We start from the raw sequence: 111,344 nt of genomic DNA, 5'->3' as shown, positions 1-111,344 counted from the left end.
AGGCTCTGGCCTGGGGAGTGCTGCACTTCGTGTCGGTCTCCGCGATGCCGTTCTGCGTCGGGCTCGCGATCGAGGCCGTCGTGGACCGGTCCGGTGCCCGGCTCGCCCTCGCGGGCGGCCTGCTGGCGCTGGCCGCCGCCGGTATCGCCATCGGCGACACCTTCCTGCACCGCACCGCCGTCACCAACTGGATCACGGCCGCCGCCCGGGTGCAGCAATTGCTGGCCCGCAAGACCTCACAGCTCGGCTCGGCGCTCACCCGGCGGGTCGCCGCGGGCGAGGTCGTCGCGGTGTCGACCGGTGACGTGGAGAAGATCGGCTGGTTCGTGGAGGCCGTCTCCCGGTTCACCGCCGCGCTGCTGACCGTCGTCATCGTCGCTGTCGGCCTGGTCGTCTACCAGCCCGCGCTGGGCGTCGTCGTCGCCGTCGGACTGCCGGTGCTGGCGCTCTCCGTGCTGCCGCTGCTGCCCCGCGCCACCCGCCGTGCCGACGTCCAGCGCGAGAAGGCGGGCCACGCCACCGAGCTGGCCTCGGACACGGTCGCCGGGCTGCGGGTGCTGCGCGGCATCGGCGGCGAGGAACTCTTCCTCGACCGCTACCGCAGCGCCTCCCAGGAGGTCCGCCACGCGGCCGTGCGCAGCGCCCGCATGTGGTCCCTGATCGCCGCGATCCAGATCCTGCTGCCCGGCCTGCTGCTGATCGGGGTGGTCTGGTACGGCATCGGACTGGCCCGCGAGGGCACCATCACGGTCGGCGAACTCGTCACCGTCTACAGCGCGGTGATGATCCTCAGCTACCCGTTGCGGCACTTCGAGGAGATCGCCATGGCGTACTCCTTCTCCCGTCCGTCCGCGCGGCGGGCCGCCCGGGTGCTGGCCCTGGAGCGGGCCACCGACACCCGGGGCACGCGCGAGGCCGGGATACCGAACGGCGATCTGCACGACCCGGAGACCGGGCTGCGCGCACCGGCCGGTGAGCTGACCGCGGTGGTGTGCGGCGGCCCGGACGCGGCCGGACGGCTGGCCGAGCGGCTCGGCGGGCACCCCTCGGAGCAGGGCACGTCCGTTCTGCTGGACGGCATACCGCTGGACGAGCTGCCGCTGTCCGCGGCACGCACCGCCGTGCTGGTCCAGGACAAGGACCCGGTGCTGCTCTCGGGCACCCTGCGCGAACTGCTCGACGTACCGTCGTCCGGGAAGGTCGCGCCGGAGGCGGCCCTGTCCGCGGCGCAGTGCGACGACGTGCTCGCGGCGCTGCTCCAGGGCTCGCTGGACGTGAAGGATCCGCTGGACGCGCATCTGACGGAACGCGGCCGGTCCCTCTCGGGGGGCCAGCGGCAGCGGCTGGCGCTCGCCCGCTCGCTGATCACCGACCCCGAGGTGCTGGTCCTGGACGAGCCGACCTCGGCCGTCGACTCGCACACCGAGGCCCGGATCGCCAGGGGCGTACGGGAGCTGCGCAAGGGGCGCACGACGGTGGTGTTCACCTCCTCACCGCTGCTGCTCGACCGGGCGGACCGGGTGGTGCTGGTGCACGAGGGCACCGTCGCCGCGGTCGGACCGCACCGCGAACTCCTCCGTCGCGAGCCCCGGTACCGGGCGGTCGTGACCCGCGAGACGGACGAGGAGGCGGCTGCGGCGACGGCCTCGGGAACGGTCCAGGGGACGGCACCGGCGTCGACCTCGGGGACGCCCTCGGCGACGGCATCCGGCACAGCCCTGCTGGGGACGACCGATGAGTTTCCGGGGACCCGAGTGGCCTCCGAGGCCCCAGTGACCCCCAGAGTCCGTGAGACCCCCGAGGTCCATGAGACGTCCGACACCCACAAGAACTCCGAGGCCAGAGCGATCTCCGAGGCCCGAGTGGCGGCGGAGACCCCAGAGATCGAAAAGACCCAAGACATCATCGAGGAGAGCGCATGATCGGCGTGGCGCCACCGGCGTACGACCCGGCGGCCCCGACGACCGCGAGCACCCTGCCCGTCGGAGCCCCGACCACCGTGCGCGCGTACGTGAGGGAGCTGTTCCGCCGCCACCGGCGGGCCTTCCTGGTCCTGATGGGCGTGAACACGGCCGCCGTGATCGCCTCGATGGTCGGCCCGTATCTGCTGGGCGGTCTGGTGGAGCGGGTCACCGACAACGCCCGTGACCTGCATCTTCAACTCACGGTCGGATTCTTCCTCACCGCGCTGGTCGTCCAGGCCGTCTTCGTGCGGGAGGTGCGGCTGCGCGGCGCGATGCTCGGCGAACGGATGCTGGCCGACCTGCGCGAGGACTTCCTGGTGCGGTCGGTCGGGCTGCCCCCGGGCGTGCTGGAACGGGCCGGTACCGGCGATCTGCTCTCCCGGATCACCACCGACATCGACCGGCTCGCCAACGCCATGCGCGAGGCCGTGCCGCAACTCGCCATCGGCGTGGTGTGGGCCGCGCTGCTGCTCGGCGGTCTGGTCATCACCGCGCCCCCGCTGGCCGCCGCCGTACTGCTGGCGCTGCCGCTGCTGATCGTGGGCTGCCGCTGGTACTTCCGGCGTGCGCCGTCGGCGTACCGCTCGGAGGCGGCCGGGTACGCGGCGGTCGCCGCGGCGCTGGCCGAGAGCGTCGACGCGGGCCGCACCGTCGAGGCCCACCGCCTGGGCGACCGGCGCACCGCGCTGTCGGACCGCCGGATCAAGGAGTGGACCGCCTGGGAGCGGTACACCCTGTGGCTGCGGTCGGTGCTGTTCCCGGTCATCAACATCACCCATGTGACCGTCCTCGGGTCGGTGCTGATGATCGGCGGGGTCTTCGTCCTCCAGGGCTGGATGGATGTCGGCCAGCTCACCACAGGTGCGCTCATCGCGCAGATGCTGGTGGACCCGGTGGGCCTCATCCTGCGCTGGTACGACGAGCTCCAGGTGGCGCAGGTGTCACTGGCCCGCCTGGTCGGTGTCCGGGACATCGAGCCCGGCGCCGGTGACGCCACGCTGGCCCCGGACGGCCGCCATGTGCAGGCCGACGAGGTGCACTTCGGCTACGTCGAGGGCGTGGACGTCCTGCGCAAGGTCTCCCTGGAGGTGGCCCCGGGCACCCGGCTGGCGCTGGTCGGGCCGTCCGGCGCGGGCAAGTCCACACTCGGACGGCTCCTGGCGGGCATCTACGGTCCCCGCACCGGCCGGGTCACCCTGGGCGGTGCCGAACTCTCCGGCATGACCGCCGAACGGGTCCGCTCCCATGTCGCCCTGGTGAACCAGGAACACCATGTCTTCGTGGGCTCCCTGCGCGACAATCTGCGGCTCGCCCGCGCCGAGGCCGTGGACGCGGAGCTGTGGGCCGCGCTCGGGGCGGTCGACGCGGACGACTGGGCCCGCGCCCTCGACAAGGGCCTGGACACCGAGGTCGGTTCCGGCAGCCTGGCCCTCACCCCGGCCCAGGCCCAGCAGATCGCCCTGGCCCGTCTGGTGCTGGCCGACCCGCACACCCTGGTGCTGGACGAGGCGACGTCCCTGCTGGACCCTCGCGCCGCCCGGCATCTGGAACGGTCCCTGGCCCGCGTCCTCGACGGCCGCACGGTCGTCGCCATCGCCCACCGCCTGCACACCGCCCACGACGCCGACGTCATCGCCGTCGTCGAGAACGGCCGCATCAGCGAACTCGGCAGCCACGAGGAACTGGTCGCGGCGGACGGGGCGTACGCGGCGCTGTGGAAGTCATGGCACGGGTGACCCGACGTCCCCCTCCGGCCCCCGCTCCCCCACCCTGTCCATCCTGTCCACCCGCACCACCAGCCCCGTCTCGCCGCTCCCTGCCCCCCCTTCCCCCGCACACGCTCCGTCACCCTCCGCCCCGTGGCGTTGCGCGGTCCCGAAGGGGGGTGGAAGGCTGGATAGCGGCAACGGCATCGGCTTGCCCACCAGGCCCGCCCGCCCCGGGATCCATCCGGTTCGGCGGGGCCGTCTCCAGCACCTGGAGGTACCTGTGAACAGCGCCGAGGGATGGGGAGACGACGTCTACCAGCCCGACGGATCCGAGGTCCAGGACGACGCGGGGCTGCTCGATCCCGAGGACACCCTTGTCGACGACGGCGTCGACGACCCCCTCGATCGGGGCTGGTCCCCGCCGGAGCGCCCCTGGGCGGTGGAGCGCGACGACGTCACCGCCGCCGAACGGCAGGAGGGCGAGACCCTGGACCAGCGCCTCGCCGAGGAACTGCCCGACCTCGCCGCACCCGACGGCGACGGACTGGGCGACATCCAGGGCACCGACGGCGAACTCTGGGACAACGAGGTCGGCGCCGACCGCTCCGGCCGGCTCGTCGCCCCCGACGAGGGCACCCACGAGGACGAGGAGAGCGCCCTGGTCGCCACGGACGTCGGTATCGACGGCGCGGCGGCCTCGGCGGAGGAGGCGGCGATGCACATCGTGGACGAGGACTTTTTGGGCTGACCCGGCCTCGGGGGGGGGCTTCCCCCCTCCCCCTCCCACCCCACCCCCCGCACCCACTACCCCCCACCCCTCCCGCCCCTCCCCCGCCCCGCTGTCAGCCGCCGCCGTCCCCACGCCCGCCCGGCCACCCCGCCGCCGCTGTGACAGGAGCCGTCATGCAGCAGGACAAGCACCCCGACTACCACCTCGTCGTCTTCCGCGACCGCGCCGCCGGATACGCGTTCCTCACCCGGTCGACCGCGACCAGCGAGACCACCATCGAGTGGGACGACGGCGAGACCTACCCCGTCGTGGACGTCGAGATCTCCTCCGAGAGCCACCCCTTCTATACCGGCAAGGCCCGGACCGTGGACTCCGAGGGCCGTGTCGCCCGCTTCGAGAAGCGCTACGGCACCGAACGCGGCTCCGCCTCCGGCTCGGCCTCCTGAGGTCCGGCGCGCCCGCCTGCCCCCGCCCCTGACCACGGCGCCCCGCGCCTCCCCACCACGACCGGAGCCACCGCGATGGTGCCCGGCACCGCAGATACGCGGCACTGTCCGGTACGCGGGATGGGCAGCGCTCGGCACTGTACGGGTACTCGGCACCAACAGCGCTCGGCACTGTCCTGGTCCTCAGGGCTCACAGCGCCAGGCACTGCCCATAACCCCGGACCGCCGGCACTCAGCACCCTCCGGCACGCAGGACCGACAGCACTCGGCACTGTCCGATAACACCGATACTCCAGCCCCGCAGGACCAGGCGCCGGCGGCCCTCGCCTCAGATGACGTTGAGTGCCGCCGCCCCGCCCACTCCGCCGAGGAGTATGAACGCCGGCATGAGCACCTTCAGCTCCACCCAGCTTCCCGCCCGGAAGCGCAGCGCCTTCGGCGGGCCGAGCGGGTACCAGCGCTTGCGGCCGATGGGGATCGGCCACAGGATCGGGCAGCCGGACACGGTCAGGGCGTCCCCGACGCAGTGCACCAGGGCGCCGAGGACGATCGGCAGCCCGAGCCACAGGTACTCCTGCCCGGGGTCGGAGAACAGCCAGTCCGCCCCGTTGCCCGGCTTGTCGAGGACTCCGGCGAGGATCCAGGCACTGGTGGCGGCGAGCAGCCACACCAGGACATCGCTGCTCGGGCGGGCCGCCCGCCACAGCAGGCCCTCGATGGCGAGCACCATGTGCACGAAGAGGATGGCCAGCACGGCCCAGCGTCCGCCCGTGATGGCGAGCGCCGAGGCTCCGCCGCCGATCAGTACCGCCCATACCCAGGTGTGGGTGAGCGTGCGGTGGCCGCCGGTGCGGCGCGGGTCGCCCTGCTTTCTGGTGGCCTTGTAGACGGCGAAGGACAGTTTGTCGACGATCTCGCAGAGGGCACGGGAGACGGGTCCGAAGGCACGCGAGATGGTGGCGGCCTTGTGGTCGAGGTCGGGGGCGAGGGCGGCCCCGGCGCAGATCAGGGTGCCGACGAGGAGGACCGGCCAGGGCATGGTGTGGCCGGCCGCGGCGGAGGCGGCTCCGACGCCGAGCCAGGCGGCGGCTCCCGACAGTGAGTGTGCTGGTCCCATCATCGCCGCTGCCCGCCCCATTCCTCGTGTGCCGCTGTCCAGTTGGCCGTGTGCGCTGATGCCACGTCGGCGACACAGCGTAGCGTTCGCGATCTTCCGGTCCGCAGCCGATTCCCCGGTCGGGGCCCGGGGCAGGCAAGATGGGGTCGTGACGCTCATCGATCAGTTGCCGCCGACCGCCGACCCCGACGCCCTGTACGACGCTTTCGAGTCGTGGGCCCAGGAGCGCGGTCTCACGCTCTATCCACATCAGGAGGAGGCGCTGATCGAGGCGGTGTCGGGTGCGAATGTGATCGTGTCCACGCCGACCGGTTCGGGGAAGAGCATGATCGCGGCGGGTGCGCATTTCGCCGCGCTGGCGCGGGACGAGGTCACCTTCTACACGGCTCCGATCAAGGCGCTGGTCTCGGAGAAGTTCTTCGAGCTGTGCAAACTGTTCGGTACCGAGAATGTCGGCATGCTCACCGGTGACGCCTCGGTGAACGCCGACGCGCCGGTGATCTGCTGCACCGCGGAGGTGCTGGCGTCGATCGCGCTGCGTGACGGCAGGAACGCGGATGTCGGTCAGGTGGTGATGGACGAGTTCCATTTCTATGCCGAGCCGGACCGGGGCTGGGCCTGGCAGATTCCGTTGCTGGAGCTGCCGCAGGCGCAGTTCGTGCTGATGTCGGCGACGCTGGGCGATGTCTCGATGTTCGAGAAGGACCTCGCCCGGCGGACCGGGCGTCCCACGTCGGTGGTGCGTTCGGCGACCCGTCCGGTGCCGTTGTCCTACACCTACCGGCGCACGCCGCTCACCGAGACGCTGACGGAGTTGCTGGAGACGAAGCAGGCTCCCGTCTACATCGTGCATTTCACGCAGGCGCAGGCGGTGGAGCGGGCGCAGGCGCTGATGAGCATCAATATGTGCTCGCGTGAGGAGAAGGAGCAGATCGCCGAGCTGATCGGCAATTTCCGTTTCACCACCAAGTTCGGCCGCAATCTGTCCCGTTATGTCCGTCATGGGATCGGGGTGCACCACGCGGGCATGCTGCCCAAGTACCGGCGTCTGGTGGAGAAGCTGGCGCAGGCCGGTCTGCTGAAGGTCATCTGCGGCACGGATACCCTCGGAGTGGGGGTCAATGTCCCCATTCGTACCGTGCTGTTCACGGCACTGACCAAGTACGACGGCAGCCGGGTCCGGACGCTGCGCGCCCGGGAGTTCCATCAGATCGCCGGGCGGGCGGGCCGCGCGGGCTTCGACACGGCCGGGTACGTGGTCGCGCAGGCGCCGGAGCATGTGATCGAGAACGACAAGGCGCTCTCCAAGGCCGGCGACGATCCGAAGAAGCGCCGCAAGGTGGTCCGCAAGAAGGCGCCCGAGGGGTTCGTCGCCTGGAGCGAGGACACCTTCGAGAAGCTGATCGGCTCCGAGCCGGAGCCTCTGACGTCACGGTTCCGGGTCACGCACACCATGCTGCTGTCCGTGATCGCCCGGCCCGGCAACGCCTTCGAGGCGATGCGCCATCTGCTGGAGGACAATCACGAGTCGCGCAAGCAGCAGGTGCGGCACATCCGGCGGGCCATCGCCATCTACCGCTCGCTGCTGGACGGCGGGATCGTCGAGAAGCTGGACCAGCCGGACGCGGAGGGCCGGATCGTCCGGCTCACCGTCGACCTCCAGCAGGACTTCGCGCTCAACCAGCCGCTGTCCACCTTCGCGCTGGCCGCCTTCGAACTCCTCGACCCCGAGTCGCCGTCGTACGCGCTCGACATGGTGTCCGTCGTGGAGTCCACGCTGGACGATCCGCGCCAGATCCTCGCCGCCCAGCAGAACAAGGCGCGCGGTGAGGCGGTCGCCGCGATGAAGGCGGACGGCGTCGAGTACGAGGAGCGCATGGAGCGGCTCCAGGACGTCACCTACCCCAAGCCGCTGGAGGAGCTGCTCTTCCACGCGTACGACACATACCGGCGCAGCCACCCCTGGGTCGGGGATCATCCGCTGTCGCCGAAGTCGGTGGTGCGGGACATGTACGAGCGGGCGCTGTCCTTCACGGAGCTGGTCTCCCTGTACGAGCTGGCCCGCACCGAGGGCATCGTGCTGCGCTATCTGGCCGGCGCCTACAAGGCTCTCGACCACAACATCCCCGACGATCTGAAGTCGGAGGATCTCCAGGACCTCATCGAGTGGCTCGGCGAGACCGTCCGCCAGGTCGACTCCAGTCTGCTGGACGAGTGGGAGCAGCTCGCCAACCCGGCGGAGATGACCGCCGAGGAGGCCCAGGAGAAGGCCGACGAGGTCAAGCCGGTCACCACCAACGCGCGCGCCTTCCGGGTGCTGGTCCGCAACGCCCTGTTCCGCCGGGTCGAACTCGCCGCCCTCGACCAGGTCGGCGAACTCGGCGAGTTGGACGCCGAGGACGGCTGGGACGCGGACGCCTGGGGCGAGGCGATGGACAAGTACTGGGACGAGTACGACGACCTGGGTACGGGTCCCGACGCGCGCGGGCCGAAGCTGCTGGTCATCCGGGAGGAGCCGGAGAACGCCCTGTGGCGGGTCCGGCAGATCTTCGACGACCCGCGCGGCGACCACGACTGGGGCATCAGCGCCGAGGTCGACCTCACCGCCTCCGACGCCGAGGGCCGGGCCGTCGTCAAAGTGACCGACGTCGGGCAGTTGTGAGCCCCGGCGCCCTACCTTCCCACCCCACCGCAGGACATCCTTGAGGACTCCCATGACGAACCCGGCCGAACGGCTTGTGGACCTGCTCGACCTGGAGCGGATCGAGGTCAACATCTTCCGTGGCCGCAGCCCGCAGGAGTCACTCCAGCGGGTCTTCGGCGGGCAGGTGGCCGGCCAGGCGCTGGTCGCGGCGGGCCGCACCACCGAGGGCGACCGCCCGGTGCATTCGCTGCACGCGTACTTCCTTCGTCCGGGACGGCCGGGCGTGCCGATCGTGTACCAGGTCGAACGGGTGCGGGACGGACGGTCGTTCACCACCCGCCGGGTCACCGCGGTGCAGCAGGGCCGCACGATCTTCAATCTCACCGCCTCCTTCCACAAGCCTGAACAGGGTCCTTTCGAGCACCAGTTGCCGCCGTCCCGCGAGGTCCCGGACCCGGAGTCGTTGCCGACCGTCGCCGACGAGATACGGGACCATCTGGGCGCGCTTCCGGAGCAGTGGGAGCGCATGGCCCGCCGCCAGCCCTTCGACATCCGCTATGTGGACCGGCTGCGCTGGACACCGGAGGAGGTCAAGGGCGCCGAGCCGCGCAGTGCCGTCTGGATGCGCGCGGTCGGCCCGCTCGGTGACGATCCGCTGGTGCACACCTGCGCTCTGACCTACGCCAGCGACATGACGCTGCTGGACGCGGTGCGCATCCCGGTCGAGCCGCTCTGGGGGCCGCGCGACCTGGACATGGCGTCGCTGGACCACGCGATGTGGTTCCACCGGCCGTTCCGCGCCGACGAGTGGTTCCTGTACGACCAGGAGTCGCCGATCGCGACCGGCGGACGGGGTCTGGCGCGCGGCCGGATCTATGACCTGGAGGGCCGTCTGCTGGTGTCCGTCGTGCAGGAAGGGCTGTTCCGGGCGCTGTAGCTCATGCGCCGCGCCGCCGGAACCAGTGCAGCAGACCTCGGGACCGGCGTTCCTCCCGGTCGGGTGCGTGGGCGTGGAGTGCGGGAGCGGGCGTGACGAGGCCGTGGGTCACCGGGAGGTGTACGGCCTTGGCGGTCGGCCCGGATGGCTCGGGAGCCGCCGGCCGGGGTGGGGCGGATCCTGTCGCCCGGCTCGGCTGGGTCGCCGCCCGGCGGGATGAGGCGGATCCCGTCGCCCAGCTCCGTTCGGGTGTCGCCCGGCGGGGTGAGGCGGATCCCGGTGGCCCGGTCGGCCTGGGTGCCGGGCGGGGTGCGGGGTGTTCGGTGCGGGCCTCGGCGAGGGCCTGGACCAGATCGGTGCGCAGCCAGTCGATCTCGTCGGCGTCGGTCGCGGTCATGGCCCTCGCGGCGGCGTCCGCGGTCCGTGAACCCGGTGCCCCGTACGCGGGTGTCACGGGTCGGAACCGGTTCAGATGCGCCCGCTCCCAGGGATCGCTGACGATGTGCGGGATCAGGGCCGGGTCGAGGAGCGAGGCGATGGCCGCGGCCTGGGCCCAGGGGTCCTCGGCCTGACGCAGGAGCATGCCGAGATGGCGTCCGCGCCAGTTGCGGGCGCGGAGGTCGAGCCCTTCCTTGAGCTGGTTCACCAGGGGCTTCGGGGAGCGCCCCCTGAGATGGCGGGCGTTGCGCTCGTCCGCCCCGAACCGGCGCACCTCGTCGGCGAGGTAGAGCCAGACGAAGGCGCGGTAGCGGTTGAAGCAGAAGGAGACCGGGACCACGAGACCCAGCTTGCCCAGGCGGTGGAACCGGTCCGAGCAGATGTCGAGGATCCTCCCGCCGCCGGGTGCGGCGACGGTCTCGATGGCGGCCCGGAGGTTCTGCGGGAACTCGTCCTGCGCGCGCAGCCGGTCGATCTCGGCGCGGGGGACGAGGCGGCTCGGGCCCAGCGGGTCGGGGACGGAGCGGACCCGGCCGAGGTTCACGGCGAGTTCGAGGTCCTTGCGGTTCAGGCCCAGTTCACGAGCCGCGCGGCCGGTGGTCCAGGACGCGCTGTCCGGTGGGGCGAAGGTGTTGCCTGACATGATCGGTCTCCCCCGTGGAGTACGGCGCTCACGCTGTGTGCGTTCGCGGTCACACCACCGTAGCCGCCGCGGCCGATCTCGTGTGGAGCCTGTGGATAACTTTGCGGGAGCAGGAGAATTAGCAGGTCAGGCGTCTGAGGTGGGGGTTCTCTCGGGTTGCCGGATGTCCACGCCGAGGTGTTCGCCGACCCGGTTGACGAGGAGGGTCATCTCGTAGGCGATGCGGCCGATGTCGGCGTCCGCGCCGCTGAGGACGCACAGGCAGCTACCGCTGCCGGCGGCGGTGACGAACAGGACCGCCTCCTCGAACTCGACCATGGTCTGGCGCACCCCACCGGCGCCGAAGTGCCGCCCGGACCCCTTGGCCAGGCTGTGCAGTCCGGAGGCGACGGCGGCGAGATGTTCGGCGTCCTCGCGGCGCAGTCCGGTGCTCGCCCCCGTGACCAGCCCGTCGTTGGACAGCACCAGCGCGTGCCGTACCTGCTCGACGCGCTCGGTCAGATCGTCGAGCAGCCAGCCGAGTCCCTTGCCGGTCCGTGCCATGGTCCCGCCCTCCCCTGGTGACTGCGCCCCCTGCTGACGGATCTCCGCGGCACGGGGGAAATCCCCTGCCAGCCTTCCCCATCGAACGGGCCGCGGGCAAGCAGGATGGAGGGCATGGCACAGAAGATGACCGACGAGGAATGGCGGGCGTTCGTCTCGCACGGCACCCGCACGGGCAAACTCGCGACCGTACGCGCCGACGGAAGTCCGCACGTGGCGCCCATCTGGTTCGTCCTGGACGGGAACGACCTGGTGTTCAACACCGGCAAAGGGAGTGTCAAGGGCCGGAATCTGCTGCGGGACGGCCGGATCTCGCTGTGCGTGGACGACGACCGGCCGCCGTTCGATTTCGTGATTCTGCACGGCCGGGCCCGGATCTCCGAGGACCTGGACGAGCTGCGCCACTGGGCGGGCCGCATCGGGGCCCGGTACATGGGCGAGGAGCGGGGCGCGGAACTGGGCGAACGCAACGGTGTGCCGGGTGAGCTGCTGGTGCGTGTCGCGATCGACAAGGTGCTCGCGGAGAAGGAGGTAGCGGCCTGATCCGTGCCGCGTCCGCGGCGTCCGGGTGCGGCCGGTGGGGCGGGAGGGGTGCTCCGCGACACCGGCCGCGGCTACGGCCGTCCGGTCAGCTCACGGAGTCCAGCAGCCGGGCGGTGTGCATCCGCCCGGCGTATTCGACCAGCCGGATCAGGACCTCCTTGCCGGCGTCGCGGTCGCGGGCGTCGCACAGGACGACGGGGGTGCCGCGGTCCAGGTCCAGGGCCCGGGAGACGTCCTGGGCGCCGTAGGAGCGGGCGCCCGCGAAGCAGTTGACGGCCACCACGAAGGGGATGTGGCGGTGCTCGAAGTAGTCCACCGCCGGGAAGCAGTCCTCCAGGCGCCGGGTGTCGGCGAGGACGACGGCGCCCAGGGCGCCCTGGGCGAGTTCGTCCCACAGGAACCAGAAGCGGTCCTGGCCGGGTGTGCCGAAGAGGTAGAGGGAGAGGCCGGAGCGGATGGTGATACGGCCGAAGTCCATGGCGACGGTGGTCGTGACCTTGTGGTCCACACCGTCGGTGTCGTCCACGAGCCGGCCGGCCTCGCTGAGCAGTTCCTCGGTGCGCAGCGGCCTGATCTCGCTGACCGCGCCCACCAGGGTGGTCTTGCCCACGCCGAACCCACCGGCGACCAGGATTTTCAGCGCCAGAGCGCCCGGGTCGTCATGAACGGCGTCGGATGTCTCGGTGACCATCGATCACTTCTCTCAGGGGTGCCTGCGCGGGGGCGGCGCCGGAGGTCGGCTCGGACGTCTGTCCCGCTCGGGGGTGCGCGGTGTGCGGTGGGCGGTGTGCGGTACCTGCTGGGCGGCTTGCGGCGTGCGGGTGGGCGGTTGAGGTGAGGGCGGACGGTTCGGTGGGTGTGCGGGGTGGGATGGGGCGAAGGCCGACGGTTCGGTTGGGTGTGCGAGGTGCGGAGGGGTGATTCGGGTGGATGTGCGAAGGCAGCATCATGGCAACGGAGGCACGTCCGCGCCGGACAGGACCGCTATTCGCCCGATGCGACCGGTTCGGGTCCGAATGGGGTCCGATTGTGTGCCCATGTCGACAAGTCGGTGTCCGGTTGCGTGGCGTCTGTTCGATCCACGGGACTGCCTCCTCCTGAGGCGTGCTCTGCCTGCCTCATCCCCTCCACCCGCTCCACCTGCTGAACCGGCTCCATGGCGGGCCGTCGTCTAGAGCGCTCGCAGTCCGGCGATCACCTCGTGCAGAATCCGTTCGTCGGGCAGTTGCGCGGGTGGTACCGGGCGGGTGACGGTCACGTGTGCGCGTTCCAGCAGATCGCCGAGCAGCACCCGGACGACACCGACCGGGACATCGGCGCCCGCGGCCAGTTCGGCGAGGGACTGGGTCTCCCCCCGGCACAGTTCGATCAGCACCCGGTGCTCCGGGCCGAGTTCCGGGTCCTCGTCGGGGTCGGTGGCGCCCGGATCGAGGGTGACCAGGGTGATCAGGTCGAAGTGGACGCCGGCCGGGCCGGACTGGGTGCGTCCGCCGGTCATGGCGTAGGGGCGGACCAGGGGCCCGGCCTCGCCGTCGTACCACTGGCTGCCCTGCTCACGCGGGGCGGCGTTCGTCGCGTCGCTCATAGGGGGGCGCCTTCCGGCCTCATCCGGCGGCGGGCGGCCAGGCACCGACCCGCGGGGCAGTGTGGAGGTGCTCGCCGACCCGCCGCACCAGGCGGGCCATCTCGTAGGCGACCAGACCGATGTCGGCGGTCACGGCGGTGAGCAGGGCGAGGCAGGAGCCGTCTCCGGCGGCGGCCACGAACAGGAAGCCCTCGTCCATCTCCACCATGGTCTGGCGCACCCCGCCCGCGCCGAAGTGGCGTCCGGCGCCCTTGGCGAGGCTGTGGAAGCCGGAGGCGACGGCGGCGAGATGGTCGGCGTCCTCGCGGCGCAGACCGTTCGACACGCCGACGGCGAGTCCGTCGTTGGAGAGCACCACGGCGTGTCGCACCTCGTGCACACGCGTCACCAGGTCGTCCAGCAGCCAGTCGAGTTCGCCGGACCGCTGGGCGGTTCCCGGGCCATGGTCCTGGGTCATGCGGGGTCTCCTTGGGGGCGAGGACGGGGGCGAGGGCCAGGGGTGACTGCGGGGCGGGGATCGAGACCGGGGGCGGGGCACGGATCCGGACCGGGACCGGGGCGCGGATCCAGACGGGGGCCGGGGCGGGTGGCAGGGCCTGGACGCTGTCCGCCACCACGTGCCCAGCCGTCGCGGTAGGCGGCCATTCGGTCCCTTACGAGTTCCGGGGTGCGGGTGTTGTCGGCGTCCTGGGCCGGTTCCGGGGCGGGCTGTTCGGCGTGTTGCGCAAGCAGTTGCGGGGCGAGGCTGGCCTGGCGGACCCGGCGGGGCAGGTCGTCGCCCTCGGCCGCGGGAGGCTCCTCCGGGGGGCGGGGCGGGCGCAGGGCGGTGACTCCTGGTGGCGGGGCGGTCCAAGGGTCGGCCGAGGGCACCAGGGTGGGGCGGCAGGAGTGGCCGCCGACGGCATCCCCGGGGCCGGGAGCGAAGGGCACGCGCGCGTAGGCGGGTTCCGGCGGCCGGGCCTCGGGGGCGGCACCCGCGACGGGACCCGCGTCGGCGGAACGTTCCGCCTCCGGGGGCGGACCGGTGTGCAGCAGAGCGGTCGGCAGCAGGACCACTGCGGTGGTGCCCCCGTAGGGCGAGGTCTTCAGGTGGACCCTGACGCTGTGCCGGGCCGCGAGTCTGCTGACCACGAAGAGGCCGAGCCGGTCGCTGTCGAACAGGTCGAGCGCCTCGGACCGGGCGATGCGCCGGTTGGCCTCGGTGAGGGTCTCCCTGCCCATGCCCAGACCGCGGTCCTCCACCTCGACGGCATAGCCGTTGCAGACGGGTTCGCCGGTGATCCGCACGCGGGTGTGCGGGGGCGAGAACTGGGCGGCGTTCTCGACGAGTTCGGCGAGCAGATGGGTGAGGTCGGCCACGGCGGCACCGGCGACGGCCGTCTCGGGAAGCTGACGCACCTCCACGCGCGCGTAGTCCTCGATCTCGGAGACGGCCGCGCGCACGACATTGGTCAGGGAGACCGGCATCCGCCAGGCCCGGCCGGGGGCGGCACCGGAGAGAATGATCAAGCTCTCGGCGTGGCGGCGCATACGGGTGGTGAGGTGATCGAGGCGGAACAGGTCGCTCAGCTCGTCCGGATCGTCGGAACGCCGCTCCATGGTGTCCAACAGGCTCAGTTGGCGGTGGACCAGGACCTGACTGCGGCGGGCGAGGTTGACGAAGACGCCGGAGATCCCGCTGGCCAGTTCGGCGCGTTCCACGGCGGCCCGCAGCGCCGCCCGGTGCACGGTGGTGAGGGCCTCGGCGACCTGCCCGGCCTCGTCCTCGGCGGGTGGTCCGGGCGGGGCTTCCGCGCGGATGTCGATCCCGTCGCCCGAGCGCAGTCGGCGCATCGCCTCGGGCAGCTTGCGGCGGGCGATCTCCAGGGCGCTGTTGCGCAGGGTGACCAGTTCCACCACCAGACCGCGCCCGATGCGTACGGAGATGACGAGCGAGGCGGCCACCGCGGCCAGGCCCAGCAGTACGGCGGCGCCCGCCGGGGTGAGCAGCCCGCGGGTGAAGGGGTCGGCCCGCTCGGCGACGCCACGCCCGGCGTCCCGCTCGATGGTCCCCATACCGCCCTGTACGCGCGCGTGGGCCTCGTTCCAGTCGTCCTCCGGGGCCGCCGCGAGCGCCGGGGCGCCGGAGCCGCTCGTGAGGATCCTGTCCTCCAGCGCGGCGAGGGCGGCGTAGTCGGCGCCGTCGGCGAGTCGCTGCCAGGCGGCGCGTTCGGGTCCGCGCAGATCGGCCACGGCGGACTCGGTGAAGGCACGGCGGGTCTCGACGGCCCCGGTGAACAGGCGCAGCCGCGCGCCGGACAGCCCGCCCGCGAGGCGGGCCCCGGACAGCAGTACGTCCTCCTGGGCCAATGCCTCTCCCGCGCGGGAGAATTCGAGCAGCACACGCGCGTCGGAGCCCAGTTCGGAGTCCTGGATGCCGGTGAGCGCGCCGCCGACCGCGAAGGCTGCGGTGACATGGGCGGTGTACGTCCGGTAGGTCCGCTCCCAGCCGGTGCGCCCGTCGAGGACCGAGGTCCGCAGGGCGGGCAGCCGCTCGACGCCGCTGACGAAGGTCTCCAGGCGCTGCGCCACCCCCGCGGGCAGTTCCCGGGCGTCGGCGACGGTGCCGTCGTCCCCGAGGCGCAGGGCGGCGACCGCGCGGTCGGTGGTCTCCGCGAGCCTCCTGAGGCCGTCCGCGCTGTCGCCGGTCGGAGCGGTGGCGTGGCGCACGGCGGCGACGCGTTCGGCCTGGAGCGCGGCGACGGCGGTGGCCACCGGGGTGCGCACCTCGGCGTCCACACGCTGCAACTGACGCAGCCGTGAGACGTCCTGGGCGGTCGTGACGGTGGCGTACGCCCAGAGGGCGAGGAGCGACACGACCGGGACCATCAGCAGGCAGATGATCTTGGCGCGAACCGTACGGGGGCGCATACGCCGGCGTCCGGGGCGCGGTGGCGCGGGCGGGGCACGGTGCGCTCCGGACGCGCCTGGGGTGCGGGGGGCGTCTGACGGGCCGGGGATGTGTGGGGGGCCAGGGGTACCTGTGGGGTCTTGGGTGCCTGGGATGGCCGGTGTCTCCGTGGTGGCCGGTGGCTTCGGGGTACTGAGTACCCCTGGGGTGCCGGGCGGACCTGAGGTGTGAGGTGCATTTGGGGTACCCGGGGTGCCTGAGACACCCGCGGTGCCCAGAGTCCCTGGGGTTCCTGGGAATCCTGGGACGCCCGGGGTCCCTGGGATACCCGGAGTGCCTCCCGCTCCCGCTGGATGTTCCCGTGCCTCCTCGGCCTTCGTGAACCCGTCCAGGGTCTCGTCGGCCGGCGGTCCGGCGTGGGCGCGGCGCCCGCGCACGGGGGGCGCGGGCGGTCTGCCGCCGTCCGCGGTGGTGGTTCTGCGCGGTGTACGCATGGCCTCCTCGCTCGTCTGGGGTTTTGGGGCGTGTCGTTGGGGTGGGCGGTGGTGGTCGGGGATGAGGGCCGGTCGGTCGGCACGGGGTCTCCACGACGGGTGTCGGGCGGTCCGCGCGGGGCCCGCTGCAACCGGGCACAGTGCGTTCCGTACGCGGCACACAAGGGCGGCCGTACGGCGTTCAGTACGTCGTCGCCGCCCCCACCACCGGTCGCTGCGCTGAGGCGGACGCCTCGCTCTCGCCCGTCGTGGGCGACAGCGCGACGAAGGCCGAGGTCAGGAAGAGATAGGACCCGAGGCCGACGGCGAGGGGGAAGATGAACTGCATCGCCGTGGCCCCGGGCAGTACCGCGTCCGACGGCGTCACCCGCACGTCGACCGCGAACATGCCCGTGTAGTGCATGCTGCTGACCGCCAGGCCCATCACGAGGGAGGCGACGGTGACCGCGATGGGCGAGGTGATGTTCAGCGCCGCCCACAGGGCAGCGGTCGCCGCGGCCACCGCGATCACCACGGAGAGCGCGACCAGGGCGGGGTCGTAGCGCACCTCGCCGTGCAGCCGGACCGCGGCCATGCCGAGGTAGTGCATGCTCGCGACGCCGAGGCCGGTGGTCAGCCCGCCGAGCAGCAGGGCACGGCCCCGGTCGCGGCTGTACCCGACGGCGAAGACGCCGGCGCAGACGACGGCCATGGCGACGATCAGGCTGAGGACGGTCAGGGGTACGTCGTAGCGGATGTCGGTGCCGCTGACGCCGAAGCCGAGCATGGCCACGAAGTGCATGGTCCAGATGCCGGTGCCGATGGCGGAGGCCGCGGTGATCAGCCAGTTGCGCCGGGCGCGGCCGGTGGCGGCGAGCGCGCGGACGGTGCAGCGCAGCCCGAGCGCGGCGCCTGTGCAGGCCATCGCGTACGACAGTGCGGGGGTGAGCCAACCGAAGGTGGCGTGGTCCAGGTGTCCCATGGCCAAGGGACGCTAGTCCGGACAGGGAGGCACAAAGGGACCACGTTTCGATAACTGGTGGAATATGACATAGCTATGTACCCGATCGATCGGGTCACGTTCGAACATGTGCGCACAAACGTTGTCCCTGTCGGTGCGAGATCATGCGGGGATGAGCGACGACCGTACGCATGTGCAGGAGTTCTTCACCGCCCGCGCCGCCGACTGGGATCGCAGGTTCCCCGACGACGGACCCGCCTACGCCGCCGCGGCCGTCGCGCTCAACCTGCGCGAGGGCGACCGGGTGCTGGACGCCGGCTGCGGCACCGGCCGGGCCCTGGCGCCGCTGCGCGCCACCGTGGGGCCCTCTGGGCTGGTCCTGGGGGCCGATCTGACGCCCGCGATGCTGGCCGCCGCCGTCCGGGCCGGACGGAATCGTGACGCCTGTCTGCTGCTCACCGACGTCGCGGCGCTGCCGTTGCGGTCGGGGTCCCTGGACGCGGTGTTCGCCGCCGGGCTGATCGCCCACCTGCCGAACCCGGCGGAGAACCTGCGGGAGTTGCGGCGCGTCGTACGACCGGGCGGGCGGCTCGCCCTGTTCCACCCCATCGGCCGCGCGGCCCTGGCCGCCCGCCAGGGCCGCCGGATCACCCCGGACGACCTGCGCGCGGAACCCAACCTCCGCCCCCTGCTGGCCTCGTCGGGCTGGCGCCTGACGTCGTACGTGGACGAGGACGCCCGCTTCCTGGCCCTGGCCGAGCGGGACGGCGGCTGAACTCCGGCCCGCCCACTCCCCGGACACCGCGCTTTCACCACACCGTCGTCCCTGTGCCGCCCCTCTGTCGCCACCCGCGCTACGACCGTACGTTGAGGAGCGGTGGATCGATCGAGGGCCCGTGAACGCAGCAACGAGGGGTTGGTGGTCGCATGTGGGGCAAGGTCGGCGCGTCCTGGGGCCGAGTGCGCGAGGTGTTCCGATCCGGGCCGGGCGGCGGCCAGGAGGCCCGTGGGCACAATCTGTTCGAGGCCGCCGCGGTGTATGTCTCAGCGTGCGCCGAGGACGATCAGGAGCGCATCGACGAGGCCGCGGGCTGGGTGTCGCCGGAGGCGTTGTCGTTCGGGGTGAGCGAGTTGGCCTGCCGTGCGGTGATCGCGCTGGCGCGTGAACGCGACGAGTCCCCGCAGACCGTCGCCCGGGATCTGCTGGGGCTTCCGGCGGCCTGAGGGTCCGGAGGCGCACCGGGTCGGCGCGGAAGCGCGTGGGGTGGTGGGTGGGTGGGGTGAGTGGGCTGTTGCGTGGGGTGGGTGAGGGCTGGCGCATCGCGGGGGCGGGGTCACCGGGCCGTGCGGTGAGGGCGGGTCGGCGAGTGGCGCAGGGGTCGGGCGGTGCGGACGAGTTCACCAAGTCGCGCCGGGTTCAGGGTGCTGCGCGCAGGTGCAGCGCTTCGAGTGAGGGGGGCGATCCGGGGGGCGGTCCGGGGGCAGTCCATGGGGGGCAGTCCGCCGAGTCACGTAGGTGGGCGAGCAGTGAGGGCACCATCGAGTCCAGGGGACAGTTCCGCGCAGTACGGGTGAGTCCGCCGAGGCACACCGGCGGCCGGAGGGTGGGAGCGGGGGCACGAGCGCAGGCACGGCACAAACGCCCGGTGCCAGCCGAATCGTCCCGGCTCCACGCGGCCCCGGAACGGTGACAACGTGCCGCCGGTCGCACTAGGGTGCGCGCGGTTGGACGAACCCTGGGGAGGCTGGGATGGCCGGGACGGACGAGAACGCCGTCGCCGCCGAGGACGACGCGCTGTATGTCCTTACCGCGGTGCTGCTGACGCCGGCGCAGTTCCCCAGCGTGCTGGGGGACGACTACCCGGAAGCCTGTGCGGCGCTGGGGCTCGCGCCGCTGGCCGCCGGGTACGGCCTGGTGCTGGGGCAGGACGGCGAGGGCGCGCGCTGGACCGTGGCCACCGACGATGTCTCACTGGTGGCCGTGGCCGTCGCCGCCTGGGACTGCGGTATGGAGTACGACCTGTCGCCGGACGAGCGCTCGGTCGTGGCGGCGCTGCCGGGCTGGCCGCTCGCCGTCGCCGTGGCCGCCCCGGGCGTGCCCGCGCCGCACGATCCCGGTCCCGAGATCGCCGGAGGCCCCGCCCTGACGCCGCCGGACACCTCGGTGTGGGGGCCGGCGCAGCGGCGGCTGGGCGCCGATGAGATCGCCTTGCAGTGGACCATGTGGCGCGAGCAGATCGATGACGCCGACTTCGCCGGGGGCGGTACCTCACCGTCCCGGGCTGACGCAGGCGGCCCGGGCGGGGCGGTGCCGGGCCCGTCGACAGGGTCGGCACCGGCACGGGGATCGGGCGCGGCAGGCGGGGGGCCCGCTTCCGCCGGGGTGCAGCCTTCGACCGGGGCGGCCCCCGGCACAGCCCCCGGCACACCTGGCGAGCGCACCACGATCGGCGCCCTGCCCGGCACCGCACCGACCGAGACCCTGCCGGGCACCGCGCCCACCGGCACCCCGTCCGGCACAGCGACAACCAACCCCACAACCAGCACCGCCACCGACCCCCCTCCCGGCGAAGCGCCCACCGACGGTCACACCGGTATCCGCCGCGTCCTCGCCGAGGCGCGCGCCTACGTGGACGCCCCGCCACCCCTGGGCCGGGTCCGCTCCTCCTTCGCCCCGGGCGACGCCCGTACCCTGCGCGCCGACGGTCCCGGCTGGTCCCTGGTGGCCCGCACCGACGACATCGCCTTCGTGCTGCTGGACGAGGAGCCGGGTGAGGTGCTGCCGGTCGGCCGGGGCCGGGAACTGCCCGGTCTGCTGGAGGCACTGAACCGGATGGCCGTACGGCCGAGCTGACGAGGACGGAGCCGCGTCGGCAGGGCTCCACGGGACGCCGCTCCGACGGACCGCAGCGCCCGGACGCGCAGCACAGCACACCACAGCGCGCCCCGGCGAGACCGAGACCGTCCAGGTCGTCGAGATCCTCCGCGGCCTCTACAGAGCCCCGTCTCAGCCGCCGGATTCCTCCCGTGGAACCCGGCGGCCCCCGCGGCCCGTCAGCGGCCCAGTTCCTTGCGCGTGACCCGGCGCAGCCTGCGGCGCTGTGCGGGGTCGAGGGTGAGGTACGCGGCGGCCGGCACCCCGAGCACGATCAGCAGCGCCGCCCACCAGGGCAGCCATATCAACAGGATGATGCCGACCGCCACACCACCTGCGGCGATCTTGGCGTTCTTCGACATGGTGTCGCCTCCTCCGCGGCCATTGCCGCTCTCTGTTCTGAAAACGGGCCCGCGCTCCCCGCGGTTCCGGACCACTACCCTGAGACGTCCCTGACTCCCACCCCTGACTCATCCCTGACTGCCTTGCGCGAGACCCACGCGAAACCCACGCGAAACCCACTGGAGTCCCGCCGGGCCCCTGCCGGAGTCCCATCGCGGTCGTACCGGAGTCCCGCCAGGGTCCCGCCGGAGTCCTCTCCTGGAGCTCCGCCGCAATCCCGCCGGGGTCCGTCTGGAGCTCCGCCGCAGTCCCGCCGAGGTCCTGCCGGAATCCCGCCCGACGCCCCTCCATCGACATCTCGTGACCCAGATCACCATCCGATCACCATCCCACCGCCCGCAGACCCCCTTCGATCATGTACCCTCGGCCGCTCCGACGCTACGTAGTCAAATTTGAGGAGTACGGCAGAGCTGTGCAGAGCACTCCGATGGCCATCCCGTCCGAGACCGACGAACTGATCCGCTGCTGCTCCTTGTTCCTCCCCGGTGATCCGGCCCGCACCGGGACCATCGCGTTCTGGCGGGCCGACGGCGGCGCTCCGCCGACCGTCCGGGGCGGGACGCCCGAGGACCTGACCGTCGTCGTCCCCACGCCCATCGGTGTGGCGGCGGCCGAGGTGCCCACGGTGCTGCTGCCGGTGCGCACCGCGCTGCCCGTACTCACGCGCGCGCGGGTCGCGCACGCCGCCCATCGGTCCACCGCGTTCTGGGGCGCGGCCACGGTGCTGGCGCTGCACTGGGCCGCGCGCGGTCTGCTGCTGCCGGGGCTGTCGGCGGCCGACGCGGACGCCTGGCGAGCGGGCCCCTTGCGCGCGGAGGACGCCGAGCGGCTCCGCGTGCTGGCGGCTGCCATGCCGCCCGAGGCGCACGCCGCCCCGCTGCCCGGTGACGCCGCCCCGCTGCGGCTGCCCGCCCCGGAACGGCTGCTGCGCGCCTTCCTGGACTCCGTCGCCGACACCCTGCCCCGCACACCCGCCGCCGCCCTCGTCACGGGAGGTCCCGCGTATGCGGTGCGGCAGCCGCAGCATCTGCCCGGCGGGCGGGCATGGGCCGACGATGTCGCCGCCGGTCATGACGCCGGGGTGCGGATCTCCCTGCGCATCGAGGTCGAGGGGCTGACGGCCGATCCGGAGGGCGGCGCCGCGGGTCCGCGTTTCCGCGCGATGCCGCAGGTGCACAGTGTCAGCGATCCCGCGCTGGTCGCGGACGCCGTGGAGGTGTGGGCGGGCGGTGAGGGCACGGCCGGGTTCGGGGCCCGCGCGCGGATGGACGTCCTGGTCGCACTGCGCCGCGCGGCGCGAGCCTGGACGGGGCTGACACCGCTGCTGTCGGCCGCCGCGCCGGAGGCGGTGGAACTCGCCGAGGACGAGGTGGGCGACCTGCTCGGCGGCGGTACGCGGGCGCTGGCCGCCGCCGGGGTCGAGGTGCACTGGCCCAGGGAGCTGGCCCGGGAACTGACCACCCGCGCGGTGGTCGGCCCGCCCGACCCGGACGGCGAGGGGCCGGGCCGGGCGGTGTCCGGGACGCCGTCGTTCCTGTCCGCCGACGCGCTGCTCGCCTTCAACTGGCGGTTCGCACTGGGCGACCAGCAGCTCACGCGCGAGGAGCTGGACGGGCTCGCGGAGGCGGGGCGGCCGGTGGTGCGGCTGCGCGACCAGTGGGTGCTGGTCGATCCGGAGGCGGTACGCCGGGCGCGCGAGCGGCAGGACGGCAAGGTCTCCCCTGTCGACGCGCTGAGCGCCGCTCTGACGGGCTCCGCGGAGGTGGACGGCCGGCGGGTCGAGGTGCTGCCCACGGGCTGGCTGGCGGGGCTGCGGGAGCGGCTCGCCGACCCCGAGGGCCAGGACCCGGTGGAGCAGCCCGCCGCGCTCACGGCCACGCTGCGGGACTACCAGCGGCGGGGGCTGAGCTGGCTGGCCCGGATGACCTCCCTGGGTCTGGGCTGCTGTCTGGCCGACGACATGGGCCTCGGCAAGACGATCACCCTGATCGCCCTGCATCTGCACCGGCAGTCCGACCCGGAGTCCGCGGGCCCCACCCTGGTGGTCTGCCCGACCTCGCTGATGAGCAACTGGCAGCGGGAGATCGAGAAGTTCGCCCCCGGCACGCCCGTGCGCCGCTTCCACGGCACCCGGCGCGATCTGGCGGACCTCGCCGACGGCGAGTTCGTGCTGACGACGTACGGCACGATGCGGCTGGACGCGGGACGGCTCGCCGCGGTGCCCTGGGGGCTGGTCGTCACCGACGAGGCGCAGCATGTGAAGAACCCGTACTCGGCGACCGCGCGGGAGCTGCGTTCCATCGGGGCACGCGCGCGGGTGGCGCTCACGGGCACGCCGGTGGAGAACAACCTGTCGGAGCTGTGGGCCATCCTGGACTGGACGACGCCGGGTCTGCTGGGCCGCCTCGGGGCCTTCCGCACCCGGTACGCGCAGGCCGTCGAGGGCGGCCGGGATCCGGCCGCGGCCGAGCGGCTGGCCCGTCTGGTGCGCCCGTTCCTGCTGCGCCGCCGCAAGGGTGATCCCGGGATCGCGCCCGAGCTGCCGCCGAAGACCGAGACCGACCGCGCGGTGTCCCTCACCACGGAGCAGACGGCCCTGTACGAGGCCGTGGTGCGCGAGACGCTGGCGCGGATCGCGGAGGCCGACGACATGGCGCGGCGCGGGCTGATCGTGAAGCTGCTGACCGGTCTGAAGCAGATCTGCAATCACCCGGCGCAGTACCTCAAGGAGGACCGGCCGGTGATCGCCGGACGGTCCGGGAAGCTGGAGCTGCTGGACGAGTTGCTCGGCACGATCCTGGCCGAGGAGGCGAGCGTGCTGGTCTTCACGCAGTACGTCGCCATGGCGCGGATCATCGAGCGGCATCTCGCGGCGCGCGGTGTGCCGTCGCAGTTCCTGCACGGCGGGACGTCGGTGCCCGAACGGGACGCCATGGTGCGGCGGTTCCAGGACGGTGAGGTGCCCGTGTTCCTGCTGTCGCTGAAGGCGGCCGGGACGGGACTCAACCTCACCCGCGCGGAGCACGTCGTGCACTACGACCGCTGGTGGAACCCGGCCGTGGAGGCGCAGGCCACCGATCGCGCGTACCGGATCGGGCAGACCCGGCCGGTGCAGGTGCACCGGCTGATCGCCGAGGGCACGGTCGAGGACCGCATCGCCGGTCTGCTGGAGCGGAAGAAGGAACTGGCCGAGGCGGTGCTGGGCGGTGGTGAGACGGCGTTCACCGAGCTGACGGACGCCCAGCTCGCCGATCTGGTGGAGCTGCGAGGAGGCACCCGATGACCGGATACGACACCTTCGACGACATGGACGGCGTCGACCGCACCGAGGGGGACGCGGAGCGCACCTTCTCGCCGCTGCCGCCCGCCCATGGGCGGGGTTTCGCGCAGACCTGGTGGGGCCACGCCTGGCTCAGCGCCCTGGAGCGCGGGGCGATGGACCAGGAGCAGGTCAAGACGGGCCGCCGGCTCGCCCGCGCGGGCGCGGTCGGCGCGGTGACGGTACGGCCCGGCCGGATCACCGCCGTCGTCCAGGACCGCGACGGCACGCGCCACCGCGCGGACGTGCTCCTGGAGCGGCTGTCCGCCGCACAGTGGGACCGGTTCCTGGACATGGCCGTGGAGCGGGCGGGGCATGTGGCGGCGCTCCTGGACCGTGACATGCCACCGGACCTCGTGGAGGACGCGGCGACGGCCGGTATCGATCTGCTGCCGGGGCTCGGCGAGCTGGAGCCGGAGTGCGACTGCGGCGCCTGGGACCACTGCGGGCACACGGCCGCGCTCTGCTACCAGATGGCGCGGCTGCTGGACCAGGATCCCTTCGTCCTGCTCCTGATGCGCGGACGCGCCGAACGTCCCCTGCTGGCGGCGCTCCAGGAGCGCACCGCGTCCCCCGCGATGGAGACGGCGGAGCCGGACGGCGTGGACGCGGCGGAGGCGTACGCGGCCGGTGATGCCCTGCCCCCGCTGCCCACCCCGCCGGAGCTGCCCGGCACACCGGGCACGCCCCCGTCGCTGGACACCGAGGCACCGCCGCCGGACGGCGTGGACCCGGGAGCACTGGAGTTCCTCGCCGCACGCACCGCCGCCTACGCTCACCGCCTGCTGGCCGAGGCGCTGCGGGCCGACGGCGGTGTCGACGGTGACCTCGACGGCGGACTGACGGCCGCCCAGGACGCCGTACGGCTCGCCGTGGGCGCCGACCGGGAGGTACGGGACCGGCTGGCCGCCGGGTCGGGGCGCAGCCCTGAGGAGTTGGAGCGGGCGGTCGGGGCGTGGCGGTACGGCGGGGCGTCCGCGCTGGCGGTGTGCGAGGAGGAGTGGGACGTGCGCGGGGAAGCGGCGGCACGCGCGCGGGCGGCCGTCGAGTCGGCCTGGGACGACGACGAGCGTCCCTCGCTGCGGGCCGTCGCGAACCACTGGACGGTGGTCGGTGAACCGGTCCAGGTCCGCCTGGGCCGGGACGGCCGCTGGTGGCCCTATCGCGGTGAGGACGGCCACTGGGTGCCGGCCGGACCGGCCGCCAAGGACCCCGCCACCGCCCTGGCGACGGCGCGTCCGGCCGGGGCGGAGGAGGGCGGCTGAGGCACCGGGGGCGGGCCGGTCATGGGCGGGTCGGGCCCCCTGCGCGCCCGGCCCGCCCATGACCGGCCCGGCCCAACCCGTCTCGGCCGGCCCCGTCGGCGTCCTACTCCCGCCCCAGGGGTGCCCTTCGAACCATCCCCGGCATCCCTTGTGGGTCTTCCAGGGCTGATCGCCGTCGTTCAGAACTGATCGCCCAGGTCGATCGACGGGACCCCGGACGGAATGATCGATTCGAGCCCGCTCGGCAGGTTCGTCGGGAAGTCGCTCGGGAAGCCGCTGGGCCAGTCGCTCGGGAGGTTGGTGGGCCAGTCGCTCGGCAGGTCGCTGGGGAAGCCCGAGGGCAGGGACGGGAGGCCGCTGGGCAGGTTGGTGGGAAGGCCGCTGGGGAGGTCCGGCAGCAGGTCGGAGGGCTCGTCCGACGATGACGGACCGCCGGAATCCCGGCTGGTGCCGCCCGCCGGGGGCGCCGGGTCGGACGGGTCGTCACCGTCGTTGGCCATGACCACGACCACCGCGACGGCGGCGACCGCCACCAGGACCGCGAGCGCGAGGAGCAGGGGATTGCGGCTCCCCCGGCCGCGTCCGGGGTCGTAAGAGCCGCCGGAGCCGCTGGAGTCGCCGAAGTCGTCGGACGACGGTCCGAAGCCGCCCGGAGGTGGCGGGTGGCCGGGAGGTGGCGGATGGCCCGGTGGGGGCGGGGTGTCGCGCGGCGGCTCGGGCGGCTGAGGCGGTACTGGTGGCGTGGCCATGCCGTCCAGGATCGCGGTCCGGGGGATCACCGTGCGACCCCCGCGGGCTGGTTGCTACAGACCCGTGAAGGTCGGCGGCGGTGCGGCCGGGGATGTCGAGAAGGGCCGAGCGGCTCCGTCCCCGGGGCAGCCGCGGCCGGCCGTGGCCGTACCGGGCCGAGGAGCCAGTATGACGATCCGGCGGATGGACAACGTTCTCATCGTGGTCGAGGACCTGGACGCGGTGATCGCGTTCTTCGTGGAACTGGGGATGGAACTGGAGGGCAGGGCCCCGCTGGAGGGGCGGTGGGCGGACCGGGTCATCGGGCTGGAGGGCGTCCGGCAGGACGTCGCCATGCTGCGCGTCCCGGGCGGCTCCGGCCGGATCGAGCTGGCGCGGTTCGACGAGCCGAGGGCCGTCCGCCCGGAGCCCGCGGACCCGCCGGCGAACACCCTGGGCCTGCGGCGCGTCATGTTCGCCGTGGACGACCTCCAGGAGGTGGTTTCCCGGATGCGGACGCATGGCGCCGAACTCGTCGGCACCGTGGAGGAGCACGAGGGCGTCTACCGGCTCTGCTACCTCCGCGGCCCCGAGAACATCGTGGTCGGCCTCGCCGAGCGGATCGGCTGACGGGCGGGAGGCCGCAGGAGCCCCTGGGGGTGGCGGCGGGGCGACACGCCGGGGACGCCCCTTGGGCGAGGGACCCGCGCGCGTGGCGCCGTGCCACTGCATGCCGGACCGGTGAGCCGACCCCGCGCGCGTGCCCCTCCGCGTCCGCTCCGGCCGGGGGGTCTCAGCCCCGTGCCCCCAGCAGATGGTCCATCGCCAACTGGTCGAGGCGCTCGAAGGCCATCCCGCGCGCGGCGGCGCCGTCCACGTCGAAGTCCTGGAACGCCGTCCGGTCGGCCAGCAGTGCCTGGAGGCCGTCGTCGGCCGTGGGGCGGGCCAGTTCGTCCAGACGGGAGTCCCTCAGGGCCTGCTGGACCTCGGGGTCGGCGCGGAAGGCGGCGGCCCGCTCCTTGAGGATCAGATAGTTGCGCATGCAGCCGGCGGCCGACGCCCAGACACCGTCCAGGTCCTCGGTGCGCGGCGGCTTGAAGTCGAAGTGGCGCGGGCCCTCGTAACCGGCCGTCTCCAGCAGGTCGACCAGCCAGAACGCGGCGCGCAGATCACCGGCGCCGAAGCGCAGGTCCTGGTCGTACTTGATGCCGTTCTGGCCGTTGAGGTCGAGGTGGAAGAGCTTGCCGGACCACAGGGCCTGGGCGATGCCGTGCGGGTAGTTGAGTCCGGCCATCTGCTCGTGCCCGACCTCGGGGTTCACGCCGTACAGCTCCGGGCGCTCCAGGCGCTCGATGAAGGCGAGGGCGTGGCCGACGGTCGGCAGCAGGATGTCGCCGCGTGGCTCGTTCGGCTTGGGTTCGATGGCGAACCGCAGATCGTAGCCCTGGGTGGTGACGTACTCGCCGAGGAGGTCGAACGCCTCCTTCATGCGGTCCAGGGCATCGCGTACGTCCTTGGCACCGCCGGATTCGGCGCCCTCCCGGCCGCCCCAGGCGACATAGATCCTCGCGCCGAGTTCGACGGCCAGGTCGATGTTGCGGATGGTCTTGCGCAGCGCGTAGCGGCGGACGTCGCGGTCGTTGGCGGTGAAGCCGCCGTCCTTGAAGACCGGGTGGGTGAAGAGGTTGGTGGTGGCCATGGGGACGGTCATGCCGGTGGCGTCCAGGGCCTGCCGGAAGCGTTTGACGTGCGATTCGCGCTCGGTGTCGGACGCGCCGAACGGGATCAGGTCGTCGTCGTGGAACGTCACCCCGTGCGCGCCCAGCTCGGCCAGGCGCCGGACGGTCTCGGCCGGGTCGAGCGCCGCGCGGGTGGCGTCGCCGAACGGGTCCCTTCCCTGCCAGCCGACGGTCCACAGGCCGAAGGTGAACCTGTCCTCGGGGGTGGGCTGGTAGTTCATGCCGCGGCTCCCTTGTGCTCGCTTCTGCTCGCTGGTGATGGTCCCGGCGGTGTCCCGGTGTGCGGTCCCGGCGCCGGGGCGGTGCGGGTACGGACGGGCGCCCCGGAGTGCGTACCGGGTACGGGATCACCCACCACTATTTCGTCATGGCGCTTTACAAATTAGTATGCCGTCGCGCTCCTGGGAAGAGACATAGTGGTCCCGGGGGCCGGGAAACAGGCCGGATCCGGGCCGCCAGCCAGGAGCCGGACACACGACACGCCATGCACGCCGTCGCCGTACACCACACAGGGCCCGTGCACGCGACACGCCGTACGCCACAGCGCGCCGTACCGCCGTACCGGGCCGTCGGCGCCGTACCAGAGGGAGAGCCCATGTCAGCAGCCGATGGTCCGCTCGTCGTCGGGGTGGACACATCCACCCAGTCGACGAAGGCGCTGGTGGTGGATGTGGCGACCGGGCAGGTCGTGGCGAGTGGGCAGGCCCCGCACGAGGTCACCGCGGGCGAGGGCCGGGAGAGCGATCCACGGCAGTGGTGGGAGGCGCTCGGCGAGGCGCTTCGTCAGTGCGGGGACGCCGCGCGGGAGGCGTCCGCGGTGTCCATCGGCGGGCAGCAGCACGGGCTGGTCACGCTGGACGCGCGCGGGGAGCCGGTCCGGCCCGCGCTGCTGTGGAACGACGTCCGGTCGGCGCCCCAGGCACGGCGGCTGACGGAGGAGCTGGGCGGCGCGAAATTCTGGGCCGAGCGGACCGGTTCGGTGCCCACCGCGTCCTTCACGGTCACCAAGTGGGCCTGGCTCACCGAGCACGAACCGGAGGCGGCGCGCGCGGTGCGGGCCGTACGTCTCCCCCACGACTACCTCACCGAGCGCCTCACGGGCCTGGGCACCACGGACCGCGGGGACGTCTCCGGCACGGGCTGGTGGGCGTCGGCGACGGAGTCGTACGACGAGGAGATCCTCGCCCAGGTGGGCCTGGACCGGGCGCTGCTGCCCCGGGTGGCCCGGCCCGGCGAGGTCGTCGGCACCGTCCGCGACGGCCATGACCTGCCGTTCGCCAGGGGCACCCTGGTCGCGCCGGGGACCGGGGACAACGCGGCGGCGGCGCTGGGCCTCGGGCTGGAACCCGGCACGGCGGTGCTCAGCCTCGGCACGTCGGGCACGGTCTACGGGGTGGCCGAGCGCCGGCCCGCCGATCCGACCGGCACGGTGGCGGGCTTCGCCGACGCGCGCGGCGACTGGCTGCCGCTGGCCTGCACCCTCAACTGCACCCTCGCCGTGGACCGGGTGGCGACGCTGCTGGGCCTGGACCGCGAGGCCGTGGAACCGGGCACCTCGGTGACCCTGCTGCCCTACCTGGACGGCGAGCGCACCCCCGACCTGCCGAACGCCTCCGGGCTGCTGCACGGCCTGCGCCACGACACCACCGCGGGGCAGCTCCTCCAGGCCGCCTACGACGGAGCCGTGCACGCGCTGCTGGGCGCCCTGGACCTGGTCCTGGGCACGGACACGGACCCGTCGGCGCCCCTGCTGCTGATCGGCGGCGGGGCCCGCGGCCGGGCCTGGCAGCAGACCGTGCGGCGGCTGTCGGGGCGTCCGGTGCAGGTGCCCGAGGCGCGGGAACTGGTCGCCCTCGGCGCGGCGGCCCAGGCGGCCGGTGTGCTCACCGGGGAGGATCCGGCCGCGGTCGCCCGGCGCTGGAACACTGCCCGCGGACCGGTCCTGGAGGCCGTCCCGCGCGACGAGGCGACGCTGACCAGGATCTCCGGGGTACTCTCCGACGCGGCACCGCTGCTGGAGCGGCGCCCGGAGAACGGCTGAAGGGCCGGGAGAGGCTCCCTGGGTGACCGCTCCCGGTGACCCGGACGAGGCTGTGAAGGGCGGGGGCTGTGTGGCGTCAAGGACGGGCGCAGACCTGTCGTCCGGCGGGCCGGGGAGCACCGCACCCGACGGGACCCGAAAGGTGGCCACCCGCCGCCCGAACGCCCCGGACGACACCGACCCCACGGCCCGCCCCGGCGACCCCTCCGGCCGAGTGCCGTCGCCGGGATTGTCGACCCGCCCGCGCGCGTGCGTGGGCGGCCGGAACCACCGAGGACTGACGAAGGCATGACCGCACCGTTGCACGAGGCACACTCAGCCGGTCCCGGACGCGCGCTGCCCGACACCCAGCAGGGCATGCGCCGCCGCAATCTCGCGCGCGTGATGCACACGGTGAGCGCGGAGGGACCCCTCTCGCGGGCCGCGGTCGCCTCCCGGATCGGGCTGACCCGCGCGGCGGTCTCCACGCTGGTGGACGAGTTGGTCCGCGCCGGTCTGCTCGACGAACTCGGCCCCGAGCGCCCCGGCCGGGTGGGGCGTCCCGGCTCGGCGCTGGCCGTCAGCGGGCGTGGTCCCGCGGGTATCGGCGCGGAGATCGGCGTCGACCATCTCGCGGTCTGCGCGGTGGACCTGCGCGGCCGGGTCCGGGCGCGGGCCGTGCACCGGGGCCCCAACCGGGGGCGGGCGCCGCAGCCGGTGGCCGAGGAACTGACCGCGCTGCTGCACCGGGTCGTCGCCGACGCGGAACGGGAGGGGCTGTGGGCGGCGGGACTCGCCGTGGCCGTCCCGGGCCTGGTCGCCGGGGACGCCCGTACGGTCGTGCGCGCGCCGAACCTGGACTGGCACGACACCGACCTCGCCGGCCTGTTCCCGCCCGAGCTGCCACCGGTCGTCGACAACGAGGCCAACTTCGGCGGGCTGGCCGAACTCTGGCTCGGCGAGGACACCCCGCGCGACTTCCTGCATGTCTCCGCGGAGATCGGCATCGGCGCGTCCGTGGTCGTCGATGGACGGCTGCTGCGCGGCACCCGGGGTTTCGCGGGCGAGCTGGGCCATGTACCGGTCCGCCCCGACGGACCCGCGTGCGCCTGCGGCGGACGGGGGTGCCTGGAGCAGTACGCGGGCGAGGAGGCGGTGCTGCGCGCCGCCGGGATCGAACCCGGCCACAGCCGCGTGGAACTGCTCGCCGAGCGGGCCGAGCGGGGCGACACCTACGTGCGGGCGGCGCTGCGCGACGCGGGACAGGCCCTCGGCATCGCGCTGACCGGCGCGGTCAATCTCCTCGACCCCGGAAGCGTGGTGCTGGGCGGCGCCCTGGCCGCGCTGGCCCCCTGGCTCCTGCCGTCCCTGCGCGAGGAACTGGAGGGCCGCACGGCCGGCCGCGCCTGCCCGGTGACGGTGTCACGCCTGGGCTCGGAGGGACCACTGCTCGGCGCGGCGCATTCGGTGGTGCGCCGGGTGCTGGACGACCCGGGGGCGGTGGCGGGACGGGGGTAGAGGCAACCGGCTGCCGCCGCCACCCACGCCACCACCTCGCTCCACGCGGCCCGTCCACCTCGCGCCACTCCCAACAGCCCGGTCACCGCCGGCAACCGTCAACCTCCTCCCCCGCGTCACCCCTTCAGGTGGCCGAGATATCCACAACCCGGCCCCCGTCCACGGATTCCCGCCGACTCCGTCACTCGCCCTCCCGGCGGCCTACCGTGAATCGCACGCGGCGCGCACCGACCCGGTGCGCGGATGAGCCGCCACCCGGACCTGCGGCCCGCCCCGACCGACCCGGGCCGCAGAGCGTAGAGAACAGAGCGCAGAGAACAGAGAACAGAGATCGGAGCAACGTCAGTGACGAGCGACCGGCGACATCCCCCCGCACCGCCCGAGCCCCACCCCCCGCCGACACCCGCGCCCAGCCGCCGACGCCTCCTGAGAGGTGCCGCGCTCGCCGCCGTCCCCTACACCCTCCTGCCCACCCCGCGAGCCGGCGCCGTCGCCCAGGCACCCGACTATCCACCCGGCGAATGGCAGCCCGCGCACCCCGCCCACTTCACCCCGGCCGACCGCCCCACCGACCACCCCGTGGATTTCGTGGTCATCCACGTGGCCCAGGCGAGCTACGGCGGCACGCTCTCCGTCTTCCAGCGCCCGGACAAGGAGGTGTCCGCCCACTACGTCGTCCGGTCGCACGACGGTCATGTCGCGCAGTGCGTCCGGGAGTCCGACATCGGCTGGCACGCGGGGAACTGGGACTACAACACCCGCAGCATCGGCATCGAGCACGAGGGCTGGGTGGACCGGCCGTCGTACTTCACCGACGCCATGTACGACAGTTCCGCGCGTCTGACGGAGTCGATATGCCGCCGGTACGCGATCCCCCGGGACCGCGCCCACATCATCGCCCACTACGAGATACCGGGCACGGACCACACCGACCCGGGGCCGCTGTGGGACTGGGAGCGGTACATGAGACTGGTTCAGTCCGTGTCCGGGTGAGGGGGGAGGGGCCCTGGGGTCAGGAGCGGCCCGACTCGCACGCTGCGCTCCCAAGCTCCCAAGCTCCCAACACCCGTCACCCGTCACCCGTCACCCAACGCCCAGCACCCAGCACCCCTGGCTCGGCTCGGTTGCCGACGTCAGGACTGCCGTAGCGCCAGGGCCGTGACCCGCCATTCCTGGACGACGGCCACACTTCGGAAGATGACCTGGAGGGACTTGGAGATACGGCGGCCCGGGACGCGCAGTTGCCGACTGGCCGCGCCCATCATGCCGATCACGGCGGTCACCTGTTCATAGCCGTCGGCCGCGGCCTCGACGTCGGAGGAAGCGGTGACGACCCAGTCCAGAAGGCGCGGCACACCGTCGGGCCATTCACTGCGCGGAGTGTTCGCGGTCCACTCGAGGAAAGTGCCGAAGGCACCGACAGCGACCCCCATGCGCTGGGCGAACCGTTCGGCCGCCGCTTCGAGGTCGATGGCCGGTCCGTCGATGGCCTTGGCAAGACGGTGGATCAGCGCCGGCTTCATACTCGACGAGGCGCCGGGATGGTTGACGCGGGCCATCTCCTCTCCGACAAGTTCCACCATGGCCACGAGATCGGCGACGGCGGCATCCACATCGGCCATGTCACCTGTGATGGCATCCAGTTGGGCTTCGGCCTCGAAGACCAGGTCGAAGAATCCGGGGGCGTCCTCGGCGGGGCCGTCCGTCGGCCCGGCTCCGGACGACGGCATCGGAACCTGTGCGGGCACGGGTTGCGGCACGACGGCCGTCCCGCTGCCCACGGGGGCCGCTCCCGTGTCGCGGACGGCGTCGCTCAGCACGGCAATGAGTTGCTCCCGGGCGGTGAGTGCGTCAGAGGTACCGGGCGGCCAGGCGACGGAAGGCGTTCCCACGGTGCCGGGGGCGCTGCTGGACCCCTCGGTGACCAGAACCGTGCACCGGCCGAGCGCATGGCGCATCCCGAGCGCGAAGACCAGTTCCTGGCCCGAGTCGCACAGGTCGGCCACGACGACATCGACCTCGGCGGCCAGGCGCAGCAAATGGTCGGCGGACAGTCCGGCGTTCGAGAGTTCGTCGGCGCGCAGGAGGGTGAGGCCCAGATGGTCGCAGGTGGGCCGTACGACGGTGTCGTAGAAGAGGGTGGATCGGTCGTCCGTGGTGGGGAGTGGGTGGCGCGTGGTGGCGGTCGCTCCGATGGCCAGGCAGTTGGGCACGAGGGTCTCCTTGAGGGAGGCGGCAGGGACGGTGGTGTGCCGGGGTTCAGTCGAAGAGGGTGAGGGCGATGCCTTCGGCGATCTCGTCGGCGAAGACGGGGCGTTCCTCGATACCGAGAGCGCGCAGCAGGTCCACGGTGAGCACGCGATGGCGTCGGCCGACCCGGACCGTGGGGCAGGGGAAGGCATGGTCGGCGATCAGCCGGTAGGCGGTGCCCCGGCACATGCCGAACGCTCGGGCGGCGGTGCGGAGGTCGACGCTGACGGGAAGGTTGAAGATCTCCCGGAAGGTGAGCTGCGTGTCGGGGCGGTCGGTCACGGGTTCCTCCCGGCACGTCGCAAGGAGAGGGTGGCGACTGCCCGGCCCCCGCCCCGGCCCGAGTAGCGGGTACAGGTGGCGTCTTCGGCGAGCCCCCAGGCCTGGGCGAGTGCGCCGATCCGGACTCCCTCGATCCGCTCGGCGGGCACGAGGAACCGTACGGTAGCCGAGAGCCCGGGCGGGTCGTAGTCGACCTGCCAGGGCCCGCACACGTCGGTCTCCCGTCGGCCATGAGTCTCGATGTCGTCCACGGCGATCTCGGGGCGGGCCGTCCGGAACAGCGTCCATGCCCGGGAACAGGCAGAGCGCAGCACGTGCCCGCCGAGGTCCAGGGCATGCGGGCCCAGGTCCGCGCCCAAGGCGGCCGGGTCCCTGGTGAGTGGGCTCCCGCCTCCGCCGGCTTCGCCCGGGTCCGAGCCGCCGGCACGGCCGCCCGGGTCCGCCTCGCGCTCTCTGACCTCCGCCAGCGCTTCGAGGTAGCAGGTGATGAGTTCCGCCTCGACGTCGTCCCGTTCGGCGCCGAAGTCCCGGGTGATCCGGTGGGCGGTGCGGAAGAGGCCGGGGAGGCCCAGCCAGACGGCCGCCGGCGGCCAGTCGGCATGGTCGGTGGTGTCGTGGGAGCGTACGGCGATCTGCCGCCAGAGGGCATTGCGCTCGGTGGGGTGCGTGGAGCGGTCGTACAGCAGTCGCCGGGCCTCGTGGAGTGTGAGGGGGGCTCCTCGTCCGGGCGGGCCTCCTTGCCCGGGCGGCGTTCCCCACTCGGAGGGTGGATCCGGTACGGGCGACGGCCCTTCTGCGGGCGACGGCCCCTGTGCCGGTGGCGGTCCCTCGATCGGTGCCGAGGTGCCGGAGTGGTGGAGTGCCGGCGTCAGGTGCCGGTCGTCGCTCCGGCACTCGGTCGTGGCGACGCGGCGGAGTGCCGGCATCGGGTCCCGGTCGGCGCATTCGCGCTCGATGGCGGCGAAGAGCCCCGGTGGGGCGGGAAAGGACATTGGTGTCTCCGGATTTCGTTTTCAGTCTGTCCGTGCCTGATTCAGTGCGTGTACCTGATTCAGTGCATATGCCTGTGCTTGTTCTTGTTCTTGTGCCTGTTCAGGGGCTGCTTCTGGGTGGGCGAGGGTGTGCCGCGCCACTCCGTCAACAGGCGGCATGCGAGGTCCTTGCCGGAGAGGGGATCGGGGCCGCGCTCGACGGCGAGGAGCCAGCGGAGGAATCCGGGCTGCCGGGCTGCCGTCAGGTTCCGCAGCAGTGCCTCCACTGCCGGGTCCGGCCCGGCCGTACCGTCGGAGGGGCGGCACCAGAGAATGAGGACATCGCGCATGGACGGGAACGCGGTGGGCTCGTTGAGAGCGTGAGCCGTGAGCGTGACGATCTCCGCCGTGGTCGTCTCCCCGTCCTTGGTGCGGCGCGTCCACCAGCGGAAGTCCGTGGCGGCGGCCATGGCGGGGAAGGCGAGGGCGGCGAGGAGGTCGGGAATGCCCTCGCTCTCCTGCCAGTCCCGCAACAGGCCCAGGAGACCGGCCCGTTCCCGGGTGCCGCCGGTGGCGAAGCGCTGGGTCAGCATGTCCACGACGGCGTTGGCGACACCCGGGTCTCCCGGACCGCCGCCGAACGTCCCCGAGAGCCGTTCCGCCAGCCGCAGCACATGCTCCGCGGACAGTCCCCCGTGGTCGGAGCGGCAGGCCAGCGCCACCGCGGTGCGCAGTGGCGCCTCGGCGGCGACGCTCCAGTCGTCCAGCAGACGCTCGGCCCCCGCCGCCGCCCGAGTGTGGGAGACGGCCGCCCCCAGGCTCCGCGCGGCCACTTCGACGGCGGACACTCCCGGCGCGAGGGCCACGGCCCGCAGGTGTTCCAGGCTCCGGCTCCCCGTTTCCGCCGCCATCGCGACGACCGCCCGCGCGGCCCACTCCGCATGGTCCGGTGCGGGACCGGTGCCGGCCAGCCAGATGTGCAGCAGCGGCATCAGTTCGACGTGGTCACGGCACAGGGCCTCCCATACGGCGCGGCCCATGGCGGGCCAGTGGAACGCCACGGTGTCCGGATCCCCGACCCCCGTCGGCGGGGTGCGCCGCGCGGCGAGCGCGCCCAGATTGTCGGTCAGGGACCGTTGCCGGGCCATACCGGCACCCTCCACGCTTCCGCCACCGACTCCCGGCCCGCTTCCGCCACCAACACCCAACCCACCTCTACCACCAACACCCAGCCCACCTCTGCCACCAACACCCAGCCCCCTTCCACCACCGGACCCCTGCCCACCGACCCCACCCGCCCCACCGCCCCCACCGCGAGGCGCCGTCGCAGCCGACGCCGCCCAGCCCTCGCCGTCGGCCAGCCTCAGCAGCTCCGCCGCCCGCTCCTCGACAACACGGAGGTCGAGCCCTCCGTAGACGGTGAGGGCGAGCAGATGCGCCAGAAAGACAGGGTCCTCCCGCGCGCGGGCCAGCAGCGCCGGGACCTCCGCACGGGCGAGCGCCCACAGGACGTTCCCCTCAAAATCCGCGTCCCGCCCGGCAGCCGCCGCCACGGCGGTCACGGCCTCGGCCGCGCGAGCCGCGTAGCGCGGCGGCAGGCCCGCCGGAAGCAGCTCGGCCAGCAGGTCCGGCGAGGCGTTCAGCAGTCCGGCCCGCGCGCTCTCGTCGGGGCACAGATCGCGCAGGTGCGCGGCGAAGACCTCCCGCGGGTCGGGAACCAGATGCCGCAGCACCGGTGCGCCGATCCGGTCGCCGAGGGTACCGGCCAGCCCGGGGGCGTCGGCCAGCACGATGAGGAGCCGTGCGTCCGCCTCGGTGAGCGAGATCTCCAGCCGGGTCAGGTCCCAGGACCGCCAGGCGGACGGATCCGGGGGTTCCATCACCAGGTAGCCGTGCACCCCGCTCGGCCGGGGAGTCCACCGGGCGAGGTTGACCGCCCCGTCCACCTGGACGAGTACGGGCTCCTCCATACCGTGGGCCAGCAGGTTGAGGGCGTGGGTCTCGCGTCCGGTCCCCGGGTCGCCGACGAGCACGGCCACACCGGAGGCGAGCGCGGCGAGGACGTTCCCGGATCCGGGCGGGGCGATGTAGCGCCGCCGGGCCACCGCGAGATCCTTCGCCCGTACGGGGCCCTGCCGCATGGGTGCCGTCCCGGTGTCGTCGGCGCCCGGGGCGGCGGCCACGACCTGCCGTTGGCCACCGGTCATCAGCCCCGTGTTGATGGTGCCGTTCGGGGCGTTGATCACCATCTCCCGGCCGGCGGCCAGCGCCAGGGCGAGGGCGTCGACCCGGCCGCCGGCGAGCGCCTCGGCAAGGGCATCGAGATCGAGCGGCCGGGCAGGTTCAGCTCTCATCGCCGGCTCCGGGGAGACGGTGGCCGGGCTGCTCGACGGTGATGCGGTGCTGTCCGCCGTGGACGGTGCCGGTGTTGATGATCCCGCGCTCGGCGTTGAGGACGAGAGGGCCGCGAACCGCCGGTTCGACAGCGGCGTCCGGCGACGCCTCCCGGGAAGTTTCCGGGTGCGGGGCCCCGCACGGCTCCGGCCCGGCGTTCGGGGCCGGGTGGCCCTGGAGAAGGGGAAGAAGGGGAATCACCCTTCCCACCTCATCGGAACTTTCCGCTCGCATATCATTCCTCTCCGGTCAAAAATCGAAGGCGTGAAGGCGCACGGAGAAGCGCACTCATGGGCGCCCGAAAACGCATCGGAACGGCCGCGCAAGAACAGCCGTACGAGCAACATCCGGACGCACGACCGCAAGTGATCGTGCGTCATTTGCGGACGCCACGAGAATCCCGCAGCCCGGAGGACATCACCGCTCGCACAGTGCGTTCACCGAGGGATGTACATCACACCCGGACCGGCCCAAAAAAGGGGGCACGCCGCTCGATCGCGGCGTGCCCAGACAGCCCAATATGACGTCCGAGGAGGAGGAAGTATCCGGGAAGGGAAAGGAAAGGAAAGGGAACGAAAGTCAAGCCACGCCAAGCCCAGGAAAGCCAAGGCAAGGCAACGAACCGGGAAAGCGCCCGAGGAACCTCAACCGAACCAAACCGAACCTGATCGCACCCCCCGCTCAAACACCCCCACCCTCAGGAACCCGATGCCCCAGCAACGCGATCCGGTCGCGCAGCAGCCAGGAGATCTCCTTGCGTTCCTGTTCGCTCAGGGTGCCGAGCAGCACGGCCAGTTCCTCCTGCCAGTCCGTGCGCGGCGGGCTGAGCAGGTCCTGATGGCGGACCGCCCAGTCCAGGACCTGACTCACCTGGTCCGGGTGCCTCAGGAGCCAGAGCGCGGCGAGGGACACCGGCCCGGCGTGGAGCGCCTGGAGACAGAACTCGTACTCACCGCTGCGGCTGGGTGTCCAGGAGTAGCGGACCGCCTGGTCCTCGTCCTGGCCGAGGCTCAGTTCCTCACCGGTCTCCCGGAGCCGGACGTCGAACACGCGGTAGCTGAGTCCGAACTCCTCGACCCGCTGGGGTGCGCTGAGGTGTCGCATGATCTCGGGTGCTCCGAGGCCGCTCCCGGCCAGGGTCTGGGCTTCGGCCAGATGTCTCAGGGTGCCGGTGAGGTGGGTGCGGACCATATGCCAGCCGTGCAGGGTCCGGGTGCGGACCACACGTACCGGGTCGTGCACCCACCAGGACACCCACAGTTCCACCGACTCGGTGCCGTAGACGGTGGGGAGGCCGACGGCGCGGGTGTCCACGTGTTCGGTGGTGTCGACCCGGAAGACGTCCGGGTAGTTCCCGCCCATGTGCGGGGTTCCGGCGTCTTCGAGCGGGGGCAGGTACGCGCCCGCCTCGTCGGGGTCGCCCCGGCGGCCCTGGACGAAGTAGTCACCGGTGGTGTCCTTCAGAACGAGGCACCAGTCCCGGGTACCGGACCAGCGGTGTCCGATGATCTCCCGCCAGGGCCTCCGGGCCGTGCGGACGTAGAGGGGCTCGGTCGTCTCGTCGTTCACACCGCCACCCGCCTGACACCACTGCGCCACTCGGCGAGCGCGGTCCGTGCCCGCTCCAGCCCGGCCGAGCCCTCGGCCGCTTCCCGGTCCATCTCGACGAAGAGCCGGAACTCACCTTTGCGCATTCCGCTGCCCAGGTCGTCGAAAAGGGTCTCCACCGCCCGGAACAGAGTGCCGTCCCAGCGTGCCGCGTCGGCCCATTTCATCAGGGTCCGGCACGTGGTCCCGAAGGTTTTCTCGGAATTCAACGCGCCCCGGATCATCCGGGTGATGAGCATTCCGTCCTCGGTACGGTCGGCGAGTTGCCCCTGAAACCAGCGGCGGCGGCCCAGGAGTTCACTGATGAGTACACGCGCGTACTCCGCCGGGCCCTCGTCGGAGTCCACCAGGTCGGCGAGCCAGTGGAACACCTGCCTCTCCTGGCCGGCCCGGAACAACTGATGCACCGCCGCCCGTACGGCGTCGAGGACCGGATCCCCCCGCCCCTCCGGCGTGTCCGGCCCGGCCTCGGAGACGGCCCGGCGGACGAGCCGGTGGAGCAGTGCGAGCGCGAGGTCGGGCCGGGACAGCCCGTACTCCGCGCCGCACGCGAACGCCACCGTGGTCCTCAGCCGCGAGCCGCCCACCCGGCTCCAGTCCTTCATGCGGTACCGCACCTCCGTGGCGAGTACCGGGTCCTCGGCCGCGATCCCCAGGGCGTGCGCGGCGATGAGGCGGCTGGTGGTGCGCTCGGAGTCGGCGAGGGCCTGGATGTGGTGCAGGGCCCGGCGTCCCCCGCCCCAGCTCGCCGCCAGGCCCATGACCCGGCCCACCGGCACGGTCAGCTCGTTGTCGCGGCGTACGTCGCGCAGCCATCGCACCAGCAGTTCCGACAGCCGTCCGTACTCGCGCCACACATGCCGCAGGACGGCCTCCGCCTGCCCGTACCGGAGGAACACGACCGGCTCCACGGCGTGGGTGTAGTCGCCTTGGGCACGGATCTCGCGGGGCTGGCGGACCGCGTGGACGGAGCGGAGCAGCTCGGTGAGGGAGCGCCGGAAGACGAAGTCGGGATTGGGGCGCCCGGACTTCTCGCCGCTCTGGGTGTCCGTCGCGGGCAGCAGCGCGTCGAGCCGTCCCTCGGAGAGCCGGAGCAGCCGTTCGGCCTCACCCCGGACGATCCGGTGGTCCAGCCCCTCGTAGACACAGACGGTCAGCAGAAACGCCAGGGCCTCCGGGTCCTCGCGCAGCGCGGCGACGAGTTCGGGCACTTCCCGCTCGGCCCGGTAGCTGAGCCGGGCGCGCAGATCGCCCAGCGTCTCCGGGTCCCCGTCGGCGGCCACGAGGGCGTCGATGAGTTCGGCCACTTCGGCGGGGACCAGTTCGGGGGCCAGGAGTTCGCCGAGCTGCCCGCCGGTGAGCGCGGCCAGCAGCCGTTCCCGCTCGTGCCGGTCCGGTACGACCGCCGCGAACCGGGCGCCGAACACCTGGGAGGGCGGTGGCGGTTCGCAGCCGACCGGGCGGACATGCAGGTCCTGTTCCAGACGGCGCAGCAGCGCGGTGTCGTCGGGCAGGACGATCACCATCCGCGAGCCGGCCTCCTGGAGCAGGGACCGCAGATGGCCGAGGACTCCGGGGCCGAGCGGGCTGCTGGGGAACAGTCCGTCCATCAGATAGCCGCGGGCCGTGGAGTCGGTGGGCCGCCAGCGGTCCAGCTCCGTCACTCCGTCCAGCGCCCGCAGCGGAGCGTCGTCCCCGCCGCACTCGCGGAGCAGATTGAGCGCCGCGGTGCGGCGGCCGGAGCCCGGACGCCCGGCCAGGAACAGGACACCCCGTTCCAGTTCGGCCAGGGCGTCGGCGAACCAGGCGGGCCGGGCGAATCCGAAGCCGGCCGCACTCACCTCCGTCTCCGGGATCGGGCCCTCGCGCACCCGGGTCCCGCGGGCTCCCCCGGCCGCCCGCCGCTCGTCGCCCGGTCCGTTGCGGACGCCCTGGCCGCCGTGGACGGAACCGTTGTTGATGTTCCCTCCGGGGGCGTACAGCAGGACCCGCGGCGGCGGCCCTCCCAGGCCGTCGAGCAGTTCGGAGAGCCCGGTGGACTCCAGCTCCGGGCCGGGTGACCGTGACTCCTCCCCGGCCGTCGCCGGGGGCGCCGCCTGCTGCGGAATCACTGCCGCCCCTGATACTTGTCACCGCGCACCTGGTCCCCCTGGAACCCCCGCACGCGCCCCGCCTTGTTCCCCTGGACCTGGTCCCCGGCGATGTGATGGTTGCCGACGCTCTGTCCCCCGTGGACCGTGCCCGTGTTGATGTTGCCGTGGGGGGCGCTGTTGCTCACCTGCGCGCCGGGCACGGCGGACTCCCGCTCCGGCTCCCGCCCGGTCGGAGCGCCCCCCTCGTCCCGCCGTTCATCCGTCGTCCCGGACCCGGCCCCGGCCTCGGACCCGGACCCGTCCCGGCCGGACGCGTGGTCGAACTCGAACTCGTACAGCGGTCCCGACGGCTGGGGCACGTAGATCCACGCCTGCTGGGCGAACGGCTTGCCCTCGACCGTGGCGGCCACCTCCACGAAGTGGTCGGGGTGGCGGCCGGTGTACCCGCCGGCGACGGTGTCCTCGTAGCAGCGCTGGGAGAGGATCGCGGCGACGTGCGTGATGTTCTCCTTGTGGGAGGCCAGTACGGCCTTGACGGGGCGTGAGTCCAGCAGCCGGTGGGTGTCGTTGCGGGCGGTGCCGTTGCCGCCGTACTCGTCGCCGGGGTCCGGCAGCGGACCGATGTGCAGGCTGGCCCGGAGCCGGATGGGGAGGGTGCCGTGCGACAGGACGTTGTAGTCGGTCAGCACCTCCTGGAGGGTGTGCAGCAGGGGATGGACCACGAAGGGCATGAGGGACGGGTCGAACCCGAAGACGTATCCGTCGCCGGTCGTGGCGGGGAACCTGCGGTCGCTCCACAGCTCCCGCAGCCCCGCCCTGGCGAAGGCGGTCTCCAGCAGTTCGGGGACGGTACGGCTGATGCCCTCGTGCTCGACGGCGGGGCGGCCGGTGAAGCCCTTGGCGTCCACGGCGAAGATGCCCCGGTACGGGGGCAGGGGGCGGCTGCGGGCCCAGCGGGTCATGCCGTCCTGGGGCGGTGCGCCGATGTGCTGCTCGCGCATGTGTCACTCCTCGGTGGGGACCCGCCCGGCCCCGCCGGGTGCGGGCGGGGGGCGACGGTCCGTCGGATGGTCGTGCGCTTCGAGCTTCTCGGCGGCGGGGTGATCGGTCCGCTTCACTCGTGCGGTCCGCGTGTGACCCGGGACACACGCTCAGATCTTCCTCAGCCCCTCCGGGCTGATCACCTCGATCCGGTTCTTGTCGAACCGCACCAGGTCGGAGCCCAGCCGCTCCAGGGCCTTGGTGACGTAGTTCCGGCTCACCCCGATGTGCTGGCCCAGCTCGTCCCGGGTGACCGAGAAGGACCGCTCGCCCGAGATCTCGAAGAGCCGGAGCAGCGCCAGCGCGAGCCGCTCGTGCACCGCGCCGTCGTGGACCTCGGTCTGCTCCCGCAGCCGCAGGGACACCAGCTCCGCGATCCGGGGCGCGAGCCGATGGCGGCGGACGAAATCCTGGAAGTCCGTCGCGAGATGGATGGCGACCGTGCACGCGCTCATGGCCCGTACGTACGCGAGCCGCCCTCCGCCGTGCTGGAGCGCCATCTCCCCGAGGATCTCGCCGGGCCCCCGGAACGCCAGCAGCCGCTGCCGGCCGTCCCGGTCCACATGCACCACCTTCACCAGCCCGCTGATCAGCGCGATCACCTGGGTCCCCGGATCACCCTGGCGTAACAGCACCTCGTCCGCCGCACGGGGTCTGGCCGGCGCACGGGTCAGCTCCGCCCATTCCTCGGCCGAGACCAGATCACGGAAAGTCCTCACCGACGAGGAAGCGTCTTTGCCCATGCGAGGAAAATTAGGGGACCGGGTGCCCGCACGGCACCGGACCGTCAGCATCCCCACCCCCTACGCCGTTCCGTCACGGATTCACCCCCCGTCAGCCCGGCGTCGCCCCCGCCGTCACCCGGGGCTGATTCACTCACCCCGTTTCCTGGCACGGTTGACGGGCCCTCAGGGGGTGCGGCGACGGATCCTCTGGGGGCGCGGTGGCATGGCGGTGGCGGTGGTCCGGGGTGGGGCGCGGGGCGCTCGGAGCGGTGGCGGTGGTGGGGGCGCTGGGCGGGGTCGTCCTCGTCGGGTCGGTGCCCGCCGCGGCCCTGTCCGGCGCGGGGACGGCGGTGGCGCCGGGTGTCGTCTACGAGTCCCGTGACCTGGAGGTCGCCAAGGGACCCACCCGGATCCATCTCCTCACCGTCGATCTCCGCACGCCCGGGGTCCGGTTGGGGCTGCTGTATCCGGGGAAGGTCGCCGCGCGGGCCGCGGTGTCGGTGATGGCGGACCGGCAGGGGGCCGTCGCCGGGGTCAACGGGGACTTCTTCCACATCAGCGAGACCCAGCACCCGGGCGTGCCGGTGACCGGGGCGAGCGTCGGTCCGGCGGTCGCGCGCGGCAGGGTGCTCAAGGGGGCCGTGCCGAACGGGCAGCGGTTCGGGCCCGCGCCACCGCCCGGTACCGGCACCGAGGACGTGCTCACCGTCGGGCGCGACCGGCGCGTCCGGCTGGACCGGCTGACACTTGACGGATCGGTCCGCGGCGACGCGGGCACGACGGCGCTCGGCGGGCTCAACCAGTACGCCCTGCCGGTCGGTTCCGTCGGCGCCTTCACCGAGGACTGGGGCAGCGCCTCCCGGCTGCGCGCCACCTGCGGCACCGACACCGACCGGGCCGCGCCGTGCAGCACCGACACCCACGAGATCACGGTCCGCGACGGACGGGTCGTCGGTACCGCCGGGCGGCCCGGCGCCGGGGCGATCCCCGCCGGCACCACCGTGCTGGTCGGCCGGGAGGAGGGCGCGCACCGGCTGCGGGAGTACGAGGTGGGTGAGCGGGTCCGGGTCAGCCACCGTCTGACGGGTTCGAGTGCGGGTGCGGGTTCGGGTGCGGGTTCCCGGCGGGCCCCTCTGCTCGCCGTCGGCGGCTGTCCGGTGCTGCGGGGCGGACAGCCCCTGCCGGGACTCGACGACCGTACCGCCGCCGTACGGACCGCGGCCGGGATCGCGGACGGCGGCCGGCGGCTGTTCCTGTTCGCCGTGGACGGGACGGCCGGCCGGGCCGGGCTCACCGTCGCCGAGGTCTCCCGGCTGCTGCGGGACCTGGGCGCCACCGACGGCTTCGGCCTGGACGGCGGTGGCTCCACCACCCTCGTCGCCCGCGACCCGGGCGGCACCTCCGTGACCGTACGGAACCACCCCAGCGCCGGGGCGGAGAGGGCCGTACCGAACGGGATCGGGGTGTTCTCGGGTGCGGGGGCGGGGGCGGGAACGGCGGCGGGCACGCCCTGACTTCGGGGACGGTCAGGGGTGCAGGCTGCTCACGATGTCCGCCGTCGCGGTCATGCCGCTGTAGATCGTCGGTGCGACGCTCGTTCCCGCGAGGGAGAAGCCGAGCAGCGCGCACACCACGGCGTGGGTGAGTTTGAGGCCGCCGTTGCGCAGGAAGACCGCGGCGAGGATCAGCAGCAGCAGCGTCGCAGAGATGGAAATGGCCATGATGAACCTCCTCCGCCACGTCCCATTCGCGGCGTTCGGCCGCAAGTGTGGCGTAGCGGAGGGTTCATCCGTGCGGCTGACCTGACCGCCGAACGTGTGGTGTTCGGGAGGGACGGGAGGGAGGGGAGGGGCGAGGGGTGAGGGGCTAGGAGGGAGGGGGAGGGAGAGGGGGGAGGGAGAGGGGGCCGCCCTCGGTCGCGTCCCGTCAGTCCCGCTCGTCAATCCCGCTTGTCGAGAAACGCCTCCAGCCCCAGCAGGTCGTCCGTGTTGAGGTGGTCCACGTCCGCCGCCAGCAATTCCGTCCACAGGGCGTCCCGGGCGGGGCCCGGGAGGTCCGGGGTGGCCCAGAAGCGGATCCTCTGGCCTCGGGCGTGTGCCGTGTCCGTGATCGTGCGGAGCTTCTGGCGCTCGGCGGCCGGGAAGGCGCCGACGCCCCGCCAGGTGAAGTGCAGCGTCCAGTTGTCGCTGATCAGCGGGGCGAAGGAGGCGGGGGCCGGGCCGCCGAGGTCGGCGAGGCGGCCGTCGTAGAAGGCGCGGCGGGTGGTCTGGGCCTCCATCGGCACCCGGGCCGCGCGGTCGCCGGAGATCACGGCGGTGACGGCGCCGGGCCGCACCCGGCCGCGGTGGTAGGTCGTGAAGAGATTCCGGTACCGCTGGAGCCGGCGGTCGAGTGCGCGATAGGTGGCGGCGCCCTCGGTCTTGATGTCGATGAGGAGTTGGAGGGAGCCGCGGTGGCCCCGGTACACGGACCCCTTGTGGGCCTTGACGCGCGCGGCGAGCGTGTCCAGGTAGAGGGACTCCAGGGTGCGGGCGGGGTCGAGGTCCTCGGGGTCGTGGGCCACGAGGAGCTGATCGCCGACCAGGTAGATGTCGGCCTCGACGCTGCCGAAGCGGTGGTCGAGGGCGTCGAGCAGGGGGCGGGGGTGCTCGTAGTCGTTGTGGGCGTGGGCCCGCCACAGGGGGCGCGGGGCGCGGTGCTCGTTCTCGCCGGCGAGCGCGGTGGCGCCGGGGACCACGACCGGGCCCGCGAGGGCGGCGCCGAGGGTGGTGAGGGCTCTGCGACGGGTGGTGAGGGCCATGCTCTGCCTCCCTGGTAGCGGACGGAACCGCAAGGAGTATGCGGTGCCGGAGGCGCCAAGGGGCAGATGGGGAGGGGGAGTTGGCCGGACCGCCGTCGGTCGTTCACTTCCCGCGCGCCGTACACACCGGACGGCCCGCCCCTGGTGGGACGGGCGTCACCGGTCCGTCGCCCACCCGCCCTTCGGCGGACCGGACCGTACATGGGTGGGGAGCCGGAGTCCCGCCGCTACGCCGGAGCCAGATCCACCAGTTCCCCCACCCACTCCCGGTGCGCCCCGGCCGTCCCGTAGGCGATCGAGTCCGCCTTGGCTCGTTTGAGGTAGAGGTGGAGGGGGTGTTCCCAGGTCATTCCGATACCGCCGTGCAGTTGGAGCGCCTCCTCCGTGGCGTGCACGGCGACCCCGGCCGCGTACGCCTGCGCCACCGCGACCGCGAGGTCCGGCTCGCGGCCGGTCGCCAGGGCGTCGGCGGCGGCGCGTGCGGCGGCCCGCAGTTGCGCGGTCTCCAGCCACAGGTGCGCCAGCCGGTGCTTGAGCGCCTGGAAACCGCCGACCGGACGGTTGAACTGCTTGCGTTCCGTCAGATACCGGACGGTCTCGGTCAGCGCCCAGTCCGCGAGACCCAGTTGCTCGGACGCCAGCAGCCCGGCCCCGGCCCGCAGCGCCCGCCGGACCGCGGGCCCGGCCTCCCCCAGCCGCCGCCCGGCCGCCCCCGCCAGCACCACGGTCGCCACCGGCCGCGTCCGGTCGAGCGACACCTGCGGTACGACGGTCACTGCGGTGGATTCATCGGTCCCCTCGGGCCCATCGGACCTGGCGGGCCGGGTGGACCCATCCGGCCCGGCAGGCCCATACGACCTGGCAGGCCCATCGGACCCGGAAGGCCCATCCGGCCCGGCGGACCCATCGGTCCCGGCAGGCCCATCCGACCCGGCGCACCCGGCAGCCCCCACCGCCACCGCGTACAACGCCCCGTCCTCCGCCGGTACCAACAGCACATCGGCGCCGCCCGCGTCCGCGATCCCCGGCAGCTCCCCGTACAGCAGCGCCCCGTCCCCCACCCGTACCGTCCGGAAGCCCGCGGTGGGCGCGGTGTGCAGGCCGACGCAGAGCGCGGCGACGGCCGTCCCGGAGGCCAGATCGCGCAGCAGGTCGTCCGCACCGCACTCCAGCAGCGCCTCCGTCGCCACGACCGCGCTGGTCAGATACGGTACGGGCGCCACCGCCCGCCCCAGTTCCTCCAGGACGACGGCGGCCTCCCGGTGCGAGGCGCCCTGGCCGTCCAGTTCCTCCGGGATCAGCAGACCGGCGAGCCCCATCCCGGCGGTGAGCGTCCGCCACAGCGCACGATCGTGGGACGCCCCCGGCGCCCCCAGCACCCCCGGCGCCTCCAACTCCCCCGACATCCCCGGCTCCCCTGGCTCCCCCGAATCCCCCGACCCCACCAACCCCAGCACCGACGCGGCGGTGGAGCGGTCGGTGAGCAGGTCCCGTACCGCCGCCCGCAGGGCCTCTTCCTCCTCGGAGTGGAGCAGATCGGTCATCGGGCGAGGGCCTTCCAGGGGACGTCCTTGTCGGTGCGGGGTTCGGCGGGCAGGCCGAGGACCCGCTCGGCGACGATGTTCAGCAGGATCTCGCTGGTGCCGCCCTCGATGCTGTTGCCCTTGGCGCGCAGATAGCGGTAACCGGCGTCGCGGCCGGTGAAGTCGACCCGTTCCGGGCGGCGCAGGGTCCAGTCGTCGTAGAGGAGCCCCTCCTCGCCCAGGAGTTCCACCTCCAGGCCGCTGATCTGCTGGTTGAGGTGGGCGAAGGCGAGTTTCAGCCCGGCGCCCTCGGGGCCGGGCTGCCCGGCGGCGAGCTGCTGCCGCAGCCGTTCGCCGGTGAGCCGGGCGACCTCGGCCTCCACCCACAGGGTCAGCAGCCGCTGGCGCAGTTCGTGGGTGCGCAGTTCGGGGCGGGCGCGCCAGGTCCTGGCGACGGGGGCGATCATGCCGCCCTCGCGCGGCAGCTTCATCCCGCCGATGGCGACGCGTTCGTTGTTGAGGGTGGTCTGCGCCACCCGCCAGCCGTCGCCGACCGCGCCGAGCCGCCGGGAGTCGGGGATCCGGACGCCGGTCAGGAACACCTCGTTGAACTCGGCCTCCCCGGTGATCTGCCGCAGCGGACGCACCTCCACCCCGGGGTCGGTCATGTCGCAGAGGAAGTAGGTGATGCCCCGGTGCTTGGGGACGTCCGGGTCGGTGCGGGCGACGAGGATCGCCCAGCGGGCGAGATGCGCGCTGGACGTCCACACCTTCTGGCCCGTCACCACCCAGTCGTCGCCGTCGCGGACGGCCCGGGTGGCGAGGGCGGCGAGGTCGGACCCGGCGCCCGGTTCGCTGAACAACTGGCACCACACCTCCTCGCCCACCCACAACGGCCGCAGAAAGCGCCGCTTCTGCTCCTCCGTCCCGTAGGTGAGGAGGGTCGGCGCGGCCATGCCGAGGCCGATGCCGATCCGGCGCGGGTCGTTGTCGGGGGCGCCCGCGGCGGCGAGCGCGGCATCGACGACGGCCTGGTGCGCGCGGGGCGCGCCGAGTCCGCCGAGTCCCTCCGGGAAGTGCACCCAGGCGAGCCCGGCGTCGAACCGGGCCCTCAGGAAGTCGAGCGGCGCGGTGGTGGCGGGCGGGTGCGCGGCGAGCAGGGCGGCGGTACGGCGGCGCAGATCGGCGGGACCGGCCACGCAGGCCACATCACCCGCGCCAGCCGCATCACCCCCACCGGCCGCGCCCACCGCATCACCCACGCCGACCGCATCACCCGTACCGGCCGCTCCGGCCGCATCACCCCTACCGGCCACGCCGACCGCATCACCCCCACCTGCCACGCCGACCGCATCACCCCTACCGGCCGGTTCGGCCGCATCGCCCACACCGGCCCCTTCGGTCGCATCGGTCATTCGGCGACTCCCTTGCCCTCACCCTGCTGTCCCGGTACCACCACGATCCGCCCGGTCGTCACCCCGTCCGCCACCCGCCGCACGGCGTCCGCCGCCGCGTCGAGCGGGACCCGCTCGCTGACCAGCGGTCTGATCGCGCCACGGGCGGCCAACTCCGTGAGCCGGTCGTGGCAGTGCCGGACCAGGGCCGGGTTCCGGGTGTTGTAGAGGCCCCAGTGCAGGCCGAGGATCGCGTAGTTCTTCACCAGCGCGTGGTTGAGCGCCGGGCGCGGTATGGCGCCGCCCGCGAAGCCGACGACCACGATCCGCCCCTCGAAGGCGACGACCTTGGTGGACTGCTCGTACGCCGTCCCGCCCACGGGGTCGTAGACCACATCGGCGCCCTGTCCCCCGGTGGCCTCCTTGACGGCCGCTATCACGTCCTCGGTACGGCGGTCGATCACCACGTCACAGCCCAGGTCCCGGGCGACGGCCGCCTTCTCCGGGCCCCCGACGACCCCGACGACCCGGGCCCCCGCCGCCCTGCCGAGCTGGACGGCGGCACTGCCGACCCCGCCGGCCGCGGCGTGCACCAGGAGGGTCTCGCCCTCGCGCAGGGCGGCCCGGCGGTGCAGTCCGAACCAGCCGGTCTGGTAGCCGATGTGCAGCGCGGCGGCCTCGGCGTCGTCCAGCGAATCGGGCGCGGGCAGCAGCCCGGCGGCGTCCGCGACCGCGTACTCGGCGAACCCGCCGTGGGGCAGTACGGGGTTGGCGAGCACCCGGCGGCCGTCCTCGGTCTCGCCGCAGATCTCCACGCCCGGGGTGAACGGGAGCGGCGGGCGCACCTGGTACTGGCCCCGGCAGAGCAGCGCGTCCGGGAAGTTGACGTTGGCGGCGCGCACCTTCAGCAGGACCTGGCCCTCGCCCGGGGCGGGCGGCGCCACCTCCGCCTGCCGCATCACCTCGCCGGGCTCACCGTTCTCGTGCACCTGCCATGCCTGCATGCGGGGCCTCCAGCGACAGCGCCCGGCCCGGACCACCCGGACCGGTTCACTCGACTGCGTCGCATACTAAGCGGTCGCTTGTCGCAAGGGAACCGCACTCCCCGCCCCTCACTCCTCCGCCCGCCTGGGCCGGGCCCGGACATGCATCCGCTCCCCCTGCGGCCCGAACAGGCTCAGGAACTCCGCCGGACCCTCCCCCGTCGACCCGAACCAGTGCGGCACCCGGGTGTCGAACTCCGCCGCCTCCCCCGCCGTGAGCACCACATCGTGCCCGCCCAGCACCAGCCGTACCCGCCCGGAGAGCACATACAGCCACTCGTACCCCTCGTGCGTCCGGGGATCCGGCTCGCCCGCGCGGGTCGGCAGCAGCACCTTGAACGCCTGGAGGCCGCCCGGCTGCCGGGTGAGCGGGATGTACGTCCGCCCGTGCCGGTGGATCGGCTCGGCCCGGACCCGGGGATCGCCGACGGCGGGGGCGCCGACGAGTTCGTCCAGCGGCACCTGATGGGCCTGCGCGATCGGCAGCAGCAGTTCCAGGCTGGGCTTGCGCAGCCCCGACTCCAGCCGGGACAGGGTGCTCACCGAGATCCCGGTGGCCTCCGACAGCCCGGCGAGGGTCACCTCACGCTCCTTGCGCATCTGCCGCAGTCGCGGTCCGACCCCGGCCAACACTTCTTCCGTACTCATCCGCCCATTGCAGATTCGGCAAACAGATTTGTCAATACGGCACCGGTTCGGTGACGGTCGACACCGGAGGTGGTCACCATGACCGAGACAACGACCGGGACGACAGCCGGTGCAACGACGGGGGCGACAGCCGGGACCACGACCGGGACGACAACGAGGACCACGACCGGGACAACAGCCGGGACTCGGCCCACGCCCCGGACCCGCTCCACACCCCCGGCAGAAACCGGACCCTACGAAGTCATCGTCATCGGCGGCGGCGCCGCGGGCCTCTCCGCCGCCCTCGTCCTCGGCCGCGCCCGGCGCCGCACCCTGGTCGTCGACGCGGGCGAACCCCGCAACGCCCCGTCCCCCCACATGCAGGGCTTCCTCACCCGGGACGGGACACCCCCGGCGGAGTTCCTGGCCCTGGGCCGCGAGGAGGTCGCCCGGTACGAGGACGTGACCCAGATCCGGGACCGGGCCGTGGACGTCACCCGGGACACCGGAACCGGGACCTTCGCCGTGACCCTGGAGAGCGGCCGGACGGTCCACGCGCGGCGGCTGATCGTCACCACCGGCCTCAAGGACGAACTGCCGCCGGTGCCGGGGCTCGCGGAGCGGTTCGGCGAGGATGTGCTGCACTGCCCGTACTGCCACGGCTGGGAGGTCCGCGACCGGGCGTTCGGCGTGCTGGCGACCGGCCCGATGAGCGTGCACCAGGCGCTGATGGTCACCCAGTGGTCCCCGGACGTGACCTTCTTCCTGCACACCGTCGACGAGTCCGAACTCTCCGACCAGGATCTGCGGCGGCTGGCCGCGGCCGGGGTCAAGGTGGTGCCCGGCGAGGTCGCCGAGATCCTGACGGCCGACGGCCGGCTCAGCGGCGTCCGGCTCGCGGACGGCACCACGTACGGGCGCGAGGTGCTGTTCACCGCCCCTCGGGCGGTCCCGCGGACCGGCCTCCTGGAGCGGCTCGGCGCACGGCTCGACCCGACGCCGTTCGGCGCGTACCCGGTGGTGGATCCGACCGGGCAGACCTCGGTCCCCGGGGTGTACGCGGCGGGCAACGCCATGGGCTTCGCCGAACAGGTCCCGCACGCGGTGAGCGGCGGCTACCGGGCCGCCGCCGCGGTGAACGGGGAGCTGCTGATGACGGACCTGGACGGGGGGCTGCGGGGGGACTGAGCGGGGTGCGGACTGAGTAGGGACCTGCCGCCCCCCATCACATGCCCCTGCCACCCTCCCCTCCCCCAACCCCTCCCCTCCCCCCAACCCCTCCCCCACCCCACCCGACCCGACATGCCCCCACCCCCACCCCATAGCACCATGGCCGCATGCTGCTGTCCCGGCTCGCCGAGGTGTCCCGGGAGGTCGCCGGTACCTCGGCGCGCTCCCGCAAGACCGCCCTGCTCGCGGACCTGTTCCGCGAGACCGCCCCGGACGACGTACCGATCGTCATCCCCTACCTGGCGGGACGCCTCCCGCAGGGCCGTCTCGGCATCGGCTGGAAGCTGCTGAGCCGCCGGACGGCACCCGCGCCCGCCCCCACCCTCACCGTCCGTGACGTGGACGCCCGGCTCACCGCGCTCGGCGCGGTCGGCGGCGCCGGTGCGCAGGCGGAGCGGGCCCGGCTGCTGGAGGCGCTGATGGGTGCGGCCACCGCGGACGAGCAGCGGTTCCTGGTTGGGCTGATCACGGGTGAGGTGCGGCAGGGCGCGCTGGACGCCGTGGCGGTGGAGGGGCTGGCGCGGGCCACCGGCGCCCCGGCCGCCAAGGTGCGCCGGGCGGTGATGCTCGCGGGGTCCCTCCAGCCGGTCGCCCGCGCGCTGCTCGGTGAGGGGCCGGAGGCCGTCTCCCGGTTCCGGCTCACCGTCGGCAGCCCCGTGCAGCCGATGCTGGCGCAGACCGCGGCGTCGGTCGCCGAGGCGGTGGACCGGCTGGGCGGCGGCTGCGCGGTGGAGGAGAAACTCGACGGCATCCGGGTGCAGGCCCACCGCGACGGCCCCGATGTCCGCCTCTACACCCGCACCCTGCACGACATCACCGACCGTCTCCCCGAGGTGACGTCGGCGGTGCTGGCGCTGCCCGGCGAGCGGTTCATCCTGGACGGTGAGGTCCTGGCCCTCGGGCCGGACGGGCGCCCGCGCGCCTTCCAGGAGACCGCGGGGCGGGTCGGCTCCCGGGTGGACGTGGCGGGCGCGGCCGGGGCGACCCGGATCTCGCCGGTGTTCTTCGACGCGCTCGGTGCCGACGGCCGGGATCTGCTGGACCTGCCCTTCGCCGAGCGGCACCGCGCACTGGCGGCGCTGGTGCCGGAGCCGCTGCGGGTCCGCCGGGTGCTGGTGACCGGGCCGGGGGACGTCCCGGCAGCCGAGGCGTTTCTCGCCGAGACCCTCGCCCGGGGGCACGAGGGCGTGGTCGTCAAGGCGCTGGACGCGCCCTACAGCGCCGGGCGGCGCGGGGCGTCCTGGCTGAAGGTGAAGCCCGTGCACACCCTGGACCTGGTGGTGCTGGCCGCCGAGTGGGGTCATGGCCGCCGTACCGGCCGGCTCTCCAATCTGCATCTGGGCGCCCGCGCGGCCGACGGCTCCTTCAGCATGCTCGGGAAGACGTTCAAGGGGCTCACCGACGCCACCCTGGCCTGGCAGACCGAGCGGCTCCGGGGACTGGCGGTGCGGGACGACGGCCGGGTGGTCACCGTCCGCCCGGAGCTGGTCGTGGAGATCGCCTACGACGGACTTCAGCGCTCCACCCGCTATCCGGCCGGGGTGACCCTGCGGTTCGCGCGGGTGGTGCGCTACCGGGAGGACAAGCGGCCGGAGGAGGCGGACACCGTGGAGACCCTGCTCGCGGCACACCCGGAGGTCACGGCGTGACGGGGCGGCGCAGTGCCGGACTGCTGTTGTTCCGGACCACCGCACAGAGCTGTGAGGTGTTGCTCGGCCATATGGGAGGCCCGTTCTTCGCGCGGAAGGACGCGGGCGCGTGGACCGTGCCGAAGGGGGAGTACGGGGACGACGAGGCGGCGTGGGACGCGGCCCGGCGGGAGTTCCGGGAGGAACTGGGGCTGGCGCCGCCGGACGGGGAGCCGGTACCGCTCGGGGAGGTGCGGCAGAGCGGCGGCAAGACGGTCACGGTGTGGGCGATCGAGGCGGAGCTGGACCCGGCGGACATGGTGCCGGGGACGTTCACGATGGAGTGGCCGCCCCGCTCGGGCCGGATCCAGGAGTTCCCCGAGCTGGATCGGGTGGCGTGGCTGCCGGTGGACCGGGCCCGCGAGCTGATCGTGACGGCCCAGCGGGCCTTCCTGGACCGCCTCACCGAGCACCCCCGCTGACCCGACGACCCGAGCACCCACGCCGACCCGACCGACCACCCACGCCGAGGCAACAACCACGCGTTGCGCTCCCCCGCCCCGCGCGGGAAGGTCGAAGCGTCGACGCACACTCACAGCACCCCCATCAACCCCATCAGCGTCATCAACCCCACCAGCCCCACCCCCCTCCCAGCCCCCTTCCCCCAGCCCCACCAGCCCCACCCGCGCTCCAGGAGGCCGCCATGCCCATCGCGACGGTGAACCCGGCGAACGGCGAGACGCTCAAGACCTACGAGGCCATGGGCGACGAGGAGATCGAGCGGCGGCTCCAGCTCGCCGAGGCCACCTTCCGCACCTACCGCGACGCACCGTTCACCGATCGTGCCCGCCTGCTGCTCCGGGCCGCCGACCTGCTGGACGGGGACCGCGAGGACATCGCGCGTGTGATGACCACCGAGATGGGCAAGCCGCTCGCGCAGGCGCGCGCGGAGGCGGCGAAGTGCGCGCGGGCGATGCGCTGGTACGCCGGGCACGCCGAGGCGCTGCTCGCCGACGAGGTGCCCGACGCCGCCGATGTGGCGGACTCCGGCGCCGCCCGGGTCCGGGTCCGCTACCGGCCGCTCGGCCCGGTGCTCGCGGTGATGCCGTGGAACTTCCCGCTGTGGCAGGTGATCCGGTTCGCGGCGCCCGCGCTGATGGCCGGGAACGTCGGGCTGCTCAAGCATGCCTCGAACGTCCCGCAGACCGCCCTCTACCTGGAGGATCTCTTCCACCGGGCAGGCTTCCCGGAGGGCTGCTTCCAGACCCTGCTGATCGGTTCCGGGGCGGTGGACGGCATCCTGCGCGACGAGCGGGTCCGGGCGGCCACCCTGACCGGCAGCGAACCGGCCGGGCGGGCGGTGGCGGCCACCTGCGGCGAGATGATCAAGAAGACGGTGCTGGAGCTGGGCGGCAGCGACCCGTATGTGGTGATGCCGTCGGCGGACCTGGACCGGGCCGCCGAGGTCGCGGTGACGGCCCGGGTGCAGAACAACGGGCAGTCGTGCATCGCCGCGAAGCGGTTCATCGTGCACAGCGAGGTCTTCGACGCGTTCGCCGAGCGGTTCGCGGCGGGCATGCGGGCGCTGACGGTGGGCGATCCGACGGACGAGGGCACCGATGTCGGGCCGCTGGCCACCGAGCGGGGCCGGGCCGATCTGGAGGAACTGGTGGACGACGCCCGGCGCGGCGGCGCGCGGGTGCTGTGCGGGGGCGAGCGGCCCGAGGGGGACGGCTGGTACTACCCGCCGACCGTGCTGACCGGGATCGACCGCGAGCTGCGGATCCACCGCGAGGAGGCGTTCGGGCCGGTGGCGACCCTGTACCGGGCGGCGGACGTGGACGAGGCGGTGCTCATCGCGAACGATTCGCCGTTCGGGCTGAGTTCCGCCGTGTGGACCCGGGACGAGGCGGAGACCGCCCGGTTCGCCCGGGATCTGGAGGCCGGGGGCGTGTTCTTCAACGGGATGACGGCCTCGCATCCGGCGTTCCCGTTCGGCGGGGTCAAGCGGTCCGGGTACGGGCGTGAGCTGTCCGGGCACGGAATCCGGGAGTTCTGCAACATCACCACGGTTTGGCACGGACGGTGAGCGGAGCGCGGTTACCATCCCGTTTGTGAACCGCGAAGTGACCCTGCCGCTGATCGTCGACGACCGCGGGACCCTCCAGGTGGCTGCCGCCGATGTGAGCCGGTTGCTGCGCACCCTGGGCGGGAGGTGGGTGCGGCTGGTGGAGAGCGGGGCCGGGGACCTGGACGAGGACACGGTCGCGGCGCTGACCATCGAGTTGGCGAAGCTCGCGGACCGGATCGATGTGGCGTGCATCGCTCACAGCAGTGGGCAGCGGGGGTAGGGGCGGAAGGTCTCGTCGGCCGGTGCGGGTGCATTCTGACTGGTCGCGCAGTTCCTCCCCCAGAGGGGGCACCCCGAGCGCCCCTTGACGGCATCGCCGCGTCCCGGGTTTGAAAAGTCGCCGTCCCCGAGACGGAGTAGTTCCGCGCGAAGTCGTCGGGCCGTGGGGTGATCGTGGGGTCATCACCCCTGGTGAAACATCCTCCGGGTGAACACCATCTGACCGGGGGCCGCGGCCTCCGGACGGCGAAAGCAGGCACGGTTCATGGCGACTTTGTGCAGACCCACGGTGTCCGTTCCAGAGCATGTGATCACGATGGAGGAGACGCTGGAGCTGGCGCGCTCCCGCCACGCCGACCACCCCCAACTGCCGCTGGCCCTCCGGCTGATCGAGAACACCGGGGTCCGCACCCGGCACATCGTCCAGCCGATCGAGGAGACCCTGAAGCACCCGGGGTTCGAGTACCGCAACAAGCTGTACGAGGCCGAGGCGAAGGCGCGGGTGCCGGCGGTGGTGCAGCAGGCGCTGGACGACGCGGAACTGCTCACCTCGGACATCGACGTGATCATCTACGTCTCGTGCACGGGTTTCATGATGCCCTCGCTCACCGCGTGGCTCATCAACGAGATGGACTTCGACTCCACCACCCGCCAGCTCCCCATAGCCCAGCTCGGCTGTGCGGCGGGCGGGGCCGCCATCAACCGGGCGCACGACTTCTGCCTGGCCTACCCGCAGGGCAACGCGCTGATCGTGGCCTGCGAGTTCTGCTCGCTGTGCTACCAGCCCACCGACCTCGGCATCGGCTCGCTGCTCTCCAACGGCCTGTTCGGCGACGGTGTCGCGGCGGCCGTGGTGCGCGGGCAGGGCGGCACCGGCGTACACCTGGAGCGCAACGCCTCGTACCTGATCCCGAAGACCGAGGACTGGATCTCGTACGACATCCGGGCGACCGGGTTCCACTTCCTGCTGGACAAGCGGGTGCCCGGGACGATGGAGCCGCTGGCCCCGGCGCTCCAGGATCTCGCGGGGCTGCACGGCTGGGACGCCGCCGACCTGGACTTCTACATAGTCCACGCGGGCGGTCCCCGCATCCTCGACGACCTCAGCAAGTATCTCCAGGTCGATCCGCACGCCTTCCGGTTCAGCCGGGCCACGCTCACCGAGTACGGCAACATCGCGAGCGCCGTCGTCCTGGACGCGCTGCGCCGGCTGTTCGACGAGGGCGGCGCGGAGCACCGGGCCCGCGGGCTGCTCGCCGGGTTCGGGCCCGGTATCACCGCGGAGATGAGCCTCGGCCGCTGGAGCGGCTCCGACGAGACGGCGTGAGATGACCGAAGAGACGATCACCGAGACCGCGCCCCCGGTCCGGCCCTGGCCCGCCCTCGATCTGACCGGGGTCGACTTCGACCCGGTGCTGCGCAAGCTGATGAACGAGGGCCCGGTGACCCGGATCCGGCTGCCCAACGGCGAGGGCTGGGCGTGGCTGGTGACCCGCTACGACGATGTGCGGATGGTGACCAACGACCCGCGGTTCAGCCGGGAGGCGGTGATGGACCGGCCGGTCACCCGGCTCGCCCCGCACTTCATCCCGGCCCGGGGCGCGGTCGGTTTCCTGGACCCGCCGGACCACACCCGGCTGCGCCGCTCGGTGGCGCCCGCGTTCACCGCGCGCGGGGTGGAGCGGGTGCGGGAGAGATCCCGGCGGATGCTGGACGAGATGGTGGACGGGCTGCTGCGGGCCGGTCCCCCGGCGGATCTCACGGAGACGGTGCTCAGCCCGTTCCCGATCGCGGTGATCTGCGAGCTGATGGGCGTCCCGGCGGCGGACCGGCACGGGATGCACACCTGGACCCAGCTCATCCTGTCCTCCTCGCACGGCGCCGATGTCAGCGAGAAGGCCAAGCAGGAGATGGGCGCCTACTTCGCCGAACTGATCGGGGCGCGCGAGAACAGCACCGGCGAGGACGTCACCTCGCTGCTCGGCGCGGCGGTGGGCCGGGGCGAGGTGACGCTCCAGGAGGCGGTGGGGCTCGCGGTGCTGCTCCAGATCGGCGGCGAGGCGGTCACCAACAACAGCGGGCAGATGTTCTACATCCTGCTGACCCGCCCGGAACTGACCGAGCAGTTGCGGGCGGACCCCGGTATCCGGCCGCAGGCCATCGACGAGCTGCTGCGCTACATCCCGCACCGCAACGCGGTGGGGCTGTCGAGGATCGCAGCCGAGGACGTCGAGATCGCCGGGCACACGGTCCGCGCGGGCGACGCCATCTACGTCTCCTATCTGGCCGCCAACCGCGATCCGGCGGTCTTCCCCGACCCGGAGACGATCCACTTCGGCCGCTCCCCCAACCCGCATGTCGCGTTCGGCTTCGGCCCGCACTTCTGCCCCGGCGCGATGCTGGGCCGGCTGGAGTCGGAGCTGCTGGTCGACGCGCTGCTGGACCGGTTGCCGGGGCTGCGGCTGGCGATCCCGGCGGAGAACGTCCCGTTCAAGAAGGGCGCGCTGATCCGCGGGCCCGAGGCCCTGCCCGTCGCCTGGTGAGCGGCCGATGACCGCCACCGAGGGGCTGCTGGTACCGCCCGGCCACGGCCGGGTGGTCCAGACGCCGGCCCAGCATGTGACGTTCAAGGTCACCGGCACGCACTCGCGGATGGCCTCCACCTTCGAGGTGCTGGTCCCGCCGGGCTTCGACGTGGGCGCGCATGTCCACACCCGCAGCGAGGAGCTGTTCTACGTCCTGGAGGGGGAGCTGGACGTCCTCGCCTTCGAGCCGCGGATCCGCACCCCGGACAACTGGCAGCGCTGGCAGTCCCCCAGTGGCAGCCGGGTGGTGCGGGCGACCCCGGGCACGGTGATCGTCGTACCGCCCGGCTGTCCGCACGCCTTCGCCAACCCCACGGACAGTCCGGCGAAGATGTTCTTCCAGGCGAGCCCGCCGCCGGACCACGAGCGGTACTTCGAGGAGCTGCTGGAGATCCTCCGGGACGGCGGCCCCCCGGACCACACGGCGATCGAGGCCCTGCGCCGACGCTACGACATCGAGCAGCTCACCCCCCTGAAGCACCGCTGATGTACTGCTGAAGCGCCGCTGACGCCGCCATGTCCCGGTCAGCGGATCGGCATCCCGGACAGCGTCCGGGCGATCACCAGCCGCTGGATCTCGCTCGTGCCCTCGAAGATGGTGTAGATGGCGGCGTCCCGGTGCATCCGCTCCACGGGGTACTCGCGGGTGTAGCCGTTGCCGCCGAGGATCTGGATGGCCTGCCCGGTCACCTTCTTCGCGGTCTCGCTGGCGAAGAGCTTGGACATCGACCCCTCGGCGGCGGTGAACGGCCGCCCGTTGACCGCCATCCAGGACGCCCGCCACACCAGCAGCCGGGCCGCGTCGATGGAGGTGCGCATATCGGCGAGCTGGAAGGCGATGCCCTGGTTGTCGATGATCGGCCGCCCGAACTGCTCCCGGGTCATGGCGTAGTCGAGGGCGGCCTCGTAGGCGGCGCGGGCGGTGCCGACGGCCATCGCGCCGACGGCCGGGCGGGACGCCTCGAAGGTGGCCATCGCCGCGTTCCTGCTCCGCTCGCCGCCGCCCGCCGCGGCCTTCTCCCGGGCGCGGGCGAGCCGTTCGTCCAGCTTCTCCTTGCCCCCGAGGAGACAGGACCCGGGCACCCGTACGCCGTCCAGCACGACCTCGGCGGTGTGCGAGGCGCGGATGCCGTGCTTCTTGAACTTCTGCCCCTGGGACAGCCCCGGTGTGCCCGGCGGGACGATGAAGGAGGCGTGCCCCCGGGAGCCCAGCCCCGGATCGACGACGGCCACCACCACATGGACGCCCGCGATCCCGCCGTTGGTCGCCCAGGTCTTGGTGCCGTCGAGCACCCACTCGTCCCGGGCCTCGTCGTACACGGCCCGGGTGCGCATCGAGGCGACGTCCGACCCGGCGTCGGGTTCGGAGGAGCAGAAGGCGGCGACCTTGACGTCGTCGGCGTCGCCGTACATCTGGGGGATCCAGGTGCCGATCTGCTCGTCGGTGCCGTTGGCGAGGACGCCGACGGCGGCGAGGCCGGTGCCGACGATCGACAGGGCGATCCCGGCGTCCCCCCAGAACAGTTCCTCCATCGCCATCGGGATGCCGAGGCCGGTGGGGTCGAAGTACTGCTGGGCGTAGAAGTCCAGGGAGTAGATACCGACCTTGGCGGCCTCCTGGATGACCGGCCAGGGAGTCTCCTCGCGCTCGTCCCACTCGGCGGCGGCGGGGCGGATGACATCGGCGGCGAAGCCGTGCAGCCAGTCCCGGACCTCCTTCTGGTCGTCGCTCAGCTCCATGGTGAACTCGGCCATGTCCCCTCCCGTATCACCCATGCTTGTTACTTGCGGTAACCGCAGTCTGTTACCAGTGGGTAGGAAAAGTCAACTCGTGAGCATGACCCGCCAGCCCGTTCGATACTTCGGACATCATCAGTGTTACTTTGCGCAGGCGTCACCGAATCAGCACGGGTGGGGAGAGCACATGGACACCACGCAGCGGACCGAGCAGCAGCGGTCCGCCGACCGCCGCCGGCGTGAGTTGCTGGAGGCCGCCGACCGGGTGGTGCTGCGCGAGGGTCCGCACGCCTCGATGAACGCGATTGCCGCGGAGGCGGGCATCACCAAGCCGATTCTCTACCGCCACTTCGGTGACAAGGGCGGGCTTTACGCAGCTTTGGCCAAAAGGCATACGGATGCGTTGCTGTCCTCGCTGCGGGCCGCGCTGGACGCGCCCGCGGAGCGCCGTGAACGGGTGGAGGCGACGCTCGACACCTACCTCGCGGCGATCGAGGCGCGACCGCAGGTGTACCGGTTCCTGATGCACCCGGCGGACGGCTCCGCCGAGGGGTCCGCCGGGGATCAGGGTTTCGACGTGGGGCGGCACTCGGCGCCGCTGCTGCGCCGGATGGGCGAGGAACTGGCCCAGGTCATCGAGGAGCGGGTGGATCTGGGACCGAACAGCCATGAGCTGGCGCGGGTGTGGGGGCACGGGATCGTCGGGATGATGCACGCGGCGGGGGACTGGTGGCTGGGGGAACGTCCCTGTTCGCGCCGGGAATTGGTGGGGTCGTTGGCGGATCTGCTGTGGGGGCGGCTGGCCGCGGTGGGGGATCGGGTGGGGGGGCCGGGGTTCTGAGGGGTGGGGGTTGTGTGCGGGGTGTTTTGGCGCCGTTCCCCGCGCCCCTGAGGCGGTCGTCTGCGGGTCCGTGGGCGGCGTTCGCGCAGTTCCCCGCGCCCCTGAAGCGGTCGTCTGCGGGCCGGTGGGGGGCGATCGCGCCGTTCCCCGCGCCCCTGGGGTGGTCGTCTCCTTGGAGGGGGCTCGGGGTGGTGCCGGGGTGTTGGGGGCGCGGGGAACTGCGCGATCAGCCACAGACCGGGCCGCACACGCCGAAGTCTACGAAAGCGACCACGGTGCCCGGGCGACCCTGCGGAGCACCCTCCTCCGGCGCCAGCCGGTCACGCGGTCCGTGTACACCCGTCCCTCCAGGTGGTCGCACTCGTGCTGAAGGCACCGCGCGAAGAACCCGCTCCCCCGCACCACCACCCGTTCCCCCGTCACCGTGAACCCCTCGACCACCGCCTCGTCGTACCGTTCCGTCCCCGCTTCGAGGCCCGGGAGGGAGAGACAGCCCTCCGGACCCCGCACCACCACCCCCTCCGCCGCCACCAGCACCGGATTCACCAGATGTCCGAGGTGACGAACGTCATCGTCGTCCGGGCAGTCGTAGACGAAGACCCGCACCCCCTCCCCCACCTGGTTGGCGGCCAGCCCCACCCCCTGCGCGGCGTACATCGTCGCGAACAAGTCCTCCACCAAGCGGGCGAGTTCGGGGCCGAAATCGGTGACTTCGGTGCAGGGTGTGTGAAGGATCGGGTCACCGAGCAGGGTGAGGGGCCGGACGCGCCCGTGGGCACCCGGAATCGAACCGTGTCGCATGATCGAAGGGTACGGTTCCTTCGGTTCACGCCCGCCGCGCAGGCACAGGCCGCGATTCGGGCAGGTGAGTGTTGCTCGATAGGCTGAGTCCACACCGTTGCCGTGAGGCGTTCGGCGCGGCGCGTACGCAAGGAGGATCGGGAACTGATGGCAGGGAACTCGGACCCGCTCACGCCGCGGGCCAAGCTCGCCGTGACCGCGGGCAAGGCGGTCGCGGCGGCATCGCGCGCCGCGGGACGCGGCAGTGGTTCGGTGATCGGCGGCAAGGTGGCCCTCAAACTCGACCCCGACCTCCTCGCCCGGCTCGCCCAGAGCCTGGACGTGACCCTGGTCTCGGCGACCAACGGCAAGACCACCACCACCCGGCTGATCGCCGAGGCGCTGCGCGCGGCCGGACCGGTCGTGTCCAACGCGCTCGGCGCCAACATGCCCGCCGGGATCACCTCGGCGCTGGCCGGGCGCTCCGACGCCAGGTTCGGCGTCATCGAGGTCGACGAGAAGTATCTCGCCGGGGTCGCCCGGGACACCGACCCCAAATGCATCGCCCTGCTGAACCTCTCCCGCGACCAGCTCGACCGGGCCGCCGAGACCCGGATGCTGGCCGAGAACTGGCGGGAGGGGCTCGCCGGGTCGAAGGCCGTGGTGGTCGCCAACGCCGACGATCCGCTGGTGGTGTGGGCGGCCTCGTCCTCGCCGAACGTCATCTGGGTCGCCGTCGGGCAGATGTGGAAGGACGACGCCTGGTCCTGCCCGTCCTGCGGCGGTGTGATGCAGCGCCCCGGCGACGACTGGTTCTGCGGCCAGTGCGGCTTCCGGCGCCCCGCGCCGACCTGGGCGCTCTCCGGCGACCACGTCCTCGACCCGCACGGCCAGGCGTGGCCGATCCACCTCCAGCTCCCGGGCCGCGCCAACAAGGCCAACGCGGCGACCTCCGCCGCCGTCGCCGCCGTGTTCGGGGTGCCGCCGCAGGTCGCGCTGGAGCGGATGTACCAGGTCCAGGCGGTGGCCGGCCGGTACGACGTGGTCCAGTTCATGAACCGGGATCTGCGGCTGCTGCTGGCGAAGAACCCGGCCGGCTGGCTGGAGACGTTCTCGCTGATCGACCCCCCGCCCACCCCGGTGATCCTCTCGGTGAACGCGCGGAGCGCCGACGGCACGGACACCTCCTGGCTCTGGGACGTCGACTACACCCGGCTGACCGGGCACCCGATCTTCGTCGTCGGTGACCGGCGGCTCGACCTGGCCGTCCGGCTGGAGGTCGCCAACCAGCACTTCCAGGTCTGCGACACCCTCGACCAGGCGGTCCAGCAGGCCCCGCCCGGCCGGATCGAGGTCATCGCCAACTACACCGCGTTCCAGGACCTGCGCCGCCGCGTCGGCAACTGAGCGACCCCGGCGACCCAGCGACCGACCCGAGCGACCGAGCGACCGAGCGACCGACGACACGAACCCAGGGGACGATCACCTTCATGAGCGACAACAGCCTCCGGATCGTCTGGATCTATCCGGACCTGCTCAGCACCTACGGCGACCAGGGCAATGTCCTGGTCGTGGAGCGCCGGGCGCGCCAGCGCGGCCTGGACGTGGCCCGCCTCGACGTCCGCAGCGACCAGCCCATCCCCACCTCCGGCGACATCTATCTGATCGGCGGCGGTGAGGACCGCCCGCAGCGGCTGGCGGCCGAACGGCTGCGCCGGGACGGCGGACTGCACCGGGCCGTGGGGAACGGCGCGATCGTGTTCTCGGTCTGCGCGGGCTACCAGATCCTCGGCCACGAGTTCATCAACGACCTCGGCCAGCGCGAGCCCGGCCTCGGGCTGCTCGACGTGGTCTCCACCCGCGGCGAGGGCGAGCGCTGCGTCGGCGATGTCCTCGGCGACATCGACCCCCGGCTCGGACTGCCCCCGCTGACCGGCTTCGAGAACCACCAGGGCGTCACCCACCTCGGCCCCACCGCCCGCCCCTTCGCCCGGGTCCGCTTCGGCAACGGCAACGGCACGGGCGACGGCACCGAGGGCGCCATCAACGACACCGTCTTCGGCACCTACATGCACGGCCCGGTGCTGGCCCGCAATCCGCTGATCGCCGATCTGCTGCTGAAGCTGGCCCTGGATGTGAACGCGCTGCCGCCCACCGACGACCGCTGGTACGAGGCGCTGCGCAACGAGCGGATCGCCTCGGCCCAGCAGCAGCCGGCGTAGCCGTCCCGACGGCGCCGGGACCGGCCCGTCTGACGGGGTGTCCGCACAGGTGAGCGGGGTCGTCCAAGGGCCGGACGCATGGTGGGGCCGGGCCCGGGTGTGCCGCTAGGGTGACGGGGATTCTGGCCGGACAGCGCGGTCCGGACCCGGCCCACGTCGAGAAGGTGTTTCGGGCTATGCGCATTGGTGTCCTCACGTCCGGCGGCGACTGCCCCGGCCTGAACGCCGTCATCCGGTCCGTCGTGCACCGCGCCGTAGTCGACCACGGCGACGAGGTCATCGGGTTCCGGGACGGCTGGAAGGGCCTCCTGGAGTGCGACTACCTCAAGCTCGACCTCGACGCCGTGGCCGGCATCCTGGCCCGCGGCGGCACCATCCTCGGTTCCTCCCGGGTCCGCCCCGAGCATCTGCGGGACGGTGTGGAGCGCGCCAAGGGGCATGTCGCGGAACTCGGCCTCGACGCGATCATCCCGATCGGCGGTGAGGGCACCCTCAAGGCGGCCCGGCTGCTGTCGGACGGCGGACTGCCCATCGTCGGCGTCCCCAAGACCATCGACAACGACATCGCGGTCACCGATGTGACCTTCGGTTTCGACACCGCGGTGACCGTCGCCACGGAGGCGCTGGACCGGCTGAAGACCACCGCCGAGTCGCACCAGCGGGTGCTGATCGTGGAGGTCATGGGGCGGCACACCGGGTGGATCGCGCTGCACTCCGGCATGGCGGCCGGGGCGCACGCCGTCGTCGTCCCGGAGCGGCCCTTCGACATCGAGGAGCTGGCGGCCAAGGTCGGCGCCCGGTTCGCGGCGGGCAAGCGGTTCGCGATCGTGGTCGCGGCGGAGGGCGCGAAGCCCCGGCCGGGGACGATGGCGTTCGACGAGGGCGGCAAGGACGTCTACGGGCACGAGCGGTTCGCCGGGATCGCCCGGCAGCTCGCCGTCGAACTGGAGACGCGCCTCGGGAAGGAGGCGCGGCCGGTGATCCTCGGGCATGTCCAGCGGGGCGGGACGCCCACGGCGTACGACCGGGTGCTGGCGACGCGGTTCGGGTGGCATGCGGTGGAGGCCGCTCACCGCGGGGAGTTCGGGACGATGACGGCGCTTCGGGGGACGGAGATCGTGATGGTGGCGCTGGGGGAGGCGGTGGAGGCGCTGAAGACGGTGCCGGAGGATCGGTACGCGGAAGCGGAGTGTGTGCTCTAGGTTTCGTTGCCGGGTGCGGGTGGGTTGTGGCTGGTCGCGCAGTTCCTCCCCCGGAGGGGGTACCCCCAGCGCCCCCAGGAACCCGCACTCACCCCCCGTGAAATGAGGCACCGGCGCGGTTCTAGTCTTGGGGCGGACGTTTTCGTACAACCCCCACGAATCAGGAGCCGGGCATGGAGCACAGCGGGCACGGCATGGACATGGAGCTGGCGCCGTTCACGCTGGGGCGGGGGCTGGAGTGGTCGGCCGATCCGTTCTTTCTCGTGGCCTGTCTGGTGGGGCTCGGGCTGTACGGGTGGGGGGTGCTGCGGCTGACCCGGCGCGGGGACAAGTGGCCGGTGGGGCGGACCGTGGCGTTCGGCGTCGGGGTGCTGAGCATCGTGCTGGTGACGTGCACCGGGCTGAACGACTACGGCATGGTCATGTTCAGCGTGCACATGGTGCAGCACATGGTGATCAGCATGCTGTCGCCGATCATGATCCTGCTCGGCGCGCCGATCACCCTGGCGCTGCGCGCGCTGCCGCCGGCCGGGCGGGGCCGCAAGGGGCCGCGTGAGCTGCTGCTCGCGGTGCTGCACAGCCGGTACGTACGGATCATCACCCACCCTGTGTTCACGATCCCGCTGTTCATCGCCTCCCTGTACGGGCTGTACTTCACGCCGCTGTTCGACTTCCTGATGGGGTCCACGCCGGGGCACATCGCGATGATGGTGCACTTCCTCGCGGTGGGGCTGATCTTCTTCTGGCCGATCATGGGGATCGACCCGGGTCCGCACCGGCCGGGCCATCTGATGCGGATGCTGGAGCTGTTCGCGGGCATGCCGTTCCACGCGTTCTTCGGGATCGCGCTGATGATGGCGTCCGAGCCGATGGTGAAGGCGTACGAGAATCCGCCCGCCTCGCTCGGGATCGATGTGCTGTCGGACCAGAACGCGGCCGGGGGGATCGCCTGGGCGTTCAGTGAGATCCCGTCGGTGCTGGTACTGATCGCGCTGATCTTCCAGTGGTACGCCTCCGACCAGCGGCAGGCCAAGCGCCAGGACCGGGCCGCCGACCGGGACGGGGACAAGGAGCTGGAGGAGTACAACGCCTATCTGGCCTCGTTGCACGCCCGCAGTCGCTGAACCGGCGGGAACCGGGGCACCATGGAGGGCACCGAACTCTGAGGAGGGTGGCGCGATGCCCGGTTCCACGGACGGTTCCACGAAGACCATGGGAGTGCTCACCGTCGGCGGTCTCGTCGCGGTGACGGCGTACACGGTGACACTCGGTTCCAACGGCTGGCTGTGGTTCGGCTGGGTGGTGCTGGGGCTGCTCACCCTGGGGATGGTCGCCACCAAGGGGTGAGCAAGGGGTAGCAAGGGATGCGCAAGGGGTGAGACGGGGTCCCGGTCAGGTGCGGGGCGGGCCCGGGGCGGAGTGGACGCCCGGCTGGTACTTCGGGAGCCGGGCGGTGATCTTCATGCCCGCGCCGACGGCGGTCTCGATGACGAGGCCGTGGTCGTCGCCGTAGACCTGGCGGAGCCGGTCGTCGACATTGGACAGGCCGATGCCCCCGGACGGGCTGACCTCCCCGGCGAGGATGCGGCGCAGCGCGTCCGGGTCCATGCCGGCGCCGTCGTCCTCGATGACGACCAGGGCCTCCTGTCCGGCGTCCTGGGCGGTGATGCTGATGCGGCAGGTGGCGGTGCGCCCTTCGAGGCCGTGTTTGACGGCGTTCTCCACCAGGGGCTGGAGGCAGAGGAAGGGCAGAGCGACCGGCAGCACCTCGGGGGCGATCTGGAGGGTGACGGCGAGCCGGTCGCCGAAGCGGGCGCGGACCAGGGACAGGTACTGGTCGATGGCGTGGAGTTCGTCGGCGAGGGTGGTGAAGTCGCCGTGCTTGCGGAACGAGTAGCGGGTGAAGTCGGCGAATTCGAGGAGCAGTTCGCGGGCGTGCTCGGGGTCGGTGCGGACGAACGAGGCGATCACGGCGAGCGAGTTGAAGAGGAAGTGGGGGGATATCTGGGCGCGCAGGGCCTTGATCTCGGCCTCGATGAGCCGGGTGCGGGAGCGGTCGAGGTCGGCGAGTTCGAGCTGGACGGAGACCCAGCGGGCGACCTCCCCGGCGGCCCGGACCAGGACGGCGGACTCGCGGGGCGCGCAGGCGACCAGCGCGCCGAGGACCCGTTCGTCGACGGTGAGGGGGGCGACGACCGCCCAGCGGACCGGGCAGTCGGGGGTGTCGCAGGTCAGCGGGAAGGCTTCGCCGCGGCCGGTGTCCAGGGGTCCGGCGAGGCGGGCGGTGATCTCGGCGCGGTGGTGGCCGCCGACGCCGTCCCAGGCGAGGACGCGGGTGGCGTCGGTGAGGCAGAGGGCGTCGGTGCCCAGCAGGGTGCGCAGCGGGCGGGCGGAGCGCCGGGCGGTCTCCTCGGTGAGCCCGGCTCTGAGCGGGGGCGCGGCGAGGGAGGCGGTGTGCAGGGTCGCGAAGGTGGCGTGCTCCACGGGGGTGCCGAGCCCGGCGAGGCTCGCGGGGCGGGCGGTGCGTCTGCCGAACCAGAACCCGGCGGCGAGCAGCGGCAGTACGGCGACGCAGAGCCCGGCGATGAATCCGCTCACATCCTCACCTCACGGCCCGGGGGGTGCTCCGGGTTCACCTGCGCCGGACTCGGACGCCCCGGGCTCGGATGCGCCGGGTTCACCTGCCCCGGGCTCGGATGCTCCGGATCCGGATACCCCGGACTCGGACGCCCCGGACTCGGATGCCCCGGGTTCCGCTTCCCTTGGTTCCGATGCCCTTGGTCCAGGTCCTCGGGGAGATGGAAGCGGGCCAGGATCGCGGCGGTCCCGGCGGGGACGCGGGCGGGGGTGGCGAGGGAGACCAGGACCATGGTGAGGAAGCCGAGCGGGACCGACCAGACGGCGGGCCAGGCCAGCAGGGTGTGCAGCCGGCCGGTGCCGGGGAGCCCGGCCATGGTGGCGGTGACGGCGAGGAAGGCGGAGCCGCCGCCGATCAGCATCCCGGCCGCCGCGCCGGGCGGGGTGAGGCGGCGCCACCAGATGCCGAGGACCAGCAGCGGGCAGAACGAGGACGCCGAGACGGCGAAGGCGAGGCCGACCGCGTCGGCCACGGGCAGCCCCCCGACCAGGACGCTCGCGGCGAGCGGGGCGGCCATGGCGAGGACGGTGCCGAGCCGGAAGTGGCGGACGCCCCGGGCCGGGAGGACATCCTGGGTGAGGACCCCGGCGACGGCCATGGTGAGGCCGGACGCGGTGGACAGGAACGCGGCGAAGGCGCCCCCGGCGACCAGCGCGCCGAGGAGGTCGCCGCCGGGTCCGCCGATGACCCGCTCGGGCAGCAGCAGGACGGCGGCGTCGGCGTCGCCGGTGAGGGTGAGTTCGGGGGCGTAGATCCGGCCGAGGGCGCCGTAGAGCGGGGGCAGCAGGTAGAAGCCGCCGATCAGGGCGAGGACGGCGACGGTGGTGCGGCGGGCGGCGACGCCGTGCGGGCTGGTGTAGAAGCGGACGACGACGTGGGGCAGGCCCATGGTGCCGAGGAAGGTGGCGAGGATCAGTCCGTAGGTGGCGTACAGGGGGCGTTCCTGGCGGCCGTCGGTGAACGAGGTGGACAGGCCGCCGCCGGTGTCGCGCCGGGCGGCGGCGGGGACGGGGTCCCCGGCGGTGAAGGTGAGGCGGGTGCCGCGTTCGACGCGGTGGCTGCCGATGGGGAGGGTCACCTCGGTGCCGGTGTGGCGGCGGCCGTCGACCGTGCCGTCGACGGTGACCGTCAGGGGGCGGTCCAGGCGCAGTTCGAGGGTGGCGTCGACGGTGACCGCGCGCTGCTCGCGGAAGGCGGCGGGTTCGTCGAAGGCGTGCCGGGGGGCGCCGTCGCCCTGCCAGGCCAGCACCAGGAACAGGGCGGGGACCAGGAGGGCGGTGAGCTTGAGCCAGTACTGGAACGCCTGGACGAAGGTGATGCTGCGCATGCCGCCCGCGGCGACGGTCGCGGTGACGACGACGGCGACGATGATCCCGCCGAGCCAGGCGGGGGCACCGGTGAGCACGGTGAGGGTGAGTCCGGCGCTCTGGAGCTGGGGCAGCAGATACAGCCAGCCGACCCCGACGACGAACGCCCCGGCGAGCCGCCGGACGGCCTGGGAGGCGAGCCGGGCCTCCGCGAAGTCGGGCAGGGTGTAGGCGCCGGAGCGGCGCAGCGGGGCGGCGACGAAGAGCAGCAGGACCAGATATCCGGCGGTGTAGCCGACCGGGTACCAGAGCATGTCGGGGCCCTGGACGAGGACCAGTCCGGCGATGCCGAGGAAGGAGGCGGCGGAGAGGTACTCGCCGCTGATGGCGGCGGCGTTCAGCCGGGGGCCGACGGTGCGGGAGGCGACGTAGAAGTCGGAGGTGGTGCGGGAGATGCGCAGGCCGAAGGCGCCGACGAGGACGGTCGCGACGACGACCAGGGCGACGGCGGTGACGGTGTAGCCGGAGTTCACGGGCGGGCCTAGCGGTCTTCGACCAGCCGGACGAAGTCGCGTTCGTTGCGTTCGGCGCGGCGGACGTACCAGCGGGCGAGGAGCACCAGGGGGAGGTAGACGCCGAAGCCGAGGACGGCCCATTCCAGGCGGGCGTCGGGGGCGGTGGCGAACACCAGCGGCAGTGGGGCGACGAGCAGGGCGAGCACGGCGAGGACGGCGAGCGCGGCGCGGAGCTGGCTGCGGATGAGGGAGCGGACGTAGGTGTGGCCGAGGGTGGTCTGTTCGTCGATCTCGGTGCGGGGGCGGTAGGGGCCGGTGGGGTGGCGGCGGCCGGGGCGGCGGGGCGGGCCGGTGACGGTGACCCGGCGGGCGGGGGGCTCGGGGGGCACGGTCAGTCCTTCCGGGCCGGGGCGTTCGGGTGGGGCACCTTCAGGGCCTCCTCATCAGCAGGTCCCGCAGCTCGCGGGCGTGGCGGCGGCTGACCTGGAGTTCCTCGGCGCCGACGACGACGCTGACGGTGCCGGCGTCGAGGCGGAGTTCGCCGATGTGGCGCAGGGCGACGAGATGGCGGCGGTGGATGCGGACGAAGCCGCGGGCGCGCCAGCGTTCCTCCAGGGTGGAGACCGGGATGCGGACCAGATGGCTGCCCCTGGCGGTGTGCAGCCGGGCGTAGTCGCCCTGGGCCTCGACATGGGTGATGTCATCGACGGCGACGAAGCGGGTCACGCCGCCCAGCTCGACGGGGAGGTGGTCGGGGTCGGGCTCGCTGACCGGGATCCTCGGGGCGGCGCCGCGCAGTTCGGCGGCCCGGCGGACGGCCTCGGCGAGGCGTTCCCCGCGCACGGGTTTGAGGACGTAGTCGACGGCCTTGAGGTCGAACGCCTGGACGGCGAAGTCCTCGTGCGCGGTGACGAAGACGACCAGGGGCGGCCGGGCGAAGCCGGTGAGCAGCCGGGCGAGGTCGAGGCCGTCGAGGCCGGGCATGTTGATGTCGAGGAAGACGACATCGATGGCCTCGGGGCCGTGCGGGCCGGATTCCAGGGCGCGGGTGATGCGGCGCAGCGCCTCGGTGGCGTCGCCGGCGCCCTCGGCGGTGCCGACGCGCGGGTCCGCGTTCAGCAGGTACACCAGCTCCTCCAGGGAGGGCCGTTCGTCGTCGACAGCGAGGGCGCGCAGCATGAACGTGGAGTCTAGGAGGAATCCGTACGGCTGCACATGTGCCGGGCAAGGGCGTTCTCGCTGGCTAGAGTGCGAGCCATGAACCAGGGCCCGGGATCGTTCGACGCGCTCGACCGGAAGATCATCACCGCGCTGATGGCCCATGCCAGGACCAGTTTCGCCGAGATCGGCACGGCGATCGGGCTGTCGTCGACGGCGGTGAAGCGGCGGGTGGACCGGCTGCGCGAGACCGGGGTGATCACCGGGTTCACGGCGACGGTGACCCCGTCGGCGCTGGGCTGGCGCACGGAGGCGTATGTCGAGGTGTACTGCGAGGGGGCGGCGCCGCCCCGGCGGCTGGCGGAGGTGGTGCGCAACCATCCGGAGATCACCGCCGCGATGACGGTGACCGGGGCGGCGGACGCGCTGCTGCATGTCCGGGCGCGGGACGTGGGGCATTTCGAGGAGGTGCTGGAGCGGATCCGCACCGAGCCGTTCATCCGCAAGACGATCAGTGTGATGGTGCTGTCGCATCTGATCCCGGAATCACCGGAGGCGGGCGCGACGCAGGCGGCGCCGGAGAGCGGGACCTGACCCGGGAGCGCAGGACCTGACCCGGGAGCGGGAGCGGACCCGGGAGCGGGAGCGGGCCGATGGGCGGCGCCGCGCGCAACATCGCTGCGCGGAGGCTGATCAACACGCAGCGTTCCTGCGTGGACACGCAGCTTTCGTCGCTTGTCGTCCGCGCACGGCGCTTTCTACCGTGGTCTCACCCCTTCATCACCCCTTCACCACCCCTCTCCTCACCTCTCCTCACCCGTAAGGAAAACCGCAAGGAAGCGGAGGCACCCCTCTGTGACCGACACCCGTGTGCCGCGCCCACGGCGCTACCTGGTCTGCGAACCCAGACACTTCGCCGTGCAGTACGCGATCAACCCCTGGATGAACCCCGATGTCGCCGTCGATGTCGATCTGGCGCGGGAGCAGTGGCAGGCGCTGCTCGGCGCCTACCGGGCCCATGGCCACACCGTCGACTCCGTCCCGCCCGTGCCCGGTCTGCCGGACATGGTCTTCGCCGCGAACTCGGCGGTCGTCGTGGACGGCCGGGTCTTCGGCTCCCTCTTCCACGCGCCCGAGCGCCGCCCCGAGTCGGGCCACTACGACACCTGGTTCAAGGCGGCCGGGTACGCCGTCCACCGCCCCGCGACGGTCTGCGAGGGCGAGGGCGATCTCGTCTGGACCGGCCGGTACGTGCTGGCCGGGACCGGTTTCCGCACCAGCCGGGAGGCGCACCGCGAGGTGCAGGAGTTCTTCGGCCACCCGGTGATCAGCCTGACCCTGGTGGACCCGCACTTCTACCACCTCGACACCGCCCTGTTCGTCCTGGACGACAACAACATCGCCTACTACCCGGAGGCTTTCTCGGCGGGCAGCCGGGAGGTGCTGACGCGGCTGTACCCGGACGCGGTGACCGCGACCCGTGACGACGCGCTGGCGTTCGGGTTGAACTCGGTGTCCGACGGCCGCCATGTCTTCATCGCCCCGCGGGCCGAGGCGCTCGCCGCCCAACTGGACGCCCACGGCTATGTCCCCGTCCCCGTCGACCTCTCCGAGTTCCACAAGGCCGGCGGCGGCATCAAGTGCTGCACCCAGGAGATCCGCTGATGACCGCGACGACCACCGGCACCGACCGCACCTCCCCCGTGTCCTCCCGGACCTCCCGGACCTCCGCCGAGCTGATCCGCGCCGAGGAGCCGGTCCTCGCGCACAACTACCACCCGCTGCCGGTGGTGGTCGCCGCCGCCGAGGGCGCCTGGGTCGAGGATGTCGAGGGCCACCGTATGCTGGACATGCTGTCCGGCTACTCGGCGCTGAACTTCGGCCACCGCCACCCGGCGCTGATCGAGGCCGCGCACCGCCAGCTCGACCGGCTCACCCTCACCTCCCGCGCCTTCCACAACGACCGCCTCGCCGAGTTCGCCGAGCGCCTCACCACCCTGGTCGGCCAGGACATGATGCTGCCGATGAACACCGGCGCGGAGGCGGTGGAGAGCGCCATCAAGGTGGCCCGCAAATGGGCGTACGAGGTGAAGGGCGTGCCCGCCGACCGGGCGACGGTCGTGGTGGCGTCCGACAACTTCCACGGCCGGACGACGACCATCGTCGGCTTCTCCACGGACGAGACCGCCCGCACCGGCTTCGGCCCGTTCACGCCGGGCTTCCGGATCGTCCCCTACAACGACCTGGAGGCCCTCGCGGCGGCGCTCGACGAGACGACGGCCGCAGTCCTGATCGAGCCGATCCAGGGCGAGGCGGGGGTGGTGATCCCCGACGACGGCTATCTGACCGGGGTGCGCGAGCTGACCCGCCGGGCGGGCTGTCTGTTCATCGCGGACGAGATCCAGTCGGGCCTGGGCCGCACCGGCCGCACCCTGGCCGTCGACCACGAGGGGGTCGTCCCGGACCTGGTGCTGCTGGGCAAGGCGCTGGGCGGCGGGATCATACCGGTGTCGGCGGTGACCGGGTCCCGGGAGGTGCTAGGCGTCCTCGGGCCCGGGGAGCACGGTTCGACCTTCGGCGGCAACCCGCTGGCCGCGGCGGTCGGCACGGCGGTGGTCGGGCTGCTGGAGACCGGCGTGTTCCAGCGCCGGGCGGCCGGCGCGGGCACGGTCCTGCGGGACGGGCTGACCGACCTGGTCGGCCGGGGCGTGCTCGGCTTCCGCGCCCGCGGCCTCTGGGCGGGCGTCGACATCGACCCGGCGATCGGCACGGGACGCGAGATCAGCGAACTCCTGATGGCCCGGGGCATCCTCGTCAAGGACACCCACGGCTCGACCATCCGCCTGGCCCCGCCCCTGACCATCACGGACGAGGAACTGCGCACGGCGGTGGGGACACTGGGGGATGTGCTGACGAGGGGGTGAGCCGGGGCGGGGTGCGGGTTCGCGGGGGGGGCGCCGCCCCTCAAGGGCCGTGGGGAACCACGCGACCGGCCACCGGCCACCGACCACCCGCACCCCGCACCCCGCACCCGCACCCGCACCCGCACCCGCACCCGCACCCGCACCCGCACCCAGCCTCCCGCCTCCGGCAGAAACCCGGCAGACGCATCCCGCGTCCACTCCCCGCGAGGCCGCTCCCCGCCTACACTGATCGCTCCCCGGGCGAACACGAGGAGCCGGAGCCGCGGTGTTCTACTACCTGCTCAAGTACGTCCTGCTGGGCCCGTTGCTGCGGCTGGTCTTCCGGCCGCGGATCGAGGGGCTCGACCATGTTCCGGCGACGGGTGCGGCGATCGTCGCCGGGAACCATCTCTCCTTCTCCGACCACTTTCTGATGCCCGCGGTGCTCAAGCGCCGGATCACCTTCCTGGCGAAGGCCGAGTACTTCACCGGGCCCGGCATCCGCGGGCGGCTCACCGCGTTCTTCTTCCGCAGCGCGGGCCAGATCCCGGTGGACCGCTCGGGCAAGGACGCCGGGCAGGCCGCGATCCGGGAGGGCCTCGGGGTGCTGAGCAGGGGTGAGCTGCTCGGCATCTATCCCGAGGGCACCCGCTCGCACGACGGCCGCCTCTACAAGGGCAAGGTCGGGGTGGCGGTGATGGCGCTGCGGGCCGGGGTCCCGGTGGTGCCGTGCGCGATGATCGGCACCTTCGAGGCCCAGCCGCCCGGCAGGATCATCCCCACCCCGCACCCGGTCACCATCCGCTTCGGCGCCCCGCTGGACTTCTCCCGCTACGCCGGGATGGAGAGCGAGAAGGCGATCCTGCGCGCGATCACCGACGAGATCATGTACGCCATCCTCACCCTGTCGGAGCAGGAGTACGTCGACCGGTACGCGGCCGTCGTCAAGGCGGAGGAGGCCGAGGCGGCGGCGGCCGAACGTCGGCGCCGCTTCCCGCGCCTGCCACTGCGCTGAGCCTCACCCCGCCCCCAGGGCCGGGGTGAGAGGGCTACGGCTTGGGGACCGCGTGCGGGGCGCAGGTGACGTTCCCGGCGTCCAGCTTCCCGGTCAGCAGATAGGTGTCGACGCGGTCGTTGACGCAGGGGTTCACCAGACCGGTGACCCCGTGCGAACCGGCGTCCCTCTCGGTGATCAGCCGGGAGCCCCTGAACCGCTTGTGGAGTTCCAGCGCGCCCCCGTAGGGGGTGGCCGCGTCGCGCTCGGCCTGCACGATGAGGACCGGCGGGAGGCCCTTGCCGGTCCGGACGTCGACCGGGGTGTTCTGCCGGACCGGCCAGGTGGCGCAGGGCAGGTTCATCCAGGCGTTGGCCCAGGTCAGGAAGGGGTAGTCGCGGTGCAGGCGGGTGTTGTCGCGGTCCCAGGTCCTCCAGTCGGTCGGCCACTTGGCGTCGGCGCACTCGACGGCGGTGTACACGGCGTTGCCGTTCTCGGCGGCCCGGTTCCCGGCGGTGTCGGAGAGGTCGGGCGCGGCGGCGTCCACCAGGGCCTGGGTGTCCCCGGCGGCGTACTTCGCGAAGACGGTGGCGACCGGCACCCAGGAGGAGTCGTAGTAGGGGGCGCCCTGGAAGAAGGAGATCAGCTCGGCGGGGCCGACGACCCCGCCGATGGGGTTCTTCGCGGCGGTGGCGCGCAGGGCGAGCCAGTGGTCCTGGACCTCGGCGCGGGTGTCGCCGAGGTGGAAGGTGGCGTCGTTGCGGGCGACCCAGTCCTGCCAGTCGTTCCAGCGGGTCTCGAAGGCCACGTCCTGGTCGAGGTTGGCCTGGTACCAGATCTTGGCGCGGGAGGGGTTGACGACACTGTCGGCGACCATGCGCCGGACATGGCCCGGGAAGAGCGTGCCGTAGACGGCGGCGAGGTAGGTGCCGTAGGAGACGCCGAGGAAGTTCAGTTTCCGCTCGCCGAGCGCGGCCCGGATGACGTCGAGGTCGCGGGCGGTGTTCGGGGTGGTCATGTGCGGCAGCATCGCGGCGCTGCGCTCGTAGCAGCCCTCGGCGTACTCCCGGGCCAGTGTGCGCTGGGCGCGTTTGTCGGCCTCGGAGCGGGGCACCGGGTCCATCTTCGGCGCCTTCACGAACTCCTGCGGGTCGACGCAGGAGATCGGCGCGGACTTGCCGACGCCACGCGGGTCGAAGCCCACGAAGTCGTACGCCCTGGCGGTCTTCGCCCAGATCGGGTTGGCGGTGGTGACCCGGCGCGGGAAGCGCAGTCCGGAGCCGCCGGGGCCGCCGGGGTTGTAGACGAGGGCGCCCTGCCGCTCGTCCGGGGTGCCGGTGCTGCCGATGCGGTCGACGGCTATCTTGATCTGCTTGCCGTACGGCTCGGTGTAGTCGAGCGGCACCGAGACCCAGCCGCACTGGATGGGCTTCTCCAGGCCCCAGTCGGCGGGGCAGTCCTGCCAGTCGATGCCGGTCCTCGCGGCGCGGGCGGCGGCGACGGCGGTGCCGACGGCCTCCCGGTCCGTGCCGTGGCCCCTGGTGTCCTGCGCCCCGGCGCTGGCCGTGGGGGCGGTCACGGCCCCGGCCAGCAGGGTGGCGACGACCAGCGCCCCGGCCGAACCGAGCGCGACGGTCCGGCTGTTCGCTCTCTTCTCCCGCACAGGAGACCTCCCCGTACCTCGATACGAAACGTACGGGGATCCTTCCGGCTGTGAGCCCGCTGAGAACAGACACGGGTACGGTTCTTTGCCAATCCGATAACCGGACCGACCTGTCCGCCCATCGGACCGCCCGGCCGTTTCAGCCCAGCTCGGCGAGCGCCGCGTCCAGCACCGCCCGCAGCCGCTGCGCGTCCGGCGCGACCGCGCCGACCAGCACGGCGGGCCCGGCCAGCGGCAGCACCGCCGCCCCCTCCCCCAGCACCCGCGGCGGTACGGGGGACCCGGCGAACTCCGGCCGGACGACGACCAGTTGCCCCACGGCCCGGTGGCCGCCGAGCCCGGCGGGGCCGTCCCAGCCGGGCGGGGCGCCGGGGCCGCAGTGCAGTTCCTGGTCGAGGACGCACCGGCCGCCGATCCGGACCGTGAGACGGCTGCCGAGGCGGCCGGGTCGCTCCCCGGCCCGGCCCAGCACCTGTTCCTCGCGCAGCACCAGGCGTCCGGCCGGGCCCACCTCGGCGACGGTCGCGGCATACAGCTCGCTGCCGCCCGCGCTGATCAACTGCTCGGGCAGCCAGTGCAGTTCGGCCCCGTCGGCGACGGAGAGCCGGACCTCGTAGCGGGCCTCCTCCTTGCCCTGGCCCGGCAGGGCGAGGGTGGCGGCGGCCGAGCCGACCCGCAGCCCGGCGCCCGCACCGACCTCGGCGGACACCGTGAACCGGTCGCCGCCGAGCGGCCCGCTCATCGCCCCGACGAGGGTGACCCGGGCGCTTCCGTCCCCGCTCCCCCGGGTGCGGCGCAGGGCGAGCGGGCCGTCCCCGGCCAGCACCGGCAGCACGGTCGTGCCGCGTGCGTCGCGGCGGGCGACGATCCGGGCGGTGGCGGTCACGCCCGCCATACGGCGACCCGCTCCCGTACCCAGGCGGCCACGTCCGCGACCCCGGCCGGATCGCGCAGGGACTGGAGGACGACGGGCAGTTCGGCGCGCTGCGCCTTGGCGTCGGCGGCCATCCGGGCGAGATCGGAGCCGACGTACGGGGCGAGGTCGGTCTTGTTGACGACCAGGAGGTCGGCGGTGGTGACGCCGGGGCCGCCCTTGCGCGGGATGTCGTCCCCGCCGGCCACGTCGATCACGAAGATCTGCGCGTCGACCAGTCCCCGGGAGAAGGTGGCGGTCAGATTGTCGCCGCCGGACTCGACGAGGATCAGATCCAGCGGCCCCACCTCGTCCTCCAGGTCCTCGACGGCCTCCAGGTTGGCGGAGATGTCGTCGCGGATCGCGGTGTGGGGGCAGGCCCCGGTCTCCACGGCGGTGATCCGCTCGGGCGGCAGCACGGCCTCCCGGAGCAGGAACTCGGCGTCCTCGCGGGTGTAGATGTCATTGGTCACGACGGCGAGCGAGAGTTCGTCGCGCAGTTCCCGGCAGAGCGCGGCGACAGTCGCGGTCTTCCCGGATCCGACGGGCCCTCCGAGCCCGATCCGCAGCGCCCGCCGGGTCCCGTCGGGCCGGTGGGCGTCGGCGCTGAGGGCGGTGGTGCGGCTGTGCTGGTGGTCGAGATGCATCGGCGTTGACCTTTCTCCGTCCGGGCGCGTTCCCGCCCGTCCGGCGTTCGAGGACCGGGCCCCTCCGGGGCCGGCATGGGGGTCCGGGGGTGAAGCACCCGGGGAGGGGAGGGGCAGAGGCGGCGGGGGCAACCCCCTCCCGGGCGGTCAGGACGCGAACAACCGCCCCGCCATCCCCGCGTGCACCTCCGCCCCGATCTCCAGCAGCGGCGACGACATCGCGGGCAACGCGTCCACCACCCCCTCCCCCGCACATTCCACCGCCCGGTCGGCGACCCGGTCGATCTCCCCCGCCAGCCGCGCCAGCACCCCGCTCGCCTCGAACGGATCGAGGCTCAGCAGCCGCACCACCGCGGAGGCGGCCCCGCTCACCGATTCGTACGCCGCGCAGTGCGCCGCGTCCGCCGCACCCAGCCCGGCGGCCCGCGCCACCACCCCCAGCACCACGGGCTGGTGCGCCCCCTTGGGAAACGCGCGGGCGAGATCCCCGTACCCCTGCGCGCCCTGCGGCCAGGTGGCGCGGGCGGCGCGCAGGAGCTGGCGGCCGAGGCGGCGGGAGGCGGTGCGCAGGGCGGGGGACGGTGTCCGGGCGTCGGCGGCGGCGTCCAGCGCGACCGGATCGGTCCCGAGCGCGGCGGACGCGGCGAGGGCGGCGGACACCAGTCCGGCGGTGTGCAGCCGCCCCCGGCAGAAGTCGGCCAGGCTCGCGGCGTCCCGCACCCGCCCGGCGCGGACCGCCGCCTCGGCCCCGCCGGAGTGCGCGTGCCCGCCGGCGGGGAACCGGCCGTCGGCCAGCAGCAGCAAGGTCGCTCGGGACATCGGGCCCCCTAGAAGAGGAAGTAGCGCTGGGCCATCGGCAGTTCGGCGGCGGGCTCGGCCTCCACCAGTTCGCCGTCGATGTGCACGGCGAAGCTGTCGGGGTCGACCCGGACGTCGGGCCGAGCGTCGTTCTCCCGCATGTCGGCCTTGGTGACCGCGCGGGTCGACTCGATGACGGCGAACCGCTTGCCGAGGCCGAGCCGCTCGGGGAGGCCGTCCTCGACGGCGAGGGGGGCGACGAAGTTGACCGAGTTCGCGGCGGGCGCCCGGCCGATCGCGCCGAACATCGGGCGCGGCAGGATCGGCTGCGGGGTCGGGATGGAGGCGTTGGCGTCGCCCATCTGCGCCCAGGCGATCTGGCCGCCCTTGAGGACGAGGTGCGGTTTGACGCCGAAGAACGCCGGTTCCCACAGGACCAGGTCGGCGAGTCTGCCGGTGGTCACGGAGCCGACCTCGTGGGCGAGGCCCTGGGCGAGGGCGGGGTTGATGGTGTATTTGGCGACATAGCGACGGACCCGGTGGTTGTCGGCGCGGCCGTCGCCCGGCAGGGAGCCGCGCCGCCGTTTCATCACATGCGCGGTCTGCCAGGTCCGCAGGATCACCTCGCCGACCCGGCCCATGGCCTGGGCGTCGGAGGAGATGATCGAGATGGCGCCGAGGTCGTGGAGGATGTCCTCCGCGCCGATGGTGGACGGGCGGATGCGGGACTCGGCGAAGGCGAGGTCCTCGGGGACGGCCGGGTTGAGGTGGTGGCAGACCATCAGCATGTCGAGGTGTTCCTCGGCGGTGTTGACGGTGAACGGCCGGGTCGGATTGGTGGAGCTGGGCAGGACGTGCGCCTCGCTCACCACGGTCATGATGTCCGGCGCGTGCCCGCCGCCCGCGCCCTCGGTGTGGTAGGCGTGGATGCCGCGTCCGCCGATGGCGGCCAGGGTGTCCTGGACGAAACCGGCCTCGTTGAGGGTGTCCGTGTGGATGGCGACCTGGACGCCGGTACGGTCGGCGACGGTCAGCGAGGCGTCGATGACGGCCGGGGTGGAGCCCCAGTCCTCGTGCAGTTTCAGGCCCAGTGCGCCGCCCCTGATCTGGGACAGCATCGCCTCGTGGGAGACGGTGTTGCCCTTGCCGAGCAGCCCGATGTTCAGCGGGTACGCCTCCATCGCGGCCAGCATCCGGGCGAGGTGCCAGGGTCCGGGGGTGACGGTGGTCGCCTTGGAGCCCTCGGCCGGGCCGGTGCCGCCGCCGACGAGGGTGGTGATCCCGGCGGACAGGGCCTCGTCGGCGATCTGGGGGCAGATGAAGTGGACGTGCGCGTCGACGCCCCCGGCGGTGAGGATGCGTCCGTTGCCCGCGATGATCTCGGTCTCCGGGCCGATCACCAGATCCGGGTGGACGCCGTCCATGGTGTCGGGGTTGCCGGCCTTGCCGATGCCGGTGATCCGGCCGTCGCGGACCCCGATGTCGGCCTTGACGATGCCCCAGTGGTCGACGATCACCGCACCCGTGATCACGGTGTCCGGGGTGCCGTCGGCGCGGGTGGCGCGGGACTGGCCCATGGACTCGCGGATGACCTTGCCGCCGCCGAACACGGCCTCGTCGCCGGAGCGTCCGGGGCCGCCGCAGCGGTCCTCCTCGATCTCGATCAGCAGATCGGTGTCGGCGAGCCGGATCCGGTCCCCGGTGGTCGGCCCGTACAGATCGGCGTAGCGGGCGCGGGAGATCTCACTCATCGCGCACCCCCGCCCCGTCCAGCGGACCCGCGACCTCGCCCCGCAGTCCGGGCACGATCCGGGCCCCGGCCAGCGGCACGAGGACGACCTCGACCGGAATGCCGGGTTCGAACCGTACGGCGGTCCCGGCGGGGACGTCGAGACGGGTGCCGCGCGCGGCGGCGCGGTCGAACTCCAGGCCGGGGTTGGCCTCGGCGAAGTGGTAGTGGGAACCGACCTGGACGGGCCGGTCGGCGGCGTTCAGCACGGTCAGCCGGGTGGTCGGGCGGCCCTCGTTGGAGACGACCGGGTCCTCGGCGAAGAGGATCTCTCCGGGGATCATCGCGGCCCCCTCAGACGATCGGATCGTGGACGGTGACGAGTTTGGTGCCGTCCGGGAAGGTGGCCTCGACCTGCACCTCGCGGATCATCTCCGGCACGCCCTCCATGACATCGTCCCGGCCGAGCACGGCCCGCCCGGACGCCATGAGTTCGGCGACGGTCCGGCCGTCGCGGGCGCCCTCCAGCAGATGCGAGGTGAGCAGGGCGACGGCCTCCGGGTGGTTGAGCCGCAGTCCCCGGGCCCGGCGCCGCTCGGCCACGTCGGCCGCGACATGGATCAGCAGCCTCTCCTGCTCGTGCGGGGTCAGTTGCACGTCCCACCTCACATCCTCGCTCCGGGCCGTACGGGGTCCGGGGGCCGTGGCCACCGCGGAAACACCAGGTGGCGTGAGGGGAGGCTAATTGCGGTGCGTTTCGGTCACGTTAACCGTCATACGATCCGGCCGCGGGCGGGTGGTCCGGCATGCGGTCCGGCCGCGGGGGGGGCGGGGCGGGTCGTCCGGCATACGATCCGGCGCCGGGAGGCTCGGGGCGTCCGGTATGCGGTCCGGCCGCGGACGGGCGGGTCGTCCGGCATACGGGTCCTGCCGCGGGCGGCTCGGGTCACCCGGCACGCCGTCCGGCCGCGGGCGGCTCGGGTCGTCCGGCACACGGTCCGGTCGCGGGGAGGGCGGGTCCCCGCGGGGCGGGTCAGCTCCCCGACTCGGCGGGCGTGATGCTCAGCAGCGCCCGCAGCCCGCCCCTGAGCGACTCCTCCGGCACACCGCCGAACATGGCGTGCTGGGTGGCGTATCCCTGGACGAGGGCGAGCAGGGTGCGGGCCATGGCGTCGGTGTCGGCGTCCGGGTCCATCAGGCCGGCCGCCTTGTAGTTCTCGCCGATGGTGTTCCAGGCGGCGCGGATCCGGGTGACGCCCGGCTCGATCATCGCCGCGAGTTCCCTGTCCCGCAGGGTCTCGGTCCAGACCTGCATCATCAGCCGGGGGAAGAGCCACTCGCCGTTCAGGGTCTCCGGCCGCAGCCGCTGCATATGGGTCACGATCCGCGGGATCAGCACGTCCGGGGTGGGCGGCGGATCCTCCTCGGCGGCACCCTCGTAGGCGGCGAGGGCGTAGTCGAGGACCTCGGCGACGATGGCCGCGATCAGCGCCTCCTTGCCGCTGAAGTAGCGGTAGACGCCCCCGGCGGAGAGGTCGGACTCCTTCAGCACGTCCTGCATGGACGTGGCGTGGAACCCGTCCCGCGCGAAGCAGCGCGCGGCACCGTCGAGGATCTGCCGGCGCCGGGCGTCGAGGTGCTCCTGGGATACGCGTGCCATGCGCCCATCGTAAAACGAATGTTCCTTCTTGACAAGAACGGCGGACGCGGCGCACGGTGGGGTTTACTTAAAACGAACGATCCTTCTTTTTACCGCCGGTCGGACCCGGACGCCTTCGCGTCCGTCTCCGCCGCCCCGCCTCCGCCTCCACCTCATCTCTCAAGGGGAACACCCATGTCCACCACCACCAGCCCGCCGCAACGCCGGCTCCTGCTGCGGATCGTCCTGTTCGTCCCGGTGATCGCCGCGCTCGCCCTGTGCGCCTTCGCCTGGCCCGCCGCCCGTACCGCACCCCGCGACCTGCCCGTCGGCGTGGCCGGCCCCGCCGCCGCCACGGCCCCGGTCGAACAGCAGCTCTCCGCGCAGGACGGCGCCTTCGAGATCCACCGCTACGCCGACGAGGCCGCCGCCCGGGACGCGGTCGAGGACCGCACGGTGTACGGGGCACTCGTCATCGGCCCGGACGGACCGGTGCTGCTGACCGCGTCGGCGGGCGGCCTGGCCGTCTCCCAGTTGCTCCAGCAGGCGGCGGCCGGGCTGGGCGAGGCCGACGGTACGCAGGTCAGGACGGTGGACGTGGTTCCGGCACCCGCGGGCGACCCGCGCGGGTCGGGATTCGGCTCCAGCGTGCTGCCGATGGCCCTGGCGGGCATGGCGGCCGGGGCGATGGTCACCCTCCTCGGGCTGAGCGCCGGTTACACGGTGGTCGCGCTGCTCGGGTCGGCCGCGCTGGTCGGCGTCGCCGCGACGGTCGTGTCGCACAACTGGCTGGAGGTGCTCACCGGGAACTGGTGGGCCGAGGCGGGCGCGCTGGGGCTGTCCGTCCTGGCGGTGAGCGCCGCCGTCGCGGGGCTGGCGGCGCTGGTGGGCAAGCCGGGGATGGGGGTCATGGCGATCCTGATGATGCTGATCGGCAATCCGTTCTCCGGCGCGTCCTCCGCCCCGGAACTGCTGCCCGTCCCCGCCGGCACCATCGGCCAGTGGCTCCAGCCGGGCGCCGGCTCCTCCCTGCTGCGCTCGGTGTCGTACTTCGACGGCGCGGGCGCGTTCGGTCCGGCCCTCACCCTGGCCTGGTGGGCGGCGCTGGGCCTGGGCGCGGTCGTGCTGGGCAAGGCGCTCAAGAACCGCCGACCCGACGCGCAGCCCCAGGCCGCCGAGCGGGAACCCGCACCGGTCGGCTGACCCATGCGGACCACACGAAGGGCACGGCTCCATACCGGGAGCCGTGCCCTTTCCCGTCTCTCCTCTTTCTCTTCGCTTCTCTTCTCTTCGTTCCGTTTCGTCTGCCCATTTCTTTCCGGCTAGGACGGATTCGGCCCCCGGTGCTCCGCCACGATCCCGAACCGCCGGTGCTCGGGTGCCGCCGCGGGGGCGACCTCGCGCACCGCCGCGACGGAGCCGATCACCTGCTCCTCGCCGGGCTCCCCCAGCGCTTCGAGCCGCTCCAGGTCGGCGGCGGAGACCAGGGCGACCAAGGGCTTGCCGTGCCGGGTCACCACGACGCGCTCACCGCCGTAGACCACCCGGTTGATCAGTTCCGCCAGTTCGGCCCGTGCTTGGGTCACCGGAATCTCGTAGGCCATGCCCCCAGCTTACGGAGCGGGGCTCCCGGACGCCGGGGCGGCGGAGCGACCATCGCCAAGACAACGTACGTCCTGTACATTTTTTACAGAAGCGGCGCCCGCGTGGGGCGCCGTCCAGCAGCCCTGCCAAGGAGGCGTTCGCCATGGACGGCCCGTCCGCCCGTCATGTCCTGCCCGAGTTCACCGAGCGCACCGGCCACGGGCACCGGACGCTGGATCCCTACGCCAAGCTGCTGGAGGAGCGGATCGTCTTCCTGGGCACCCCCGTGGACGACATCGCGGCCAACGATGTGATGGCCCAGTTCATGCATCTGGAGTACCAGGACCCGGACCGCGCCATCTCCCTCTACATCAACTCCCCCGGCGGCTCGTTCGGCCCGATGTCGGCGGTCTACGACACGATCCGGTTCGTGCGCTGCGAGGTGGAGACGGTCTGCCTGGGGCAGGCCGGGGCCATGGCGGCGGTACTGCTGGCGGCCGGGACGCCCGGCAGGCGGCTCGCGCTGCCCGGTGCCCGGATCGTGGTCCACCAGCCGTCGCTGCCGGAGCCGATCGAGGGGCAGACCAGCGACCTCGTCCTCCAGGCCGCCGAGCTGGCGCGGGTGCGCGCCCGCCTGGAGGAGATGCTCGCCCTGCACACCGGCCGGTCGCGGGAGCGGGTGAGCGCGGACATCGAACGGGACCTGGTGCTCACCGCGCCGCAGGCGCTGGAGTACGGGCTGGTGGACCGGGTCGTCGAGAGCCGCAAGGCGACGGGGGGCAACGGAGGAAGGGCGGGCCGGGGATGACCCTGCCGCCCGAGCACCCGCCGCTGCCCGCGCTGACCCGGGCGGAGGGCGAACTGATCGACCGTTATCTGGAGGCGGCCGATCTGCTGGGCCGGATCAACCCGGCGCGGCACGGCGACACCTACGCGGCGCTGCGGGCCGCCCAGGCGCTGGTCGCGAAGGCGGCCCTGCTGCGGGACGCGCTGGCGCTGATGCACCACCGGGGCGAGTCGGAACTGTCCTCGGCGACCCTCGCGCGGGCGCTGCGCGTCCTGGACGGCGAGCGCCGCACCGCGCGGGTCTCGCTTCCTCCGCGCTCCGACGGCTGAGGCGCGGACGGCCGGGGACCGCACCCCGCCCGCCCCGCGCCGAACTACTCGGAATGCCGGACTCCGGTGTCAAACGGACCAAATGGATTACGTCCGTTCGGCGTATCGGATGGTCATTTTGACGACCCGGCTCGCTCGCCGAACGCGCCCCCGGAACGGGGTTTGAGAGGGCTCCGGTGCTGGTCCGGGGCGTGCGCGCATCGTGACACGCGTTCGCACACCCGGATGTCCACCCGAACGGGTGAGTGGTGAGTAACGCCACAAATCCTCGGTTCCGTTGGGATTTTCGGACACGGGTAGGTGAAGATCCCTGACTGACGACAAGACCCCGCCACCGCGGCGGGGCGGTCCGGGCGGACGCCGAGTCCTGCCGCCGCCCGGATGCCCGGTCGACAGGAGTGGATCGGCAGGAGTGGAGGACCCAGGCATGACGGGTCGCCGGAGCGCAGTTCGGCTTCGAGCGGTCCTTGGGGTGAAGCCGCCTTCGGGCGGCCGGGCTACTTCGCCAGCCCGAATCCGACAGGTCATCCTTCACAGGCGGCTGACGAAGGGTTGCGCATGACCGCGCTCAATCGTGTCCCGTCGCTCATGGCACGCGCCGGTACGGCATCGGCGCTGACGCTCGCCGCGGTGGGCGGCAGCGTGGTGGTTCCGGGGTTCGCCTCGGAGGCATCGGCTGCCACGCACGCGACCAAGGCACTTCAGGTGGCGGCTTCCAAGAAGGGAGCGCCTTACAAGTGGGGAGCCACCGGACCCAGCCGCTTCGACTGCTCCGGGCTGACGCTGTACGCCTTCAAGAAGGCCGGCAAGAAGCTGCCGCGTACGGCCGCCCAGCAGTACAACAAGACGAAGCACATCTCGGCAGGCAGCCGCAAGGCGGGTGACCTGGTGTTCTTCCACTCCGGTTCGAACATCTACCACGTCGGGATCTACGCCGGTAAGGGCAAGATCTGGCACTCGCCGAAGTCCGGCGACGTGGTGCGGCTCCAGAAGATCTGGACCAAGAGTGTCTGGTACGGGCGCGTGAAGTGACGCCGGGGGTCTGAGACGGCGACCCCTGCGGGGCGGTGACGGCATCGGGGACACCGGTGACGGGCCGTCACCGGTCCGGCGGGGGTGGGTGGTTCTCGTGCGGGCGTGGCCGCTCGTCGTGACGGGCGAGCGGTCCCGCGCGGACCGCGACGGCGGTTCGCTCGCGCGGGAGGCGGGTTGTGGCGGGCGGTACGCGCCCCGACGCGCCGCCCTCCGCACGGCGGCCCGCTCCCGGGGCGGGACGGGCCGCGCGTCGCCGCGCATCGCAGCGCGACGGCCTGTGCCGGTCGCCCGAGAGGGCGCTGCGCGCCGCAGGCGGCCCCGGCGGGCGGTACGGGCCCCGGCGGGCCACCCGGTGCACCAGGAGTGGCTTCCGGGCCCCCTGGCCACACGGGACGGCACCGGGCCCCGCGCAGGGCCCGTGGCGCGCCCCGGACGGCCCTGGGGTCCCCGGGGTCGAGCCGGGCGCCCGGAAGCCCGTCCGGGGCCTCCCGCCCCCTCCGCTCCGCTTCCCGGGACCCGGTCCGCCCCTCCCCCCGTCGCCAACGGACCGCCGACCAGGAGTCGGGGCCGGCTCCTCCCCTCGTCGCCGAAGGCGCCCCCAGGCAAGAGCCGGGGATGGCCCTCCCCCCGTCACCGAAGGCGCCGCCAGGCAAAAATTCGGGGCCAACGCCTCCCCCACCGGCCGAACACCGGGCGCCGCCCCGGTCCGCCGAAACGTTTCCTGGCATCGGCGCGGAACGCGGGCTCATGGTTCCTGCTGGCCCGTTGTCGTCACCGGGCGGGCCGGGACCGTCCAGGGGAGTTCGATGGACACCGTCTTGCCGCCCTCGGGCGTGGCGTGGACCCTGAGCTTTCCGCCGCTCTCGGCGGCCAGCCAGCGGATGATGACCAGTCCCCGCCCGTTGTCCTGCTGCACCGCGGCCGGAAGCCGCTTGGGGAACCGGGGGTGACTGTCCGTCACCCCGAGGCGGAGCCGCTCGTCGCGCGCGAGTTCGAGGTCCACCGTGAAGGTGGGCGACAGCCCGAACGTGTGCTGGACGGCGTTGGTGGCGAGTTCCGAGACGATGAGGCGGACGCTGTCCGCGAGGTCCGAGGCCGCCGGGAGCCCCCATTCGACGAGGGTGTCGGCCACGAAGCCGCGGGCCGCGGACACCGAGGCGGCATCGCTCGGCAGAGTGACGGATGCTTCCAGATGATCTGCCATGGCGACGTCGTCCCTTTCCCACGGGACCGCGGTCCGACACGGAAGCGGATGGTTCGAGTACGGTCCCGGACTGGTGCTACATCGCCCAGCCTGCCACTAGTGCGACGGTCCGGGTGGCGATCCACCAAGATATGCATATATCTGTCGCTCAATGCGGTGAACTCTGCGACGGCAGAGCGTATTTGGGCGGCCCGGAAGGAGTAAGGAGTACCCCATGCAGCACGGTCCCGTGGTGCGCCGCCGGAAGCTGGGCGCGGAATTGCGCGCCCTGCGCACCCGCGTGGGGCTCACCAGTGGCGAGGCGGCCGGTCTGGTCGGCTGGCACCAGTCGAAGGTCAGCCGGATCGAGACCGGCGCCAGCGGTGTGAAGCCCGCCGACGTCCGGTTACTGCTGGACGCCTATGGCGTCGACGACCCCGATCTGCGGGAACTGCTCCTGGTGCTGGCAGGCTCCGAGGAGGGCGGCCGGCACCACTGGTGGCACGCCTACCGCGGGGTGCTGCCGCCGACGTACCGGGACTTCATCAGCCTGGAGTCGCAGGCCACCGCCATGCGGACGCTGGAGACCTCGGTGATCCCCGGGCTGCTCCAGACCCGGGAGTACGCCCGCGCGGTGACCCGGGCGGCCGTCGAAGGGCTGGACGACCAGCGACTGGACGCGCTGGTGGAGGTGCGGCTGGCCCGGCAGGACGTGCTGCGGGCGCATCCGCCGCTGGAGCTGAGCGCCGTACTGGACGAGGCGGTGCTGCGGCGGGAGGTCGGCGGGCCGGAGGTGATGGCACGTCAGCTCGCGCAACTGGCCGAGGCGGCGCTGCTGCCGCAAGTGCGGCTCCAGGTGCTGCCGTTCTCCGCCGGAGCGCATATCGGGGTCACGGGGCCTTTCGTTATCTTCTCGTTTTCGCGCACTTCCGATCTGGATGTGGTTGTTCTCGACCACATGACGAGTAGCCTCCATCTGGAACGGAAAGAAGACCTAGTGGCCTACAGCGAGTCCTTCCGCACGCTTCAGCACCACGCGCTTTCCCCCGCGGACTCGCTCGATTACCTCGCCGGGATAAGTGACGGCTCATATGGCGCATAGGGAGGCACCATGACCGCACTGCCTCGACACGTCCCCTCCACCGACCGACTGCACGGCGTGCGATGGCTGCGCAGCAGCCACAGCACCGGCGCGAACAACTGCGTCGAGACGGCCCGGCCGCCCCGCGGCCCCTGGGCCGGTCTGCTCGCCGTGCGCGACTCCAAGGATCCGTCCGGACCCGCGCTGCTCTTCTCCCCCGAGAGCTGGGCGGGGTTCACCGCGGCGTTCCACGCCGCGCGCTGAATCCACCGGGCACGTCCAGCACATCCAGCACATCCGGCACACCGAGCGCATCCAGCACCTGGAACGATCCGTTCCGGTCATCGCCCCGGCGGTACCCGGCCGCGGTCCGCCGACTCATGGCCGCGTCCCGCCGATGACCCGGACGGCGTGCTCCACCTGTTCCCCGGAGAGGTCCGCGCGGGCCGTCAGCCGCAGCCGCGAGATGCCGTCGGGCACCGACGGCGGGCGGAAGCAGCCCACGGCCAGCCCGGCCGCGCGGCAGTCCGCGGCCCACCGCACGGCCCCCTCCGGGGACGGCGCCCGCACCGACACCACCGCCGCGTCCGGCCGGACCGCCGTCAGGCCCAGCGCCGTCAGCCGGGCGTGCAGCTCCGCGGCGACGGCCCGCGCGCGGGCGGCCCGCCCGGGTTCCCGGACCAGCAGCCGCAGCGCCGCGAGCGCGCCGCCCGCCGCCGCCGGGGCGAGCCCAGTGTCGAAGATGAAGGTCCGGGCCGCGTTGACCAGATGGTCGATGACCGCGGCCGGTCCGAGGACCACCCCGCCCTGGCTGCCCAGCGACTTCGACAGGGTCGCCGTCACCACCACGTCCGGCGCGCCCGCGAAACCCGCCCCGTGCGCCGCGCCCCGGCCGCCGTCGCCCAGCACGCCCAGCCCATGCGCGTCGTCCACCACCAGCCCCGCCCCGCGCTCCCGGCACGCCCCGGCCAGCTCCGCGAGCGGGGCGGCGTCGCCGTCGACCGAGAACACGGTGTCGGAGACCGCCACGGCGGGCCCGTCATGGGTGCGCAGCGCCTTGCGGACGGCGTCCGGCTCGGCGTGCGGGACGACCTGGGTGGTGCCGCGGGCCAGCCGGCAGCCGTCGATGAGGGAGGCGTGATTGCCCGCGTCGGAGACGATCAGCGTGCCGTGCGGGGCCAGCGCGGTGACGGCGGCGAGATTGGCCGCGTACCCGGAGGAGAAGACCAGGGCGGCCTCGACGCCGCAGAAGGCGGCCAGTTCGCGTTCCAGTTCGGCGTGGAGTTCGGTGGAGCCGGTGACCAGCCGGGAGCCGGTGGCGCCCGCGCCCCAGTGCCGCGCGGCGACGGCGGCGCCCTCGGTGACCTCGGGGTGCCGGGCGAGTCCGAGGTAGTCGTTGCTCGCGAGATCCAGCAGCGGCGCGTCGGCCGGCCTCGGCCGCAGGGTCCGGACGAGCCCGGCGCGGCGGCGTACGCGCGCCTGCTCGTCGATCCAGCCGAACGCCATGGCTCCTCCGGGGACGGGGAAGGGGAAGGGGGAAGGGGGAAGGGGACAGGGAAGGGAATTGGACAGGCGGGGGGAATTTGTAGGCAGTGCACAGACCCTAGTCGCAGCATCGGCCCCCCACGGTGTGGCGATACCCACACCTCCGGTGCCTCCCTTTGTACGAACTCTCCTTGGCCCGGAGCGGCTCCTTAGGACAGGATCGGCTTCCATGGACCTGCTGAACACGCTGGTGGACAAGGGGCTTCGGCGCGAGCTGCCGACCCGCGAGGAGGCCCTGGCCGTTCTCGCCACTTCCGACGACGACGTGCTCGATGTGGTGGCGGCGGCCGGGAAGGTGCGCCGCCACTGGTTCGGCCGCCGGGTGAAGCTGAACTACCTCGTCAATCTCAAGTCCGGTCTCTGCCCGGAGGACTGCTCCTACTGCTCCCAGCGGCTCGGCTCCACGACCGGGATCCTCAAGTACACCTGGCTCAAGCCGGACGAGGCGACCGCCGCCGCCGCTGCCGGGCTGGCGGGCGGCGCCAAGCGGGTCTGTCTGGTGGCGAGCGGGCGCGGGCCCACCGACCGGGACGTGGACCGGGTCTCGAAGACCATCAGGGCCATCAAGGACGAGCACGAGAACATCGAGGTGTGCGCCTGCCTCGGGCTGCTCTCCGACGGCCAGGCGGAGCGGCTGCGCGAGGCGGGCGCCGACGCCTACAACCACAACCTCAACACCTCCGAGGCGACCTACGCCGACATCACCACCACCCACACCTACGCCGACCGGGTGGACACCGTGCGCCGGGCGCACGCGGCGGGGCTGTCGGCCTGCTCGGGGCTGATCGCGGGCATGGGCGAACCGGACGCGGAACTGGTCGACGTCGTCTTCTCGCTGCGCGCGCTGGACCCGGACTCGGTGCCGGTGAACTTCCTGATCCCGGTGGAGGGCACCCCGCTGGGCGGCGAGTGGCATCTGACGCCGCAGCGCTGTCTGCGCATCCTGGCGATGGTGCGGTTCGTCTGCCCGGACGCCGAGGTGCGGATCGCGGGCGGGCGCGAGGTCCATCTGCGCACCCTCCAGCCGCTCGCCCTGCATCTGGCCAACTCCCTCTTCCTCGGCGACTATCTCACCACCGAGGGGCAGGCCGGGAAGGCCGACCTGGAGATGATCGCCGACGCCGGGTTCGAGGTGGAGGGCGCGGACGAGGTGACGCTGCCGGAGCACCGGGCGGCGGCGACCGCCGGGTGCGGCGGGGCCGCGGGCTGCGGGGACGGGGACGGTGGCGACGGCTGCGGGACGGGGGCGGCGGAGGCGGTGCCCGCGGGGGGCCAGACGGTCCCCGCGAGCGGCCACACGGTCCCCGCGGGTGGTCAGGCGCTGCCCGGCGAGGTCCGTACGGATCTGGTCGCGGTGCGGCGGCGGGGCGCGGGAACGGATCTCGCGCCCAATGCGTGAGGGCACGGTCGCCGAACTGCTGGAGCTGGACCGGCGGCATGTGTGGCATCCGTACGGGCCGATGCCGGGGCTGGTCGAGCCGCTGGTGGTGGAGTCGGCGAGCGGGGTGCGGCTGCGGCTGGCGGACGGCTCGGGCGAGCTGGTCGACGGCATGTCGTCCTGGTGGTCGGCGATCCACGGCTACCAGCACCCGGTGCTGAACGAGGCCGTGACCGGGCAGTTGGGGCGGATGAGCCATGTGATGTTCGGCGGGCTCACCCATGAGCCCGCCGTACGGCTGGCGAAGCTGCTGGTCGACATCGCGCCGGACGGACTTGAGCATGTGTTCCTGGCCGACTCCGGGTCGGTGTCGGTCGAGGTCGCGGTGAAGATGTGCCTCCAGTACTGGCGGTCGCTGGGCCGCCCCGCCAAGCGGCGGCTGCTGACCTGGCGCGGCGGCTACCACGGCGACACCTGGAACCCGATGTCGGTGTGCGACCCCGAGGGCGGGATGCACGAACTGTGGAGCGGGGTGCTGCCCCGCCAGATCTTCGCCGACGCCCCGCCCGCGGGCTTCGACGAGGAGTACGCCGAGCATCTGCGGCGCACGATCGAGCGGCACGCGCCCGAGGTGGCCGCGGTGATCGTGGAGCCGGTGGTGCAGGGCGCGGGCGGGATGCGGTTCCACTCCCCGGACTATCTGCGGGTGCTGCGCGAGGCGTGCGACGCCCATGACGTGCTGCTGGTGTTCGACGAGATCGCCACCGGCTTCGGGCGGACGGGCGCCCTGTTCGCGGCGGACCACGCGGCGGTGACGCCGGATGTGATGTGTGTCGGCAAGGCGCTGACCGGCGGATACATGACCCTGGCGGCGACGCTGTGCACCGCGCGGGTGGCGGCCGGGATCTCCCGGGGCGAGGTGCCGGTGCTGGCACACGGCCCGACGTTCATGGGCAACCCGCTCGCCGCGGCCGTGGCCCGCGCCTCCGTCGAGCTGCTCCTCGCCCAGGACTGGCGGGCGGAGATCAAGCGGATCGAGACGGGACTGCGCACGGCGCTGGAACCGGCGGCGGAGCTGCCGGGCGTGCGCGAGGTGCGGGTCCTCGGGGCGATCGGCGTGGTCCAGCTCGACCGTCCGGTGGACATGCGCCGGGCGACGGCGGCGGCGGTGCGCGCGGGGGTGTGGCTGCGGCCGTTCCGCGATCTGCTCTACACCATGCCGCCGTACATCACCGGTGACGAGGATCTGGCACGGATCGGCCGCGCCGTGTGCGCGGCGGCGCGGGAGGGCTGAGATGGCCGTACTGGTGATCACCGGCACCGGCACGGAGGTCGGCAAGACGATCGCCACCGCCGCGCTCGCCGCGACCGCGCGCGCGGCGGGCCGCTCGGTGGCCGTCCTGAAGGCCGCGCAGACGGGCGTAGGGCCCGACGAACCGGGGGACGCGGCGGAGGTGGCGCGGCTGGCGGGGGACGTGACGGCCGCCGAACTCGCCCGCTACCCGGATCCGCTGGCCCCGGCCACGGCCGCGCGGCGGGCCGGACGGGCCCCGGTGCACCCGGCCGACGTCGCCGAGACCGCCGCCAAACTGGCCACCGAGCACGATCTGGTGCTGGTCGAGGGCGCGGGCGGGCTGCTGGTCCGCTTCGACCCGGCGGGCGGCACCCTGGCCGACGCGGCTGAACTGCTGGCCGCCCCGGTGGTGATCGTGGCCCCCGCCGGGCTCGGCACCCTCAACACCACCGAGCTGACCGCCCGCGAGCTGCGGCGCCGGGGCCTGGCCCCGCTGGGTGTGGTGATCGGGAGCTGGCCGGCCGCGCCTGGTCTCGCCGCCCGCTGCAATCTGGCGGACCTGCCGGAGGTGGCGGGCGCTCCCCTGCTGGGCGCCCTCCCGGAACACGCCGGACGGCTCGCCCCGACGGCGTTCCGCGCGGCGTCCCCGGGCTGGCTGGCGCCCCGCCTGGACGGAACCTGGGACGCGGAGTCGTTCACGGTGCGGGAGGGGGCTCGGGGGTAGGGGGGTTCGGGGGGCGGGGTCGCTGGAAGGCTGGGGACCGGGGCTCGGGGGACTCCGGCGCCGGGACCTCGGTGGGTGCGCGACGGGCCGCGCGGGGACAATCGGCGTAGGGCGGCCCGGCCGGTGAAGGAGGTCCCATGGCGTCACGGTCGACGAGGGCGCGCGGGGAGGGCGGGGACGACGGGGAGCGCCGGGATCCCGTGCACCACCCGCTGTTCGCCCGCTACTACGCACGGATCAGTGTCACCGCCGAGACCCGGATGGGCATGGCCGGGGTGCGGGACCGGCTGCTCGCCGGGCTGTCCGGGCGGGTGCTGGAGGTCGGCGCGGGCAACGGCCTCAACTTCGCCCACTATCCGCGTACCGTCGCCGAGGTCGTCGCGATCGAGCCGGAGCGGGTGCTGCGGCGGCTGGCGGTGGACGCCGCGCTGCGGGCCGCCGTGCCGGTCGATGTGGTGCCGGGCACGGCGGAGGCGCTGCCGGTCGGGAACGCGGGCTTCGACGCGGTGGTGCTGTCCCTGGTGCTGTGCAGCGTCCGGGACGTGCGGCGGGCGCTGCGGGAGGTGCGGCGGGTGCTGCGGCCGGGCGGTGAGGTGCGGTTCTTCGAGCACGGCCGGGGCGGGGGCACGCTGATGCGGACAGCGCAGCGTGCGCTGGACGGCACCCTGTGGCCCCGGCTGAACGGCGGCTGCCATCTCGCCCGCGACCCGGTCGGCGCCCTGCGCGCGGCCGGGTTCGACCTGGGCCCCTACCGGAGGGTCCTGCTGCCGGAGAAGGGCCCGGTGCTGCCGGCGTCGTACTGCTCGCTGGGGATGGCGTGGCGCCCGCTGTCGGACGTGCGGACGGTCTGAGCGGGGCGGGACCCTTGGGCGGACCCGTGGCTCACCGGCTCCAGCGGCGCAGTTCGTCGGCGATGTCCGGGAGCGTCGCCCGGCCGGTCTTGACCAGCCGGGCCAGGTCGCGCACCTGCTCGGGCGAGGTGGTGACCTTGACGCCGCTGGCGACGAGATAGGCGTAGGCGACGGCGGAGGCGAACAGGGCGTTGTTCCGCTCCAGCGCGGGCACGTGCAGGAGCAGTTGGAGCAGGGCCGCGGCGCGCGCGTGGGGTGTGTCGTAGACGGGGACGTCGAATATCTCGGCGCGATGGCGGGCGACCGCCGCGACGAGGGCGCCCCAGTCGGTGACCTGGGGGTCTCCGGGGGTCTTCTGTTCGGCGAGCATCAGGAGCCAGGCGAGATCGATCCGGAGGTCGTTCAACGGCTCAGCGACGCCCGTCGAACTCTGCGGGATCCGCGGATCCACCGGTCCCTGAGGCCCCTGAGGACCGTACAGAGCCTGCGGGCTCTTCGAATTCTGCGGAGAACGCGGAGAACACGGTCTCGTACTGCTTCATGAAGTCGGCCGCGGCCTCCACGAAGGTGCGTCCCGCCTCCCCGGTGTCCTGCCGGACGAGTTCCTCGATGTAGCGGTTGACGCTCATCCCGCGGGCCAGGGCGCGTTCCCGGGCGGCGCGCGCGGTGTCCTCGTCCACCCGGACGTTGAGCTGGGTCTTCGCCATGGGTCGACGCTAGCGCCGAGGCGCTAGCAGCGGCAAGGGCGTGTGCTCGCCCCCGCGCGCCCGGTTGCGGCTTGGCCCGACCGGCGATGCCCCTGCTCACGGCCCCTGGTGTCCGGATACCGGAAACCCGCTTCTGCCGGGACCCTGGCCCGTGCTCTGATCGCCACCATGACCGAACCGCGCATACGCCCCGCCGCCCCCGCCGATCTGGACACGGTGCTGGCCTTCTGGAGGACGGCCGCCGAGGGGACCAGCATCAGTGACGACCGGGCGGGGGTGGAGCGGCTGGTCGACCGTGACCCCGGGGCCCTGGTGCTGGCCGAGGCGGACGGGGAGCTGGTGGGCACGGTGATCGCCGGTTTCGACGGCTGGCGGTGCCATCTGTACCGGCTGGCGGTGCACCCCGGGTACCGGCGCCGGGGCATCGGCTCCGCGCTGCTGGCCGCCGCTGAGGAGCGGTTCGCGGCACTGGGGGGCCGGCGCGGCGACGCGATGGTGCTGACCGACAATGAGCGGGCCCATCACGCGTGGCGGGCGGCGGGGTACGCACCGCAGGAGGAGTGGCGTCGCTGGGTGAAGTCGCTCACATCCTGATCCCTTTGCCCCTCCTTTACGATTGAGGCACACTTCGGTTTCCCCCATGGCGCCCTGCCCGGCGTCATGGCCTCAGGTCTTCAAGAAAGGTGTGAGCGTCCACCGTGGACGAACCTCCCAGTAGCCGGCATACCGGCTGCCGCAACTCCCGCACCACCCGCCGTACGCGCGGTACCCGCCGTACGCGCCCCGCGCGACATCGCGCGTACCTCCCGGCCCTGTCCGATCCTGGGACGGAGGTGAACCGATGACCGAGGTGCTCCTGCTGCTGGTGGCGATCCTGCTGTCACTGGCCTGCGGCGCCTTCGTCGCCGCCGAGTTCTCCCTCACCACCGTCGAGCGGGGCGAGCTGGAACGGGCCGTGGAGCGCGGCGAGCGGGGCGCGCCGAGCGCCCTCAAGGCCGTACGGAATCTGACGTTCCAGCTCTCCGGCGCCCAGCTCGGCATCACCGTGACCAATCTGGTCGTCGGCATGCTGGCCGAGCCCTCCATCGCGCGGCTGATCGCCGGTCCGCTGCGCGCGATCGGCATCTCCGGCTCCGCCGCCTCCTCGGTCGCCCTGGTGCTCGGTACGGCCCTGTCGACCGTGTTCCTGATGGTCGTCGGCGAGCTGGTGCCGAAGAACTGGGCGATCTCCTCGCCGCTGGCCGTGGCGAGGACCGTGGCGACGCCGCAGCGCTGGTTCACGGCGATGTTCCGGCCGTTCATCACGCATCTGAACAACACGGCCAACCGGATCGTGCGCCGGTTCGGCATCGAGCCGGCCGAGGAGCTGGCCTCCGCCCGCGGACCGCAGGAGCTGGCCGCGCTGGCCCGGCACTCCGCCAAGGAGGGCGCGCTGGAGGCCGACACCGCCGAGCTGTTCGTCCGGACGCTGAACCTGGCCGATCTCACCGCGGAGAACGTGATGACCCCCCGTGTCCAGGTCGTCGCCCTCGAAGCGCAGGCGACCTGCGAGGACGTGGCGAACGCGACCCGCGCGACGGGGCTGTCCCGGTTCCCGGTGTACCGGGGCAGTCTGGACGCGGTGGTCGGCACCGCGCACATCAAGGACATCCTGGCGGTGCCCGCGGATCAGCGTCCGCGCACCCCGGTGGCCGAGCTGATGCGCGAACCGCTCCTGGTGCCCGAGTCGCTCACCGTCGACCGGCTCCTGGACCGGCTGTCCGGCAAGCGCACGATGGCCGTCGTCATCGACGAGTACGGCGGCACGGCGGGGGTCGCGACGCTGGAGGACATCGTCGAGGAGGTCGTCGGCGAGGTGCGGGACGAGCACGACCCGCAGGAGACGCCCGACCTGGCGCCCGCCGGGCTCGACGACGAGGGGCACAACCTCTTCTCGGCGGACGGCGCGGCCCGGATCGACCAGCTCGCCCGCGTCGGCCTGCGCGCCCCGGACGGCCCGTACGAGACGCTCGCCGGGCTGGTGGCCACCGAGCTGGGCCGGATCCCGGAGAGCGGCGACACCGTGGAGGTGACCGGCTGGCGGCTGGACGTGGTCGACGCCTCCGGGCGCCGGGCGGCCCGGGTGCTGCTGCACGCCCCGCTGACGGGTGCGCGTCACAGTGACGATGACGAGGACGAGGAGGGGGCGAAGTGACCGCCGTACAACTGCTGATCGGGCTCGCGACCCTGTTCGTGAACGCGTTCTTCGTCGGCGCCGAGTTCGCGCTGATCTCGGTGCGCCGCTCCCAGATAGAGCCGTACGCCGAGCAGGGCGACCGGCGGGCCAAGCGGGTGCTGTGGGGTCTGCGGCATGTGTCGGCGCTGATGGCGGCGGCGCAGCTCGGGATCACGCTGTGCACCCTGGTGCTCGGTGTGGTCGCCGAGCCGGCCATCGAGCATCTGCTGGAGCCGGTGTTCCACGCGGTCGGGGTGCCGGAGAGCGCGGGCCATGTGGTGTCGTTCGTCATCGCGCTGACGCTGGCGACGTATCTGCACATGCTGCTCGGCGAGATGGTGCCGAAGAACATCGCGCTGGCCGAGCCGGTGCGCAGCGCGCTGGTGCTGGGTCCGCCGCTGGTGGCGCTGGCGCGGGCGCTGCGGCCGGTGATCTTCACCATCAACGCCTTCGCCAACACCCTGCTGAAGCTGCTGCGGGTCGAGACGAAGGACGAGGTCACGGCCACGTTCTCGGATGCCGAGCTGGCGCGGCTGGTGAAGGACTCCGGGGAGGCCGGGCTGATCGACGACCGGGCCCTGGAGCGGCTGCACGACGCGCTGGAGCTGGGCCGCAGACCGGTCAACGACGTGATGATGCCGCTGGAGCGGGTCACCTACGCGCGGGTCGGGGTCACCCCGGAGGAGCTGGAGCGGCTGTCGGCGGAGTCGGGGTTCTCCCGCTTCCCGGTGGTCGACGAGGGCCGCCGGATCGTGGGCTATCTCCATGTGAAGGACGCCCTGGACGCCTCGCCCCGCGAGGAGCCGTTCCGGCTGCGGGACATGCGGGCCATCGCCCGGGTCCGGCAGTCCACGCCGCTGGACGACGTCCTGACCGCGATGCGCGGCAGCCGGACGCATCTGGCGGCGGTGCTCGGGGAGGACGGCCGCCTCGCCGGGCTGGTGACCATGGAGGACGTGCTGCGGGAGCTGTTCGGACAGTACGCCTGAGCACCGGGGAGGAGGGGGGCGCGGCCGGGGTGACCGACCGCTGGGTATGCGCCTCGGGATACCATCGTCGACGCCATGCAGACGATCCCCTCCTCCCACCCCCAGCCTCCCTACTCCAGCCTGGTCGCGGTCGGTGACTCGTTCACCGAGGGCATGTCGGACCTGCTGCCCGACGGCTCCTACCGCGGCTGGGCCGATCTGCTGGCGGCCCGGATGGCCGCCTCGGCGCCCGGTTTCCGGTACGCCAATCTCGCCGTGCGGGGCAAGCTGATCGGGCAGATCGTGGCCGAGCAGGTCGAGGTGGCCGCCGCGATGGGCGCCGATGTGGTGACCCTGGTCGGCGGGCTCAACGACACCCTGCGCCCGAAGTGCGACATGGGCCGGGTGCGCGGGCTGCTGACCGAGGCCGTCGAGCGGCTCGCCCCGTCCTGCGGGCGGCTGGTGCTGATGCGCAGCCCGGGTCGGCAGGGCCCGGTCCTGGAGCGGTTCCGGCCGCGCATGGAGGAACTCTTCGCCTGCGTCGACGATCTCGCCGCCCGGCACGGGGCGGTGGTGGTCGATCTCTACGGGGCGCCCTCGCTCGCCGATCCCCGGCTGTGGGACGTGGACCGGCTGCATCTGACGGCGGAGGGGCACCGCCGGGTGGCGGAGGCGGTGTGGCAGGGGCTGGGGCATCCGCCCGAGGACCCGGACTGGCGGGTTCCGGTGCCGCCGTCCGCGCCGCCCGCCTGGGTGGCCCGCCGGGTCGCCGACGCCCGTTTCACCCGGACCCATCTGATGCCCTGGATCGGCCGCCGCCTGACCGGCCGCTCGTCGGGCGACGGCCGCGTGGCCAAACGCCCCGAACTGCTGCCGTACGAGGGTGCCTGACAGGGGGCGCGCGCGGAGGGCGTGCGGAGGGCGTGCAGGGTCCCGTACCCCGGGGTCGTGACGAGGGCCGTGCCGGACTCCGTACCCGGGGCCGCGCCAGGAGCCGCACCAAAGGCCGCGGCAAGAGCCCCCTGCCGGAGGCCGGACCGAGGGCCGTGACAGGAACCGTGCCGCGGACCGTGACAAGAGCTGTGCCGAAGGTCGTGGCAAAGGCATGGGCGGAGCCGGTCAGATCGGCTCCGCCCATGCCGGGGCGCCCGGTCCCGGAACGGGACACCCCGTCCGGGGGCCGGATCAGTCGTCGTACGACAGTCCGTGGCCCGCGGGGTAGAGGACCCGGGTCGGGTCGTCGGCGCGCTGGATCGGTACCGGGAGCTTGCCGCGCGGGTCGACCCGGCCGGCGATGACCCGGGCGGCGGCCCGCAGTTCGACATCGGTCCAGCAGTAGGTGGCGAGCGCCGCCTTGACCCCGCTGAGCTGGGCGATGTCGTAGGGGTTGCGGACCGCGACGGCGATCACCGGGATGCCGGTGGCGACGAGGCGGCTGACCAGGGTGCGCTGGGTGCTGGTGGCGCCCACGTTGTCGGTGATGACGACGATCGCGTCCCGGCCGGTGGCGGCGGCCACGGCACCGTCGATGGCGGCGGTGTCCGGGGCCCGTCCGGTGGCGATGGACGTGGTGGTGAAGCCGAGGTCGTCCAGCGCGGTGGTGAGCGACGGCAGGGCGTACCGGTCGGCGTCGGCCGGGAAGAGCGGGTTGGCGCCCACGACCAGCAGTTTGCGCTGGCGGCGGCGGAGCGGGAGGGTGTCGTCCCGGTTGACCAGCAGGGTGGTGGTCCGCTCGGTGATGCGGTCGGCGGTGGCCAGGTTGCGGCGGGTGCCGACGGTCCGGTCGACCTCCGCGTGGGAGATGTAGGGGCTGCCGCTGAGCAGGCCGACCTTGTCCTTGAGGCGCAGGATGCGCAGGACGGACTCCTCGATCCGGGCCTCGGTCAGCTCGCCGGAGCGCACCGCCGCGACCACGGCGTTGAAGGCGACGTCCAGGTTCGGCGGGAAGAGGAGCTGGTCGACGCCGGCCTTCACGGCGAGCACCGGCACCCGGTCGTCGCCGTACTTGGTGCGGACGCCCTGCATGTTGAGGGCGTCGGTGACGATCACTCCGTCGAAGCCGAGTTCGCCGCGCAGGACATCGGTGAGGATGATCGGCGAGAGCGTGGCCGGGTCGTTGCTCGGGTCCAGCGCGGGGACCTGGAGGTGGGCGGTCATGATCGAGTCGACGCCGGCGGCGATGGCGGCCCGGAACGGCGGGGCGTCGATGCGCTCCCACTCCTCGCGGGTGTGGGTGATCACCGGGAGCTGGGTGTGGCTGTCGGCCCCGGTGTCGCCGTGGCCCGGGAAGTGCTTGGCGCAGGCGATGACCCCGGCGCGCTGGTAGCCCTGGACCTGGGCGGCGACCAGCTTGCCGACGGCGACCGGGTCGGCGCCGAAGGAGCGGACGTTGATCACCGGGTTGGCCGGGTTCACATTGACGTCGGCGACGGGGGCGAAGTTCTGGTAGATGCCGAGGGCCGCGAGTTCGGCACCGGCTATCTGCCCGGCGGTGCGGGCGTCGGAGGTGGAGCGGCCGGCGCCGAACGCCATCGCGCCGGGCATCTGGGTGGCCGGCTTGCCGATCCGGGTGTTGGCGCCGTGCTCCTGGTCGATGGAGATCAGCGAGGGGATGGGGGTGGGCAGGGCGAGCGAGGCGCGCTGCACCCCGTTGGTGAGATCGGCGATCTGGTGGAGATCGCGGATGTTCCCGGCCCAGCCGCTGAAGTAGATGACCCCGCCGAGGTGGTACTTGGCGATGGCCTCGGCGACATTGCGGACGCCCAGTTCCCGGAGGTTGTTCGTCTCGTGGTTCGGGGCGGGGGCGGTGGCGGAGTGGCCGTAGAAATAGGTGACGAAGAGCTGGCCGACCTTGGCCTCCAGGCTCATCCCGGCGATGAGTCTTCGGAGGCGCGCGTCCCGGGTGGCGGGACGCTCGGTGGCGAGGGCGGGGGTGGCGGTCATCCCCAGGGCCCCGGCGCCCGCGACAGCGGTCGCGGAGGCGAGGAGGGTACGCCTGGACAGACTCCGGTCCTGCATACGGAGGGGCTCCTTCCGGCCTTGCACGTCAAGGGAGTTGGCGGAATTTTGAACTTCACCTGGACAGCCGGAAACGTAGCTGTGGATCATTCTCGCCACAAGAGGTCTAGACAAAAAAGGTCTAGACAAAAACTGGGCCCAAGTCCCTGACCAGGCATTTCTTCATCCACCTTCTTGCAGAAATCGCGTGGGCGGGGGTGGGGCGACGCTGAACCGGCCATGAGGGTGGGGGTGGGGGCGTGGGTCGGAGGGGTGCCGCGCCGGGGTCGGAGGGGTCCTGCGGGAGGAGGACGGGGGAGGGCGGGGGGGCGGTCCGGTGAACCCCGTAAACTCGGTGCACGTGACTTCCGCACCCGCCAAGCCCCGCATCCCCAATGTGCTCGCCGGACGCTATGCCTCCGCCGAGCTGGCCACGCTCTGGTCGCCCGAGCAGAAGGTGAGGCTGGAGCGGCAGCTCTGGCTCGCCGTGCTGCGCGCCCAGCAGGACCTCGGGATCGAGGTGCCGGACACGGCGATCGCCGACTACGAGCGGGTGCTCGACACCGTCGACCTGGCCTCGATCGCCGAGCGCGAGAAGGTCACCCGGCACGATGTGAAGGCGCGGATCGAGGAGTTCAACGACCTCGCCGGGCATGAGCAGGTGCACAAGGGCATGACCTCCCGCGACCTCACCGAGAACGTCGAGCAGCTCCAGATCCGCCTCTCCCTGGAGCTGGTGCGCGACCGTACGGTGGCGGTCCTGGCCCGGCTGGGCAGGCTCTCCGGCGAGTACGGCGAGCTGGTCATGGCCGGCCGCTCGCACAATGTGGCCGCGCAGGCCACCACCCTCGGCAAGCGGTTCGCGACCGCCGCCGACGAGCTGCTGGTGGCCTACGGGCGGCTGGAGGAGCTGCTCGGCCGCTATCCGCTGCGCGGCATCAAGGGCCCGGTCGGCACCGCCCAGGACATGCTGGACCTGCTCGGCGGGGACGCGGGGCGGCTGGCCGAGCTGGAGCGCCGGATCGCCGGACACCTCGGCTTCGCCCACGCCTTCACCTCGGTCGGCCAGGTCTACCCGCGCTCGCTGGACTACGAGGTGGTCACCGCGCTGGTGCAGCTCGCGGCGGCCCCGTCGTCGCTGGCCAAGACGGTCCGGCTGATGGCCGGGCACGAACTGGTCACCGAGGGTTTCAAGCCCGGCCAGGTCGGCTCCTCCGCCATGCCGCACAAGATGAACACCCGCTCCTGCGAGCGCGTCAACGGGCTGATGGTCATCCTGCGCGGCTACGCCTCGATGACCGGCGAGCTGGCGGGCGACCAGTGGAACGAGGGCGATGTGTCCTGCTCGGTGGTGCGCCGGGTCGCGCTGCCGGACGCCTTCTTCGCGCTGGACGGGCTGCTGGAGACGTTCCTGACCGTGCTCGACGAGTTCGGCGCGTTCCCCGCGGTGGTGGCCCGTGAGCTGGACCGCTATCTGCCCTTCCTCGCGACGACGAAGGTGCTGATGGCGTCGGTGCGGGCGGGGGTGGGCCGCGAGGAGGCGCACGAGGCGATCAAGGAGAACGCCGTCGCCGCCGCGCTGGCCATGCGCGAGCGGGGTGCCGAGCGCAATGAGCTGCTGGACAAGCTGGCCGCGGACGCGCGCATCCCGCTGGACCGGGCGGGGCTGGACGCGCTGATGGCCGACAAGCTGTCCTTCACCGGCGCCGCCGCCGACCAGGTCGGCGCGGTGGTGGCCCGGATCGAGGAGATCGTGAAGCGGCACCCGGAGGCGGCGGGCTACACCCCGGGAGCGATCCTCTGACCCGTCGCCCCACCCCCGCGGAGCTGGAGGCCGCCCGCGACCGACTCGTCCCGGACGTGGTCGCGGACGGCCTCAACGTGCTGTTCTGCGGCATCAATCCCGGCCTGATGACGGCGGCCACCGGCCACCACTTCGCCCGGCCGGGCAACCGCTTCTGGCCGGTGCTGCACCGCTCCGGCTTCACCCCGAGGCTCCTCGCCCCCGCCGAGCAGGACCTCCTCCCGTCGTACGGGCTCGGCATCACGAACGTCGTGGCACGGGCGACGGCGCGGGCGGACGAGCTGAGCGCCGAGGAGTACCGGGAGGGCGGGCGGCTGCTCGCCGAGAAGGTGGGGCGTTTGCGCCCGCGCTGGCTGGCGGTGGTCGGTGTGACGGCGTACCGCGCGGCCTTCGCCGACCGGAAGGCAGCGGTGGGGCCCCAGGAGCGGGTGTTCGGGGCGACGCGGGTGTGGGTACTGCCGAATCCGTCGGGGTTGAACGCGGGGTGGAGTGTGGAGGCGATGACGGAGGAGTTCGGGCGGTTGCGGGGGGAGGTTGCGGGTGGGGGTGTGCCCCGGGAGGGCTGAGGGGGCTGCCGGAGTGCTTCGTGCTCCGCTATGACCGGAGTTGCGGGTGGGGGTGTGCCCCGGGGAGGGCTGAGGGGCCGGGGGCGTCGGGCCCAGGGCCCAGGGAGCGGGCGCTGCGGGAGTTGCAGGAGTGAAGGGTGCGGAGGAGGTGGGGGACAGGGCTGAGGGGGTGTGGGTGTGGGGGTGGCTGATCATGTGGGTCGCGTGGCGTTCCGCGTGCGGTTCCGCGCCCCTCGGACGAGCAGGACCCACCGCCGCCCCGCCCGCTCCCCCAACGCGAGCAAACCCCTCCGCACCCCTCGCACGAGCGCCCCCCGCCGGAGGCGCCCCCTCACACCGGTGGCACGTCCGTCACCGCCGCGATCAGTCGCCCCGGACTCGCCTCCCGGGCCCGGCCCCGGGCCACTCCCAGCGCTATCCAGCGGCCGTGTTCCGCCGCTTCCCAGAGGTCCAGGTCGTCCAGCAGGACGGCGAGGGCGGCCCAGGGGTCGGGTATCGCCTCGGCGCGCTCCAGGCGGACTCTGAGGGTCGCCGTGCCCAGGCGGGGCTGCGGGGGCCAGCGGGCGTCGAGGCGCTGGGCCAGCGCGTCGCGCAGCGCCTCCAGGTCCTCGGTGTCCTGCGCCGAACCCGCCTCCCCGTCGCCCGTGCCCCCGGTCCACTCCGTGAGGAAGAAGCCCGGTCCCTCCCGGCCCGGGTGCGACCCGCCGTGCGCCGCCGGGAAGGGGCGGGCGCACAGTTGGTCGATGGTGTCCAGGCACCGCGCGATGTCCATGCGTCCAGTAAACCCGCCGGCACTGACAATTGGCGGGGCGTCAGTGATCGCCCGGCCGGGCTCACGCGTCCCGGCGGCGCACGCTCCAGGCGCCCGCGGCGAGCGCGGCGGCCGTCCACAGCGCGGTGACCGCGAGGCCGGTCCAGGGGCCGAGGGAGCTGTCCGGATGCTGCTGGAAGGCGAGTTGGCCGGCCCGGTCGGGGAGGTAGTCGATCGCGCCGCCCGCCGCGTCCCCGACGACGAAGGACACGATCAGGACGAACGGGACGAGAATGCTCAGGGTGGCGACGCCGCTGCGCAGCACGGCCGCGAGGCCGGTCGCCAGCAGGGCCATCAGCATCAGATAGCCGCCGCAGGCGAGCACGCCCCGGGTGAGCTGCGCCGCGCTGATGCCGTCCGCGGCGTCGCCCAGGGCGGCGGTGCCGACGGCGACGGACAGGGCCCCGGTGAGCAGTCCGGCCGCGAGTGCCGGGAGGGCGACGGCGACGGCCTTGGCGGCGAACCAGCGCCCGCGGCGCGGGACCGCCGTCAGCGCCTGGCGCAGCCCCCCGCCGCCCTGGAACTCGGACGACACGGCCATCGCGCCGAAGGCGATGACCGCGATCTGGGCGGGCGCGACGCCGAGGAAGACCGCGAGCAGGGGGTCGAAGCCGGGCTCGGCGGTGTCGGACGTCCCGGCGAGCGCGGCGAACACCGTGGCCACCGCGACCAGGGCGGCCAGGGAGCCGTACAGGGAGCGCAGGGTGCGGATCTTCAGCCACTCGGAGTGGAGGACGGGTGCGAAGGGCATGGTCAGACCTCCTGCGCGGGGGTGTCGACGGGGGCGGGCCGGGTGAACTCGGTCTCGGTGGCCGTCAGATCGAGGTACGCCTGCTCCAAGGTGCCCTCCAGGGCGGTGAGTTCCAGGACCGGGATGCCCGCCTGCGAGGTGAGGCGGCCGAGGTCGGCCACGCGCGCGTCGCGGACGGTCCAGGCGCCCTCGGGGTCGCGTTCGGCGTGGTGGCCGTGGCGGGCGAGGAGGTCGCGGAGGGCGGAGTCGTCGCCGGTGCGGATGCGGACGCCGGGCCGGACCCGCGCGTCGATGAACTCGCGCGTCGGCAGGTCGGCCAGCAGTCGGCCCCGGCCCAGCACGACGAGCCGGTCGGCGAAGGCGGTCGTCTCGGTCATCAGATGGCTGGAGACCAGCACCGTACGGCCCTCGTCGGCGAGGCGCCGCAGCAGGTGCCGGATCCAGATGATGCCCTCGGGGTCGAGGCCGTTGGACGGCTCGTCGAGCAGGATCACCGGCGGGTCGCCGAGCAGCGCGGCGGCGATGCCGAGGCGCTGGCGCATGCCGAGCGAGTAGGTCTTCACCCGGCGGCGCGCGGCGGACACGAGGCCGGTCTCGGCGAGCACCTCGTCCACCCGGGCGGCGGGGAGGGCGTTGCTGGCGGCGAGGACGCGCAGATGGTCGCGGCCGGTGCGGGAGGGGTGCGGGGCGTGGGCGTCGAGCAGGGCGCCGACCTCGCGCAGCGGCCGGGCGGCGGCCTCGTAGGGGCGTCCGCCGATGGTGGCGGTGCCGGAGGTGGGCCGGTCCAGGCCGAGGATCAGCCGCATGGTGGTGGACTTCCCGGCGCCGTTGGGGCCGAGGAAGCCGGTGACGAGGCCGGGCCGGACGGTGAAGGTCAGCGCGTCCACCGCGCGGTTGCCGCCGAACTCCTTGGTGAGGTCGTGCACATCGATCGTGGTCATGGGGGCAGCGTGGCCGGGCGTGCGCCCCCGGGGCCTCCCCCGGGGGTGGGGTCCGTCTCCCCCGGGCGGGGGAGGCCCGCTGTCAGTGGCGGCTGTCACGATGGACGGATGATCCGCCTGCTGCGCCCGCTGACCCGTGGGACGACCTACACCCGGCTGCTGCATCTGCTGCTGCCCGCGGCGCTGGTGAGTGTGTGGCTGTTCATCGACATGAGCAAGCCGTGGGTGCCCGCGCTGCTGGTGGTCCCGGTGGGGCTGATTCCGGCCGTGCGGCGGGGCGAGGGGCTCCAGGCGCGGTTCATGCTGGTGCCGGACGGGCCGGAGCCGTCGTCGTCCGCCGCGGTCGGGACGATCTCCACGGCCCCGTCGGCGACCTGGCGGGACCGGGGGCGCACGGTGGTGTGGCTGGAGGCCCGGCTGCTGTTCACCGTGCCGGCCACGTTCGCGGCGGTGTGGCTGCCGTTCCTGTCCGTGGACCTCGCCCGCGCGGCGCTGGGGCACACGGTGCTCGACAACCCGGTGTACCGGATCGACGAGCCCCACTGGGCGTACGGGCTGCTGGTGCCGCTGCCACTGCTCGCCCTGGCGGCCGTGGTGGTGGGGCTGGGCGGGCTGGTCGCGGCGGTGGCGCGCGGGCTGCTGGGCCCCTCCCCCGCCGAGAAGCTGGCGGCCCTGGAGACCCGCACCGAACAGCTCCTGGAGCGCACCCGTATCGCGCGGGAGCTGCACGACTCGATCGGGCACGCACTGACGGTGGCGGTGGTGCAGGCGGGCGCCGCGCGGACGGCGGGCGATCCGGCGTTCACGGACCGGGCGCTGGCCGCGATCGAGGAGACCGGGCGGGCGGCGCTGGAGGATCTGGAGCGGGTCCTCGGGGTGCTGCGGGAGTCGGAGCGGCCGGTGAGCGGCAGACCGACGCTGGTGGACGCGGACCGGCTGCTGGAGTCGGCGCGGACGTCCGGCGCGACGGTGGACGCGGAGGTGACCGGGCCCCTGGAGACCGTTCCGGGTCCCGCCTCCCGGGAGGGCTACCGCATCCTCCAGGAGGCGCTGACCAACGTCCTGCGGCACGCGGGGGCGGTGCCGGTGGAGGTCCGGATCGCCGTCGCGGGCGACGCGCTCGCGCTGGAGGTGCGCAACCCCCTGGGCGCCGCGGCACCCGGGCCCGGCCGGGGCAGCGGGCTGCGCGGCATCCGCGAGCGCGCGGCCCTGCTGGGCGGCCACGCCGACACCGGGCCGGACGGGGGTGAGTGGCGGGTACGGGTGGCGCTGCCGCTGCGCTGAGCGGGGGTGACGGCCCGGCTCCTGGGGGACCGTCCTAGGCTGGGCGGATGCCGGTGACCGTGCTCCTTGTCGATGACGAACCCCTGGTGCGCGCCGGGCTGCGGGCCGTGCTGGAGGCGCAGCCGGACATCGAGGTGGTGGGCGAGGCGGCCGACGGGGCGGCGGTGATCCCCCTGGTGCGGAAGCTGCGGCCGGACGTGGTGGCGATGGACGTCCGGATGCCGCTGCTGGACGGGATCGAGGCCACCCGCGCGGTGCTGCGCACGGTGGACCGGCCGCCGAAGATCCTGGTGGTGACGACCTTCGAGAACGACGAGTACGTGTACGAGGCGCTGCGGGCCGGAGCGGACGGGTTTCTGCTGAAGCGGGCCCGGCCCGCCGAGATCGTGCACGCGGTCCGGCTGGTCGCGGCCGGTGAGTCCCTCCTCTTCCCGGCGTCCGTACGGCAGTTGGCCGCCGCGTACGGTGACGGCGACGGCGGGAACCGGGCCGCGCGGGCGGTCCTGGACCGGGCGCAGCTCACCGATCGGGAGGCGGAGGTGTTGCGGCTGATGACGCGTGGGATGTCCAACGCGGAGATCGCCGCGCAGTTGGTGGTCGGCACGGAGACCGTGAAGTCGCACGTCAGCGCGGTGCTGGCGAAGCTGGGCGCGCGGGATCGGACGCAAGCGGTGATCACGGCGTACGAATCGGGCTTCGTTTTGCCGGGCTGACGTCCGGGATGGAGGCGGAGTTCATCGTTCCGCCACTCGCCGGGGCTCCTCCGTGCCGAGTACCATCCGCCCAACAAGCGCACAAGCTGGGAGGACGTACGGTGGGGCGGCTGACCGGCGGGGATCCCTCGCTGCTGCGAAGGATCAATTCCGCGGTGGTGCTGCACGCGCTGCGTGCCACGGACTCCGCGACGCTGACCGAGATCACCAAGGTGACCGGGCTGTCCCGGCCGACCGTCGAGGGTGTCGTCGAGGGGCTGATCGAGAACGGGCTGGTCGTGGAGACCGTCGCCGAGGAGGGCGCGGCGCGGCGGCAGGGGCGCCCGGCCCGGCGGTTCCGGTTCCGGGCGGAGGCGGGGCATCTGCTGGGGCTGGAGATCGGCCCGCACCGGGTGGCGGCCCTCCTCGCCGACCTGGACGGACGGGTGGTCGGCGCCCAGGCCAAGGACGTCGACGCGACGGCACCGGCCGATGAGCGGCTGGAGCGGTTGCGGGGCGCGGTGGCCGAGCTGCTGCGCCGGGCCGGGGTGCCGCGCGGGTCGTTGCGCGCGGTCGGGGTCGGCACCCCGGGCATCGTGGAGGCGGACGGCACGGTGCGGCTGGGCACGGCGCTGCCGGAGTGGACGGGGCTGCGGCTCGGGGAGCGGCTCGGGCGGTCCTTCAAGTGCCCGGTGCTGGTCGAGAACGACGCCAACGCGGCGGCGCTGGCCGAGCACTGGAAGGGCGGCGCCCGGGACTGTGACGACCTGGTGTTCGTCCTGGCGGGGCTGAGCCCGGGGGCGGGGTCGCTGATCGGCGGACGGCTGCACCGGGGGTTCGGCGGGGCGGCGGGCGAGATCGGCGCGCTGCATCTGCTGGGCCGCGAGGTGACCCCGGAGCGCCTGCTGTCCACCACGGACGAGCCGCTCCAGCCGCTGGACGAGCAGCAGGTGGCGGATGTCTTCGCGCGGGCCCGCCGGGGCGACGAGGGGGCCCGTCAGGCCGTGGACCGCTTCATACAGCGCCTGATCCACGATGTGGCGGCGCTGGTCCTCGCCCTCGACCCGGAGCTCGTCGTCGTCGGCGGCTGGGCGGCGGGCCTGGACGATGTCCTGGAGCCCCTGCGCCGCGAACTCGCCCGCTACTGTCTGCGGCCCCCGCGGGTGGCCCTGTCCCTGCTGGGCGAGGCGGCGGTGGCGACGGGGGCGCTCCGGCTGGCGCTGGACCATGTCGAGGACGAACTGTTCGCGGTGGAGGGCGCGGGGACGGCCCGGCAGTAGGGCCGCACCGGGCTGTGAGAGGCCCCAGCGCATACGCGAAGAGCCGCGCCCCGGGATCCCTCCCGGGGCGCGGCTCTTGTGCGCTGTCGGTCGTCCCGCGGAGGGCGTCCCGCCCGGCCCCTGGTCCGGGTGGCGCCCCGCGGGTTCAGGAGGCCCGCTGCTCGGGCCCCTGGTGGATCTCCACGCTTCCGGAGTCCCCGAAGGTCAGCCGGCAGGTGTCCGCGCGGTACGTGGCCACGGAGACCGCGGCGGTACGGCCGTCGGCGAGGTAGCGGGTGGTGACGACCAGGACCGGCGCGCCGGGCAGGCGGTCCAGTTCCTTGGCGTCGCCCGCGTTGGCCGAGCCCAGTTCCACGGCGCTCTCGCTGCCCTCCAGCTCCAGCCGGTGCAGCTCGCGCACCACCGCCCGCGCGCGGGCGGCGCCCGAGGGGGCGTCTATGGCGGTCAGCTCGGGCACCGAGGACTGCGGGATGTAGAGCAGTTCGGCGGCGACCGGCTGCCCGTGCGTCATCCGCGTCCGGCGCACGATGTGCACCGGCTGCCCGCCGTCCGTCTCCAGGGCCCCGGCGACCGGGGCGGGCGGCTCGGCCAGCGCGCAGTCCGCCGCCTGCCAGGCGTCCTCGCCGGTGCCCGGCCAGGCGTGCTGCTCGGTGCCGACGGCCACGCCCATGCGCGGCGGCGCCACCGTCGTACCGACGCCGCGGCGGCGCTGGAGGCGGCCTTCGAGTTCGAGCTGTTCGAGTGCCTGCCGCAGTGTGGCGCGGGCGACACCGAAGCGGGCGGCGAGATCGCGCTCGTTGGGCAGGATCTCGCCCACCGCGAACTCGGAGTCCAGTGCTTCGGTGAGCACGGTTCGTAGATGCCAGTATTTTGGTTCCGGTACCGCTTCTAGCTGCGTGGTCCCCACCCTGTCCTCGCAATCGCCGTGATCCGGCAGCGTTTTTTAGCGCCCTTGTTTATTAAAGGTTGTTGCACTAAGAGCGACCATAAGGCTGCCTTAACCCTTGGTCAATACCAATCCTCCGTCCCCCGTGCGCCGCGGGCGGCCCTCGCAGCGGAGCGTTCACGACGCGTTCGCAAAGGGCCGCATTCGTGACGTAGCGGCAAAGCCCCCGTCGCGGGACGGGGACCTGCGGCCGACCACCGGTCGGGCAAACGTTCGCCAGGAAACCTACCTAGTCGGGTTGGCGTAGGCGAACTCAGACAGCGGCCAAGGCGTACAGCTTGTCCGGATTGCGAATGACGTAGACGGCCTGAATACGTCCATCCGCGACATCCAGTTGGAACACGGAATCGGGCTTGCCACCGGAGAGGACGAGAAGAGCGGGCCCGGCGTTCACTTCCACGGCCCGGAAGGTGAGATCCGGAATGCCCTGCCGGGCGACCCCGACGAGGAATCGGCCCACCTTGTCGGCGCTCTCCAGGATCCGCAGCGGCGCCTTCGCCTTGCCGCCGCTGTCGCCGACGAGCCGGACGTCCGGCGCCAGCAGCTCCATCAGGGCCCCCAGATCACCGCCCCCGGCGGCGGCCAGAAACCGTTCGGTCAGATCCCGGCGGCTGGCCGGATCCACCTCATAGCGCGGTCGGCGCTCCTCCACGTGCCGCCGGGCCCGCCCGGCGAGCTGGCGCACGGCGGGCTCGGCCCGGTCGAGCATCGCGGCGATGTCCGCGAACGGGAACCCGAACGCCTCGCGCAGCACGAACACCGCCCGCTCCAGCGGCGAGAGCGACTCCAGGACGACGAGGACGGCCAGGGACACCGTGTCGGCGAGCACGGCCCGCTCTGCGGTGTCCGGGACGCCGTCCCCGAAGTCGGTGACACAGGGCTCGGGCAGCCAGGGCCCGACGTAGGACTCGCCCCGGGCGCGGATCTGCTGGAGCCGGTCGATGGACAGCCGGGTGACGATCCTGACGAGGTAGGCGCGCGGAGCGCGGACGTCCGAGCGGTCGGCGGCGGACCAGCGCAGCCAGCCGTCCTGGACCACGTCCTCGGCGTCGGCCACCCGGCCGAGCATGCGATAGGCCACCCCGAACAGGACAGGGCGGTGCTCCTCGAAGAGATCGGTCGCGGTGTCGGTGCTCACCGTCCCATCCCATCCCGGCACCCTCCAGGGTGTCCAGGCGATATGACCGTGTTCCGGGCAACGGGGAATGGGGCTGTGGCCCGGGAACGCCGGGGGGTACGTGGGGGGGCGCCCCCCACGGCGGCCAGGGATCGTGCGCGCGGCGGCCGAGGGGACCGTGCACGCGACCTACCGGCGAGTAGCCATCCCTGCCAAGCTGTCCACCGAGCACACGCCCCCGCCCCGCCCCAACTCCCCCCTCCTCCCCCCTCCCCCGGACGACCCCCTCCCGGCCCCGAGGAGCAGCAGCCATGGCCGCCACCACCGTTTCCTTCGACATCCCGACCCCCCACGGCCCGAGCACCGTGACCGTCTCCTACGCGCGCGTGGGCACCGGTGAGCCGCTGCTCCTGCTGCACGGCATCGGGCACCACCGGCAGGCGTGGGACCCGGTGGTGGACATCCTGGCGACCGAGCGGGACGTCGTCGCGCTGGACCTGCCCGGCTTCGGCGCCTCCCCCGCCCTGCCCGGCGGGCTCCCCCACGACCTGCCCACCACCCGCACGGTCCTGGGCGCGCTGTGCGCGGCGCTGGAGCTGGACCGGCCCCACGCGGCCGGCAACTCGCTGGGCGGGCTCCTCGCCCTGGAACTGGGCCGCGAGAAGCTGGTCCGGTCGGTGACCGCGCTGTCCCCGGCCGGGTTCTGGACCACCGCCGAGCGGCACTACGCCTTCGCCCTGCTGCGGACCATGCG

The 111,344-nt window shown here is 73.1% G+C and carries 103 protein-coding genes, 3 pseudogenes and 1 riboswitch (2 of these 107 cut by a window edge); of the genes and pseudogenes, 56 read left to right on the top strand and 50 right to left on the bottom strand.

The features are described from left to right. The 4 genes and pseudogenes from AB0O01_RS29210 to AB0O01_RS29195 all read left to right on the top strand — a co-directional run. A pseudogene (locus AB0O01_RS29210) lies at window positions 1-1,634 on the top strand (ABC transporter ATP-binding protein) (its annotated part extends 106 nt beyond the left edge of the window); the annotation flags it as partial. Window positions 1,635-1,918: 284 nt separating this feature from the next. Further along, the gene (locus AB0O01_RS29205; protein WP_365317961.1) at window positions 1,919-3,700 is read left to right on the top strand and encodes an ABC transporter ATP-binding protein; all 1,782 of its coding nucleotides are present in this window, start codon (window positions 1,919-1,921) and stop codon (window positions 3,698-3,700) included. Between the two features lie 253 nt (window positions 3,701-3,953). Continuing rightward, a complete protein-coding gene (locus AB0O01_RS29200; RefSeq protein ID WP_365317959.1) occupies window positions 3,954-4,421 on the top strand; it encodes a DUF5709 domain-containing protein in 468 nt (155 codons plus the stop codon). Between the two features lie 155 nt (window positions 4,422-4,576). Then, a complete protein-coding gene (locus AB0O01_RS29195) occupies window positions 4,577-4,849 on the top strand; it encodes a type B 50S ribosomal protein L31 (RefSeq protein ID WP_365317957.1) in 273 nt (90 codons plus the stop codon). A 328-nt stretch (window positions 4,850-5,177) separates the two neighbouring features. Here AB0O01_RS29195 and AB0O01_RS29190 read toward each other — a convergent pair whose 3' ends face one another. After that, window positions 5,178-5,969 (bottom strand): metal-dependent hydrolase, encoded by a 792-nt coding sequence (locus tag AB0O01_RS29190; RefSeq protein WP_365317955.1) that lies wholly within the window; start codon window positions 5,967-5,969, stop codon window positions 5,178-5,180. A 145-nt stretch (window positions 5,970-6,114) separates the two neighbouring features. Between AB0O01_RS29190 and AB0O01_RS29185 the strand changes: the two genes are divergently transcribed. Continuing rightward, window positions 6,115-8,628, top strand: coding sequence for a DUF3516 domain-containing protein (locus tag AB0O01_RS29185; RefSeq protein ID WP_365317953.1), 2,514 nt, complete (start codon window positions 6,115-6,117; stop codon window positions 8,626-8,628). Window positions 8,629-8,680: 52 nt separating this feature from the next. After that, window positions 8,681-9,547: an acyl-CoA thioesterase II gene (locus AB0O01_RS29180; protein ID WP_365317950.1), complete on the top strand. Its 867-nt coding sequence runs from the start codon at window positions 8,681-8,683 to the stop codon at window positions 9,545-9,547. 1 nt (window position 9,548) lies between these two features. On the opposite strand, the gene AB0O01_RS29175 is transcribed toward AB0O01_RS29180, so the two are convergent. Then, entirely contained in the window at window positions 9,549-10,628 is a 1,080-nt protein-coding gene (locus AB0O01_RS29175; protein ID WP_365317949.1) for a DUF6397 family protein, read from the bottom strand. A 126-nt stretch (window positions 10,629-10,754) separates the two neighbouring features. Beyond that, window positions 10,755-11,171 carry a roadblock/LC7 domain-containing protein gene (locus tag AB0O01_RS29170; RefSeq protein ID WP_365317947.1) on the bottom strand — a complete coding sequence of 139 codons (417 nt, stop codon included), beginning with the start codon at window positions 11,169-11,171 and terminating at the stop codon, window positions 10,755-10,757. 114 nt (window positions 11,172-11,285) lie between these two features. Here AB0O01_RS29170 and AB0O01_RS29165 point away from each other — a divergent pair, with 114 nt between their 5' ends. Further along, complete coding sequence (locus AB0O01_RS29165; RefSeq protein ID WP_365317946.1) at window positions 11,286-11,714, top strand: PPOX class F420-dependent oxidoreductase; 429 nt, start codon at window positions 11,286-11,288, stop codon at window positions 11,712-11,714. Between the two features lie 85 nt (window positions 11,715-11,799). On the opposite strand, the gene AB0O01_RS29160 is transcribed toward AB0O01_RS29165, so the two are convergent. The 5 genes from AB0O01_RS29160 to AB0O01_RS29140 all read right to left on the bottom strand — a co-directional run bounded on the left by AB0O01_RS29160 (window position 11,800) and on the right by AB0O01_RS29140 (window position 17,644). Then, the gene (locus AB0O01_RS29160; RefSeq protein ID WP_365317945.1) at window positions 11,800-12,405 is read right to left on the bottom strand and encodes an ATP/GTP-binding protein; all 606 of its coding nucleotides are present in this window, start codon (window positions 12,403-12,405) and stop codon (window positions 11,800-11,802) included. Window positions 12,406-12,885: 480 nt separating this feature from the next. Beyond that, window positions 12,886-13,299 (bottom strand): DUF742 domain-containing protein, encoded by a 414-nt coding sequence (locus tag AB0O01_RS29155; protein ID WP_365317943.1) that lies wholly within the window; start codon window positions 13,297-13,299, stop codon window positions 12,886-12,888. A gap of 19 nt (window positions 13,300-13,318) precedes the next feature. Continuing rightward, complete coding sequence (locus tag AB0O01_RS29150; RefSeq protein WP_365317941.1) at window positions 13,319-13,756, bottom strand: roadblock/LC7 domain-containing protein; 438 nt, start codon at window positions 13,754-13,756, stop codon at window positions 13,319-13,321. Next, window positions 13,753-16,209, bottom strand: coding sequence for a nitrate- and nitrite sensing domain-containing protein (locus AB0O01_RS29145; RefSeq protein ID WP_365317940.1), 2,457 nt, complete (start codon window positions 16,207-16,209; stop codon window positions 13,753-13,755). The genes AB0O01_RS29150 and AB0O01_RS29145 overlap by 4 nt, the downstream gene beginning before the upstream one ends. A 655-nt stretch (window positions 16,210-16,864) precedes the next feature. Beyond that, window positions 16,865-17,644, bottom strand: coding sequence for an MHYT domain-containing protein (locus tag AB0O01_RS29140; RefSeq protein ID WP_365317938.1), 780 nt, complete (start codon window positions 17,642-17,644; stop codon window positions 16,865-16,867). Window positions 17,645-17,795: 151 nt separating this feature from the next. On the opposite strand from AB0O01_RS29140, the gene AB0O01_RS29135 reads away from it, so the two are divergent. From AB0O01_RS29135 to AB0O01_RS29125, 3 genes are all read left to right on the top strand, one after another. Beyond that, the gene (locus AB0O01_RS29135) at window positions 17,796-18,398 is read left to right on the top strand and encodes a methyltransferase domain-containing protein (protein WP_365317937.1); all 603 of its coding nucleotides are present in this window, start codon (window positions 17,796-17,798) and stop codon (window positions 18,396-18,398) included. 152 nt (window positions 18,399-18,550) lie between these two features. Next, window positions 18,551-18,847 (top strand): hypothetical protein, encoded by a 297-nt coding sequence (locus tag AB0O01_RS29130; RefSeq protein ID WP_365317936.1) that lies wholly within the window; start codon window positions 18,551-18,553, stop codon window positions 18,845-18,847. 526 nt (window positions 18,848-19,373) lie between these two features. Then, window positions 19,374-20,477 carry a hypothetical protein gene (locus AB0O01_RS29125; RefSeq protein ID WP_365317933.1) on the top strand — a complete coding sequence of 368 codons (1,104 nt, stop codon included), beginning with the start codon at window positions 19,374-19,376 and terminating at the stop codon, window positions 20,475-20,477. 200 nt (window positions 20,478-20,677) lie between these two features. Here the strand turns inward: AB0O01_RS29125 and AB0O01_RS29120 are convergent, their stop codons facing one another. Continuing rightward, window positions 20,678-20,860 (bottom strand): hypothetical protein, encoded by a 183-nt coding sequence (locus AB0O01_RS29120; RefSeq protein WP_355737013.1) that lies wholly within the window; start codon window positions 20,858-20,860, stop codon window positions 20,678-20,680. 467 nt (window positions 20,861-21,327) lie between these two features. On the opposite strand from AB0O01_RS29120, the gene AB0O01_RS29115 reads away from it, so the two are divergent. Both AB0O01_RS29115 and AB0O01_RS29110 read left to right on the top strand, forming a co-directional pair. After that, window positions 21,328-24,183, top strand: coding sequence for an SNF2-related protein (locus tag AB0O01_RS29115; protein ID WP_365318020.1), 2,856 nt, complete (start codon window positions 21,328-21,330; stop codon window positions 24,181-24,183). After that, window positions 24,180-25,484 carry an SWF or SNF family helicase gene (locus tag AB0O01_RS29110; protein ID WP_365317931.1) on the top strand — a complete coding sequence of 435 codons (1,305 nt, stop codon included), beginning with the start codon at window positions 24,180-24,182 and terminating at the stop codon, window positions 25,482-25,484. The genes AB0O01_RS29115 and AB0O01_RS29110 overlap by 4 nt, the downstream gene beginning before the upstream one ends. Before the next feature lie 179 nt (window positions 25,485-25,663). Here the strand turns inward: AB0O01_RS29110 and AB0O01_RS29105 are convergent, their stop codons facing one another. Beyond that, window positions 25,664-26,233, bottom strand: coding sequence for a hypothetical protein (locus AB0O01_RS29105; RefSeq protein WP_365317930.1), 570 nt, complete (start codon window positions 26,231-26,233; stop codon window positions 25,664-25,666). 169 nt (window positions 26,234-26,402) lie between these two features. Here AB0O01_RS29105 and AB0O01_RS29100 point away from each other — a divergent pair, with 169 nt between their 5' ends. Further along, the gene (locus AB0O01_RS29100; protein WP_365317928.1) at window positions 26,403-26,843 is read left to right on the top strand and encodes a VOC family protein; all 441 of its coding nucleotides are present in this window, start codon (window positions 26,403-26,405) and stop codon (window positions 26,841-26,843) included. Between the two features lie 163 nt (window positions 26,844-27,006). Here the strand turns inward: AB0O01_RS29100 and xylA are convergent, their stop codons facing one another. Beyond that, entirely contained in the window at window positions 27,007-28,173 is a 1,167-nt protein-coding gene (xylA, locus tag AB0O01_RS29095; RefSeq protein WP_365317926.1) for a xylose isomerase, read from the bottom strand. A 374-nt stretch (window positions 28,174-28,547) separates the two neighbouring features. Here xylA and xylB point away from each other — a divergent pair, with 374 nt between their 5' ends. From xylB to AB0O01_RS29080, 3 genes are all read left to right on the top strand, one after another. After that, entirely contained in the window at window positions 28,548-29,993 is a 1,446-nt protein-coding gene (gene xylB, locus AB0O01_RS29090; protein WP_365317925.1) for a xylulokinase, read from the top strand. A gap of 288 nt (window positions 29,994-30,281) precedes the next feature. Continuing rightward, window positions 30,282-31,490, top strand: a complete 1,209-nt coding sequence (locus AB0O01_RS29085) for an ROK family transcriptional regulator (protein ID WP_365317923.1) — start codon at window positions 30,282-30,284, stop codon at window positions 31,488-31,490. Window positions 31,491-31,835: 345 nt separating this feature from the next. Further along, window positions 31,836-32,483 (top strand): N-acetylmuramoyl-L-alanine amidase, encoded by a 648-nt coding sequence (locus AB0O01_RS29080; protein WP_365317921.1) that lies wholly within the window; start codon window positions 31,836-31,838, stop codon window positions 32,481-32,483. 140 nt (window positions 32,484-32,623) lie between these two features. On the opposite strand, the gene AB0O01_RS29075 is transcribed toward AB0O01_RS29080, so the two are convergent. Genes AB0O01_RS29075 through AB0O01_RS29060 form a run of 4 tightly spaced genes read right to left on the bottom strand, consistent with a single transcriptional unit; the run spans window position 32,624 to window position 37,347 of the window. Continuing rightward, window positions 32,624-33,703 carry a hypothetical protein gene (locus tag AB0O01_RS29075; RefSeq protein ID WP_365317920.1) on the bottom strand — a complete coding sequence of 360 codons (1,080 nt, stop codon included), beginning with the start codon at window positions 33,701-33,703 and terminating at the stop codon, window positions 32,624-32,626. A gap of 46 nt (window positions 33,704-33,749) precedes the next feature. Then, window positions 33,750-34,022 (bottom strand): helix-turn-helix domain-containing protein, encoded by a 273-nt coding sequence (locus AB0O01_RS29070; RefSeq protein WP_365317918.1) that lies wholly within the window; start codon window positions 34,020-34,022, stop codon window positions 33,750-33,752. Next, window positions 34,019-35,014 (bottom strand): hypothetical protein, encoded by a 996-nt coding sequence (locus AB0O01_RS29065; protein ID WP_365317916.1) that lies wholly within the window; start codon window positions 35,012-35,014, stop codon window positions 34,019-34,021. The genes AB0O01_RS29070 and AB0O01_RS29065 overlap by 4 nt, the downstream gene beginning before the upstream one ends. Window positions 35,015-35,073: 59 nt before the next feature. Continuing rightward, window positions 35,074-37,347: a hypothetical protein gene (locus AB0O01_RS29060; protein ID WP_365317914.1), complete on the bottom strand. Its 2,274-nt coding sequence runs from the start codon at window positions 37,345-37,347 to the stop codon at window positions 35,074-35,076. A gap of 19 nt (window positions 37,348-37,366) precedes the next feature. Between AB0O01_RS29060 and AB0O01_RS29055 the strand changes: the two genes are divergently transcribed. Then, window positions 37,367-37,756: a hypothetical protein gene (locus tag AB0O01_RS29055; protein WP_365317913.1), complete on the top strand. Its 390-nt coding sequence runs from the start codon at window positions 37,367-37,369 to the stop codon at window positions 37,754-37,756. A gap of 312 nt (window positions 37,757-38,068) precedes the next feature. Here the strand turns inward: AB0O01_RS29055 and AB0O01_RS29050 are convergent, their stop codons facing one another. From AB0O01_RS29050 to AB0O01_RS29035, 4 genes are all read right to left on the bottom strand, one after another. After that, window positions 38,069-38,956, bottom strand: coding sequence for a hypothetical protein (locus AB0O01_RS29050; RefSeq protein WP_365317911.1), 888 nt, complete (start codon window positions 38,954-38,956; stop codon window positions 38,069-38,071). Next, window positions 38,953-41,106 carry a hypothetical protein gene (locus tag AB0O01_RS29045; RefSeq protein WP_365317909.1) on the bottom strand — a complete coding sequence of 718 codons (2,154 nt, stop codon included), beginning with the start codon at window positions 41,104-41,106 and terminating at the stop codon, window positions 38,953-38,955. Before AB0O01_RS29045 ends, AB0O01_RS29050 begins: the two co-directional genes overlap by 4 nt. After that, entirely contained in the window at window positions 41,103-42,089 is a 987-nt protein-coding gene (locus tag AB0O01_RS29040) for a hypothetical protein (protein WP_365317908.1), read from the bottom strand. The genes AB0O01_RS29045 and AB0O01_RS29040 overlap by 4 nt, the downstream gene beginning before the upstream one ends. A gap of 150 nt (window positions 42,090-42,239) precedes the next feature. After that, on the bottom strand, window positions 42,240-42,872 hold the full coding sequence (locus AB0O01_RS29035) for a Crp/Fnr family transcriptional regulator (RefSeq protein ID WP_365317906.1): 633 nt from the start codon (window positions 42,870-42,872) through the stop codon (window positions 42,240-42,242). A 227-nt stretch (window positions 42,873-43,099) separates the two neighbouring features. On the opposite strand from AB0O01_RS29035, the gene AB0O01_RS29030 reads away from it, so the two are divergent. Then, window positions 43,100-44,368, top strand: coding sequence for a phosphodiester glycosidase family protein (locus AB0O01_RS29030; RefSeq protein ID WP_365317904.1), 1,269 nt, complete (start codon window positions 43,100-43,102; stop codon window positions 44,366-44,368). Between the two features lie 12 nt (window positions 44,369-44,380). Here AB0O01_RS29030 and AB0O01_RS29025 read toward each other — a convergent pair whose 3' ends face one another. The 6 genes from AB0O01_RS29025 to AB0O01_RS29000 all read right to left on the bottom strand — a co-directional run bounded on the left by AB0O01_RS29025 (window position 44,381) and on the right by AB0O01_RS29000 (window position 50,262). Beyond that, entirely contained in the window at window positions 44,381-44,575 is a 195-nt protein-coding gene (locus AB0O01_RS29025) for a hypothetical protein (RefSeq protein ID WP_365317902.1), read from the bottom strand. A 218-nt stretch (window positions 44,576-44,793) separates the two neighbouring features. Then, on the bottom strand, window positions 44,794-45,654 hold the full coding sequence (locus AB0O01_RS29020) for a phosphatidylinositol-specific phospholipase C/glycerophosphodiester phosphodiesterase family protein (protein ID WP_365317900.1): 861 nt from the start codon (window positions 45,652-45,654) through the stop codon (window positions 44,794-44,796). A 227-nt stretch (window positions 45,655-45,881) separates the two neighbouring features. Further along, window positions 45,882-47,198 (bottom strand): acyl-CoA dehydrogenase family protein, encoded by a 1,317-nt coding sequence (locus tag AB0O01_RS29015; RefSeq protein ID WP_365317899.1) that lies wholly within the window; start codon window positions 47,196-47,198, stop codon window positions 45,882-45,884. Beyond that, on the bottom strand, window positions 47,195-48,376 hold the full coding sequence (locus AB0O01_RS29010) for an acyl-CoA dehydrogenase family protein (protein WP_365317897.1): 1,182 nt from the start codon (window positions 48,374-48,376) through the stop codon (window positions 47,195-47,197). Before AB0O01_RS29010 ends, AB0O01_RS29015 begins: the two co-directional genes overlap by 4 nt. A gap of 212 nt (window positions 48,377-48,588) precedes the next feature. Further along, complete coding sequence (locus AB0O01_RS29005; protein WP_365317895.1) at window positions 48,589-49,575, bottom strand: NADPH:quinone oxidoreductase family protein; 987 nt, start codon at window positions 49,573-49,575, stop codon at window positions 48,589-48,591. A gap of 108 nt (window positions 49,576-49,683) precedes the next feature. Further along, window positions 49,684-50,262 (bottom strand): XRE family transcriptional regulator, encoded by a 579-nt coding sequence (locus tag AB0O01_RS29000; RefSeq protein WP_365317892.1) that lies wholly within the window; start codon window positions 50,260-50,262, stop codon window positions 49,684-49,686. 78 nt (window positions 50,263-50,340) lie between these two features. On the opposite strand from AB0O01_RS29000, the gene AB0O01_RS28995 reads away from it, so the two are divergent. From AB0O01_RS28995 to AB0O01_RS28960, 8 genes and pseudogenes are all read left to right on the top strand, one after another. Further along, the gene (locus tag AB0O01_RS28995; RefSeq protein WP_365317891.1) at window positions 50,341-51,429 is read left to right on the top strand and encodes an NAD(P)/FAD-dependent oxidoreductase; all 1,089 of its coding nucleotides are present in this window, start codon (window positions 50,341-50,343) and stop codon (window positions 51,427-51,429) included. 149 nt (window positions 51,430-51,578) lie between these two features. Next, window positions 51,579-53,120: an ATP-dependent DNA ligase gene (locus AB0O01_RS28990; RefSeq protein ID WP_365317889.1), complete on the top strand. Its 1,542-nt coding sequence runs from the start codon at window positions 51,579-51,581 to the stop codon at window positions 53,118-53,120. Further along, window positions 53,117-53,581 carry an NUDIX domain-containing protein gene (locus tag AB0O01_RS28985; protein WP_365317887.1) on the top strand — a complete coding sequence of 155 codons (465 nt, stop codon included), beginning with the start codon at window positions 53,117-53,119 and terminating at the stop codon, window positions 53,579-53,581. Before AB0O01_RS28990 ends, AB0O01_RS28985 begins: the two co-directional genes overlap by 4 nt. Window positions 53,582-53,802: 221 nt before the next feature. Then, a complete protein-coding gene (locus AB0O01_RS28980) occupies window positions 53,803-55,188 on the top strand; it encodes an NADP-dependent succinic semialdehyde dehydrogenase (protein WP_365317885.1) in 1,386 nt (461 codons plus the stop codon). A 25-nt stretch (window positions 55,189-55,213) separates the two neighbouring features. Beyond that, window positions 55,214-55,450, top strand: a complete 237-nt coding sequence (locus tag AB0O01_RS28975; protein WP_365317883.1) for a DUF6213 family protein — start codon at window positions 55,214-55,216, stop codon at window positions 55,448-55,450. Between the two features lie 255 nt (window positions 55,451-55,705). Further along, a pseudogene (locus AB0O01_RS28970) lies at window positions 55,706-56,776 on the top strand (type III polyketide synthase); the annotation flags it as partial. Between the two features lies 1 nt (window position 56,777). Next, entirely contained in the window at window positions 56,778-57,992 is a 1,215-nt protein-coding gene (locus tag AB0O01_RS28965) for a cytochrome P450 (RefSeq protein ID WP_365317881.1), read from the top strand. A gap of 7 nt (window positions 57,993-57,999) precedes the next feature. Further along, the gene (locus AB0O01_RS28960) at window positions 58,000-58,521 is read left to right on the top strand and encodes a cupin domain-containing protein (protein ID WP_365317880.1); all 522 of its coding nucleotides are present in this window, start codon (window positions 58,000-58,002) and stop codon (window positions 58,519-58,521) included. Between the two features lie 38 nt (window positions 58,522-58,559). Here the strand turns inward: AB0O01_RS28960 and AB0O01_RS28955 are convergent, their stop codons facing one another. Further along, window positions 58,560-59,789 carry an acyl-CoA dehydrogenase family protein gene (locus AB0O01_RS28955; protein WP_365317878.1) on the bottom strand — a complete coding sequence of 410 codons (1,230 nt, stop codon included), beginning with the start codon at window positions 59,787-59,789 and terminating at the stop codon, window positions 58,560-58,562. A 169-nt stretch (window positions 59,790-59,958) separates the two neighbouring features. Between AB0O01_RS28955 and AB0O01_RS28950 the strand changes: the two genes are divergently transcribed. Next, window positions 59,959-60,612 (top strand): TetR family transcriptional regulator, encoded by a 654-nt coding sequence (locus tag AB0O01_RS28950; RefSeq protein WP_365317876.1) that lies wholly within the window; start codon window positions 59,959-59,961, stop codon window positions 60,610-60,612. 258 nt (window positions 60,613-60,870) lie between these two features. On the opposite strand, the gene def is transcribed toward AB0O01_RS28950, so the two are convergent. Next, window positions 60,871-61,413 carry a peptide deformylase gene (def, locus tag AB0O01_RS28945; RefSeq protein ID WP_365317875.1) on the bottom strand — a complete coding sequence of 181 codons (543 nt, stop codon included), beginning with the start codon at window positions 61,411-61,413 and terminating at the stop codon, window positions 60,871-60,873. A gap of 147 nt (window positions 61,414-61,560) precedes the next feature. On the opposite strand from def, the gene AB0O01_RS28940 reads away from it, so the two are divergent. The 5 genes from AB0O01_RS28940 to AB0O01_RS28920 all read left to right on the top strand — a co-directional run bounded on the left by AB0O01_RS28940 (window position 61,561) and on the right by AB0O01_RS28920 (window position 66,163). Next, the gene (locus tag AB0O01_RS28940) at window positions 61,561-62,799 is read left to right on the top strand and encodes a MurT ligase domain-containing protein (protein ID WP_365317873.1); all 1,239 of its coding nucleotides are present in this window, start codon (window positions 61,561-61,563) and stop codon (window positions 62,797-62,799) included. Window positions 62,800-62,882: 83 nt separating this feature from the next. Then, a complete protein-coding gene (locus AB0O01_RS28935) occupies window positions 62,883-63,614 on the top strand; it encodes a glutamine amidotransferase (protein ID WP_365317871.1) in 732 nt (243 codons plus the stop codon). A 176-nt stretch (window positions 63,615-63,790) separates the two neighbouring features. Next, the gene (locus AB0O01_RS28930; protein ID WP_365317869.1) at window positions 63,791-64,816 is read left to right on the top strand and encodes a 6-phosphofructokinase; all 1,026 of its coding nucleotides are present in this window, start codon (window positions 63,791-63,793) and stop codon (window positions 64,814-64,816) included. A gap of 173 nt (window positions 64,817-64,989) precedes the next feature. Next, window positions 64,990-65,940 (top strand): cytochrome c oxidase assembly protein, encoded by a 951-nt coding sequence (locus tag AB0O01_RS28925; protein WP_365317867.1) that lies wholly within the window; start codon window positions 64,990-64,992, stop codon window positions 65,938-65,940. A 55-nt stretch (window positions 65,941-65,995) separates the two neighbouring features. Further along, window positions 65,996-66,163, top strand: a complete 168-nt coding sequence (locus tag AB0O01_RS28920) for a hypothetical protein (protein ID WP_365317866.1) — start codon at window positions 65,996-65,998, stop codon at window positions 66,161-66,163. Between the two features lie 45 nt (window positions 66,164-66,208). On the opposite strand, the gene AB0O01_RS28915 is transcribed toward AB0O01_RS28920, so the two are convergent. The 4 genes and pseudogenes from AB0O01_RS28915 to AB0O01_RS28900 all read right to left on the bottom strand — a co-directional run bounded on the left by AB0O01_RS28915 (window position 66,209) and on the right by AB0O01_RS28900 (window position 70,455). After that, complete coding sequence (locus AB0O01_RS28915) at window positions 66,209-67,414, bottom strand: histidine kinase (protein WP_365317864.1); 1,206 nt, start codon at window positions 67,412-67,414, stop codon at window positions 66,209-66,211. A 185-nt stretch (window positions 67,415-67,599) separates the two neighbouring features. Continuing rightward, window positions 67,600-69,294 (bottom strand): annotated as a pseudogene (locus tag AB0O01_RS28910) (cation acetate symporter); the annotation flags it as partial. Window positions 69,295-69,302: 8 nt separating this feature from the next. Further along, window positions 69,303-69,665: a hypothetical protein gene (locus AB0O01_RS28905; protein WP_365317863.1), complete on the bottom strand. Its 363-nt coding sequence runs from the start codon at window positions 69,663-69,665 to the stop codon at window positions 69,303-69,305. Window positions 69,666-69,705: 40 nt separating this feature from the next. Then, the gene (locus AB0O01_RS28900) at window positions 69,706-70,455 is read right to left on the bottom strand and encodes a LytTR family DNA-binding domain-containing protein (RefSeq protein WP_365317861.1); all 750 of its coding nucleotides are present in this window, start codon (window positions 70,453-70,455) and stop codon (window positions 69,706-69,708) included. A gap of 78 nt (window positions 70,456-70,533) precedes the next feature. Between AB0O01_RS28900 and AB0O01_RS28895 the strand changes: the two genes are divergently transcribed. The 4 genes from AB0O01_RS28895 (at window position 70,534) to AB0O01_RS28880 (ending at window position 74,352) form a co-directional block, all read left to right on the top strand. Then, a complete protein-coding gene (locus tag AB0O01_RS28895) occupies window positions 70,534-71,028 on the top strand; it encodes an Lrp/AsnC family transcriptional regulator (protein ID WP_365317860.1) in 495 nt (164 codons plus the stop codon). 141 nt (window positions 71,029-71,169) lie between these two features. Next, the gene (gene ddaH, locus AB0O01_RS28890) at window positions 71,170-72,099 is read left to right on the top strand and encodes a dimethylargininase (RefSeq protein ID WP_365317858.1); all 930 of its coding nucleotides are present in this window, start codon (window positions 71,170-71,172) and stop codon (window positions 72,097-72,099) included. Next, window positions 72,099-73,358: an ornithine--oxo-acid transaminase gene (gene rocD / locus AB0O01_RS28885; RefSeq protein ID WP_365317856.1), complete on the top strand. Its 1,260-nt coding sequence runs from the start codon at window positions 72,099-72,101 to the stop codon at window positions 73,356-73,358. The genes ddaH and rocD overlap by 1 nt, the downstream gene beginning before the upstream one ends. A 265-nt stretch (window positions 73,359-73,623) precedes the next feature. Then, window positions 73,624-74,352: a lysophospholipid acyltransferase family protein gene (locus AB0O01_RS28880; protein ID WP_365317854.1), complete on the top strand. Its 729-nt coding sequence runs from the start codon at window positions 73,624-73,626 to the stop codon at window positions 74,350-74,352. Window positions 74,353-74,386: 34 nt separating this feature from the next. On the opposite strand, the gene AB0O01_RS28875 is transcribed toward AB0O01_RS28880, so the two are convergent. The 8 genes from AB0O01_RS28875 to AB0O01_RS28840 form a co-directional block, all read right to left on the bottom strand. Continuing rightward, window positions 74,387-75,994 carry an alpha/beta hydrolase gene (locus tag AB0O01_RS28875; RefSeq protein WP_365317852.1) on the bottom strand — a complete coding sequence of 536 codons (1,608 nt, stop codon included), beginning with the start codon at window positions 75,992-75,994 and terminating at the stop codon, window positions 74,387-74,389. A 139-nt stretch (window positions 75,995-76,133) separates the two neighbouring features. Beyond that, entirely contained in the window at window positions 76,134-76,889 is a 756-nt protein-coding gene (locus tag AB0O01_RS28870; RefSeq protein ID WP_365317851.1) for an urease accessory protein UreD, read from the bottom strand. Beyond that, window positions 76,877-77,554 carry an urease accessory protein UreG gene (gene ureG / locus AB0O01_RS28865; protein ID WP_365317849.1) on the bottom strand — a complete coding sequence of 226 codons (678 nt, stop codon included), beginning with the start codon at window positions 77,552-77,554 and terminating at the stop codon, window positions 76,877-76,879. The genes AB0O01_RS28870 and ureG overlap by 13 nt, the downstream gene beginning before the upstream one ends. 147 nt (window positions 77,555-77,701) lie before the next feature. Further along, window positions 77,702-78,373: an urease accessory UreF family protein gene (locus tag AB0O01_RS28860; protein ID WP_365317847.1), complete on the bottom strand. Its 672-nt coding sequence runs from the start codon at window positions 78,371-78,373 to the stop codon at window positions 77,702-77,704. 8 nt (window positions 78,374-78,381) lie between these two features. Further along, window positions 78,382-80,103, bottom strand: a complete 1,722-nt coding sequence (locus tag AB0O01_RS28855; protein WP_365317845.1) for an urease subunit alpha — start codon at window positions 80,101-80,103, stop codon at window positions 78,382-78,384. After that, window positions 80,096-80,425 carry an urease subunit beta gene (locus AB0O01_RS28850; protein WP_365317843.1) on the bottom strand — a complete coding sequence of 110 codons (330 nt, stop codon included), beginning with the start codon at window positions 80,423-80,425 and terminating at the stop codon, window positions 80,096-80,098. The genes AB0O01_RS28855 and AB0O01_RS28850 overlap by 8 nt, the downstream gene beginning before the upstream one ends. Before the next feature lie 10 nt (window positions 80,426-80,435). After that, entirely contained in the window at window positions 80,436-80,738 is a 303-nt protein-coding gene (locus tag AB0O01_RS28845; protein WP_365317841.1) for an urease subunit gamma, read from the bottom strand. Window positions 80,739-81,114: 376 nt separating this feature from the next. After that, window positions 81,115-81,741, bottom strand: coding sequence for a TetR/AcrR family transcriptional regulator (locus AB0O01_RS28840; RefSeq protein ID WP_365317839.1), 627 nt, complete (start codon window positions 81,739-81,741; stop codon window positions 81,115-81,117). Window positions 81,742-81,915: 174 nt separating this feature from the next. Between AB0O01_RS28840 and AB0O01_RS28835 the strand changes: the two genes are divergently transcribed. Further along, complete coding sequence (locus AB0O01_RS28835) at window positions 81,916-82,923, top strand: ABC transporter permease (protein WP_365317838.1); 1,008 nt, start codon at window positions 81,916-81,918, stop codon at window positions 82,921-82,923. 119 nt (window positions 82,924-83,042) lie between these two features. Here AB0O01_RS28835 and AB0O01_RS28830 read toward each other — a convergent pair whose 3' ends face one another. Continuing rightward, entirely contained in the window at window positions 83,043-83,324 is a 282-nt protein-coding gene (locus AB0O01_RS28830) for a type II toxin-antitoxin system Phd/YefM family antitoxin (protein ID WP_365317836.1), read from the bottom strand. Between the two features lie 143 nt (window positions 83,325-83,467). Between AB0O01_RS28830 and AB0O01_RS28825 the strand changes: the two genes are divergently transcribed. From AB0O01_RS28825 to AB0O01_RS28815, 3 genes are all read left to right on the top strand, one after another. Then, a complete protein-coding gene (locus AB0O01_RS28825; protein WP_365317834.1) occupies window positions 83,468-84,112 on the top strand; it encodes an ATP-dependent Clp protease proteolytic subunit in 645 nt (214 codons plus the stop codon). Then, window positions 84,109-84,420: a hypothetical protein gene (locus tag AB0O01_RS28820; RefSeq protein ID WP_365317832.1), complete on the top strand. Its 312-nt coding sequence runs from the start codon at window positions 84,109-84,111 to the stop codon at window positions 84,418-84,420. The genes AB0O01_RS28825 and AB0O01_RS28820 overlap by 4 nt, the downstream gene beginning before the upstream one ends. A gap of 348 nt (window positions 84,421-84,768) precedes the next feature. Further along, window positions 84,769-84,975: riboswitch (cyclic di-AMP (ydaO/yuaA leader) on the top strand. Window positions 84,976-84,978: 3 nt separating this feature from the next. Continuing rightward, window positions 84,979-85,452, top strand: coding sequence for a C40 family peptidase (locus AB0O01_RS28815; protein WP_365317831.1), 474 nt, complete (start codon window positions 84,979-84,981; stop codon window positions 85,450-85,452). 748 nt (window positions 85,453-86,200) lie between these two features. On the opposite strand, the gene AB0O01_RS28810 is transcribed toward AB0O01_RS28815, so the two are convergent. Then, window positions 86,201-86,659, bottom strand: coding sequence for an ATP-binding protein (locus AB0O01_RS28810; RefSeq protein WP_365317829.1), 459 nt, complete (start codon window positions 86,657-86,659; stop codon window positions 86,201-86,203). 214 nt (window positions 86,660-86,873) lie between these two features. Between AB0O01_RS28810 and AB0O01_RS28805 the strand changes: the two genes are divergently transcribed. Both AB0O01_RS28805 and AB0O01_RS28800 read left to right on the top strand, forming a co-directional pair. Then, window positions 86,874-87,740 (top strand): helix-turn-helix transcriptional regulator, encoded by an 867-nt coding sequence (locus tag AB0O01_RS28805; RefSeq protein ID WP_365317827.1) that lies wholly within the window; start codon window positions 86,874-86,876, stop codon window positions 87,738-87,740. 9 nt (window positions 87,741-87,749) lie between these two features. Next, window positions 87,750-87,983 carry a DUF397 domain-containing protein gene (locus AB0O01_RS28800; protein WP_365317826.1) on the top strand — a complete coding sequence of 78 codons (234 nt, stop codon included), beginning with the start codon at window positions 87,750-87,752 and terminating at the stop codon, window positions 87,981-87,983. A 114-nt stretch (window positions 87,984-88,097) separates the two neighbouring features. Here the strand turns inward: AB0O01_RS28800 and AB0O01_RS28795 are convergent, their stop codons facing one another. Further along, window positions 88,098-89,225 (bottom strand): 8-amino-7-oxononanoate synthase, encoded by a 1,128-nt coding sequence (locus AB0O01_RS28795; protein ID WP_365317825.1) that lies wholly within the window; start codon window positions 89,223-89,225, stop codon window positions 88,098-88,100. A 208-nt stretch (window positions 89,226-89,433) separates the two neighbouring features. Between AB0O01_RS28795 and bioB the strand changes: the two genes are divergently transcribed. From bioB to AB0O01_RS28775, 4 genes are all read left to right on the top strand, one after another. Then, entirely contained in the window at window positions 89,434-90,663 is a 1,230-nt protein-coding gene (gene bioB, locus AB0O01_RS28790) for a biotin synthase BioB (protein WP_365317824.1), read from the top strand. Continuing rightward, entirely contained in the window at window positions 90,656-91,936 is a 1,281-nt protein-coding gene (locus tag AB0O01_RS28785; RefSeq protein ID WP_365317822.1) for an adenosylmethionine--8-amino-7-oxononanoate transaminase, read from the top strand. Before bioB ends, AB0O01_RS28785 begins: the two co-directional genes overlap by 8 nt. A 1-nt stretch (window position 91,937) precedes the next feature. Beyond that, the gene (gene bioD, locus AB0O01_RS28780) at window positions 91,938-92,660 is read left to right on the top strand and encodes a dethiobiotin synthase (RefSeq protein WP_365317821.1); all 723 of its coding nucleotides are present in this window, start codon (window positions 91,938-91,940) and stop codon (window positions 92,658-92,660) included. A gap of 137 nt (window positions 92,661-92,797) precedes the next feature. Further along, window positions 92,798-93,511 carry a class I SAM-dependent methyltransferase gene (locus tag AB0O01_RS28775; RefSeq protein ID WP_365317819.1) on the top strand — a complete coding sequence of 238 codons (714 nt, stop codon included), beginning with the start codon at window positions 92,798-92,800 and terminating at the stop codon, window positions 93,509-93,511. Window positions 93,512-93,542: 31 nt separating this feature from the next. Here AB0O01_RS28775 and AB0O01_RS28770 read toward each other — a convergent pair whose 3' ends face one another. Together AB0O01_RS28770 and AB0O01_RS28765 are read right to left on the bottom strand one after the other, a co-directional pair. Then, entirely contained in the window at window positions 93,543-93,917 is a 375-nt protein-coding gene (locus tag AB0O01_RS28770; RefSeq protein ID WP_365317818.1) for a fic family toxin-antitoxin system, toxin component, read from the bottom strand. A gap of 4 nt (window positions 93,918-93,921) precedes the next feature. Next, window positions 93,922-94,218, bottom strand: a complete 297-nt coding sequence (locus AB0O01_RS28765) for a toxin-antitoxin system HicB family antitoxin (RefSeq protein ID WP_365317816.1) — start codon at window positions 94,216-94,218, stop codon at window positions 93,922-93,924. Between the two features lie 168 nt (window positions 94,219-94,386). On the opposite strand from AB0O01_RS28765, the gene AB0O01_RS28760 reads away from it, so the two are divergent. The 4 genes from AB0O01_RS28760 to AB0O01_RS28745 all read left to right on the top strand — a co-directional run bounded on the left by AB0O01_RS28760 (window position 94,387) and on the right by AB0O01_RS28745 (window position 98,292). After that, on the top strand, window positions 94,387-94,812 hold the full coding sequence (locus tag AB0O01_RS28760; RefSeq protein WP_365317814.1) for a GNAT family N-acetyltransferase: 426 nt from the start codon (window positions 94,387-94,389) through the stop codon (window positions 94,810-94,812). 247 nt (window positions 94,813-95,059) lie between these two features. After that, window positions 95,060-96,412 carry a hemolysin family protein gene (locus AB0O01_RS28755; RefSeq protein WP_365317812.1) on the top strand — a complete coding sequence of 451 codons (1,353 nt, stop codon included), beginning with the start codon at window positions 95,060-95,062 and terminating at the stop codon, window positions 96,410-96,412. Further along, the gene (locus AB0O01_RS28750; RefSeq protein ID WP_365317810.1) at window positions 96,409-97,422 is read left to right on the top strand and encodes a hemolysin family protein; all 1,014 of its coding nucleotides are present in this window, start codon (window positions 96,409-96,411) and stop codon (window positions 97,420-97,422) included. The genes AB0O01_RS28755 and AB0O01_RS28750 overlap by 4 nt, the downstream gene beginning before the upstream one ends. Before the next feature lie 75 nt (window positions 97,423-97,497). Next, window positions 97,498-98,292, top strand: coding sequence for an SGNH/GDSL hydrolase family protein (locus AB0O01_RS28745; protein ID WP_365317808.1), 795 nt, complete (start codon window positions 97,498-97,500; stop codon window positions 98,290-98,292). Between the two features lie 294 nt (window positions 98,293-98,586). Here AB0O01_RS28745 and AB0O01_RS28740 read toward each other — a convergent pair whose 3' ends face one another. Continuing rightward, window positions 98,587-100,419, bottom strand: a complete 1,833-nt coding sequence (locus tag AB0O01_RS28740; protein ID WP_365317806.1) for a glycoside hydrolase family 3 protein — start codon at window positions 100,417-100,419, stop codon at window positions 98,587-98,589. A gap of 340 nt (window positions 100,420-100,759) precedes the next feature. Between AB0O01_RS28740 and purB the strand changes: the two genes are divergently transcribed. Then, the gene (gene purB, locus AB0O01_RS28735) at window positions 100,760-102,202 is read left to right on the top strand and encodes an adenylosuccinate lyase (protein WP_365317804.1); all 1,443 of its coding nucleotides are present in this window, start codon (window positions 100,760-100,762) and stop codon (window positions 102,200-102,202) included. 56 nt (window positions 102,203-102,258) lie between these two features. Continuing rightward, a complete protein-coding gene (gene mug / locus AB0O01_RS28730; RefSeq protein ID WP_365317802.1) occupies window positions 102,259-102,768 on the top strand; it encodes a G/U mismatch-specific DNA glycosylase in 510 nt (169 codons plus the stop codon). A gap of 331 nt (window positions 102,769-103,099) precedes the next feature. Here the strand turns inward: mug and AB0O01_RS28725 are convergent, their stop codons facing one another. The 3 genes from AB0O01_RS28725 to AB0O01_RS28715 form a co-directional block, all read right to left on the bottom strand. Then, window positions 103,100-103,540 carry a hypothetical protein gene (locus tag AB0O01_RS28725; protein ID WP_365317800.1) on the bottom strand — a complete coding sequence of 147 codons (441 nt, stop codon included), beginning with the start codon at window positions 103,538-103,540 and terminating at the stop codon, window positions 103,100-103,102. 61 nt (window positions 103,541-103,601) lie between these two features. Then, window positions 103,602-104,330 (bottom strand): ABC transporter permease, encoded by a 729-nt coding sequence (locus tag AB0O01_RS28720; protein WP_365317798.1) that lies wholly within the window; start codon window positions 104,328-104,330, stop codon window positions 103,602-103,604. Window positions 104,331-104,332: 2 nt separating this feature from the next. After that, window positions 104,333-105,271 (bottom strand): ATP-binding cassette domain-containing protein, encoded by a 939-nt coding sequence (locus tag AB0O01_RS28715; protein ID WP_365317797.1) that lies wholly within the window; start codon window positions 105,269-105,271, stop codon window positions 104,333-104,335. A gap of 108 nt (window positions 105,272-105,379) precedes the next feature. Between AB0O01_RS28715 and AB0O01_RS28710 the strand changes: the two genes are divergently transcribed. The 3 genes from AB0O01_RS28710 (at window position 105,380) to AB0O01_RS28700 (ending at window position 108,527) form a co-directional block, all read left to right on the top strand. Then, a complete protein-coding gene (locus AB0O01_RS28710) occupies window positions 105,380-106,555 on the top strand; it encodes a histidine kinase (RefSeq protein WP_365317795.1) in 1,176 nt (391 codons plus the stop codon). Between the two features lie 47 nt (window positions 106,556-106,602). Further along, window positions 106,603-107,268: a response regulator transcription factor gene (locus tag AB0O01_RS28705; RefSeq protein ID WP_365317794.1), complete on the top strand. Its 666-nt coding sequence runs from the start codon at window positions 106,603-106,605 to the stop codon at window positions 107,266-107,268. A 101-nt stretch (window positions 107,269-107,369) separates the two neighbouring features. Further along, complete coding sequence (locus AB0O01_RS28700) at window positions 107,370-108,527, top strand: ROK family transcriptional regulator (protein WP_365317792.1); 1,158 nt, start codon at window positions 107,370-107,372, stop codon at window positions 108,525-108,527. A 145-nt stretch (window positions 108,528-108,672) separates the two neighbouring features. On the opposite strand, the gene AB0O01_RS28695 is transcribed toward AB0O01_RS28700, so the two are convergent. Continuing rightward, window positions 108,673-109,434, bottom strand: a complete 762-nt coding sequence (locus AB0O01_RS28695) for a GntR family transcriptional regulator (protein WP_365317790.1) — start codon at window positions 109,432-109,434, stop codon at window positions 108,673-108,675. Between the two features lie 292 nt (window positions 109,435-109,726). Continuing rightward, window positions 109,727-110,611: an RNA polymerase sigma-70 factor gene (locus tag AB0O01_RS28690; protein WP_365317789.1), complete on the bottom strand. Its 885-nt coding sequence runs from the start codon at window positions 110,609-110,611 to the stop codon at window positions 109,727-109,729. Window positions 110,612-110,901: 290 nt separating this feature from the next. Here AB0O01_RS28690 and AB0O01_RS28685 point away from each other — a divergent pair, with 290 nt between their 5' ends. After that, a protein-coding gene (locus AB0O01_RS28685) for an alpha/beta fold hydrolase (RefSeq protein WP_365317787.1) crosses the window boundary here: on the top strand, window positions 110,902-111,344 show its 5' portion. It continues 391 nt past the right edge of the window; the window shows 443 of its 834 coding nt (coding positions 1-443); it begins with the start codon at window positions 110,902-110,904; its stop codon lies beyond the right edge, outside the window.

This window comes from Streptomyces sp. NPDC093252 (assembly GCF_040683675.1).
Lineage (GTDB): Bacteria > Actinomycetota > Actinomycetes > Streptomycetales > Streptomycetaceae > Streptomyces.
Note: the sequence above shows the minus strand (reverse complement) of the source record. Positions and strands in the feature narration are given on the sequence as shown.

Excerpts from the sequence above, each read along its gene's own strand:
- AB0O01_RS29205 (WP_365317961.1), top strand. The coding sequence starts at position 1,919 with ATGATCGGCGTGGCGCCACCGGCGTACGACCCGGCGGCCCCGACGACC.
- AB0O01_RS29195 (WP_365317957.1), top strand. The coding sequence starts at position 4,577 with ATGCAGCAGGACAAGCACCCCGACTACCACCTCGTCGTCTTCCGCGAC.
- AB0O01_RS29190 (WP_365317955.1), bottom strand. The coding sequence starts at position 5,969 with ATGATGGGACCAGCACACTCACTGTCGGGAGCCGCCGCCTGGCTCGGC.
- AB0O01_RS29180 (WP_365317950.1), top strand. The coding sequence starts at position 8,681 with ATGACGAACCCGGCCGAACGGCTTGTGGACCTGCTCGACCTGGAGCGG.
- AB0O01_RS29175 (WP_365317949.1), bottom strand. The coding sequence starts at position 10,628 with ATGTCAGGCAACACCTTCGCCCCACCGGACAGCGCGTCCTGGACCACC.
- AB0O01_RS29170 (WP_365317947.1), bottom strand. The coding sequence starts at position 11,171 with ATGGCACGGACCGGCAAGGGACTCGGCTGGCTGCTCGACGATCTGACC.
- AB0O01_RS29165 (WP_365317946.1), top strand. The coding sequence starts at position 11,286 with ATGGCACAGAAGATGACCGACGAGGAATGGCGGGCGTTCGTCTCGCAC.
- AB0O01_RS29160 (WP_365317945.1), bottom strand. The coding sequence starts at position 12,405 with ATGGTCACCGAGACATCCGACGCCGTTCATGACGACCCGGGCGCTCTG.
- AB0O01_RS29155 (WP_365317943.1), bottom strand. The coding sequence starts at position 13,299 with ATGAGCGACGCGACGAACGCCGCCCCGCGTGAGCAGGGCAGCCAGTGG.
- AB0O01_RS29150 (WP_365317941.1), bottom strand. The coding sequence starts at position 13,756 with ATGACCCAGGACCATGGCCCGGGAACCGCCCAGCGGTCCGGCGAACTC.
- AB0O01_RS29145 (WP_365317940.1), bottom strand. The coding sequence starts at position 16,209 with ATGCGCCCCCGTACGGTTCGCGCCAAGATCATCTGCCTGCTGATGGTC.
- AB0O01_RS29140 (WP_365317938.1), bottom strand. The coding sequence starts at position 17,644 with ATGGGACACCTGGACCACGCCACCTTCGGTTGGCTCACCCCCGCACTG.
- AB0O01_RS29135 (WP_365317937.1), top strand. The coding sequence starts at position 17,796 with ATGAGCGACGACCGTACGCATGTGCAGGAGTTCTTCACCGCCCGCGCC.
- AB0O01_RS29130 (WP_365317936.1), top strand. The coding sequence starts at position 18,551 with ATGTGGGGCAAGGTCGGCGCGTCCTGGGGCCGAGTGCGCGAGGTGTTC.
- AB0O01_RS29125 (WP_365317933.1), top strand. The coding sequence starts at position 19,374 with ATGGCCGGGACGGACGAGAACGCCGTCGCCGCCGAGGACGACGCGCTG.
- AB0O01_RS29120 (WP_355737013.1), bottom strand. The coding sequence starts at position 20,860 with ATGTCGAAGAACGCCAAGATCGCCGCAGGTGGTGTGGCGGTCGGCATC.
- AB0O01_RS29115 (WP_365318020.1), top strand. The coding sequence starts at position 21,328 with ATGGCCATCCCGTCCGAGACCGACGAACTGATCCGCTGCTGCTCCTTG.
- AB0O01_RS29110 (WP_365317931.1), top strand. The coding sequence starts at position 24,180 with ATGACCGGATACGACACCTTCGACGACATGGACGGCGTCGACCGCACC.
- AB0O01_RS29105 (WP_365317930.1), bottom strand. The coding sequence starts at position 26,233 with ATGGCCACGCCACCAGTACCGCCTCAGCCGCCCGAGCCGCCGCGCGAC.
- AB0O01_RS29100 (WP_365317928.1), top strand. The coding sequence starts at position 26,403 with ATGACGATCCGGCGGATGGACAACGTTCTCATCGTGGTCGAGGACCTG.
- xylA (WP_365317926.1), bottom strand. The coding sequence starts at position 28,173 with ATGAACTACCAGCCCACCCCCGAGGACAGGTTCACCTTCGGCCTGTGG.
- xylB (WP_365317925.1), top strand. The coding sequence starts at position 28,548 with ATGTCAGCAGCCGATGGTCCGCTCGTCGTCGGGGTGGACACATCCACC.
- AB0O01_RS29085 (WP_365317923.1), top strand. The coding sequence starts at position 30,282 with ATGACCGCACCGTTGCACGAGGCACACTCAGCCGGTCCCGGACGCGCG.
- AB0O01_RS29065 (WP_365317916.1), bottom strand. The coding sequence starts at position 35,014 with ATGTCCTTTCCCGCCCCACCGGGGCTCTTCGCCGCCATCGAGCGCGAA.
- AB0O01_RS29060 (WP_365317914.1), bottom strand. The coding sequence starts at position 37,347 with ATGAGAGCTGAACCTGCCCGGCCGCTCGATCTCGATGCCCTTGCCGAG.
- AB0O01_RS29040 (WP_365317908.1), bottom strand. The coding sequence starts at position 42,089 with ATGCGCGAGCAGCACATCGGCGCACCGCCCCAGGACGGCATGACCCGC.
- AB0O01_RS29035 (WP_365317906.1), bottom strand. The coding sequence starts at position 42,872 with ATGGGCAAAGACGCTTCCTCGTCGGTGAGGACTTTCCGTGATCTGGTC.
- AB0O01_RS29025 (WP_365317902.1), bottom strand. The coding sequence starts at position 44,575 with ATGGCCATTTCCATCTCTGCGACGCTGCTGCTGCTGATCCTCGCCGCG.
- AB0O01_RS29020 (WP_365317900.1), bottom strand. The coding sequence starts at position 45,654 with ATGGCCCTCACCACCCGTCGCAGAGCCCTCACCACCCTCGGCGCCGCC.
- AB0O01_RS29015 (WP_365317899.1), bottom strand. The coding sequence starts at position 47,198 with ATGACCGATCTGCTCCACTCCGAGGAGGAAGAGGCCCTGCGGGCGGCG.
- AB0O01_RS29005 (WP_365317895.1), bottom strand. The coding sequence starts at position 49,575 with ATGCAGGCATGGCAGGTGCACGAGAACGGTGAGCCCGGCGAGGTGATG.
- AB0O01_RS29000 (WP_365317892.1), bottom strand. The coding sequence starts at position 50,262 with ATGAGTACGGAAGAAGTGTTGGCCGGGGTCGGACCGCGACTGCGGCAG.
- AB0O01_RS28995 (WP_365317891.1), top strand. The coding sequence starts at position 50,341 with ATGACCGAGACAACGACCGGGACGACAGCCGGTGCAACGACGGGGGCG.
- AB0O01_RS28990 (WP_365317889.1), top strand. The coding sequence starts at position 51,579 with ATGCTGCTGTCCCGGCTCGCCGAGGTGTCCCGGGAGGTCGCCGGTACC.
- AB0O01_RS28980 (WP_365317885.1), top strand. The coding sequence starts at position 53,803 with ATGCCCATCGCGACGGTGAACCCGGCGAACGGCGAGACGCTCAAGACC.
- AB0O01_RS28965 (WP_365317881.1), top strand. The coding sequence starts at position 56,778 with ATGACCGAAGAGACGATCACCGAGACCGCGCCCCCGGTCCGGCCCTGG.
- AB0O01_RS28960 (WP_365317880.1), top strand. The coding sequence starts at position 58,000 with ATGACCGCCACCGAGGGGCTGCTGGTACCGCCCGGCCACGGCCGGGTG.
- AB0O01_RS28955 (WP_365317878.1), bottom strand. The coding sequence starts at position 59,789 with ATGGCCGAGTTCACCATGGAGCTGAGCGACGACCAGAAGGAGGTCCGG.
- AB0O01_RS28950 (WP_365317876.1), top strand. The coding sequence starts at position 59,959 with ATGGACACCACGCAGCGGACCGAGCAGCAGCGGTCCGCCGACCGCCGC.
- def (WP_365317875.1), bottom strand. The coding sequence starts at position 61,413 with ATGCGACACGGTTCGATTCCGGGTGCCCACGGGCGCGTCCGGCCCCTC.
- AB0O01_RS28940 (WP_365317873.1), top strand. The coding sequence starts at position 61,561 with ATGGCAGGGAACTCGGACCCGCTCACGCCGCGGGCCAAGCTCGCCGTG.
- AB0O01_RS28935 (WP_365317871.1), top strand. The coding sequence starts at position 62,883 with ATGAGCGACAACAGCCTCCGGATCGTCTGGATCTATCCGGACCTGCTC.
- AB0O01_RS28930 (WP_365317869.1), top strand. The coding sequence starts at position 63,791 with ATGCGCATTGGTGTCCTCACGTCCGGCGGCGACTGCCCCGGCCTGAAC.
- AB0O01_RS28925 (WP_365317867.1), top strand. The coding sequence starts at position 64,990 with ATGGAGCACAGCGGGCACGGCATGGACATGGAGCTGGCGCCGTTCACG.
- AB0O01_RS28920 (WP_365317866.1), top strand. The coding sequence starts at position 65,996 with ATGCCCGGTTCCACGGACGGTTCCACGAAGACCATGGGAGTGCTCACC.
- AB0O01_RS28900 (WP_365317861.1), bottom strand. The coding sequence starts at position 70,455 with ATGCTGCGCGCCCTCGCTGTCGACGACGAACGGCCCTCCCTGGAGGAG.
- AB0O01_RS28895 (WP_365317860.1), top strand. The coding sequence starts at position 70,534 with ATGAACCAGGGCCCGGGATCGTTCGACGCGCTCGACCGGAAGATCATC.
- rocD (WP_365317856.1), top strand. The coding sequence starts at position 72,099 with ATGACCGCGACGACCACCGGCACCGACCGCACCTCCCCCGTGTCCTCC.
- AB0O01_RS28870 (WP_365317851.1), bottom strand. The coding sequence starts at position 76,889 with ATGGCGGGCGTGACCGCCACCGCCCGGATCGTCGCCCGCCGCGACGCA.
- ureG (WP_365317849.1), bottom strand. The coding sequence starts at position 77,554 with ATGCATCTCGACCACCAGCACAGCCGCACCACCGCCCTCAGCGCCGAC.
- AB0O01_RS28860 (WP_365317847.1), bottom strand. The coding sequence starts at position 78,373 with ATGTCCCGAGCGACCTTGCTGCTGCTGGCCGACGGCCGGTTCCCCGCC.
- AB0O01_RS28855 (WP_365317845.1), bottom strand. The coding sequence starts at position 80,103 with ATGAGTGAGATCTCCCGCGCCCGCTACGCCGATCTGTACGGGCCGACC.
- AB0O01_RS28850 (WP_365317843.1), bottom strand. The coding sequence starts at position 80,425 with ATGATCCCCGGAGAGATCCTCTTCGCCGAGGACCCGGTCGTCTCCAAC.
- AB0O01_RS28840 (WP_365317839.1), bottom strand. The coding sequence starts at position 81,741 with ATGGCACGCGTATCCCAGGAGCACCTCGACGCCCGGCGCCGGCAGATC.
- AB0O01_RS28835 (WP_365317838.1), top strand. The coding sequence starts at position 81,916 with ATGTCCACCACCACCAGCCCGCCGCAACGCCGGCTCCTGCTGCGGATC.
- AB0O01_RS28830 (WP_365317836.1), bottom strand. The coding sequence starts at position 83,324 with ATGGCCTACGAGATTCCGGTGACCCAAGCACGGGCCGAACTGGCGGAA.
- AB0O01_RS28825 (WP_365317834.1), top strand. The coding sequence starts at position 83,468 with ATGGACGGCCCGTCCGCCCGTCATGTCCTGCCCGAGTTCACCGAGCGC.
- AB0O01_RS28820 (WP_365317832.1), top strand. The coding sequence starts at position 84,109 with ATGACCCTGCCGCCCGAGCACCCGCCGCTGCCCGCGCTGACCCGGGCG.
- AB0O01_RS28815 (WP_365317831.1), top strand. The coding sequence starts at position 84,979 with ATGACCGCGCTCAATCGTGTCCCGTCGCTCATGGCACGCGCCGGTACG.
- AB0O01_RS28810 (WP_365317829.1), bottom strand. The coding sequence starts at position 86,659 with ATGGCAGATCATCTGGAAGCATCCGTCACTCTGCCGAGCGATGCCGCC.
- AB0O01_RS28805 (WP_365317827.1), top strand. The coding sequence starts at position 86,874 with ATGCAGCACGGTCCCGTGGTGCGCCGCCGGAAGCTGGGCGCGGAATTG.
- AB0O01_RS28800 (WP_365317826.1), top strand. The coding sequence starts at position 87,750 with ATGACCGCACTGCCTCGACACGTCCCCTCCACCGACCGACTGCACGGC.
- AB0O01_RS28795 (WP_365317825.1), bottom strand. The coding sequence starts at position 89,225 with ATGGCGTTCGGCTGGATCGACGAGCAGGCGCGCGTACGCCGCCGCGCC.
- bioB (WP_365317824.1), top strand. The coding sequence starts at position 89,434 with ATGGACCTGCTGAACACGCTGGTGGACAAGGGGCTTCGGCGCGAGCTG.
- AB0O01_RS28785 (WP_365317822.1), top strand. The coding sequence starts at position 90,656 with ATGCGTGAGGGCACGGTCGCCGAACTGCTGGAGCTGGACCGGCGGCAT.
- bioD (WP_365317821.1), top strand. The coding sequence starts at position 91,938 with ATGGCCGTACTGGTGATCACCGGCACCGGCACGGAGGTCGGCAAGACG.
- AB0O01_RS28775 (WP_365317819.1), top strand. The coding sequence starts at position 92,798 with ATGGCGTCACGGTCGACGAGGGCGCGCGGGGAGGGCGGGGACGACGGG.
- AB0O01_RS28765 (WP_365317816.1), bottom strand. The coding sequence starts at position 94,218 with ATGGCGAAGACCCAGCTCAACGTCCGGGTGGACGAGGACACCGCGCGC.
- AB0O01_RS28760 (WP_365317814.1), top strand. The coding sequence starts at position 94,387 with ATGACCGAACCGCGCATACGCCCCGCCGCCCCCGCCGATCTGGACACG.
- AB0O01_RS28755 (WP_365317812.1), top strand. The coding sequence starts at position 95,060 with ATGACCGAGGTGCTCCTGCTGCTGGTGGCGATCCTGCTGTCACTGGCC.
- AB0O01_RS28745 (WP_365317808.1), top strand. The coding sequence starts at position 97,498 with ATGCAGACGATCCCCTCCTCCCACCCCCAGCCTCCCTACTCCAGCCTG.
- AB0O01_RS28740 (WP_365317806.1), bottom strand. The coding sequence starts at position 100,419 with ATGCAGGACCGGAGTCTGTCCAGGCGTACCCTCCTCGCCTCCGCGACC.
- AB0O01_RS28725 (WP_365317800.1), bottom strand. The coding sequence starts at position 103,540 with ATGGACATCGCGCGGTGCCTGGACACCATCGACCAACTGTGCGCCCGC.
- AB0O01_RS28720 (WP_365317798.1), bottom strand. The coding sequence starts at position 104,330 with ATGCCCTTCGCACCCGTCCTCCACTCCGAGTGGCTGAAGATCCGCACC.
- AB0O01_RS28715 (WP_365317797.1), bottom strand. The coding sequence starts at position 105,271 with ATGACCACGATCGATGTGCACGACCTCACCAAGGAGTTCGGCGGCAAC.
- AB0O01_RS28710 (WP_365317795.1), top strand. The coding sequence starts at position 105,380 with ATGATCCGCCTGCTGCGCCCGCTGACCCGTGGGACGACCTACACCCGG.
- AB0O01_RS28705 (WP_365317794.1), top strand. The coding sequence starts at position 106,603 with ATGCCGGTGACCGTGCTCCTTGTCGATGACGAACCCCTGGTGCGCGCC.